This is a genomic window from Pseudolabrys sp. Root1462, from assembly GCF_001426945.1.
In the GTDB taxonomy this organism is placed as follows: Bacteria; Pseudomonadota; Alphaproteobacteria; order Rhizobiales; family Xanthobacteraceae; genus Pseudolabrys.
The window spans coordinates 2804360-2916479 of sequence record NZ_LMFS01000001.1; the positions used below are offsets into that span (position 1 = coordinate 2804360).

Genomic DNA, 112120 nt, shown 5'->3' on the forward strand with positions numbered 1-112120 from the left:
TCGCCGGCTGGCGGCAGTTGATCGCCACCCTTCGCCCCGGGCGGTGGCGTGATCGAGCCGGTCTGATCGTTGGAACCGAACATCGAGTCGAACTGCGACGACAGGCTGCAGCCGCCGGCACCCAGCGCCAGGACCAGCGCGGATACCGCGACGAGCGGACGCCATAGGCGCGCGGCCGTGGTTCCCCTATATAAGGCACCACAGCCCGCAAGGGCCTTTCCGCTGGCCAGATGACGGGCCTGCCGACCGGTCACGTGAGACTCCCCGATGTCCGACACGACGCCAATTGAGCGCACAGTAAAGTTAATGAGTGGTGATTTTACGGAAGCCGACCAGCCGATGCGACTTTTCTCCGCCTGGCTCGAGGACGCAACGAAATCGGAACCGCGCGATCCCACGGCCATGACGCTGGCCACCGTCGATGCGGACGGCATGCCGGACGCGCGCATGGTGCTGCTCAAGAGCGCCGACGAGCACGGCTTCGTCTTCTTCACGAATACCGAGAGCCAGAAGGGTCAGGAACTCGCCGGCAGTCCGAAGGCAGCATTGGTCTTCCACTGGAAGTCGCTCAACCGGCAGATCCGTGTTCGGGGCGTCGTCGAGCGCGTGACCGACGCCGAGGCTGACGCCTATTTCGCCACGCGGCCGAAACAGGCGCAGATCGGCGCCTGGGCCTCGCAGCAGTCGCGGCCACTCGAGAGCCGCCTCGCCTTCGAGAAAGCTGTCGCGATCAATGCCGCAAAGTACGCGCTCGGCAATGTGCCGCGCCCGCCCTACTGGTCCGGATACCGCATCATACCGTCGTCGATCGAGTTCTGGCACGATCGCCCGTTCCGCCTGCACGACCGCATCGTGTTCAAGCGCGAGAATCCGGGCGCGGGCTGGAGCAAGACGCGGCTCTATCCGTGATACGATGCGCCAGCCAACGACTTTCGATCCATTGCCCTGAGGCGCTCGTCTAACGGACGGCCCTCGAAGGGCGACGGACCCTGAAGATTAGATCATTGGCCCTTCATTCCTTCGAGGCGCGCGCTCTTGGCGCCCGTAACTCAGGATGGCGAGCCCGGAGACTGAACGAATGCCCAACAGCCAAACCAATCAGCCGCGCCGCACTTTGCTCCTTACCGGCGCCAGCCGCGGCATCGGCCATGCCACGGTGAAACGATTTTCCGCCGCCGGCTGGCGCGTCATCACCTGCTCGCGGCATCCGTTCCCGGAAAATTGCCCGTGGGACGCCGGCCCCGAAGATCACATCCAGGTCGATCTCGCCAACGAGGAAAACACCTTCGATGCCATCGAGGAGATCAAGCGCCGACTCGAAGGCCACGAGTTGCATGCGCTGGTCAACAACGCAGCGATCTCGCCGAAAGCCGAGGCCGGCAAACGCCTCGGCTCACTCGACACAACGCTCGATGTCTGGAAGCAGGTATTCCGCGTCAACTTTTTCGCGCCGATCATGCTCGCGCGCGGTCTGGTCAACGAGCTCAAGGAAGCGAAGGGCTCGGTCGTGAACGTGACGTCGATTGCGGGTTCGCGGGTGCATCCGTTTGCCGGCGCTGCCTACGCCACCTCGAAAGCGGCGCTGGCATCGTTGACGCGGGAAATGGCGTCCGACTTCGGCCGCCTTGGCATTCGGGTCAACGCGATCGCACCGGGCGAAATCGATACGGCGATTCTGTCGCCGGGCACCGACAAGATCGTCGAGCAGATCCCGATGCAGCGGCTCGGCACGCCCGACGAAGTGGCGAAGATCATTTATGTGCTGTGCACCGAGACCAGTTCTTACGTCAACGGCGCCGAGATTCACATCAATGGCGGCCAGCACGTCTAGACAAAGACGTGCTTAAAGCGACCGGCCTCGATGGAGGCAAAGCCGCGCTATTTGAATAAAGATGTCTCTTTGCGCATCGTCGGCGCGTCGAACGGGCCGGGATGGCTGCCGCCCGGTCCGCTGCGCGGCCCGACGAACTTCAACTCGTGCGTTTCGCCGCACGGGCACTTGAACTGCAACGGCGCCCGAAGCGGATTGATCATGTCCTCGTAGGCAATGCGGCTGATGACCGTGATGCCGGTGTCGGGACAGGTGATGACGATACGCGGCTTCCTGTTTTGCATGCGCAGAGAACGTCGCCGCCCGGCTTCGGGTTCCGGGCCGGAAACCGAAAATCCCCAGGTGAAGCGTCGGGACGCCAACAGCCAGTCGTTTGAGTTGGAAAATGCCACCGTTCCGGACAGGCCGGCCACTGCCTTGTCGCAGCCGATTCGATATTGGATTGCCCTTGGCGCTCCCGCACCACCGCCTAGAGCCACTTCTTCCATTTGAAGAACAGGATCGGCCCGATCGCCGCCGCCAGCATGAGGACCAGCGCGAGCGGATAGCCGAAGTCAAAATCGAGCTCCGGCATGTGCTTGAAATTCATCCCGTAGATCGAGGCCACCAAGGTCGGCGGCATGAAGATCACCGCCGCGATCGAGAAGATCTTGATGATGTCGTTCTGCTGGATCGAGACGATGCCGAGCAGCGCGTCGAGCAGGAAGGTGATCTTGCCGGCCAGATACGTGGCGTGATCGGACAGCGAAATGACGTCGCGCTGCATCGACGTCAGTTGCAGCTTCGAATCCTTCGGCCACTTCATCGCCTCGGCTTCGTTGGCGAGGAACGACAAAAGGCGGCCGACCGAGACCTGCGATTCACGCACTTTCGAGGTGAGGTCGCCCTTGCGGCCGAGCGTCTTCATGACGTCGTTGTAGGACGGCGGCCCGGCGCCCTCTTCGGGCTCAAAGATCATGTGCGAGACGCCATCGACCTCGGCGGCGATGCGCTCGAGAATATCGGCGGAACGGTCGACGACGGCGTCGAGCAGGTCCATCAGCACGATGTCACCCGTCACCTTCGGTCCGCAGAAACGGCCGAGCTTGTTTTCGACGATGGCGAAAGGCCGCGGCGCATCGTAGCGCACGGTGCAAAGGGTGTGGTTCGACAGGATGAAGGTAACCGCGGTGGTCTTCGGCGTCGCCGTATCCGATTGGCACATCAAGGTCGCGGTCATGTAGCGCGCGCCGTTCTCCATGTAGAGACGGCTGGAGACCTCGATCTCCTGCATTTCCTCGCGCGTCGGGACTGCGATGCCGAGGATGTGCTCGACCAGTTTGTCTTCATGAACGGTCGGATTGACCAGATCGATCCAGACCGGAGGTTCGGCCAGTTCGGCGCCGTGTTCGACCTGCACCCGCTCGAGCATGGTGCCACGCTGGACGAAGATCGAGAGCATCCGTCACCTTGCCGCTGACCGCCGCGTCATGCGGCCCTTCGCGCCGCACGCCTTCATGGCCAGATCGCGGCGCCGCGCGCAAGTCGGAAATGACGGCGGCCGCACGCGCGACTATGCCCGCGCACATCGGTCGCGCGCGGCGCTCATGGTCCGTGGCATCGGGAATGACGGCGGCCCTGGCGATCACACGCGGGGCCGCGAACTTATCGAAGCGTCAGCGCACTCAGTCGCTGTCGACGGGGACGTAGCGCTTGGTCTCGGCCGGTTTACGTTCCGGCTTGTGGCGCACGGCACCGGCGACTGCCGAGATGCCGATCTTCCCGTAACGCTCCTTGAGCTGGCTGGACGAGCCCTGCTGCTGTTGCTTCTGCGGCTGCTGGCGGTCCGAACCCTTCGGCGCGGTCATTTTACGTTGGCTCCTTAGTCCCTTTGGACGTTTCCCAAGGCTCTATCTTGGCGGCAACTGGGGCGGAATTACGCAAGCTTCTGTATTTCATCGCGGATTCGGCGCGCAGAATAAACAGTCAGCGCCATCCCTCCAGTATACCAACCGTTATGGTAAACCGGCTGTTAAGACCTTGCCGGCAAAGTTGTTTTTTAGAACGGGCACCTTGGTCCCGCGTCCTGCCCGTCACAAAAGTGAACCGAATGCGGCATTCCTGCAACACGTTCACAAGAAGCCGCGTCTCGATGCTGAAGAAACGTGGCTAATGACGGCCTTCTTCGCTTAATTGCACTGCAGAACAAACAACGGTGGGCGCCGCGTCGGCGACCAGGAAAGAGGACTGAAATGCGCGCTAAGGCATTGATGTTGGCGGTATTTGGCGTCGGATTGATGCTGGGCGGCTGCATGCAGACGACGGTCGAACCGGCTTCGGAAGCGAGCATGACGCCGCGGGACAAGAAGCTGCTGGCGGCGGCGCCGTACGAAAAAGTAACGATTCCTGAACAGTTTCAGCGCGCTATCGTCGCCTATAACCGTAAGGAACAGCCGGGCACGATCGTCATCGATTCGGATGCCAAGTACCTCTACTACGTCCTCGATGGCGGCAAGGCGATCCGCTACGGCGTGACCGTCGGCGAAGAAGCCCTGGCCTGGTCCGGCGTCGCCAAGGTCGGCCGCAAGGCTGAATGGCCGACCTGGACCCCGACCGCCGAGATCAAGAAGCGCATGGACGTGCCGAACTTCGTATCCGGCGGCCCGCAGAACCCGATGGGCGCCCGCGCGATGTACCTCTACGAGGGTAACAAGGACACGCTGTACCGCATCCACGGCACCAACCAGCCGGAATATATCGGCCAGGCGATCTCCTCGGGCTGCATCCGCATGACCAACGAGGACGTCATCGACCTCTACAACCGGGTCAAGCCGGGCGCGGTGGTCGTGGTGCTGGCGCCGGGCCAGGGCGACTCGCCGTTCGGCTCGTCATCGCCGAAGCTGGCGGCAGCCGGCAGCCTGTTCCGCTAAGACAAGTTATGGGGCTGAGACGGAAACGGCGCCTTCGGGCGCCGTTTTTGTTTCCGCCTCACCCCAGCGTAACGCGCACGATCTCCGGCGGCACGCCGAGGCGCAGCGGCACCATGCTGGTGCCGAGGCCGCCGGACACGATCATGTGGCGGCCCTGCTCGACGATATGGCCGTAGGCGAAGCGCGCGCCGTATTGCGATGGCGCCCAGACCGGCGGCACCAGAGGAAACCGGATCTGGCCGCCGTGGGTGTGCCCGGCAAGCGTCAGCGACACCCGGTCCGGAACCTGGGTGAAAATGTCGGGCTCATGGACGAGCAGGATCACCGGGTCGTCGGTGTCGATCTTGCGCAGCGTTCCTGGCAGATCGTCGACGCCGCGGAACTTGCCGTGGCCGAGCCGATAGGCGATCTGGTCGCCGAGCCCGGCCAGCCAGAACCGCCCGCCGGCCTCGCCGAGCCGCACTGCGTCGTTTTCCATCAGCGGAATGCGCACGTTCTTCAGCGCCGCGCGGGTCGGACCGATGCCGTGCCACCAGTCGTGATTGCCGAGTATCGAATAGACACCGAGCGGCGCCTTCAGGCGCGACAGTTCGTATGACCATTCCTCCGGCGGCACCACTTCGGTGACAAAGCGGTGGGTGGCAAAGTAGTCGCCAAGCAGGACGATCAGATCGCTGGACAAGGTGTTGGCGGCATCGACCACCTGCCGCACCCGCTCGACGCCCATATTCGGCCCGCCGGCGTGGATATCGGCGACCACCGTGATCGTCAGGCGTTGACCGGCCCGCCAGCCCGGCGGCCGCATGGTGTAGTCGGTGATGATCAGGCTGTTGGCGGCTTCCATCGCCGCATAGGCGGTCGTGCCCGGCACGATGATGGCGCCGGCGCCGGCCAGGCCGAGGCCCGTTTTGAGAACCCCGCGCCGCGTGAAGCCGCGCGACTGCGGGACCGGCGGCACGAGGCGGCTTGGCGCATCGATCGTCATCGCATTTCGCTAGCGCAAAAGGTTGAAAGGAAAGTGCACGCGAGCGCGCGCTTTTCGGTGTTTCACCGGCGGCCGGGGTCGCGGTAGCGGCACCTCGACGAGCGCGATCTCGACCCGCGGCGACTTGCTCGGGGCGATGTCGGCGAGAGCGGGCTTGCCGGTCACGTTCTTGCTTTCGGCATTTTCCGGGCCGTCGTCGGCAGGGCCCTCGGGCGGATTGTCGAGCTTGGCCTCGGGCTTGTCGGGCTTCTCGGTGTCGGCTTTGGCAACTTCGGCCGGCTTCGGTGGTGGCGGAGGCTCCAGTACGTTCCAGTGACAGATGCGGTAGCCATTGCGGCGCTCCGCCAGATCCACGTGAATGTGCTCTTCATGGTAGCCATCCGACCCCGGCCCCAGAACCGTGGTGAACCGCGCACAGGCCGAATCGTGCAAGTCGATGCGGATATCCTTGGCGAAGGTCTTGTCGGTGAGCATCGCCACCTTCTTGTCGGTGAAGGTGAGGCTGCGGACATCGACCGCGTTGCCCTTGCCGTGCTCGCTCACCTTGGCGCCGAACACGCGGTTGCGGCCGCGGCAACTGTAATCGTCATAGGTTTCGACGCTGGCCAGCCTCAGCCCGTTTTTCGCGACGCGCGTCGTCACGTCGTCGCGGACCCACAAGGCGAATTGCTCGGCCATCTCACAGCGCAGCAAAGGCGCCGGCTTGATGTCGATGCGCCGGCCTTTGTCGAGCCGCACGGCCTCGAGCTCGACCATGTCGCCGCCGCCACAGATGCCAGGACCGATCAACCGCGGCATGGCGCTCAGTGCTGCGATCTTTTCCAGCCGGGTGCGGCAGGGTGACGGCTCCGCGGTCACCGCCGCGGAATTGAATTCAGCGCCGGCCGCCTCGCGAAATGACAAAGGCTCACGCCAGGGCGCGTGAACCGCTTTCGCCGCCCCGGGCTTGGGGCGCGGCAACGGCGTATCATCCGCCACAGCCGGCGCGAGCGCCGCCACAAGGACGGCCACCGTCACAATGCAAAATCGTACCGCCACCGACATGTGGTTTGGTCTCTGCCATGAATCGGGCAATTGTGCGAGGCACAAAATCCTTGCGCGGACGCGACTTACCGTTTCCACAACGCCAACGGCCCGCTAACCTGATGAACGGCTGGCGAGGGGCCAGCCCAAGAGCCAAAACGCGCCGGCGACGGGAATACCCGCGCCCAAAAAACGGAGAGGGAATTTCATGCTCGGGCTGATGCAGGGCTGGCCGCTTTTGTGCCACCAGGTCATCGATCACGCCGCCACTTTTCATGGCGGCCGCAAGGTCATCACCCGCTCGGTCGAAGGACCGATTGTCGAGACCACTTATTCCGAGGTCCGCGCCCGCTCGCTCAAGGTAGCGCAGCGGCTGGAGAAGGACGGCATCCGGCTCGGTGACCGCGTCGCAACGCTCGCCTGGAACACCTGGCGGCATCTCGAATGTTGGTACGGCATCATGGGGATCGGCGCGATCTATCACACCGTGAACCCGCGCCTGTTTCCCGAGCAGATCGTGTGGATCGTCAATCACGCGGAAGACCGCATGATGTTCGTCGATCTCACTTTCGTGCCGCTGGTCGAGAAGATCGCCGACAAGCTGCCGACCATCGAGCGCTATGTCATTCTGACCGATCGCGCCCACATGCCGCAGACGGCGCTGAAGAACGCGGTCGCCTACGAGGATTGGATTGGCGAGGTGGACGGCGACTTCGCCTGGAAAGCGTTCGACGAAAACACCGCCGCCGGCATGTGCTACACCTCCGGCACCACCGGACACCCGAAGGGCGTGCTGTATTCGCACCGCTCCAATGTGCTGCATGCGATGATCGCGGCGATGCCCGACTCGATGAATGCGTCGAGCCGCGACGTGATCCTCCCCGTGGTGCCGATGTTCCATGCCAATTGCTGGGGCCTCGCGCTCACCGCGCCGATGGTCGGCGCCGCCATGGTGATGCCCGGCGCCAAGATGGACGGCGCCTCGATCTATGAACTGCTCGACACCTACAAGGTCACCTTTACCGCCGCGGTGCCGACGATCTGGTTGATGCTGCTGCAAGATCTTGAGAAGACCGGAGGCAAGTTGCCTCATCTCAATCGCGTCGTGATCGGCGGCTCGGCCTGTCCGCGCGCGATGACCAAGACGTTCCAGGACGTTTACGGCGTCGACGTGATTCACGCCTGGGGCATGACCGAGATGAGCCCGCTCGGCTCGCTCTGCACGCTGAAGCCGGAATACGCGGCGCTTACCGGCGACGCACGCCTCGACGTGCAGATGAAGCAAGGGCACCCGCCCTTCGGCGTCGAAATGAAAATCGCCGACGACGCCGGCAAGGATCTTCCCTGGGACGGCAAGACCTTCGGCCGCCTCAAGGTGCGCGGTCCTGCCGTGTCGAAGGGCTACTACAAGGTCGACGACGACCCGGTGTTCGAGGACAACGGCTGGTTCGATACCGGCGACGTCGCCACCATGGATCCGTATGGCTATATGCAGATCGTCGATCGCAACAAGGACGTCATCAAGTCCGGCGGCGAATGGATTTCGACCATCGACCTGGAGAACCTTGCCGTCGGTCATCCCAAGGTGGCGGAAGCTGCCGCCATTGGCGTCGTACATCCGAAATGGGACGAGCGCCCTCTCCTCGTCGTCGTGCTCAAGAAGGGCGAGACCGCGACCAAGGAAGAGATCCTCGCCTTCATGCAGGGTAAGGTCGCCAAATGGTGGATGCCGGACGACGTGGTGTTCGTCGACGAAATCCCGCACACCGCGACAGGGAAAATCCAGAAGATGACGCTGCGCAAGCAGTTCGAGGGGTATCGTCTGCCGACGGTGCAAGCGGCGGAGTGAGGCGCGGCAAAGATCGGCTTCAGATCCGCGTCAGCGTTGCCTGGTCGGCCTTACCACCGAAGTACTGATCGATCGCGGCCTGGAACGGACTCGGTCCAGGCTGCGCGGCCGCGAACAATGTCATCGACGACCTGAACTTCATGTCGTCCGGGGCGCCGAAAATGTCGGCAACGGAATGCCCGGACACGCCGACCAGCCGCGTGCATTCGATCAGCCGCGGCCCCAGCACCGGATGCGCAAGATAAGCCCGCGCCTCGTCGAGATCGGCGATGGCGTAGTGCTGCGACATCGCGCTGAACCCGAGTCCGGCGATCTGCGGGAAGACGAACCACATCCAGTGGCTGCGTTTGCGGCCCTGCCTCAGTTCGTCGCAGACGCGGTCAATGACAGAATCCTGCGCCTCGACGAAGCGCTCGAGGTCGTCAGCCGGCATTGCGGATCGTCGGCAAGCTCACGCCCCGCCGGGCTGCGAGCTCGCGACCACGGCCGGCAACGGCTCGTCGACGCTGCGGACCACGATGATCTGGTTGAATTTGCCAGCCTCGAAGGCCTGCAGGAACTTGTCGTAATCACGCACCGACAGGCAGCCGTTCGATGCGCCTTCCGCGCCGAGCAAATAGGAATGCGCCAGGATGCCGTCGCGGCCATACATGTTGCCGCTGCCGACGGGCTTCATGCGCAGCGCACGCACGCCGTGAAACGGCTTCTCGCGGAACGAGACGGCATAGATGTTCGGCGGCGTCACGCCGAGATCCTTGCGCGCGACCGACGTCGGATCGTCCATGAACTGGCCGAACCCGGAATGCGCTTCGAGCTTCTCGCCGTCGGGCAAATAAACGGCACGCCGCGTGATGTCATACAAAGCCACATTCGGATTGGCGGCCAGCACCGCCTTGGCGGCGCGGTCCGGATCGCCGAACAGCTTGTCGAGAATGCCGGGCTGCTCGGGCTGCGGCGGCAGCGACGCCACCTGCGGTTCGATCGCCAGCGGCATCGTCCTCGCAACACTCGCGCGCGCGATACCGTCGGGCCGCGGCGGCGGCAAGGGCGCGGCGATGTCGATATCGGGCGAACGCGCGGCATCGGCGGCGGGGAAGTTGGTCGCCACCAGCATCGACAGGGCGAACTTGGGCATCAGAGTACTGGGGGGCGCCAGCTGTGCGTATTCCTCGCGCCACGCCCGGCCGAGATCGAAACCGGCACGGCCTTCGAGCGGGGGAACTTCCGACGCCCGCAACGCCGGCGCAAAGGTCGACCGGCCATGAGGAAGCGACAGCGAGATCGACGCGACCGCGACAGCAGTCACGCCGGCAAGGCTCACGAAAACGCCCGTGACGGTCGCCGCCATCCGCCCGATGACGGACAGACGCAGGGAAGCAACGAGTGCCACTGCTCGTTCGACCTCCACCCTTCTCACATCGGACCTCTGTTCGCCTGCAAACACCGGCCTCGGACCTGGCTATCCTAGCGTGCCGAGGGCGCCTTGGGAATTCCGCCCTGCGGATACCGGATCATATGGCAAACCAAGCCCAAAATGTGGTCGCGCCCGTGCCCCCATGGCGGGGGGCAACCTGAGGGCACGCGCGCAAATTGTGCCGCACCCGCCCAGTCCCGGATCGAAGGCTCTCCCGCGCATGGCCGCCCCGCGAGGAACCGGGAACTCATCCCCACGATAATCGCGTTAGATGCGTCGAAAGGTGCGGCGCAAGGCGGGCGGCGGGCGCACCCGACCAGGAAACGCACCATGAGCACGCTCGCTGCTGCGCCGCCCATCGCCGGCACCGCCCCCTCGCAAAGCCAGATCACCAAGGTCGCCATCGCCTCGATCGTCGGCTCCGTCATCGAACAATTCGACTTCCTGGTCACCGGCGTGATCGCCGCGACAGTCTGGGGCGGCCTGTACTTCAAATTGCCGGGGCTGGCGGCGGTTGCCGCCGCGATCAGCGTCTACGGCATTGGCATCATCATCCGTCCGGTGGGCGCCTACATCTTCGGCCACATCGCCGACCGCCGCGGCCGCAAGGACGCGCTGGTCTGGGCGCTGGTGCTGATGGGCGTTTCGACGCTCCTGATCGGATTGACGCCGGGTTACGACAGCATTGGCGTCGCCGCACCGATCCTGCTGATCGTGTTCCGTCTCGTCCAGGGCATCTCCTTCGGCGCCGAGTTCGGCACCGCGGCGACCTGGGTCGTCGAGCAGGCGGCGAACTCGAAATATCGTGCCTTCTGGGGCGCCTGGGTCGGCTTCGCCATTCCGATCGGCCTGCTGCTCGGCTTCGGCTCCGTCATCTTCACCAAGTCACTGATGACGCCGGAACAGTTTAATGCCTGGGGCTGGCGCGTGCTGTTCTTCATCGGCTTCGTCGTCGCCATTGTCGGCCTCATCATCCGCACGCGAACGATCGATTCCTATTTGTTCGAGCAGCATCGCGCCAAAGGCGGCGTTCTCGAGCACCCGGCGCGCGACGTGTGGCGCGAGATGCCGGGGACCATCCTGCGCACGTCACTGGTCAACGCCATGTTCGGCGGCGCCTTCTTCCTCTACTTCGTGTTCGGCACCAGCTACATGAAGGCCGCCGGCTTCACTGGCTCGACGCCAGAGGTCATCGGACTGATTGCCGCCGCCTTCATGCTGGTGTTCATGATCATCGGCGCCTTGCTCGCCGATGCCATCAACCGGCGCACGGTGCTGCTGATCGCCGCCGGCGTGTTCTTCGTCTTCGCCATCCCGTACTTCTATCTGGTCAACACCGGCAGCTTCCTTCTGGCCACCGTCGCGGAAGTCATCGGCTTCGGCTTTGTGTTCGGCTTCGGCTACGGCGCGATCCCGACGTTCTATACAGAGAACTTTCCGACGCGGTATCGCGCTTCGGGTGCCAGCGCCGGCTATCAGGTGTCGCAGGCTTACGGCGGCGGTCTCATTCCGATCATCGCCGGCGCGCTGCTCAGCAAATTCGGTATCCATCAGGCCTACATCTATATCGGCGGCCTGGTGATGCTCTACGCGCTTGCGGCGATCGTCGCGATCATCATGACGCCGGAAACGAAGGGCGCACGACTCGATTGAGCCGCGATCGGGAACGCGCACAGCATTGCCGCGTTGAAAGACAGGTCCGCGCCGGTTGACAACCGGCCGTGATGGGGATGTTGGACGCAGGTCATTTTGCCGGTTTCTGCCTGCGACAGCAACGCATTGGTACGCGTCGCCATCTAACCCATTGCCGGCGCGGACCGCCTGACGCGAATTTATCGCGACAGATTCGCCTGCAGACAATTTGGCATCAATGAGACAAAGCCCGGCTAGCGCTCATGTGCGCCGCGCGTAGTCGCGCCTCATTTCCGCCGCGCATGTGAAGCCCGCTGTTCCAGCCGGCATCATCACAGTTTTGCGTCAATATGTAATCGGACGTGACGGCACTAATTGTTCCAGCGCCGCGTTGTCTCCGCACCACCGCCGAGCGTTCCGCTCGATCAACTTCGCCGAAAGTGAGGACGAATTTGCCGTCGCGCGTGAGACGCGACGACGAGATTTTTGTGCACCGATGCAACCGTTTCAACAATAACTGGAGGGCTCCGATGACAGCGATCAACCTGCCGCCCCTCTGCCCCATCTGCGGCGGCAAAACCCGGCTCAAGGAAATGCACCGCTTGCCACGGTCCGCTAAACTCACCTGCTTCTTCCGCTGTGTCGAATGCAGCACCGAATATCCTCGCTCGGTGGAAGCCGAAGAGGCCGAAATGGCCGGATTGACCGCGCCAACCGCTATTCCTCCGGGAGATCGCGATCCGGCCCTCTGACGACACGGGGATACGCCATTTGGGATTTGCCGCGGCCTCGGCTAAAAGGCCGCGGCATCGATGCCGCCAGCGGCATCGTTTCTACGGAGCGACGAAATGTCATTGACCCGCCGGACCGCCCTGCTCGCCGCATTCGCCGCGAGCCTGCCGTCCCTCCCTGCCCCCGCTCAGACCGGAAAATTCATGACCACAGCATCAGGCCTTCAGATCCAGGACACGCAGGTTGGTACCGGCGCACAGCCGAAGCGCGGCCAGACTTGCGTGATGCACTACACCGGATGGCTCTACACCAACGGTATGAAGGGCAAGAAATTCGACTCGTCGGTCGATCGTGGCGAGCCGTTCGAATTCCCGATCGGTACCGGCCGCGTTATCAAGGGCTGGGACGAAGGCGTCGCCACCATGAAGGTCGGCGGCAAGCGCACGCTGATCATCCCGCCGCAACTCGGTTACGGCGAGCGCGGCGCTGGCGGCGTCATTCCGCCGAACGCCACGCTGATGTTCGACGTCGAACTGCTCGGCGTGAAGTAGCGTCGTTCGCTCGCAAGTCATCAAGGCCCTTGGCGCCGACGCGCCGGGGGCCTTTTCGCGTTAACAGCCGGTTAACCATGATTTCTTACCGTCCGTTAACCAACCGGGAATGCACACGTGACCACTGCGATCGGCACAAATCCTTACAGCGCCGCCGGTACCGCCTATGGCTCGCAGACCGCCAGTACTGCGGCGACGGCCAAGGCCGGCGATACCGGGGGCAATCCTGCCGGTTCGGCGACCAGCAGCGGCGACACGGTCGAGTTGTCCGACGCCGCCAGGGCTTACCTCGCCAGCCAGTCGACCGACGCGGCGACGCTCGCGGCCGAAGCGCGGAAATGGTTTGACGCGCAATACAAATCCACCGGCCTTGCCTCGCCGATGCTCGACGGCAGCGTCGCGCTCGACATGACCTCGGTCAGCCGCGAGAGCCTCTCAGCCATCGCGGCCAATACCGGCGGCCAGTTCAGCAGCGACGAAGTCGTCGCGGCCGGCGCGACGCTACAGAAACGCTTCGATGACGCGTTGACGCCGCACGTCGTCGTCGCCCGTCACACCGGCGACTACGCCGGGCTTTACAAGGCGGCGGCCGATTATCTCGACAAGGCTGGCGCCGATGAGCGCGCGACGCCGTTGTGGATCAGCACCAAGCAGGCCGTCGATGAGGGCCTCGCGCTGGCGCAAAAATCCCCGATGAAGGCGCCGCAAACCACCAACGGCAATGACCCGGTCGCGGCGCTGCTGCAAGAGACCTCGCAAGTCTCCGATGCGAGCGGCACGACCACCGACGCTGCGGCCGCCACCGACGCCCGCGCACGCCTCGACGCGCTGGCCAACAAGGCGCGCGACGCCGGCACCGAGCTGGTGTTCGATTCAACGCGCAAGACAGGACAGCTCGTCGACTTCTCCAGCTTCAGCAACCAGTCGCTGGCAGTCATGACGCTCAACCAGGACGGCCAGTTCTCCACGGATGAATCGCGCGCGGCCAAGAAAGAACTCGACCAGCGCAACCGCACCAGCCTCATGTCGGTCTTTAACGGCTCGAATGGCGATGTCGGGGCGCAAAGCCTGGCGCTGCTCAACCACTACAACAACATGACCGCCGCCGAGAAAACGGCTTCGGGCTACAATAGCGATCTGGAAAGTCGTCTGGTGCAGAATTACCGGCTGGCATCGATGTTCGGCAGCGGTTCGGCCGGAAGCGCCAGCGGCAGTAATGCGAGCCTCGTCAGCTACCTGAGTTGAGCGCGACGGACGATATAACCGTCAGCGCGTCTTCCGTTTCCAGGGCAACAGGCCGCCGAGCAGCGCATCGGCGAGCGAGGTGGCCGGTGCTTCGCGGGCGCGGCCCTCGTGCACCAGCTCGTGAATGAAACCGAGCTTGCGGATCACCGCCGGCGACAGCACGAACGGATAAAGATCGCGGGCGCCGATGGCGCGGCTGACATTGTTCATGGCGAAGACGTAGGGCAGCCAGGCGTCAATGATTTGCTCGATGCTTTCGGCGCGATAGGGATCGAACGTCACTTTCGCGGCGAATTCGCCGGTATCGTCGACCTTGGGACGGACCGACATGCCCGAGGCCGCCACCATCTCCAGCGTATCGACGATGTGCAGATAGTGCGCCCAGGTCTCGGCGAAGTCCTCCCACGGGTGGCTGGTCGCATATTGCGAAACGAAATTGTCCTGCCAGTTCGGCGGCGAGCCCTCGGCATAGTGGCGCTGCAAGGCCGCTCCGTAATCCTCGCTATCATCGCCAAACATCGCGCGACAGGGTTCGAGCTTGCCGCCATCGCGCACCAGGACATCCCAGTAGTAGTGGCCGATCTCGTGGCGAAAGTGGCCAAGCAAGGTCCGGTACGGTTCGCCCATGGCGACGCGTCGCCGCTCGCGCTCGGCATCGTCGGCCTCAGCGAGCGCGATGGTGATCCTGCCGTTGTCATGGCCGGTCATCACCTTCGGCGCCCCTTGTAGCGGCGGATCGGCGAGGAATTCGAATGAAAGCCCATGTTCGGGATCTTCGATCACCGTCTTGAGCGGCAGGCCGAGACGAAGCAGCGAATAGAACAGCCGGTGCTTGGACATCTCCAGCACTTGCCACGCCGCCCGATTGGCCGGCGCCGACAGGTCGGGCACCACGGCGTTATGCCGGCAAGCCACACAGAAAGCGTCGGTGGTGCCATCCGGGACAAACCAGTTGCAGGCATCGTACTGGGCATTGACGCAGAGCAACCGCTTCTGCTCCGGCGCGTTGAGCGGCTTCCACCAGTTATCGCCGAGGGGCTCGATCGCCGTCATCTCCGTGCGGGCCGGGCCGTAGGCGAGCCGGTGGCCGCAAACCTCACAGGAGTGGTTCTCGAAATAGACGATGTTGCCGCAGAACTGGCACTTGAAGAGCTTCATGGGGTCGCCGCGTTGGAGGAATGGCCCGCCGGAACGGGCTTTCGAGAACGCCGGTCGTACCAGCAAGTTCCGGCCTTCAGCCACGTCATGACAAAGGCCGCGCCCTTTTCAGGACGCGGCCCGATCAAGCTTCTGGCCGCGAGCCGCGGAGCCGGATCACTCGGCAGCGATCGGCGCCTTGGGCAGCTTGTCCTGCGCCGACACCAGCCGGCGCATAATCTTGAGATCACGATCCGACAACTGGAGGCAGGCGTCGGCCCAGACCCGGACAATGCGATCGAGTTCGTCGAGTGACAGCGGCATCACCTGACGGCCGGCTTCGAACACTGCCCGCGCCCCGATATGACGGCGCTTGTTGCGCTCCATATACTCGCGTGCGGCGGCAATGCCCTGCCCCGGCTCGACCACCATGTGGATGAGACCGGCATCCTTCATTTCCTGCGCCGAGTAGGTCCGGCCGGTCAGCATCATTTCCTCGGCGAAGGCCGCGCCGCAACGGCGCGCGACCAGGCTGTAAGCGCCCATGCCGGGGAAAAGACCGAACAGGGTCTCCGGGAAGCCGAACTTGGCCTGACTTTCGGCGATGATGACGTTGAACGACAGCAGCGACTCAAACCCGCCGCCCAGCGCGTCACCCTGCGCCAACCCGATCGTAATGATCGGCAACCCAAGCGTGTACATATTGCGGTGCAGAATGCGCACGCAGGACTCGCCGTAGCCGATCAGGGCCTGACGGTCGCGCTTGCGGATCAGTTGCGAGAACAGATCGAGGTCGCCGCCGAGGTTGAACACGCCATCGGTCCGCGAACCGAGCAGCAGGTAGTCGAGCTCGCCGGGACGGTCCTTGAACTCGGCGGCAATGCCGCGCTGCCAGGCGTGGAAATCCTCGAGCAGGTCCGGATTGTAGCTCGGCCGCCCGCGTGGACGCATGAACGTCCACAACGCGCCGATCTCCTTCTCGAAGCTGACTTCGAGCTGCACGAGTTCGAACAGACGGCGCGCGTCGGTCGTGCGCTTGAGATCGATGACGTTGGAATCGTTGACCAGCGCTTCCGCAGACTTGGAATAGCTGACGTTCAGCGCGGTCGGTTTGAGGTCGAAAACATTAACTGCCGGACCAAGGCCCGGCAGGTTCGAACGCGCCTCGCCACGAGAAACCGGCTTGCTTCCGGATAAACCGGGATTGGAATACGCGTACATAGACACTTCCACACGCCCGTTAACTACTTCTTTACCCTAACAGACTCCTAAGAGAGTTTCAATAAATCCCTACCACCGATTGCATAGGTGCCCCGTCCCCGCCGCCGGGCGGCCACGCAATTAACAGCCAGAATGGCTGACTTTTCGATCATTAACTAAGATCGACAAATGCGAGTCGCTGACCATGTTGCCCAAAGTTCCATCCGGCCGGCCGGAGGAGCCCCCGCCGGTCGCTTAAACTTTAGGCGTAGCGTTTGATCTTTCTTCAGCACGTCGCAACTTTGAAAAGCGGCGTTTGCGTCCTGTTGATCAGACATCCCTACCTTTCCCGCATCCGAAACCGCGCCTAAAGCGACATGCTGATCAGGAAGCTGCTGCAGACCCGACAGGCAGACGCCAATCTCCCCACGGAGATTCGGGCGGCGCTGGTCGACGCGCTTTTCGCCCCGATCGCCTCGCTGATTGTCGGCGCCGTCGCCTGCTCGATCATCGGCGCCGCGGTGGCCTTCCGGGCCGGCGACCCGTCGCTGCTGGCGGTGTCGACCACCATCCTCGCCGTCGGCCTGATCCGCGTGATTTCGGCGATCCTGTACAAGCGCTACAAGCTCATCGACCACCGCGCCACGAAGTTCTGGGAGCTGGTCTACGAGTACGGCGCCTGGGCGTTCTCCGGCCTGCTGGGTCTGCTGTGCTGGGTAACCATCACGCACACCACCGACTCGACACTGCAGATGGCCGTGACGACCATCTCCGCCGGTTACGGCGCGGCGATCTCCGGGCGCAACGCCGCCCGTCCCTTCATCGCTGTCGGCCAGCTCACTTTGTGCACGCTGCCTATGGCGGTAGCACTGCTGATCTATCCCGACTGGCTGCACCGAACGCTCGGCTTCGTGGTGCTGCTGTTCATGTACGGCATGATGGACATCACGCTCTGCATTCGTGAGATCATCATGCAGGCGTTGACCATGACGAGAAAAGAAGCGGCGCTAGCGGCGCGCTTCGAGGAGCAAGCCAACCGTTTCGACGTCGCGCTCAACAACATGTCGCACGGCCTGTGCATGATGGATGCCCAGGACCGGCTGCAGGTCTGGAACGAACGCTTCCTCGAATTGCTGCATCTGCAGAGCGCGCCGGTTCGGGTCGGCATGCGCATCGCCGAGCTCATCCGCTACAGCCTGCGGGCGCGCAACCATACATCGAAGAGCGTGAAAACGGTGGTCAGCGACCTGGTCAAAGGGCTTCGCCAGGACAACTTCGACCAGTTTCAGATTTCGCTCGATGGCGCGCGCACGATCGCCATTTCGCGGCGAATGATGCCGGACGGCGGCTCGGTTATCATTTTCGAGGACGTGACCGAACGCAACCACGCCCAGGAACGCATTGCGCATCTCGCCCGTTTCGACGAATTGACGGGGCTTGCCAATCGTACGCAGTTCCGCGAACGCATTGCCGCGACGCTTGCGGCTGTTCAGGAACGCGAGAACCACATCGCGGTCCATCTCATCGATCTCGATCGCTTCAAGACCATCAACGATACGCTGGGCCACCCGATCGGCGACATGCTGTTGAAGGATGTCGCAGAGCGCCTGCGCGGCCTTGTCAACTCGCGAGACATGATCACCCGCTTTGGCGGCGACGAATTCGTCATTCTGCAGAGTGCAACGCCGCGCCAGCAGGACGCCAATGCACTGGCCCTGCGCATTGCCAGCACGATCCGCGAACCGTTCGAGATATCGGGACATCGCATCGATATCGGCGCCTCGATCGGCATCGCTATGGCGCCGCATGACGGGGTCGACGTCGATGAACTCCTGAAAAAGGCCGACATGGCGCTGTACGCCGCCAAGAGTCTCGGCGGCGGCGGGCATCGCTTCTTTGCCATGGACATGGAGGACGCCGCGCAGGAGCGCCGCGCGCTCGAACTCGATCTGCGCGAAGCCATCGCGCTCGATCAGTTCGATCTGCACTATCAGCCGCTCGTCGACCTGCACACCGGCAGGATCACGAGCTGCGAAGCACTGATGCGCTGGAGCCACCCGATCCGCGGCAATATTCCGCCGTCGGTATTCATCCCGGTGGCGGAAGAAACCGGCCTCATCATTGCGCTGGGTGAGTGGGCGCTCAATCGCGCGTGTGCCGATGCCTCGAGCTGGCCGCGCGACGTGCGCGTCGCGGTCAATCTGTCGCCGGTCCAGTTCCGCGACCAGGGGCTCGGCCTTCAGGTCGTGGCGGCGCTGGCCAAGTCCGGTCTGTCGCCGCACCGGCTCGATCTCGAAGTCACCGAGCGGCTGCTGCTCGAAGACAATGACATGACGCTCAAGGCCATGCGGCAGTTGCACGGGCTCGGCGTCAGCCTGTCGCTCGACGACTTCGGCACCGGCTATTCCTCGCTCAATTACCTGCGCAAATTCCCGTTCCACAAGATCAAGATCGACCGCTCTTTCATCGCCGATCTGGGCGACGGCCGCGATGCCCGTGCCATTATCGGCGCGGTAGCGGCCCTCGGCGCCGGCCTCGACAAGACGGTGGTCGCGGAAGGCATCGAGACCGAGGAGCAGATGAACCTGGTGCGCTCGCAGGGGTGTCAGGAAGGCCAGGGCTACCTGTTCGGCAAGCCGATGAGCGCGACCGATATCCGCGCCCGTCTGGACGGCCCTGTCGTTCCGCTCAAGCGGGTGCGGGTGGCCTGAGCCCGGCCGCCAGCCCCGGATCTTAGCTACCGACATTGCGCGACCGGGCCGCAGGCTTTATCCCTCTCCACTCCCGTCGATACGAACCGGAAGCCGCGCGGCATGGCGCCGGCCTGAGGTGGAGCCGTGGCGCGCCGTTCCTTTATTGAAGAAAGTCCGTCGCCCTGGGCGGTGTGGTCGTCGCGGCTGGCGCTCTTCGGCCTCGCTGTCGGCCTCCTTTCGGGCGTGGTCTTGGCAACCGGCTTCCTCGAATTCGGCCCCGCGCTGGCCACCCTCGGGGCGGCGCTTGCCTTCGCCGCCGTTGCCATCCTGTTCGCCTTCGCAGCCTTCGTGTCGATCTGGCGGCAGGGAAGCAGTGGCCTCGGCCGGGCATTGGCGGGATTGTTTCTGGGCGTTCTGCTGCTGGCTTATCCGGCTTATCTGGCGCAGCGGGCCTATAAGCTGCCGGCCATCAATGACATCTCGACCGATACGGCCAACCCGCCGCGCTTCGTCGCCCTTGCGCCGCAGCGGCCGGCCGATCATGTCGCTTACCCCGGCGGCACCACCGCGGCACGCCAGCAAGTTGCCTATCCCGACATCGTGCCGCTGCAACTCGACCTACCGGTGCGCAGCGCCTACGACGTCGCGCTCGGCGTCATTCAGGCGCACAAGTGGCCGATCGCCAACGCACAGCCGCCGGCGGGGCCGCGGCGCGACGCCTCGATTGAGACGACTGCGCGATCATTGGTTCTCGGATTCCGCGAGGACATTGTCATCCGGATTGCCCCGGCGGGCAGCGGTTCACGGATCGACCTGCGCTCAGCGTCGCGGATCCCAGCGCCTGATCTGGGCACGAACGCAGCGCGGCTGCGCGGCCTGCTCGACGAAATCGACGAGGCCGCCTCGAACGCGCCCGAGCCGCGTCCCGAGCAAAAAGCTCCCGAAGAGAAGAAGCCGGCGCCGCGGCGGCCGCGGCGCTGAGCCGGAGGCTCAGGCGCCCTTCAACCGAAAGACGCCGTCGATGGCCGGGAGGCCGTCGGTCTCGACCTGACCGCGCGCGACCAGATCTTCCATATGCGCCAGCACCGAGAGTCCCGCGGCGCCGGTCAGGCGCGGATCGATGCCGATGTAGATCGCGCGCACGATGGTCGGGATATCTGCGGCGCCTTTGGCCAGGCGGTGCAGGATCGAGTCCTCACGCGCCAGGCGGTGCAGGATGTAATAATTCACGAAGCGCACGGCGTCGGGAATGGCAGGGCCGTGACCGGGGAAATAGGTTTGCTCGGGACGCGCCGCGAGTTTGCGCAGCGAAGCCATGTAATCGCTCATGGCGCCGTCCGGCGGCGCCACAATTGACGTCGCCCAAGCCATGACGTGATCACCGGCAAACAGCGAATTGGCGCCCTTGAGCGCAAAGGCCATGTGATTGGCCGTGTGCCCGGGCGTCGTCACGCCTTCGACCGCCCAGCCGTCGCCTTCGACGATCTCGCCGTCCTTGAGATAGACATCCGGCACGAAATCGCGATCGCCGGATGAATCGAGCGGGTTGAGTTCGCCGATGTGCAAAGGCCGCGCGGCGCGATGCACGCCCTCGGCATAGACGGTGGCGCCGGTGGCATGTTTGATCGCCGGCACCGCCGGAGAATGATCGCGGTGCGTGTGGGTGACAAAGATGTGCGTCACCGTCTCGTTGTGCACGGCATCGAGGAGAGCCGCGACATGGGCCGGGTCGTCCGGTCCCGGATCCACGATTGCTACCTTTCCCTTGCCGATGATGTAGCTGACGGTGCCTTTGAAGGTGAACGGCCCTGGATTGTTGGCCATCACGCGGCGCACACCAGGCGCGACTTCGTCAACCGTGTCGGGCGCCAGATCGAGGGACTTGTTGTAGGGGATGTCTTCGGCCATGGCTCAGCGGGTCATGCTCTGCGTCACGATTGTCGGCGCGGGGGAATATCGCACGCAAGCGTGCCCTTAGCGGCCTGGGCTCCAACGTGCAATGGAAACTTGGCTCCGCCCTCCCGACCGCACACGCCTCGCCGTGGATCGATAGAAAAGCCCCGGACGATCGGTCATCGTCCGGGGCTTCCCGTTCGAAACCATCAAACGCTAAAGCTCGCTGATGTTTGGCAGCGTGAAGGAGCCGTCAACACCGTTGCCGTTGAACTGATTGGTGCCGTACGATTTCACCTGTCCGGAACCGGTAATGCTGACGCCAGTCGCATTGGAAACAATAGTCGACCGGCCGATTCTGACGATCGCGCTGCCCTGACCGGACGCCGTAACGCCGTTGGCGTTGATGCCGTTTGCCGCGTTCGACGCAACCAGAACCTGATCGACCATCACGTTGGCTGCGGCGTGGCCCGCAGTTGAGATCGCCGAAATGCCGTTATTGGAGTTGCCGACCAGGGACGTGTCACGCAGCGAGCCGTTGATTCCGCCGGCCGAACTGCCTGAGCCGTCGACGATGACACCGCTCGAATTGTTTTCGACGCGCACGTTGTTCAAAAAGATGTTGCCGCCCACCGTCGGCCGAAAAACGACGCCGCCGGTCGTTGCGCTGGTTCCGTTCTCCCTGATCTGCGTGTCGGAAACATAGAGTTCGGCGCCGCTGGCATTCGGAATGAAGTTTATGCCGTTCTGGACGAAGCGATGGATGACGCTCTTTTCGACGTGAAGCGTGCCCGAGCCGATGAAGTGTATGCCGTTCACGCCTGTTCCCAATCCCTCGATATCAAGGCCGCGCAGCACCACGACATCGGTCGCGGCGACGTTGACGATGATGCCATTGGTACCGCTGACCAGCACACCGGCCTCGAAGCCTTCCGAGCTGATGGTGATCGATTTCGTGATTGTCACGGCGCCGAAACCGCCGGGATCGAGCACATTGATTTCGCCGCCCGCGGCGGTTTTGGAGATCGCGCCCGCGAAGGTTTTGCACGGCGCCGTCCGGCTGCACGGATTGGCGTCATCGCCAACGCCCGACACCCAGGTCCGCGTGGCTTGCGCGTGGGCGGACGTGAATGAAATGACGGCAAGCAGCGCGGCGGCAAGAAGGCTTGCGCACCAACTGGTGTATTTCATGGTCTCCCCCTGTTGAAGCGAACCGCCGCGGCCTGCGCCGGGGCTTGGTCGCTACCCGATGTTAGCGCTGGACGAATAACAACCATAGGCGGTATTTTTGGGATGCCTGCACCTGCGGTCACATGCTGTTACCGTTCCCCGACGATCCCACAACGGGCTAAGACGCTGACGGACCACAAAAAAAGGCCAGCGCTCGGGAGAGTGCTGGCCTGTCGATCGGCGCTGCTTGCTGAGACCGCCTCAGTGAATCTCCGGCTCCGGCACTTTACCGGGCGCGACGAGGAAATCGAAATCGCAGCCGTCGTCGGCCTGGCCGATGTGATCGGAGAACAGCGCGCCATAGCCGCGCGGATAACGCGGCTCAGGCTTCTGCCACGCCGCCTTGCGGCGAGCGAGTTCTTCGTCCGAGACATGCAGATGGATTTTGCGCGCCGGCAGGTCGATTTCGATCTCGTCGCCGGTCTGCACGAAAGCCAGCGGGCCGCCGACGAAACTCTCGGGCGCGACATGCAGAATGCAGGCACCATAGGAGGTGCCGCTCATGCGCGCGTCCGATATCCGCACCATATCGCGGACGCCCTGTTTCACCAGCTTCTTCGGGATCGGCAGCATGCCCCACTCGGGCATGCCGGGGCCGCCCTGCGGGCCGGAGTTCTTGAGCACGAGAATGTGGTCGGCGGTGACCTCGAGATCGTCGCGCTCCACCTCGCGGGCCATGTGGTTGTAGTCCTCGAAGGCAATGACCTTGCCGCGGTGCTTGTGCAGCCGCTTCTCCGCCGCCGACGGCTTGATGACGCAGCCACGTGGCGCAATGTTGCCGGTGAGCACCGCAGTCGCGCCATCGCGCGACACCGGATCGTTCAGTGATTTGATGACGTCAGGCTTGTAGACCTCGGCACCTTCGATGTTCTCGCCCAGGGACTTGCCGGTGACGGTCCGGGCGCCGAGTTCGAGCACGCTGCGCAACTGGCTCATCAACGCCGGCAGGCCGCCGGCGTAATAGAAGTCTTCCATCAAATAGGCGCCGGACGGCCGCACGTTGGCAATGACCGGCACTTCACGCGACAATTCGTCGAAACGATTCATTTCCAGCTTGATGCCGGCGCGGCGCGCGATGGCGACGAGATGAATGATGCAGTTGGTCGAACCGCCCATCGCCATATGCACCTTGATGGCGTTGTCGACGGAATCCTTGGTGATGATGTCGGAAGGTTTGAGGTCGTCCCACACCATCTCGACGACGCGGCGGCCGCTCTGCGTCGCCATGCGCGCGTGGCTCGCGTCGGGCGCCGGGATCGACGACGCACCGGGCAGCGTCAGGCCGAGCGACTCGGCGACCGCCATCATGGTGGCAGCGGTGCCCATGGTCATGCAGGTGCCGAACGATCGCGCGATGCCATTCTCGATCTCGCCCCACTGCTCCTCGGTGATCTTGCCGGCGCGCTTCTCGTCCCAGTATTTCCAGGCGTCGGAACCCGAACCAAGCACCTGGCCATGCCAGTTGCCGCGCAGCATCGGACCCGCCGGCACGAACACCGTCGGGATGTCCATGCTGATCGCGCCCATCACCAAAGCCGGCGTGGTCTTGTCGCAGCCACCCATCAGGATCGCGCCGTCGATCGGTTGGCTGCGCAGAAGCTCCTCGGTCTCCATCGCCAGCAGGTTGCGATAGAGCATCGTGGTCGGTCGCATGAAGGATTCCGACAGCGACATCGCCGGCATTTCCAGCGGAAATCCGCCGGCCTGCAGCACGCCGCGCTTCACCTCCTCGGCCCGCGTGCGCAGGTGCACGTGGCAAGGATTGGCGTCGCTCCAGGTGTTGATGATGCCGATGACGGGCTTCCCTGCCCAATCCTCGGCGTCGTAACCCATCTGGCGCATGCGCGAGCGATGGCCGAACGAACGCAGGTCGGTGACGCCCAGCCAGCGATGGCTGCGCAGATCTTCAGGACGCTTCTTGACGGACATAGGTGTTTTGCTTCTTCGTCGAACTCAGGTGGATTTTGCCGGCGCCGTCTGCGGTGCATTTCGCCGGGCGGCGATTTGAGTCGCAATGACCACCGCGGCGACAAGCGCCCCGATCAGGTCAGTCTCCAGGCCAGGCTTGATCAATAACAGACCGCCGATGATGAGCAAAGCCCGCTGCCAGGGCGTCGTCGCGGTGATGAAGTAGCCATGCAGGCCGCCCGCGAACATGAGAATTCCGAAGCAGGAGGTGAGGAAGGAACCGACGATCGTCGGCCAGTCCCCAATCATCAGCAACGCCGGCTCGTAGACAATCATGAACGGCACGATGAAGCCCGCCGCCCCGACTTTCACGGCCGCCCAGCCGGCCTGCCAGAGGTCGGCCTTGGCGATGCCCGCGGCGGCGAACACCGCCAGCGCCACCGGCGGCGTAATCGCCGACAGCACCGCGAAGTACAGCGCAAACATATGGGCGGCCGGCGGGATGACGCCGAGCTTGATGATCGCCGGCACCAGCAGCGCCGTCATGATGATATAGGCCGGCGTCGTCGGCATGCCCATGCCAAGCACGATGCCGGCGCACATGGTCATGACCAGCGCCAGCAACAGGGTGTGTTCGGAGACATGGGTGACAACCTGGGTGAAGACGATGCCGACGCCGGAGAGTGTGACCACGCCAATGACGATGCCGGCGCAGGCGCAGGCGCAGGCCACGCCAAGCGCGTTGCGCGCGCCGTCGACGAAGGCATCGAGCAGATTCTTCAGGTTGACGTACCCGCGGGTGGTTTTGCGCAACGCGGCCACCGGAAAACACGCCAGCGTGCCGACCAGCGCCGCGAGCGGCGCGCTGTACCCGGAATACATGACGGTGAGGATCAGGATCACCGGAATGAACAGATGGCCGCGCACGCGAAGCGTTTCGCCCAATCGCGGCAATTCCGAGCGTGGCAGGCCGAGCAGCCCCCGCCGCTTCGCCTCGAAATGCACCGCGGCGAAACACGACACGTAGTAGAGGATCGCGGGAATGATCGCCCAGATCACCACCTGCCCGTAAGACACGGCGAGAAACTCGGCCATCACGAAGGCGGCGGCGCCCATGATGGGCGGCATGATCTGGCCGCCGGTCGAAGCGGTCGCCTCGACGCCGGCGGCGAAATGCGGAGAAAAGCCCGAGCGCTTCATCAGCGGAATCGAGATCGGCCCGTCGACCATGACATTGGCCACGGCGCTGCCGGAAATCGTGCCGAACAGGCTCGACGACACCACCGAGACCTTGCCCGGACCGCCGGCCTGATTGCCGGTGAGGCTCATGGCGAAGTCCATGAACAACTGTCCGGTGCCGGTGCGCTCCATGAACGAGCCGAACAGCACGAAAATCAGGACATAGCCGGCCGACACCGACAGCGGAATTCCGAAGATGCCTTCCGTCGTCATGTAAAGCTGGTCGAGCATCCGCATCGGCTCGAGCTTGGCGAAGAACAGGCCATAGATCAGAAAGACGATGGCGGTCACCGGCAGCGCCCAGCCGATCACGCGGCGCGTCGCCTCAAGGACGACCAGCGTCATGATGACGCCCATGGTCATGTCCAGCGGCGTCAGATCGTCGATGTAGAAGATGCGGTTAACGATGTATTCGTAGTTGACGAACAGATAGAGGATCGGCGTCACCGCAACGACCATCAGGACATAATCGAGCGTACTCGGCAGCGACAGCTTGGCCTCGCCCTCGACCTGAGCGCCCTGGGCAAGCTCCATGTCCTCGGTCTTCGAGCCGAGGCGGAACAGCAGAAACACCAGCACCAAGGCAAACAGCAGATGCGTGCCGCGGAACAGCACCGCCTCGGGCGAGCCGAAGGCGATCGCCCACATATGATAGAGCGCCATCGCGATCGAGATGACATAGAGGGCGATCCGCAGTAGTCCGCGATAGCTGGTGTCGATCTGCATGTTAGTCCCGCCCCCGTGACCAAAAGGAAACGCCGGCCGCGGCAAGCGCGGCCGGCGGTCGCAACATTTACTTAGTAGCTACCGTGATGCCGGCTTCCTTGTAGAACTTGGCGGCGCCCGGGTGGAACGGAACCCCGATGTCTTCGGCCATGCCCTTCGGCGTCAGGTCAGACATCGACTTGTTGACCGCGGACATCGACGCCACGTTCTGCGCCATCGCCTTGGTCATGGCATAGACCATGTCGGCCGGGAGCTTGCACGACGCGACGATGTGCGTCGCGTAGCCGATCACCTTCACGTCGCTGTCCTGCTTCGGGTACGTACCCTTCGGAATGCTGACGAGCGTATAACCGGGGTTGAGATCGCGCATCGCCTTGAGCTGATCGGCGAGGTCGAGGATCTTAACCTCCCGCGCGGAGGCAAGATCCATCACCGATCCCGACGGAATGGTGGTGCCGAGACCAAAGGCAACGGCGTGACCATCCTGCATCTGCGTCACCGAGTCGGTGTACGAGACGAAGCTCATCTTCACGTCGTTGTACGACATGCCGTTGACCTTGAGCAGCTGGCCCGTGATCAGTTCGCCGGTGTTGCCGCGCTGTTGCGTGGTGACGCCTTTGCCCTTGAGGTCCTTGATCGACTTAACCCCGGAGTCCGCGGCGACGACGAGCTGATAGTATTGCGGATAGAGCGTAGCGACGTTGCAGACGTTCGACGTCGGCTTGGTGAACGGCGCATTGCCCTTCAGCCCGTCGACGGTCGAGATCGAGTTGCCGAAGCCGACATCGGCCTTGCCTTCATCGACGCCGCGCACATTGGCGATGCCGGCGCCCGGCAGCGATTGCACATTGAGGCCCGGCACGGCCTTTTCCCACATGTCCTTGAGCTGGCCGCCGAGCGGAACCCAGACGCCACCCTGCGGGCCGGTCATCAACTTGATGTCAGTAGCGGCCGCCGGTTGGGCCACGGCCACGGCGAGACCCGTCGCAAGGCCCATATTCAAGACAAGTTTCGAGTATGAAAATTTCACCATCGTCGCCTCCTCCACTGCCCGCTTGTGGTGCTGCGGGCTTTTGCTTCCGCCTCGATGGACGGCATTTTTTTGATCGAGCTTCGACCTTACTTGGCGGCCGCCCTGTCGCACAAGTCTAATTTACAACTCTTGACAACATTGACGGAGCCGGACCAGTGTCGCGCGCCAACCGAATTCATCCCGAGGACAGCGATGCGCGAGACCACAAAATCCAAACTCATGGCGGTCTCGACCGCGACCTTGACCACCGTTTTGTTCAAGCGCGGGTTCCGCAATACCTTCATCGCCGGCATCCATCGCATCAATGCCGGCGACAAACCGAACATGGTCGGCCCCGCCTATACGCTGCGCTATATCCCCGCGCGCGAGGATCTGGACCATCTTGGCGTGTTCGAGGATCGCAGCCATCCGCAGCGCAAGGGCGTCGAGGAATGCCCGGCCGGGGCAGTGTTCGTGATCGACAGCCGGCGTAACGCCTCGGCGGCTTCCGCCGGCAACATCCTGCTCACCCGGCTGTGGAAGCGCGGCTGCGCTGGCATCGTCACCGACGGCGGCTTCCGCGATACGCCGGAAATCGCCGCCATGCCCTTCCCCGCCTATCATGCGCAGCCTGCGGCGCCGACCAACCTGATCAAGCATCACGCTGTCGATCTTAACCTGCCGATCGCCTGCGGCGAGGTTTCGGTTTATCCCGGCGACATCATCGTCGGCGACGCCGAAGGCGTCGTCGTGGTCCCGCAGCACATCGCCGACGACGTCGCCGACGAAGCCTTCGAGCAGACCGTGTTCGAGGATTTCGTGCAGGAGAAGGTGATGGAGGGCAAAAGCATCTTCGGCATCTATCCGCCGTCGCCCGAGGCGAAAGAGGACTTCGCCCGCTGGCGCAAAGCCAAAGACCGTTGAGGTCGTAGTCCCTCATGTCGCTTGAGAGGTCAGCATCGACGACGACGCCCTTGAGCGAGGCCAGGCGCAGCACCGGAATCTATCAGCGCATCTTCGAGACCATCGTTGCCGGCGAATTCGCGGTGAATTCCCGGCTACCATCCGAGACGGAGCTGGCGTTGCGCTTCGGCGCTTCGCGGCCGGTGGTGCGCGAAGCGCTGGCGCGCCTGCGCGATGACGGCATTATCGTCTCGCGCCAGGGCTCCGGCAGCTATGTGAAACGCCGGCCGGACGTCGCGGTGCTGCACTTCACGCCCGGCGGTTCGATTGACGACGTCCAGCGCTGTTTCGAATTCCGCCACGCCATCGAAGGCGGCGCCGCGGCACTCGCTGCGGAACGGTGGGAGGAAGCCGATCTGGCCGAGATCCGGGCGGCTTTCGACGCACTGGAAGTCGCGATCCGCAAGAACGAACTCGGCGTTGAGGCAGACGAACGTTTTCATCTGGCTATCGCCAAGGCGACCCATAACCCGTATTACGTTTCGATGCAGACGTCGCTGCAACCCCATATCCGTTTCGGCATGAACCTGACCCGCAATCTGTCGCGGTTACGGAAGGCCGAGCGCGTGCTCGCGGTCCAGGATGAGCACCGCGTCATCCTCGCCGCCATCGAGGCGCGCGATCCGCAAGCCGCGCGTCACGCCATGGAAGATCACATCGCCAACGCGCGGCGGCGCATGTTCGACAACGTGCCGGCATGACCGCGCAATCGCCGTCCACGCCGGCATCACCCGGGCTCGTCGCCCGGTTTTCCGGCAATGCCTATCTCCTTCTCGCACTCACCTCGCTGTTCTGGTCCGGCAACCATGTGATCGGGCGCGCCGCCGGCGGTGAGGTGCCGCCGCTCACCATTGCCCTGGTGCGCTGGCTGGTGCCGACCCTGCTGCTGTGGCCGTTCGTGCGGCAGAAGCTCCGGCAGGACTGGCCGACGATCGTGGCACACTGGAAGATCGTGTTCTGGCTGGCGTTCAGCGGAGGCGCCCTCTTCACCAGCCTGCAATATGTCGGCCTACAGCACACCAATGCGCTCAACGTGTCGGTGCTTAACTCGCTGGTGCCGGTGCTGATCGTCGTCGTCAGCGCCGCGGTGTTTCGTGACCGGGTGTCGCGCATGCAACTCGCTGGCATCGTCGTATCGTCGCTGGGTGTGGTCGCCATCGTTGCCCATGGCGATCTGACGAACCTGCGCGCGCTTGCATTCAATGAAGGCGACCTGATCACGCTTTTCACCATGCTGGTGTTTGCGCTCTATTCGACATCGCTTCGGCTGTCGCCGAGGATCGAACCTCTGACCATGCTGTTCATCCTCGCGACGGTATCGACCGTCGTCACCCTGCCCTTCGCGGCGTGGGAATGGGCTGGAGGCTTCACACCCAAGGCGACGTGGCTGACCTTCGGCACGCTGGCTTATGTCTCGTTCTTTCCGGGGCTGTTCGCCTATGCGCTCTGGAACCGAGGCATCGCGCTGATCGGCGCCAACCGCGCCGGTCCCTTCCTTCACCTCATCCCGGTCTTCACAGCGGTGATCGCCACGACGGTTCTGGGCGAGCATCTATATACGTTCCACATCGTCGGCTTCGCTCTGATCCTGAGCGGCGTCTATCTCGCCTCGCGGAAGGGCACATCTCCCGTTCCCAAAGGATAGGTACCCGCCAACCGACCGGCCGGTACGCGAGGGGAGAAGGAGATTTCGTCGCCGGCTCACGACAGGAGCGGCAATTTCCCTGTGAGTGTTAAAAGGCGCAGTCCTGTTTCTTATTTGCCAGCGGCCATTGACGTGCGGCCGGGCTGACCGCAGGACAGAGCCCTGCCGCGACGAATGCCGACCTTCCCGAAGGCCAACTGATCTTGAGCACAACCTCGCAACTGTCGGATAACGTAGCCCTCCACCTGGGCGACCCGCCCGGGCGCCGAACCGTACTTTCGACAGGCCTATTACCCTTGAACAGCACGAGCACAAGCCAGAACCGAACCGACGCGCGGTCTGCCGGCATTGTCGTCTTCGATCGTGTGCATAAAGCTTTCGCCGCGCGCGGCAGCGCCGGCGAAGTCGCGGCCCTGCACGATATCTCGCTGGCCGTGCCGACCGGGTCAATCATGGGCGTCATCGGCCGCAGCGGCGCTGGCAAATCCACCCTCATCCGGCTCGTCAACGGCCTCGAGACTCCGACCGGCGGCCGCGTGCTGTTCGACGGCGTCGACGTCGGAACATTGGGCGGCGGCGCCTTGCGGCAGACTCAGCGCCAGATCGGCATGATCTTTCAGCATTTCAATCTGCTGTCATCGCGCACCGTTTTCGAGAATGTCGGACTGCCGCTCGAGATCGCGGGCACGGCAAAGGCGGCCATCGCCGCACGCGTCAATGCGCTGCTGGACCTCGTCGGCCTCGCAGACAAGCGCGACCGCTATCCTAGCGAACTCTCGGGCGGACAGAAGCAGCGGGTCGGCATCGCACGGGCGCTGGCGACCGAGCCCAAGCTCCTGCTCTCCGATGAAGCGACATCGGCGCTTGATCCGGAAACGACGCGGTCGATCCTCGACCTGCTCAAGACCGTCAATCGCGAGCTCGGCCTGACAATCCTCTTGATCACGCACGAAATGTCGGTCGTGCGCGCGATCGCCGACGAAGTCGTCGTGCTTGAGGGCGGCCGCGTCGTCGAGCACGGCAACGTCTACGACGTCTTCACGCAACCCCAGCACGCCGTGACGCGATCGTTCTTCGCCAACGACGCCGGACGGCAGTTGCCCGAAGAGTTGAGAGCAAGGCTGCAGGCATCGGCATCGCCCGGCGGCAAGACCATCATCCGCATCGTGTTCCGGACCGCATCGGCCGACGAAGCCGTGCTTTCGAAGCTGACGCGCGAACTCGGGGTTGATGTCAACATCATCACCGCGACCGTGGATACGCTGTCCGGCAAGCCGTTTGGCTGGTTCATCGCCAGCATCGACGGCGGCAAGCCGGCGGAAGAGATTGTCGCCTATCTTGCCCGCTACGGCGTCGGCGCGGAGTTGCTCGGCCATGTCGCCTGAAATCATCCGCCTGATCGTCGATGCCACCGTCGACACGCTTTACATGGTGGCGCTGGCCCTGAGCTTCGGCACCTTGGTCGGCCTGCCGCTCGGCATCTTCCTCGCGACCGGCGGCAAGGGCGAGTTGCTCGCCTTCCCGGCGGCCAAAACCGTGCTCGGCTTCGCCGCCAACGCGACGCGTTCGACGCCCTTCATCATTCTCGTCGTGGCCATCATCCCGTTCACGCGGCTGATCGCCGGCACCTCGATCGGCACCACCGCGGCAGTCGTGCCGCTGACGCTCGCGGCGATTCCGTTCATCGCCCGGCTGATCGAAGCCGCCATCCGCGAGGTCGATTACGGCCTGGTCGAAGCGGCGCGGGCCATGGGCGCCACGCCGTTGCAGATCGTGCGCAAGGTACTCATTCCGGAAGCGCTTCCCGGCATCGTGCTCGGCCCGACGCTGGCTGCGGTCAACCTTATCGGCTTCTCGGCCATCGTCGGCGTCGTCGGCGGCGGCGGCCTCGGCGATCTCGGCATCCGTTACGGCTACCAGCGCTTCATGCCGGAAGTGATGGCCGTCGTCGTCGTCGTCCTCATCGTCCTGGTGCAGAGCGTGCAATCCTTCGGCGACCGCCTTTCGCGCCGTCTCAACAAACGTCTTCGTCACTCGTCCTGATGCATACTCAAGGGAGAACCAGCATGTTCGTGCGTCATATCCTGACTGCTGCCGTCGCCGTGATCGTCGGCCTCGGCGCGGCGCAAGCCGAAACCATCAAGATCGGCGTCACGCCCGGGCCGCACGCCCAGGTGCTCGAATTCGTCAAGCCCATCGCTGCGAAAAAGGGCCTCGACATTCAGATCATCGAATTCTCGGATTACGTCATTCCGAACACAGCCCTGGACGCCGGAGAAATCCAGGCCAATTCGTTCCAGCACCTGCCCTATCTGGAGAACCAGAAGAAGGACCGCGGCTTCAAGATCGAGAGCGCCGGCTTCACGCTGAATTTCCCGCTCGGCATCTACTCGAAGAAGCACAAGTCCTTCGCCGAAGTGCCGGACGGCGGCAAGATCGCCATCCAGAACGACCCGACCAATGGCGGCCGCTCGTTGCTGCTGTTGCAGGACAAGGGCTTCATCAAGCTCAAGCCGGAAGCGGGCATCAAGCCGAGCATCGCCGACATTATCGACAATCCGAAGAAGCTGAAATTCATCGAAGTCGAGGCCGCGCAGACGCCGCGCTCGCTCGAGGACGTCGATGCCGCCTCGATCAACACCAACTATGCGACACAGGCCGGGCTGACGCTGAACGACGCCATCCTCAAGGAGGACGCCAAGGGTCCCTACGTCAACATCATCGCTGTACGCACAGTCGACAAGGACAAGCCCTGGGTGAAGACCCTGCTCGAGGCCTATTACACCCCCGAGGTGAAGGCCTTCGTGCTTGAGAAGTTCAAGGGCGCGGTGCTGCCGAGCTGGTAAGCTTCAATCGAGACCGCGCAGGGATGCCGCATAGCGGCGTTCCCTGCGCGGGATGATTTTAGCTGCGCTTCGGCTTGGCGGCCGGCTTAGCCGGGGCCGTCGGCGCGACGGGCTCCAATACGACGTGCAGCGGATTGGGCTTGTGATCCATCGCCGCGCCGGTGATGCCATCGGTCACCATTCCGACCGCGCCGCCTGCGATGATGTTGCCGGCGAAGCCCAGGCCGCCATTGCCGGACACTTCGCGCCCGAGCTTCACCGTCTTCGGCTTGTAGCCAGCCTTCGTGAAGGTAACGACGAGATCCTGATTGCGCGCGACCTGCACCGTGCACGGTGTCACGCAGGCCGGCCCCGGGATCGGCTCGGTCTGCGGATTTTCCTCGTAAGCCGCGGCGCTGCCGACCTTCCCGTCGCGCACAGGGCATGGCCCGCCGCAGGGATAGTCCAGCACGGAGTGCATCTCCGCCCCGGACGGCTCGGACTCAAACACCACCGGCTCGCTCGTGCCGCGTGTCACCGAAGCGCAGCCGCACAGCAGCAGCGCGACCGCGCCAAGCGCGGCCAGCAATTTCGTCGTCATTGAAAGTCCCCCAACCCCTACCCCCAGGGGAATTATGTGTTTTAGCAACCTGGGGGATCATAGATTTAGCGTAGCGCCCGGCCACGGCAAAGAGGTAATGCGGTGACGCGCATCAAACGGTTGAGGATGTGGGGGAAAATGGTCGGAGTGGCAGGATTTGAACCTGCGACCCCCTCGTCCCGAACGAGGTGCGCTACCAGACTGCGCTACACTCCGACTGTGGGCGGCCTTATAACCCCCCCGTCTAAAACCGCAAGCTTGAGAGACGAAATGAGCGCCGAGCCGCAAACGCGGGTATTGCCAGCCGATCCGGACGCGGTCCGGACGGCCGCAGACTGCCTGGCGGCGGGCGGCCTGGTGGCGTTCCCGACCGAGACCGTCTACGGCCTCGGCGCCGATGCCACCCATGGCGAGGCGGTGGCGAGGCTTTACGCCGCCAAGGGGCGGCCGGCCTTCAATCCGCTGATCTCGCATATCCCCGACCTTGCCGCGGCGCGCAGCCTGGCTCTGTTCAATGCCGAGGCCGAACGGCTCGCCGCTGCCTTCTGGCCGGGACCGCTGACTTTGGTACTGCCCAAACGCTCAGACTGCCCGGTGTCGAGCTTGGCGTTGGCCGGCCTCGACAGCATCGCCCTGCGCGTGCCGGCGCATCCGATCGCGACGGCCCTGCTCAAGGCATTCGGCAGGCCCGTGGTGGCGCCATCGGCCAATCGCTCGGGCCACGTTTCGCCGACCACCGCCGCTCACGTGCTGGCCGATCTGCGCGGCCGCATCGACCTCATCCTCGACGACGGTCCCTGCCGCGTCGGCATCGAATCGACCGTGGTCGCGCTGATCGACGAACCGACCTTGCTGCGGCCCGGCGGGCTGGCGCGCGCCAAGATCGAACGCGTGCTCGGCCGGCCGCTGAAGGACGCCGCCGCGCATATCGACGAGGAGGCGCCGCTGGCGCCAGGCATGCTGGCATCGCACTACGCTCCCAAGGCCACGCTGAGGCTCAACGCGGCCGAGCCGCGACCGGATGAAGCGCTGCTCGCCTTCGGTCCGGCCGCCAAGTTTGCCGGAACCGTGTTCAACCTGTCGCCGCGCGGCGATCTGGTCGAAGCCGCCGCCAATCTGTTCTCGCAGTTGCGCCAGCTCGATGCCGCAGGTGCCACCATGGTTGCGGTCATGCCGGTGCCGAACGAAGGCCTCGGCGAAGCGATCAATGACCGCCTTGCGCGTGCTGCCGCGCCGAAGCCATAACAAGAGCCGTCACAGGAAACGCCTTCATGAACTCGCCGCTGCGCCATTCGCCTGCGCCCGAAATCCTGACACGTTTCGCGGCGATCGTCGGCGACAAATATGCCGTGACCGACCCGAACGACCTTGCCTCGCATCTGATCGAAGGCCGCGGGCTCTATCACGGCCGCACGGCGATGATGCTGAGGCCCGGTTCGACCGCGGAAGTCGCGGCCATTCTCAAGCTCGCCAACGAAACGCGTACCGCCATCGTGCCGCAAGGCGGCAACACCGGACTGGTCGGCGGCCAGATTCCCTTCGACGGCGAACTCATTCTGTCGCTGGCGCGGCTCGACAAGATCCGCGACGTCGACGTGCAATCGAACACCATGACCTGCGAGGCCGGCGTCGTCTTGCAGAAAGCGCAGGAAGCGGCCGCGGCGGCCGACCGGCTGTTTCCGCTATCGCTCGGCTCGGAAGGCAGCTGCACCATCGGCGGCAATCTGTCGTCCAATGCCGGCGGCACCGGCGCGCTCGCTTATGGCGTCGCCCGCGAGTTGATGGTCGGCGTCGAAGTCGTGCTGGCCGACGGGCGCATCATGAACCTGCTGCGCAAGCTGAAGAAGGACAATACCGGCTACGACCTGCGTCACCTGTTCGTCGGCGCCGAAGGTACGCTCGGCGTCATCACCGCGGCGGTGCTGAAACTTTTTCCGCGGCCGCGTGCACTCGAAACCGCTTTCCTCGCCGTGCCATCGCCGGAAGCCGCGGTGAAACTGCTCAACCTGGCGCAGTCGCAGATCAGCGGCACGCTGACCGGCTTCGAACTCATGATCCGCGGCATCATCGACTTCGCGATTAAACACGGCCATAACGTGCGCGATCCGCTGGCCTCGCCGCATCCGTGGTACGTGCTGATGGAAGTGTCGTCGCAGCAGGCCGAAGGATTGCGCGACAATCTCGAGGAGTTTCTCGGCAACGCCATCGAGCAGGAACTGGTCAGCGACGCCACGATCGCCGCCAACATCGACCAGGCGAAATCGTTCTGGCACATGCGCCACACTTTGACCGAAGTGCAGAAGCCGGAAGGCGGTTCGATCAAGCACGACGTCTCGGTGCCCGTCGCCGCCATTCCCGCGTTCCTCGCCGAAGCGGCAGATGCCGTGATCAAGCTCATTCCGGGATCGCGTCCGGTGCCATTCGGCCATCTCGGCGATGGCAACATCCATTACAACATCAGCCAGCCGGCCGGCGCCGACAAGGAGACGTTCCTGGCGCGCTGGGACGAAGTCAATTCGGTGGTTGACGGCATCGTCTTGAAATACGGCGGTTCGATCTCGGCCGAACACGGTATCGGCAAGCTCAAGCGTGACAAGCTGCCGAAGGTGAAGGATCCGGTGGCCTTGGCATTGATGCGCGATATCAAACGGGTGCTGGATCCGAACGGCATTCTCAATCCCGGCAAGGTGCTTTGACCGATGAGTGAATTGATTATCGGTCAGATGACCGAGGCCGACGTGGAGCCCGTGGTGGCGCTATGGCTGGCGTGCGGCCTGACCCGCCCGTGGAACGATCCGCGCTCGGATATCGACTTCGCGCGCAAGGGGGCCAACTCGGCCATTCTTATCGGTCGCTCCGGCGGCAAGATCGCGTCATCGGTTATGGTCGGCCATGACGGTCATCGCGGCTGGTTCTATTACCTTGCTGTCGATCCGGCCTGTCAGAAGCGCGGTTACGGTCGCATCATGGTCGGCTCGGCGGAGCAATGGCTGAGCGCGCGCGGCATCGTCAAGGCGATGCTGATGGTGCGGCCGGACAATGTCGGCGTCCGGACCTTCTACGAGAAGCTCGGCTATTTCGATCAGCCGCGCACGATACTGGCGCGTTGGCTCGACGGCCGCGATCCGACACCGTGATTTAGAACAACCGGCCCTGCCCGTCGTCGGGCTTCGGTTTGACCGCTCGCTTGGGCGCTTCGACCGCGTGTTGAAGCGGCGGTCGCGGCGCGGCCTCCGCGGCAAGATCAATCGCTTCAACGAGATGAGCGTCGTCATTGGCGACGCGATTGACATCGACCGAAACCGGATGGGCGTCGAGCAAATCATCCGGCGCCGGCGCTATCAACGCCGCTGCCGTTTTGTCATCGACACGATCGCTATCGAGCCAGAGATCGAACGCCTCCGGCGCCACGATCACCGGCATGCGGTCATGCATCGGCTGCAGCGTGCGATTGGCGTCGGTCGTCACGATGGCAACCGTGTCCAACTCCTCGCCATTCGGTCCGGTCCACGTCTCCCACAAGCCGGCCAAGGCGAGAGGTTCTCCCGACTTGGCATGGATGAAATAAGGCTGCTTGCGGGCACCGCCCGCCTTCCACTCGTAAAAGCCGTCGGCCGGCACCAGGCAGCGCCGGCGCTTCATCGCCGCGCGAAAGGCCGGCTTGTCGAGAACGTTCTCGCCGCGGGCGTTGATGATCAACGAAAATGCCTTCGGGTCCTTGACCCACGACGGCAACAAGCCCCAACGCATCAGCGCGAACTTTCGCTCACCGTTGATGAAACAGACCACCGGTATCGGCTGGGTCGGCGCCACATTATAGCGCGGGGGAAAATTCGGCTGCTCGGCGTAGCGAAACAGCGCACGCAGCGCTTCCGGTGACGAGGTCAGGGTGTAGCGGCCGCACATCGTTGAGAACCTGTCCTGACATCCCGTTTAAGCGCGTCTTAACCCAGTTGAATATACCACATTCATTCGGGACGATTTTCAGGGTCCAGCGGCCGATGAAACATCCGATCTGCGCCGTTGCAGGGCCAGATACCAACCTCGCCAGCGACGGCGCGGCCGCTGCGGCGGCGCGCTTGGCTGAGGCTCATATAAATCCCGCCACCGGACTTGCAACCGATTACCTCAACCATTTCAACGAAGCGATCATGCTGCTCGAAATGGCGGCTGAGTGCGCGGACTGCCGCGCCGATCTGGCGGCCTGGCGGCGCCGCAATTACCGCGAACACTTCCGGCAATCGGGCTTCAAGGCGCGCGATCTGGCGATTGCCGCGTACGACGCCGCCGATCCCGTGGCGCGCGACATGCTCGATGCGCTCGCCGGAACCATGACGACTGTCATCGAGCACGCGCGCAACCGGCTGGACACCGAGACAGATGCCGCGCGCGCCGGCATCATCGCCGAGCGTGCCGCCACCTGGTTGCGCCTGCTCGTGGCACAGGCCGGCGCGGTGATCAACAATCAGCGCCTTGCCGCTTCCGATGCGCTGCCCCAGGAGGCAGCCGACCGGGCGATGGACGTGGTCGTCTGAAGCCATCGAGCAATCGTTGGCGTGCGCGCCGGCGCGGCGCCGTGTAGCATCGATCTCATGACCGATCCGCGTGCCTATCCCCAACATCCCTTTCTCGCCGTCTCCGCCGCGATTATCCACAACGGCAAGGTGCTGGCAGTTCGCCGCGCCCGCAAACCGGCCATCGAGCTCTACACCCTGCCCGGCGGCGCGGTGGAAACGGGAGAGACCTTGCTCGAGGCGGTGCGCCGTGAGGTCGAAGAAGAAACTGGTCTCACCATCGAGCCGGTGGCGCTCGCCGGCCACCGCGAAGCGATCGTCCGCGACGCCGACGGCGCGGTGAAGCATCACTTCGTCATCTTGTGCTTTGCCAGCCGTCTCGTCGGCGGCGAAATCCGGCTCAACGACGAACTCGGCGATGCGCGCTGGCTCGAGCCGGCCGACCTGGCGGTCTTGAAGACAACCGATGGCCTCGGCGAGATCGTCGAGGCCGCGGTCGCCCTCATCGAACCGGCACGTTAGCGACCTTGCGGACAGCAGCATCCCGGCGCATATCTCCGCAGAGATCAAACAAGAGCCCGCCTGTGAGCCGACCGATTACGCTTGTGCTGACCCTTCTCTGCCTAGCCCTGTCGGGGCTGCCCGCCCGGGCGCAGTCGGCGGCGCCCGGCCAGGAGACGCCGGCGGCGCCTTACGATGCCGACCTGCAGCGGCTCGCCGAGGTCCTCGGTTCGCTGCAGTATCTGCGAACGGTGTGCGGCGCCAATGAAGGCCAGAAATGGCGCAGCGAAATGCAGGCGCTGATCGACGCCGAGGCGCCGAGCGGGGAACGCCGGCGCCAGATCGTCGCCCGCTACAACCGCGGCTACCGCGGCTTCGAGCAGACCTACCGGACCTGCACGCCGGCTGCCGATTTGGCCATCCGGCGCTATCTCGAGGAAGGCGCCAGGATCGCCCGCGAGATCACGGCCCGCTACGCGAATTGACGTTCCACAGGTCGCTAGGCCCCGCAGTGGGCGGTTGCGCCCGGTTCCGATTTAGCCACAGGCATTAACCTTTCCTTTAGGTGTGGGCTATTGCCGCAAGGCCCGCGTGATAGGCTCAGCCCTGAATTAGACTGACGTCCCGAAGCCGGACGCCAGAGGGACGGGTAATAATGGACACTGCCGAGCGACCAACGCACAGCCGCGAGCCGGTGCCGGACCACGAGCAAAAGCGCGTGGCGCTGAGCTACCTGAACGAAGCCTGGGCGGAGGCGCGTCTCGACGGCGTCGATGGCGACTGCCTTGCACAAGCCTGCCTGTTCACGGCGCTGGCCGAGTTCGTCTCCACCTATGGCGAAGAAGCGGCCGCGACCTTTACCGAAGGGCTGGCGAACCGGATTCGCAACGGCGAGTTCTCGATCGACCAGTTGCGCCAGTAAGCGCCGGTCGCCTCTCCCTGCAACGAAAACATCGGGCGCTCAGGCCGAGGCGAAGCCGTAATAGCGGTCGAGCACACGGTCGATGTCGGCCGGGTAAAATGGCTTTTTCAGAAAGCCGAGTGCCCCCGCCGCCATCGCCCGTTCGACCACCGGTTCTTCGACAGCCGTGGTCATCATTACCACGGCGACGTCCGGCGTCTCTCGTTTGATCTCGCACAAGGTGGCCACGCCATCGAGGCCGGGCATGTTGTGGTCGAGAAAGACGATACCGAAATTTTCCCGGCGCAAGCGCTCGAGCGCGGCACGGCCCTCGCCGGCTTCGTGCAGGTCGAGCCTGAAGCGGCTCGCGGACAGGATCTTTCTTACGATGCCGCGCATCGTGCTGGAGTCATCGACGACAAGAACGCGAGTCGGCACCGTCGCGCGGAGACAGCGCTCGACGATGCGCCCGGCCGCCTCGGAATCCGCTGGCTTTTCGAAGGTGGCGGTGACGCCGGACGGCCGCGGGTAATCGCCATCCGCGCAGATGAACACGCGCGGCGCCGGCTTGACGGCCTTGGTGGCGGTCAGTGCTGCCGCGGCCACTGGTTCCGGCAGCGCGCCGTCAAGGATGCAGATATCGGTGCCGCCATTGCCGAGCGCAACTATGCCTGGGGCCGGATCGAAAATCGAGAAATCGAGGGGGATGCTCGACATGGTCGCAGCTTCGCGCCAGAGCTCCCGCTCCAGGCCCGTCATTCCGATCACCATCATCGTGAGCGACACGAGATCGTGGCTCATGGGTGCCCCACGCCCCAATATATGAAAATACCTGCGCCCCGCCGCAGGTTTGCGACTATCGTTAAACAGGCTCTCCGTATGTTGGCAATATGACTTCGCGCCATGCTGCGGACTTTTTTTAAATAACGTGGCGCCCGTCGATGAATAAACCTTGCTCGGGTTTGTTCATTCCCGTCGCAATGTATCCTGGAGCCAGGTCCGGCTTCGCCGTGCACGCGAAGCAAGCCGGACCTCGATTATCTGTGGTTGGAACCCGCCCAATAACGACGGGGTTGAGGAAAGCGCGCCAACGCTTATGTTCGGCTTCGAAGTTCCGGCCCTGTACGACCGGTTCCGTGGATTGTAGGACGCCTTCCATGCTGGCAGCGCTGCTTCCCGACCGGGGGGTGATCAGGATCGTGGGCGAGGACGCCCGGCGCTTCCTCAACGGCATCGTCACCAATGACATTGACAAGCTGACGCCGGGCGAAGCGCGTTACGCCGCGCTGCTGACGCCACAGGGCAAGATCATCGTCGACTTCTTCGTCGCGGAGGCCGGTGCCGAGGACGGCGGAGGATTCTTCGTTGATGCCCCCAAAGCGCTGACGCCCACACTGGTCCAGAAGCTGGGCTTCTACAAACTGCGCGCCAAGGTCACGATCGAGGATCTATCGGACCGGCTTGGCGTGATGGCGGTCTGGCCGGGCCAGAACCCCGCCGGCCATACTGAAACCGAATACGGGCTGTGCTTTGCCGACCCGCGCCTGCCGGCGCTCGGCGTTCGCGTTATCGTGCCGCCGCAGGTTACCGTTGAGGCGACCGCCGATCTCGGTGCGACGGTAAGCGATCCGGCGGCCTACGAGGCGCACCGGATCGCCCTCGGCGTGCCGCGCGGCGGCGCGGATTTCGTCTATGCAGGCACCTTTCCGCATGAGGCGGACATGGACCAGCTCAACGGCGTCGATTTCCACAAAGGCTGCTACATCGGGCAGGAGGTCGTCTCCCGTGTCGAGCACCGGGCGAACGCCCGCAGCCGTGTGGTGCCGGTCACCTATGACGGCGGCGCGCCGATGCAGGGGCTCGAGGTGATCGCTGGCGACAAGCAGATCGGCATGATGGGTTCGGCCGCCGATGGCCACGGCCTCGCTTTGCTGAGGCTGGACCGGGTCGCGGAAGCCCTTGCCGGCGGCACGCCGATCACGTCCGGCGGCGTTACCCTGCAGGTGGCCAAGCCCGGCTGGGCCGGTTTCGCCTTCCCCGGCGACGCCAAGGCAGCGGAATAGCGGGTCTCGACCGCCTCGCCGCCCGTACGATTATCCGCTATTATCGGGCCGAACCGTACGGATTATCGAACAATGGCCGCTATCAATCTGAGCGATCTCGATGCCTTTATGGCAGTCGCCCAAGCCCGGAGCTTCCGCGGCGCGGCGTCCTTGCGCAACGTGTCGCCCTCCTCGCTCAGCGAGGCACTGAAGCGTCTGGAGGCCGATCTCGGCGTCCGCCTGCTCAACCGCACCACGCGCAGCGTGACGCCAACCGAGGCCGGTGAGCGGCTGCTGCAGCAACTGACGCCGGCGCTTTCCGATATCGAGGGCGCCCTCGCGACCGTGAAAAGCCAACGCGACCGTCCGGCCGGCACGTTGCGGCTGAACGTGCCGGTGATCGTCGCCGCCAAGGTGCTGCCGCCGCTGGTGACCCGCTTCCTCACCCTGCACCCGGACATCACCATGGAGATCGCTGCGAGCGACTCCTTCGTCGATGTATTCTCCGAGGGCTTCGACGCTGGCATCCGCTACGAGGAGAAACTCGAGCGCGACATGATCGCGGTACCGATCGGCCCGCGCACGCAACGTTTCATCGCCGCCGCCGCGCCTGCCTATCTTGCCGCGCGCGGCACGCCGCGCCATCCGAGCGAGCTCGTCAACCACGCCTGCATCCGCCATCGCTTCGCCAGCGGCCGCTCGCCTGACTGGGAGTTCGAGCGAGGCGGCAAAGCAGTGAAGATCGGACCCGACGGTCCGATCGCGGCAACGAATGTGGAAATCGAAGTGCAGGCGGCCGTCGCCGGGCTCGGCATCGTTTATACGTTCCACGAATTTCTCGACGCCGCGCTGCAACGCGGCGACCTCGTCGAAATCCTGCACGAATGGTCAGTGAGTTTCCCCGGGCCCTATCTTTATTTCCCCAGCCGCCGCCATATGCCGGCGCCGCTGCGCGCCTTCGTCGATTTCATCAAGAACGAGCGGCCGGCGTGAGATTACAACGCGAATGAGAGGCGCTATATCTTGGCCATGGCTGTTCCAAAGACGATTCTGCACGCCGACGGCTTGAAGCGCTGCCCCTGGCCGAAGGACGACCCATTCTACGTCGCCTATCACGACCACGAATGGGGCGTGCCCGAATGGGATGACCGCGCGCTGTTCGAGAAGCTGATCCTCGACGGCTTTCAGGCCGGGCTGTCGTGGATCACGATCCTGCGCAAACGCGACAATTTCCGCAAAGCCTTTGACGACTTCGAACCTGCGAAGATCGCGCGCTATACGCCGAAGAAAGTCGAGAAGCTGATGCAGGACGCCGGGATCGTCCGCAACCGTGCCAAGATCGAAGGCGCGATCCTGTCGGCCCGCTGCTATCTCAAGATCATGGAAAGTGGCCCCGGATTTTCCGCGATGCTGTGGGACCATGTCGGCGGCAAGCCGATCGATACCAAGCTGCGTGCCGGCCAGAAGCCCGCCGCCGAGACGGCGGTCTCCAAGGCGATGTCGAAGCAACTCATCGGGCACGGTTTTAAATTCGTCGGTCCGACCATCGTCTATGCGTTCATGCAGGCCGTCGGCATGGTCAACGACCATGAGGTGACGTGCTGGTGCCACGCCGAATGCAACAAACTCGCGGCCCAGCACGGCAAGAAAAAGAAACGATGAAGAAGCCCGCCATCGTCAAGAATGCGGCGCCCGCGCCGCGGGCAAAGTCTGTAAGGGCCTGGCAGCGCATGCTGTCCGGCCGCCGCCTCGATTTGCTCGACCCGTCACCGCTCGACGTCGAACTTGAGGACATTGCCCACGGCCTGGCGCGCGTCGCGCGCTGGAACGGCCAGACCAAAGGCGCGCACATCTTTTCGGTGGCGCAGCATGTGCTGCTGGTCGAGGCCCTGGCGCGGGCTCAATCGGCCGATCTGGACGATCGCATGCGGCTGGCGATCCTGCTGCATGACGCCGCCGAATACGTGATCGGCGACATGATTTCGCCCTTCAAGGCCGTCATCGGCGACAGCTACAAGGTGGTGGAGAACCGGTTACTCGGAGCGATCCATCTGCGTTTTGGCCTGCCTCCGAAACTTCCAGAGAGCTGGACCAAACTGATCAAGGCCGCCGACCGCAACGCCGCCTATCTGGAGTCGACCCGCCTCGCCGGGTTTGAAGAGGCCGAGGCGCGAAAATTCTTCGGGCCGCCGCCGAAATATTCCGCCGCCATCGAGCGCGATTATCTCACCCCCTGGCCCGCCTCCACCGCCGCCAAGCGCCTGGCCGAGCGGGTGGAAAAGCTGCAGCGGAACTGAGTCTTCTCAAGGTCCCCGGATCAGCCTAGATAAGCGCCCATGATCCACGTCTGTTCACTGGCGCGCCTCTACAAGACGGTCGACGAGACCAAGGCGCAACACATCGTCACGCTACTGCGCCTGACCGACCGCGTGACCCGGCCGGCGCATATCGTGGCGGACAACCACCTCATCCTCGCGGTCGATGACATCGTCGACGCCGAAGAGGGCGCGACCGTTCCCGCGCAGGACCACGTGCTGCGGCTAATCGATTTCGCGCAGCGCTGGGACCGCTCGGCGCCGATGGTCGTGCATTGCTTCGCCGGCATCAGCCGCTCCACCGCGGCCGCCTTCACCGCCGCCTGCGCGCTTAATCCGCAGCGCGACGAAGCCGACATCGCCCGCGCGATCCGCGCCGCTTCGCCCACCGCCTCGCCTAACAAGCGCATCGTCGCCATCGCCGACGAGGTGCTCAAGCGCGACGGCCGCATGATCCGCGCCGTCGATGCACTGGGCCGTGGCGTGGAAGCGATGGAAGGTCATCCCTTCCGGCTGGATCTGACTTAACCGCACGCAGCATCGGCGGCCATCCGCCTGCGCACAAGGGGCGAGACGTGACAACACCGCACTACGGACTGGTTAGCCCGGAAACCTTGATGTCCCACGACGGGCTGAGTTTCCTCAAGGGCATCATAGCCGGCGAATTCCCGCAGCCGCCGATCGCGGAAGTGCTCGGCTTTCATCTTGCTGAGGCCGAGCCGAACCGCGTCGTGTTCGAAGGGCTGCCGGAATTGCGGCACTACAATCCGATCGGCACGGTGCATGGCGGCTTCGCCGCGACCTTGCTCGACTCAGCCCTTGCCTGCGCTATCTATACGACCATGCGGAAGGGCGAAGCCTGGACCACGCTGGAACTGAAACTGAATTACGTGCGCGCGCTGACCAAGGACACCGGCCCGGTGCGCGCCGAAGGCCGCATCATCCACCGCGGCCGCAGCGTCGCGACGTCGGAAGGCGATCTGAAGGATCTAAGCGGCAAGCTTTACGCGCACGCCACGACGACATGCATGATCTTCCCGGCGAAGAGCTGAGAAGCGCGAGCCTCAGTTGTGATTGGTTTCGGCGGCGAACGATGAGCGCAGCTTCAACGGTCCGCTCTCTTCGTCCGACGCGCTGGCCGAACGAGTCGGACGCCGCGTGAATTCGCAATAAGCGAAGCCGAGGCCGGAGATCGAACCGCGGAACGTGTATTCGTCGACCTTCGTGACGCGGAAGCACGGCTCGATGGGCATGCCCTTCAAAGTCGCGCAGACCGAACCGTCCTTGACGTGCAACGTATTGGCCGGCAGGGCCGCATAGCGCACCTTGCCCGCGCCCTGGAACTGGATCGAGCCGACGACCGAGCCGTCGTGCAGCACGCGGCCGCGGCCGCGAGTGCCTTCGAAACAGGAATAATTGAAGGTCTTGCCGATGACGAAATGGCGGGCCTGCTCGGCCGTCAGTTCTTCGGCCGTGGCCATCGACGGCAATGCGGCCAACAGGCCGATCACGCACGCACCCACACGCAACATCACGGAACTCCGACTGACGCCACAACAGAAGATTAGCGGGCTTCCGCCCGCTAGAAAACATGTTGCGGATTATGCCTAACGATCGTTGGCAAATCCTGAATGGAGTTTACCCGATCTTGACCACGACGCGACCCCGGATCTGCCCGGCCACGATATCGGCGGCGGCTTGAGGCAGTTCGGAAAGGCCGATTTCCCGGGTCATGGCGGCCAATTTTTGGCGGTCGAGGTCTGTTTCCAATCTTTTCCACGCTTCCCGGCGCTTCGGCAGCGGACACATCACGGAGTCGATGCCCAAAAGACACACCCCCCGCAAAATGAAAGGCGCGACGGAACCCGGCAAATCCATACCGCCCGCCAGACCGCAGGCCGACACGGCGCCGCCGTAACGGATCATCGACAGCAGATTGGCGAGCGTGGTCGAACCGACAGAATCGATGCCGCCCGCCCAGCGCTCCTTGGCGAGGGCCTTGGGCGGACCCGACAGCACCGCACGCTCGACGATTTCCGAGGCGCCGAGGCCCTTGAGATAGTCGGCCTGCTCCGGGCGGCCCGTGGTGGCGCTGACCGAGAAGCCGAGCTTGGACAGGATCGCCACGGCAACCGAACCGACGCCGCCGGCGGCGCCGGTGACGGCGATTGGACCGCTCGCCGGCGTCAGGCCGTGGTTCTCCAGCGCCATGACCGAGAGCATCGCGGTATAGCCGGCGGTGCCGATGGCCATGGCCTCGCGCGTTGAGATCGTCGCCGGCAAACGCACCAGCCAGTCGCCCTTGACCCGCGCCTTTTCCGCATAGGCGCCGAGATGGGTTTCGCCGGTGCCCCAGCCGTTGAGGATAACCTTGTCGCCGGCCTTCCAGTCAGGATGGTCCGAACTTTCCACGGTGCCGGCGAAATCGATACCGGCGATCATCGGGAATCGGCGGACTACCGGGGCCTTGCCGGTGATCGCCAGGCCATCCTTGTAGTTGACGGTTGAGTATTCGACCCGGACGGTGACATCGCCGTCCATCAGGTTGGCTTCATCGAAATCGGCCAGAGCCGCCTTGGTGCCGCTCTCGGCCTTCTCGATCACCATCGCCTTGAATGTCGCCACGCCAACCTCCTGCACCGATGTCTTGTCGGGAGGGTTTTAAAGGCGCGTGGATGCCCGGCACAAGGCCGAAATCCGAAGCTTAAGCCGCAGCGGGAACCAGCGGCCGCGACACCGGCTCCTCGACGATCGGCAGGTTGATCAACGCCGAGATGATGCCGAACGCGACGCCGAGCCACCACACCGGGTCGTAGGTGCCGAAGTGGTCATAGGCCAGGCCGCCGAGCAGCACGCCGAGGAAGCCGCCGACCTGGTGGCTGAAGAAGGCGATGCCGAACAGCATGGCAAGCCAGCGCGTGCCGAACATTACCGCCACCAGCGATGAGGTGGGCGGCACGGTCGAAAGCCAGAGCAGCCCGGTCACGGCGCCGAAGATGAGCGTGGTCGTGGTGGTCACCGGCAACAACACGAATGCGGCGATGGACGCCGCGCGACTGAAATAGATGATCGACAGGATGTAGCGCTTCGGCATGCGCGAGCCGAGATAGCCAGACGTGACCGAGCCGACGATGTTGAACAGGCCGATCGCCGCCACCGTCCAGCCGCCGACCTGCGCCGACAGGCCGCGGTCGAGCAGATAGGCCGGCAAATGCACGGTGGTGAAAGCCAACTGGAATCCGCAAGTGAAGAAGCCCAGCACCAGCAGGATATAACTGCGATGGCCAAAGGCTTCCGTCAGCGCCTGCTTGTAGGACTGCGCCGGAGCAGCCGCCGCAGCGGCAGCCGCACTCTTGCGCGGCGCCGACAGCACGATCGACAGCGGCAGGATGATCAGCATCAGCAGCGAGAACACCACCAGCGCGCCGTACCATCCGACGGAGCCGATAAGGGCGACCGCCAGCGGCGAAAACAGGAACTGGCCGAAAGAGCCCGCCGCGGTGCCGAGACCGAAGGCTGTCGAGCGCCATTCGTCCGGCAGCAGCTTGCCGAAAGCGCCGACCACGATGGTGAACGAACACCCCGACAGACCAAAGCCGATGAGCACGCCCGCCGACAACGTCAGCGTCGACGGCGTCGTCGAATAAGCCATCAGGAACAGCCCGGCGGCGTAAAGCAGCGCACCGCCGGCCAGCACGCGCGTTGGGCCGTAGCGGTCGGCGACCGCCCCGGCGAAAGGCTGGCCGACGCCCCACAGCAGGTTCTGCACGGCCAGCGCCAGGGCGAAGACGTCACGGCCCCAGTTGTGCAACTGCGACATCGGCGTGAGGAAGAAGCCAAGCGACGAACGCGGGCCGAAGCCGAGCATTGCAATGACGCAGCCGCAAATAATAATCAGCGCGGGGGTGCGCCAGCCGATCGAAGACGAAGGTGCAGCGCTTTGGGCGGACATCGACCGGCTCCTAATAATTATCCGCGTCAAGGTAGCGCGGAGCAGCGACCATAGTAATCGGCTTGCCGGTTCCCAAACGAATATTACTGATCGAAGCCATTTGCGGCGCGCATGGCTCTCGCGGGGATGATTGAGGAAACCGGCGCTGCGGCCGGCTCCGCGGACTAGCGTCCGGCCGAGCCGAAGACCTCGTTCAGCCGCCGGGCTTCGACGCGGGTAAACTTCGGATCGCCCCAGCTCGGCTCTTCAGCGCCGTCGCCCCAGTTGCGCGGCCGATAGAAGATGAGCCCGCCGAGCTTGTCCATCTTCCTCATTTCGCGAACCCAGCCGGGATGCGCCCAGTCGTCGTGATAATGCGTCGATTTGGCGACTTCCGGCATCCACAGTTTGCCGTCGAGAGAATCGCGCGCGATGCTCATGGCGCGGTCGTAAGCCTCCGGCTCCTTGATCGCCTCCGACTTGCCGTCGCAAGCGAAGGTGAACTGGCAGGCCAGATGCCGGTGCTTGTTCTGATAGACCACGCCGCAGACGTCGTTCGGGTAATAAGGCGAGAAGGTCCGGTTGAGGATGACCTGTGCCACCGCGATCTGCGCCGTCACCGGTTCATCCCGCGCTTCGAAATAAATCGCATGAGCGAGGCACTTCTCGGCTTGCGTACGCTTGGCGCCGGCGAGCGACAGACGTTCTGCGGGCGAGTGCGGCCGCTGATTGGGCCCGGTTACCACGCCCTTCTTTGCGACGCTTGCCCCCTCGTCGATCTTGATGTCGCCGTTTGCCGGGCTCAGCGCCGACATCTTCACATCGCGATCGCCGGAAGCCACCACGACCGGCGCTTCGCCGGGCGCCCAAGGCAACAGGCGCTCGCGTTTGCCGGCCATCGGATCGTCGTGAAAGAACACCTGGTCGGTGGCCTTCGCGCCGGATTTCATGGCGGCACGATCCTGCGCCTGCGGCAGCACCGTTGCCGATGGAGCCGGCGTGAATTCGTATTGGCGATAGAGCTCAAGCCTGGCACCACCCGGCTCGTGCGACAGATCGATCAGCGGTCCCTGCTCCGGCTCAAGCGCGGACAATGCCGGCATCGGCGGCATGGGCTCGCGGGCGCGCGACAACAGCGAATCGCGCTTGTCCTTGCGATTGACCGCCGGGAAGCGCAGCGGGCCCTGCGTGTCGCCCAGAGGCTGCGAGCCGAGGGAGCGGGCGATGTCGTTCGGATCGAAATTGGCGAGCGCATAAACCGGTGGCGCCGGGATCGCCGTTCCGATCGGGCGCGGCAGGCTGAACATCGCGGCGTGAATGGTGCCGAAGGGCGAAGCGATGAGATGCTCGCGAGCGCGTTCGGCGACGCCGGGCTGCTGGATCAGGAGAGCGCCCAGGTCCTGATAGCCAATGCTGTTCGGCAGGATCGCAAAGGCGAAGACGGCGGATGCCAGCCAGCCGAGCTTCGCGGACGTACCGCGACGCTGCTGCGACTTCTGACTGACCCAACGCGACGCCACGCAACACTCCAATCCCGGTACCGACCGCGATCGAGAGAATGCGTCAGGTTTCGTTATTGGCTGGTTAACCTTGAGCGGGTGTTAACACCCCTGCCGCAGCGAAGGCGCGAGTTCCGATGCGCTCAAGAAAATATTAACCATATAGCAATCGGTCACCGCCAGACTCCCCGGTACTCCGATCTTCGCGAGGCCCCATGGATCCTCTTTCGCTGGTGACGACCCTTGGCGGCCAGGCCCTGCTCGGGGTAACGAGCCTCGGCTTGCTGCTCATCGCATTCATCATCTACCGGCGGCAACGCACGCAACGTCTGCGGCTGTCGATCGCGCTCGACAACATGGCGCACGGCCTCAACATGTTCGACGGACGCGGCCGGATCGTATTGACCAACAGCCGCTATATGGAAATGTACCGGCTGTCGCCCGAGGTAGTGAAACCCGGCTGTTCGCTGCACGACCTCATGGTCGAGCGGCAAAAGACCGGCCTCTTCAAGGGCGACATCAACGCGTATTGCGCCGACATCCTGCAGCGCGCCCGCAAGGGCAACGACATGGGCGCCTATGTGCCGGCCAGCGATGGCCGCATCGTCCTGGCGAAAAACGAGCCGCTGGACGACGGCGGTTGGGTTTCGACACACGAGGATGTCACCGAGCAGCACAAGGCTGAACTCGAGCGCGCGGCAAGCCGCGATGCCGAGCGCCGCCGCGCGCTAGTCGACGGCGCCATCGCCGATTTCCAGCAGCGGGTTGAGAAGATCCTGTCCCGCGTCGGCGCCAGCGCTGCCGCCATGCGCGCGACCGCCAACGGGCTGCTCGGCTCCTCCGACAAGACCTCGCAATGCGCCAATACTGCGGTCGATGCCTTCAACGAAGCCAGCGTCAATGTCGATACCGCGGCCGTCGCCACGGAAGAACTGTCGCAATCGATCGCCGAGATCAGCCGTCAGCTGACGCATACCAGCGACGTCGTTCGTCTCACCACCGAGGAGGCGCGTTCGATCGACGGTGAGATCAGCGGACTTGCCGATGGCGCGCAGAAGATCGGCGACGTCGTCAAGCTCATCAGCGACATCGCAGGTCAGACCAACCTGCTGGCGCTCAACGCCACCATCGAGGCCGCACGCGCCGGCGAAGCGGGCCGCGGTTTCGCCGTAGTCGCCTCCGAAGTGAAATCGCTGGCCGTACAAACAGCCAAGGCGACCGAAGAGATCGCCAACCATATCCACGCAGTGCAGGGCTCCACCGCCGGATCGATCGACGCCATTCGCAAGATCGCCGAACGCATGAGCGAGATCGACGGCTACACCACCGCCGTCGCGGCCGCGGTCGAGGAGCAGAGCGCGGCGACAGGCGAGATTTCACAGAACGTGACCACCGCGGCGCGGGGGGCGGGGCATGTGGTCGGCGTGCTCGGCGCCGTCGTCGGCGCCGCCGCCGAGACCCGCCAGTCCGCCGATGTCGTGCGCGAGGCGTCGCGGACGGTCGAGGGCGCGGTCGGCAATCTGCGGGTCGAGGTCGAGGACTTCCTCAAGACCGTCGCGGTCTAGACGCCCTACTCGACCCCGCCGCCGAGGCGGATGACGACCATGGTGCCGACCGCCAGGCAGAAGCCGAGAACGCGCGTCCGCATCGTCAGCGGCGGCCCGAATTCAAAACCGCGCAGATAGATCGCCACGGTTTCGAACAGGGCGACGGCGATGAGCACCCAGAAATAGGGCGACACCACCATCGTGCTGCTCTGCGGGAACATCACCGATATGGTGCCCGCGGCGATGCCGCAGACCAGACAGAAGCCGAAGAAGATCCAGTCGATCTGTTTCATGGCCGCACTGTATCGCGCTTAAGCCTGGCTGGCGACGGCCTTGCCGAGCGCTGCCTGTGCGGCAGCAAGTCGCGCGATCGGCACACGGAACGGCGAACACGAGACGTAATCGAGCTTGGCGTTGTGACAGAACGCGACCGACGCCGGGTCGCCGCCATGCTCGCCGCAGATGCCGACCTTGAGCCTGGGGCGCACCTTGCGGCCCCGCTCGACGCCGATCTTCACCAGTTCGCCGACGCCTTCCTGGTCGATCGACACGAAGGGATCGGCCGGCAGAATGCCGCGCGCGGTGTAGATGCCGAGGAAGCTCGCGGCGTCGTCGCGCGAAATGCCGAACGTGGTCTGCGTCAGATCGTTGGTGCCGAACGAGAAGAACTCCGCCGATTCGGCGATCTCGCCGGCCATCAGCGCGGCGCGCGGCAATTCGATCATGGTGCCGACGTCGTAAGTGAGCTTGGCGCCGGTTTCCTTCTGCACCGCTTCGGCCATGGCGTCGATGCGCGCCTTGACCAGATCGAGCTCGGCCTTGCTGGCGATCAACGGCACCATGACTTCCGGCACGACCTTTTTGCCCGTCCGCTTGGCGACATCGGCCGCCGCCTCGAAGATGGCGCGCGCCTGCATCTCGGCGATTTCCGGATAGGCGATGGCGATACGGCAGCCGCGGAAACCAAGCATCGGATTGAACTCGGCGAGCTCCTTGGCGCGATCGGCGATCTTGCGCGCATCAACACCCATCGCCGCGGCAACTTCGGCGATTTCCTCTTCGCCATGTGGCAGGAATTCGTGCAGCGGCGGATCGAGCAGACGGATCGTGACCGGACGACCGTCCATGATCTCGAACAATTCGACGAAATCGCCGCGCTGCATCGGCAGCAATTTGGCGAGCGCGGCGCGGCGCGCCTTTTCTTCGTCCGCGAGGATCATCTCGCGCACAGCCTGGATGCGCTCCTCGTCGAAGAACATGTGCTCGGTGCGGCACAGGCCGATGCCTTCGGCGCCGAAGCGGATCGCCGCCTTGGCGTCGGTCGGCGTGTCGGCATTGGCGCGGACGCCGAGCTTGCGCACCTTGTCGGCCCAGCCGATCAACGTGGCGAACTCGCCGGAGAGCTGCGGTTCGATCATGTGAACCTTGCCCTCGAGCACCTGCCCGGTCGAGCCGTCGATGGTGATGTGGTCGCCCTTCTTGAAGGTCTTGCCGCCGGCGGTCATGGTGCCGGCCGCATAATCGACGCGGATCTGGCCGGCGCCGGAGACGCAGGGCTTGCCCATGCCGCGCGCGACCACGGCGGCGTGCGACGTCATGCCGCCGCGCGTCGTGAGGATGCCCTCGGCGGCGTGCATGCCGTGAATGTCCTCAGGCGAGGTCTCGACGCGCACCAGTACGACCTTGTGGCCGTCGGCCTTGAGCAGCGCGGCTTCATCCGACGAGAACACGATCTCGCCGGACGCCGCGCCGGGCGATGCCGGCAGGCCGGTCGCGATGACGTGACGGTGCGCCTTCGGATCGAGCGTCGGATGCAGCAGCTGGTCGAGCGACAAAGGATCGACGCGCAGGACCGCTTCGTTCTTCGAGATCAGGCCTTCGTTGGCCAGTTCGACGGCGATGCGCAGCGAGGCTTTCGCCGTGCGCTTGCCGTTGCGGGTCTGCAGCATCCACAGCTTGCCCTGCTCCACCGTGAACTCGAGATCCTGCATGTCGCGGTAGTGCTTCTCGAGCCTGTTGTAGATGCGGGTAAGCTCCTTGTAGGCATCGGGCAGCGCCGATTCCATCGACGGCTTGTCGGAGCCGGCTTCCTTGCGGGCCTCTTCGGAAATTTCCTGCGGCGTGCGGATGCCGGCGACGACGTCTTCGCCCTGGGCGTTGATGAGGAATTCGCCGTACAGCTTTTTCTCGCCGGTCGAGGGATTGCGCGTGAAGGCGACGCCGGTCGCCGAGGTCTCGCCCATGTTGCCGAACACCATGGCCTGGACGTTCACGGCGGTGCCCCAACTTTCCGGAATCGAATGCAGGCGGCGATAGGTCTTGGCGCGCTGGTTCATCCACGAGCCGAACACGGCGCCGATCGCGCCCCAGAGCTGGGCGTGCGGATCCTGCGGGAAGTCCTGGCCGAGCTCCTGCTTGACGCGCGCCTTGTAGCGCACGACCAGGTCGGCCCAGTCGTCGGCGGTAAGGTCGGTGTCCAGCGAATAGCCCTGCTTCTCCTTGTGCATATCGAGGATCTCCTCGAAATGCTCATGGCCGACGCCGAGGACGACGTCGGAATACATGGTGATGAAGCGGCGATAGCTGTCATAGGCGAAACGGCGGTCGCCGGACTTCTTGGCCAGCGCCTCGACCGTTTCGTCGTTCAATCCGAGATTGAGCACGGTATCCATCATGCCCGGCATCGAGGCGCGGGCGCCGGAACGCACGGACACGAGCAGCGGGTTGACGCGGTCGCCGAACACCTTGCCGGTGATCTTGCCGACCTGGATCAGCGCCTTTTCGACCTGCTCCTTCAGCGCCGCCGGATATTTCTCGCCGTTGGCGTAGTAGTAGACGCAGACCTCGGTGGTGATGGTGAAACCGGGAGGCACCGGCAGGCCGAGATTGGCCATCTCGGCGAGGTTCGCGCCCTTGCCGCCGAGCAGGTTCTTCATCTCCGACTTGCCTTCGGCCTTGCCGCCGCCGAACGCATAGACCCACTTGCCCTTCGCCGCCGCCTTTGCGGGCGAAGCCTTGGCACTGCTCCGGACCGGGGCCTTGGCGACCTTTTTGGCCGCAGGCTTTTTGGCCTTCGGGGCCGATTTCGTGACCGATTTCTTGGATTTGGCGCTAGCGCGCGAAGCCTTGCGTTTAGCCATTGTGCGATTGAGTCCTGGGTCGGAGGAGAATGGAACCCGGGGCCGTCAAATCACGGCAGCCGTCACGGCGCAAGCCCGGAAATCCGCAGTACCGGCAGGTCTTTTGGCCTACCGGAAGATACCGAGACCGATGAGACCGATGACAATCAAATACGCCGCGACGATGAAATTCAGCAGGCGCGGCACAATGAGAATGAGGACGCCGGCAAGCAGGGCGACAATGGGCTGCAAATGGGCGACGCCGATGACCATGGGAGCTTCCTTTTTTGGGGGGCAGGACGGATGGAACAACGGATGAAGTAGCACGGAGTTCCCGCCTGTTCACCCTCCCCGGAGGGGAAGGTGCGGCGTGAGCTACCCCTCGATGCGCGAGAAGTCGGCGACGGCGCGGGTGGCCTCGCGGATCTCGTTGAGCAAGGTCAGGCGGTTGGCGCGCACAGCCTTGTCCTCGGCATTCACCGTGACCTTGTCGAAGAAGGCATCGACCGTCGGCCGCAGTTTGGCCAGCGCGCTCATGGCCGCGGCGAAGTCTTCCTTGGCGACCGCGGCGGCGGCGTCCTGCTTGGCGGTAGCGACCGCCGTGGCGAGGGTCTTTTCTTCCGGCTCCTTGAGCAGCGCGGCGTCGACCTTGCCGGCATAAGCCTTGCCGTCCTTCTTCTCCTCGATGCGGAGGATGTTGGACGCGCGCTTGACGCCGGCGAGCAGGTTCTTGCCGTCATCGGTATCGAGGAACGCAGCGAGCGCCTCGACACGGCGAACCACCATCAGCAGATCGTCCTGGCCGGCGAGCGCGAACACCGCATCGACCAGGTCATGGCGAGCGCCCTGCTCGCGCAACTGCACCTTGAGGCGGTCGGCGAAGAACGCCAGCAGATCGAGCGTCGGCGCGAGATAGGCGTGGGCTTCGACCAGCTTCGGGCTGGCGATCTTGCGTTCCTTCTCCGACACCAGCACTTCCAGTTTCATCGCCAGTTCGATGTCGCTGCCGCTGATATTGACGATGTCGTCGTGGATCGGATGCAGCACGGCGAAGGCTTCCGCCAGCGCCTCGTCGCGCGCCACGGAGCCGAAGTGCCGCCACAGCAGCCGGCGCAACGGCAGCCGCAGTTGATTGTCGATGATGATGCGGATGAGCCCAAGCGCCGCGCGGCGCAGCGCATAAGGATCCTTGGAGCCGGTCGGCTTTTCGTCGATCGACCAGAAGCCGACGAGGGTGTCGAGCTTGTCGGCAAGCGCCACCGCGATGGCGACGGCATCGGACGGCACCAGATCGTCCGGCCCCTTCGGCCGGTAATGATCCTCGACGGCATGCGCCACCGCTTCGTCCTCGCCCTGGGCCTCTGCGTAATAGCGGCCCATCAGCCCCTGCAGTTCGGGGAATTCGCCGACCACTTCGGTCAGAAGATCGGCTTTGCAGAGCTGCGCGGCGCGCTCGGCCTTGGTTCGGTCGGCGCCGACGAGCGGCGCCAGATCGCCGGCGAGCGCGACGATGCGGGCGATACGTTCGGCCTGGCTGCCGAGCTTCTCATGAAACACGATGCCGGAGAACTTCGGCAGCCGGTCTTCGAGCCGCGTCTTCAGGTCGGTGTCGTAAAAGAACTTCGCGTCCGACAGACGCGCGCGGATGACACGCTCGTTGCCAGCGACGATGGCCTTGCCGCCGTCGGTCGCCTCGATGTTCGACACCAGGATGAACTTGTTGACGAGCTTGCTGGTCGAAGGATCGCGCAGCACGAAGCATTTCTGGTTGGCGCGAATTGTCGACCGGATCACTTCGCCGGGGATCGACAGGAATTCCTTGTCGAACGAACCCATCAGCGGCACCGGCCATTCGACCAGGCCGGCGACTTCCGCCGTGAGGCCTTCATCCTCGACGAGTTCGAAGCCTTGGGCGAAAGCGAGGTTCTTGGCGTCGGTGCGGATGATGTCCATGCGCCGCGCCGGGTCGAGCACGACCTTGGCCTTCTCCAGCGACGCGACGTAGTCCTCGAAGCGCCTGACCTTGAAGGCGGCCGGCGCCATGAAGCGATGGCCGCGCGTCTCGTTGCCGGCCTTGATGCCGTCGATTTCGAACGGCAGCACCACCGGCTCCTCGGTCTCCGGACCGAAGGTGGCGATGATGGAATGCAGCGGCCGCACCCAGTTGAGCTTGCCGGAACCCCACCGCATCGACTTCGGCCACGGGAAGGTGCGTACGATCTCGGGAATCATCTCCGCGATCACCTCGACGGCGTCGCGGCCCTTTTTCTCGGTGATGGCAACGTAGAAGTCGCCCTTCTTGTCGGCCTGCACCTTGGCCTGATCGATCGAGGTCAGACCGGCGGCCTTCATGAAGCCGGCAATCGCCTGCTCCGGGGCGCCGACCTTGGGACCCTTGCGCTCTTCCTTGAGGTCGGGCTGGCGCGCCGGCACGCCCTGCACGGTCAGCGCCAGGCGGCGCGGCGTGGCGAAGGCCTTGGCGCCCTCATAGACGAGCCCGGCCGCGACCAGCCGGTCGGTGACCAGCTTCTTCAGGTCGTCGGCGGCGCGCGCCTGCATCCGCGCCGGGATTTCCTCGGAAAACAGTTCAAGCAAAAGGTCGGGCATGACGGTCTATTCGATGGGGGAATGCGCCGCGTCTGCCTAGCAAGTGTGGCCGCTGGTGTCACCCGGGCGCTACCACCCGCCGCCACCACCACCGCCGCCGCCCCCACCCGAGCCGCCTCCGCCGCCGGAGAAACCCGACGAGCCGGACGACACCGGCACGGCCGAGGACAGCGCGCTCGAGGTCGCGGCCACCGTCGAGGCGACGGCGCTGCCGAAGTTCGAGCCCGACCAGGCGCCGCTGGTCCAGCCCGGCTGGTAGTGGCTCATGGGGTCGGCATCGTCGGGATGGGCGCGCCGGAGCGCAGCGGCGAAGGCCTCCGACCACGGCTTCTCGACACTGAGCGCCACGGCATACGGCAACAGCGCCTCGAAGCGCTCGGCGGTGATCTCCGGCGCCTGCAGGTTGAGGCGGTCCTTCTCGGCGGTCTCGAGATAGAGCTTGAAGCCGGCGAGCTGGTCCATGATCGGGCGGCCGAGCGCAGTCGGCGCGCGCATCAGATAGACGAACAAGCCGTTGAGCGCGGCAAAGCCGATGACCAGCAGGAACGGCAGCGCATGGCCTTCGACGAAGGACAGCGCCATCGGCAGCACGGTGCTGGTCAGGCCGGCGGGGATGGCGTCACGCAGGAACGACCAGGCGATGGCACCGAAAATCACGAGCACCACCAGCGTCAGCGCCGCGCGCACCGCGGTGGCGAAGGAGTTGACGCCGACGATGGCGAGAATGATCGGCGTCAGGAACATGCCGCACCAGAACGCGGCAAAGCCGGTGAAGACGATGATCATGACGTCTTCATCGCGCATGCCGCCGAAGGCGATGATGCCGACGATGACCGCCACCGTCATCGCTGCGCCGGCGATCACCCAACCGAGATTGCGGCGGAAGAAGCGGTCCTCGCTTTCGTTTTCAATCTTGCTGACGAAATCGCTGCCGACCTTGGCGACGGATTTGCCGTTGGCACGGTCGATCACGGCGCTGATGCCCTGCCCTTTAACCCAGTCCAGAATGGTTCGCTCGCCCGCCGGCAGCCCTGTCCCCGACGGCGCATCGGCTTTGAATTTCAAGATGAGCTTGTCGTCGCGCTGGTCGAAGCGGATGAGGCCGCGCACCGCGAGCGACAGCGCCGCGGCGGTGAAGGCGCGCCAGCGGTTGCGGCCGAAGCCCCAGTTCTCGATGTAATTGGCCAGCCCCGGCGACACATCCTTCGGCGGATAGAACAGCGGGATGATGGTGCCGGGGCGCGGATCGCGGCCGACCGCGCGCCATGCCATGACATAATAGATCAGCACGACGACGAAACCGCCGAAGCCGAGGATCCAGGCGCGATAGTCGCGCAGCATCCACCAGAACTCGTCGGCCTGCGTCGGCGGCAGCACCGCGCCGTCCGGCAGCGCGGCGACCACGGTGAGGCCTTCCCCGGCGGCGAGCGGCCGCGTCGTCGTCACGCTGAGCACGCCGTCGTTATTGATGGCGCCGCGCCAGTCGGTGCCGCGTGCGCCGCGCGGCCCGGTGAAGGCGAGCCAGCGCGTCGGCTTGAGCTTGTCGGCAAGCTCGAGACGATAGCTGGCGGCGAGGATCGGGAAATTCCAGAAATTGCCGGTGACGTTCCAGTTCAGCTCGGGCTTGCCGTCGAACCAGCGCACCTGCCGCGCCGTGCGATAGGCGATGACATAGGTGTGCTCGCCGGGTGCCAGCAACGTGTCCTTGTCGCCGGCGTAGATGCGGATATAGCCGCTGCTCTGCCGCTCGGTGAAATGCGGCTCGGCCTTGCCGTCGCGCGTAACGTCGATGAGCGAGAACGGCACCTCATGCAGCTTCTGCTGCGCATCCATGAAGGTCAGCGGGAAATCGCGGAAGATGCCGCGTTTGATCTGCGATCCCTCGGCGCGCACGCGGATGCGCTCGGTGACGGTGAGTTCGCCGTCCCTGGCGAGGCTGACGGTGGAATCGAAATTGAGGATCGCTTCGGCCGCAGCGGCCTCGCCGGCGCCGAGCGTCAGCGTGACGAGCAGCGCCGCGGCGATGGCCGCGAGCCGTCTCATGGGTTCGGCCCGAGCGCCACCTGCGGCACGGCGCGGTCGGCGTCGCTGGACAGTTCGAAGAACGGCCGCTCGGCAAAACCAAACAGACCGGCGACGATATTCGAGGGGAACGACTGCACCAGCACATTCTGGTTGCGCGCCGCCCCGTTGTAATAGCGCCGCGCCATTTGCAGTTCGTTCTCCAGCGTCGAGAGCTGCTGCTGCAGTTCGAGGAAGTTGGCGCTGGCTTTCAGGTCCGGATAGCTCTCGGCCAGCGCCATCAGTTTGCCGAGCGCCAGCGACAGCGCGCCTTCGGCCTGGGCGCGGGCGGCGATGTCGTCGCGCGGCAGCGCGCTCGCCTGGCCGCGCAGCTTGACGACATCCTCGAGCACCGAGCGTTCGTGCGCGGCATAACCCTTCACGGTCTCGACCAGGTTCGGCACCAGCTCGGCGCGTCGCTTGAGCTGCACGTCGATGCCGCTCCAGGCCTCGTTCGCCATCTGCCGCGTGCGCACCAGGCGGTTGAACAGGACGATGACGGCGATGACGACGACGGCGAGGATGACGAGAAGGATGAGCATGGATGTCTCTCTTCACCCTCCCGGGGGAAGGGGGAGGGTAAAATGAGAGCCTAGCGCGTCCTTAAACTTTAGCCAGCCCCGCCGGCTTCGGTGGCGAGCCAGGCGGCGCCGCAGGCTTTCGCCAGTTCGCGCACGCGCAGGATGTAGCTTTGCCGCTCGGTGACGGAGATCACGCCGCGGGCATCGAGCAGATTGAAAACGTGGCTCGCCTTGATGCACTGGTCGTAGGCCGGCAGCGCCATGCCGTGCTTCGACTTGTCGTCGTTGTAACCGGCATCGAGATACTTCTTGCACGCCTGCTCGGCCATCTTGAACTGCTCGAACAGCATGCCGGTGTCGGCGACTTCGAAATTGTGTTTGGAATATTCGCGCTCGGCCTGCAGGAACACGTCGCCGTAAGTGACCTTCTTGTCGTCGTCGCGGCCGTTGAAGTTCAAATCGTAGACGCGATCGACGCCCTGCACATACATGGCGAGACGCTCGAGGCCGTAAGTCAGTTCGCCGGCGACCGGCGCGCATTCGACACCCGCGACCTGCTGGAAGTACGTGAACTGCGACACTTCCATGCCGTCGCACCAGCATTCCCAGCCGAGACCCCAAGCCCCCAACGTCGGGCTTTCCCAGTCGTCCTCGACGAAACGGATGTCGTGCAGATCGGACGAGATGCCGATCACCTTCAGCGAGTCGAGATAGAGCTGCTGGATGTCCGGCGGCGACGGCTTCAGGATGACCTGAAACTGATAATAGTGCTGCAACCGGTTCGGGTTCTCACCATAGCGGCCGTCCTTCGGCCGGCGCGACGGCTGCACATAGGCGGCGTTCCACGGCTTCGGCCCCAGCGCCCGCAAGGTGGTCGCCGGGTGGAAGGTGCCGGCGCCGACTTCCATGTCGTAGGGCTGCAGAATGACGCAGCCCTGCCCGGCCCAGAACTGCTGAAGCGCGAGGATCAGGCCCTGGAACGAGCGCGACGGATCGAGATTGGCTTGCGCGGCGGGCATGGAACGTTCGAGCTTCCCGGTGGTTTTCAGGGGCGGCCGTTTGTTACTGATTTTAAAGGCTAACGGCGGCCGGGACCGTATCGGCGGCACCCAAATGGGTCAAGTCGAGACACTTGTAACGTTCCACTTTAGGCGATCTTGAAACGGACCGGCTAGATAGCCAGTTCAACGGCGGGCAAGAGAACAGGGATTCGAATGTTGGCGTTTCAGCTCATTGGTATGGGACTGTTGGCGCTGTTTCTAGGCGCCTTGGTGACAGGCGACCACCGCGCGACCCGATAGGTCGCACTTCCTCTCAACAAACAATCGTCACAGCCGGTAGTCGCCGGTCCTCGGATCGCGCCGCAAGGTCGGCCGCGCTTCGCGGTCGGTGATGCGCACCCGCACGCGGCGGCGCTCGTCGAGCTCGTCGTTGATGCGGCGGGCTTCCTTGACCACCCAATGCACGACCATGGCGCCGCCGAGGGCAGCGAACGACCATTTCACGAGTGGCGACAGCAGAATTGCTGGCATAGCGGCTCCTTGAAGGACCTGGGTCCTTGCCTGCGGGCGATCATTCTGACCAATCGCGGCGATTTCGCGACCGAAAGCGCCGCTCACGCTTTACAACCCGTAACGCGACCAAAGGGTGCGCTCGTCGAGCGCGGAAATGATCTCGTCGGCGAAGCCGGCGCGCCCCGGCCCGCCGAATAAACCGGCGAGCGACAACCGGCGCGCCAGGAACGACCGCTCGCCGGCGATCACTGGCATGCGGACCTTGTCGCCATAGCGCTCGCGCAGGATCGAACGCAGATCGCCGCGGCCATCGACGAGGCCGAGTTCGATGGCCCGCGCAGCGGTCCAGAACTCGCCGGAAAACAAGATGGTGTCGGCGCCGCTGAGACGGGCGCCGCGGCGCTTCTTCACCAGGTCGATGAAATGCTCGTGCATATCGGCCTGGATCGCCTTGATGCGCTGCACGTCCTCCGGCTTCTCCTCCTGGAACGGATCGAGCATCACTTTGCGATCACCGGCGGTGTAGACACGCCGTTCGATGCCGAGTTTCTTCATCAGCTCGGGAAAGCCGAAAGTGCCGCCAACTACGCCGATCGAGCCGACGATGGAGAAGTCATCGCAGATGATCTCGTCGCCCGCGCAAGCCAGCATGTAGCCGCCGGAGGCGCCGGCATCCTCGATGAAGGCCAGCACGGTGACCTTCTTCTCCTCCGCCAGTTGGCGGATGCGGCGGAAGATCAGGTGGGACTGCGTCGGGGAACCGCCCGGCGAATTGATCAGCAGCGCCACCGCGCGGGCCCGCGGCACGGCGAAGGCGCGATCGAGCGTGCGCGCCAGCCCGGCCAGGGTCATGCCCGGCCGCAGCGGTGTCGTCGCACCGATGACGCCAGTGAGTCGCACCACCGGTACCACCGGAATGTCCGAACGGAACCGGGGCGGCATCAGAAAGTTGAGAGCAGCCATGAGCCGCGAGAAAAAACTTGTCATGCCGCCAGTTAGGCAGCCTCCGCACCCCGAGTCAAAGCCGGGCGCGGCTTCAGGCCGGTACCGCCATGCATTAACGGAGACTGACGGCCGCGATCACCAAAAGTTGCGCAGCATTGATCGATGTCACGATTGGCGCTGAGCGCGGCGCTACCCATTTGGTGGAAGGCAGCAACGAACTCGCCAATCGAATCGTAAAGACGGAACCAAGACCATGGACCCCAAACTCGCCATTATGTTTCTCCTGATCGCCTCGGTCCTGGCGTTGTCCTCGTTCCAGGGCGGCGCGTTCGAACGCGCGCGTCAGCAGATCAAGCGCCGCGTCGGCGGCGGCCGCTGACGTCACGCTTGCGCCAACGGCAGCGGCATCGCTGCCCGTAATATGTCTTCCGCCGCGGCCGTCGGCTTGCCGGCCGCGTCGTTGAGCACCAGCGGCGGATAATTCCGCAGCCGCCCCTCGCCTTCCTTTGTCGCTCGCACCAGCACGCGGATCGGCTCGGCCTGCGGACGCGGCAGCACCGGCAACACGGCAACCGCTCCGAACGCCGGTTCCAGCGCAGCCAACACTTCATCAAGCGCCTCAGTGCGCCAGATCAACGTCAGCACACCTTGCGGCTTGAGCAGCCAGGCGGCGCTGGCTATCCAGCGCGCCGCCAGGCCATCGTCGGCGACATGCGCCAGCCGCCGCCGCGGATCCGGCGAACTCTGCTGCCGGCCGGGATCGTTGAACGGCGGGTTCATCAGCACACGATCGAAACTGCCGGCGTGCAATCCGGCCGCAGCCAGCGCGGCAACGTCCTCGACGTCGCATGCGATCGCGCGGACGCGGTCGGCAAGATCGTTACGCTGCGCGTTTTCGCCCGCCAATTTCGCGAGCGCAGGATCGATCTCGACCAGCGTGACATCGAGTCCCGCGATACGCCGCGCCAGCGCCAATCCCGCGCCGCCGACACCGCTGCCAAGATCGATGGCCCGCTCCCCCGCCACGCCGCCGGTCGCGGCGGCCAGCAGGATGGCGTCGTGGCCGACGCGGTGGCCGCGTTTCGGCTGCAACAGGCGCAGGCGGCCGCCGAGCACGGCGTCGTCGGTGATGCCGGGATCACCAGCCATGCTTCTCACGAATCTTGAGGCCGCAGCTCATGGCCGAGCCCGGCATCGGTGAGCAGCCGGCGCGCCGCCGCCAATTCATCGTCGGCAACCAGCACGCGGCGCGGCAGCACGCCGAGCGAACCTTCCAGCACGCTCATGTTCTGATCGAACACGAGGTGCGCGATGCCGGCGCCGTCGAGCAGCGCCGTGATCGCGGATACCAGCACCGCGTCGTTGGTGCGGACGAGTTCTTTCATCAAGCCGAACCCGGATGGCGCTTGTCGCTCCGTCTTTCATCGCCGGCGGCGCGATGATTGAGATAGGCCAGCAGCTTCATCTCGCGGCGGCCACGCGTCACGGTGTCGAGCACCAGCCCGACGGCGACCGACAGAAACGCCATCAGCATCAGGCCCATCGCCAGCATCGCCGTTGGCAGCCGAGGCACCAGGTGCGTTTCGATGAAAGTGACGACGATCGGGACCGCCAGGACCACCGAGATCAATGCCAGCACGCAGCCGATGGCGCCGAAGAACGGAAACGGCCGTTCGCTGCGATAGAGCTGCGCGATCATCCAGAGAATTCGAAAACCGTCGCGCCAGGTGTTGAGCTTGGAGGTCGAGCCTTCCGGGCGGGCATAATACGGCGTTTCGATCTCGGCCACCGGCAGGCCCAGTTCGAGCGCGTGGACGGTAAGCTCGGTCTCGATCTCGAAGCCGGACGACAGCATCGGAAACGATTTGACGAAGCGGCGCGAGAAAACGCGGTAGCCGGACAATATGTCGTCGAATGCCGAGCCGAACACCGTGGAAACGAAGGTCGTGAGCAGCCAGTTGCCGGTGCGGTGGCCGGCCCGATAGGCCGCGACCTCCTGATCGATGCGTTTGCCGACCACCATGTCGAGCCGGTCGCGCAGCAACAGCTCGATCATGCGCGGGGCGCTCGGCGCGTCATAGGTGGCGTCGCCATCGACCAGCACGTAGATATCGGCGTCGATGTCGCTGAACATCCGGCGCAGCACGAAGCCCTTGCCCTGATGGCGCTCGTGCCGCACCTCGGCCCCCGCTGCTCGCGCGACGGCGACCGTGTTGTCGCTCGAATTGTTGTCGAACACGTAGACAATCGCCTCCGGCAGCGCCGCCTTGAAGTCGGCAACCACCCGGGCAACGGCCGCCTCTTCGTTGAAGCACGGCACCAGCACGGCGATTCGGAAGCCGCTCCGTCCGGCTCCTTGGGCGTCCACCGCCATCACGGTCGCGCTATCGACGCGCTTGTCCATCGCCGCCCCTGTCCTGCCCCGCCCCGCGAGGTCTTGCCCCGTTACCATAGCGTTTCTATGCTTGGCTTGTCCCCGGTGTCGAGGCGCGATAAATCGACCGCATAACTACCAAGGAGTGAGCGTCTTGGCCGTCGTGGTTCCTTTCGAAAATCCTCAGGCCGCCTCAATCGAGCGCCTCGTCAAGTTGCTGGCGCCCGCGATGGAGCGCGTCAATTCGACGATTCTCGACCGCACCGGCTCCGACGTGACCATGATCCCGGAGGTCGCCAACCACCTGATTTCCTCGGGCGGTAAAAGGCTGCGGCCGATGCTGACGCTGGCCATGGCGCAACTGTCGGGCTACGCCGGCGACGGCCACATCAAGCTGGCGGCGGCCGTCGAATTCATGCACACGGCGACCCTGCTGCACGACGACGTCGTCGATCAGAGCGACATGCGGCGCGGCAAGCAGGCGGCGCGCATGCTGTGGGGCAACGAGGCCAGCGTGCTGGTCGGCGACTTCCTGCTCGGCCAGGCCTTCAAGATGATGGTCGAGGTCGGCAACCTCACCGCACTCGACATTCTCTCCTCGGCCGCGGCGGTGATCGCCGAGGGCGAAGTGATGCAACTCGGCGCCGCCAAGAACACCGCGACCAACGAGGACGAATATCTCGCCGTCATCCGCGCCAAGACCGCCGAATTGTTCGCGGCCGCCTGCGAGGTCGGTCCGGTGCTGGCCGGCCGCGACAAGGCGGAGATCGCGGCCTGCCGGTCCTACGGCATGAATCTCGGCATCGCCTTCCAGCTCGTCGACGACGCGCTCGACTATGGCGGCAAATCCGCCAAGCTCGGCAAGAACGTCGGTGACGATTTCCGCGAGGGCAAGATCACGCTGCCGGTGGTGCTGTCGTTCCGGCGCGGCTCGGATGCCGAGCGCGCTTTCTGGAATCGCACGCTCGGCGAAGGCCAGGTCGAGGACGGCGATCTCGATCACGCCATCGGCTTGATGACCAAGCATCACGCCATCGAGGATACGCTCGGCCGCGCCCGGCACTATGGCGCCATCGCGATGGACGCGCTGGCGCTGGTGCCGCCGTCGGACATCAAGACGGCGCTGGAAGAGACCGTGGCGTTCTGTATCGCCCGGGCGTTCTGATTACTTGGTGACCGTGTAGCCGGTCTCGGGCTGGCGCATCAGCTGGAAGCGGATGTTCGGATCCGGATCCTGGCCGATGAAGCGGCCGTACTGGTGGACCGCCGGCGAGCAGCCATTCGGCCGCGGCTCGGTGTTGAACCAGATGCCGCGCCAGGTCGGCCCGCCAATCTGATCCTGGCAAACCGTACGCTTGACCTGCGCCTTGTTGCCCTTGCGCGCGAGCGCCGGATCGGCGGCGAGAAGGCCTCCGCCGATGAGCACCATCGCCGTCATCGCCGCCCAACGCCAGTTCATCGCAAGTCTCCGGTATTCCCGCCGTCGCCCATGTGACGGCAAATCGATAAGGCCGCAACAGTTCCCCTAAAATCGCGGGGAATTCAAGGCGCGGCGGCAAGGATCGTCGGCGTCACCCACCAGCCGCGACCGGCAAGCGCCCTCGCGGCCGCTTCGGCTTCACTTGCGGAGGAAAAAATCGCGAAACAGGTCGCGCCCGAGCCCGACATGCGGGCCAGCCGGACGCCGGGCAGTGCCCGCAGCGCGGCCAGCACCTCGCCGACGACGGGGGCGCAGGCGATCGCGGCGTCAGTCAGGTCGTTGCCATGTCCGTGCAAATAATCGATGAGACCGTCGAAGCCGCGCGGCACGTCGCCGAGCCGATCCGCGTGCTGCGGCAGGCCGGCGCGGCCGAGCGCGGCGAACACATCGCGGGTGGCGACGGCGACGCGCGGATTGACCAGCACTGCCGGCAGCGCCGGCAAATCGAGCGGCGGCGTCAGCCGCTCGCCGATGCCGGTCATGACGCAGGCGCGCGAGCCGACGCAGACCGGAACGTCGGCGCCGGTCTGCAAGGCTGCGGTCATGATGCGCGCGTCGTCGAACGACAGATCGTTGAGCCGCGCGAGCAGCCGCAGGGCGGCGGCGGCATCGGCCGAGCCGCCGCCGATGCCGGCCGCGACCGGGATGTGCTTGTCGAGATTGAAGCGCCCGCCCTTCAGACCCGGCATCAGCGCGGCCAGACGGTCGAAGGCTTTGACGATGAGATTGTCACTCGCCGCGCCGATCACGTCGGCGAAAGGTCCGGTCACCGCGACACTGACATGACCGGCGGGCTCGAGCGTCAGGGTATCGGCGATATCGGCGAAAACGACGAGGCTTTCCAGCTCGTGATAGCCGTCGGCGCGGCGGTCGGTAACGCGCAGCGTGAGATTGATTTTGGCGCGGGCGATTTGGGTGAGGACTTCTGTTCCCCTCCCCCCGCGAGCCCTTGCGAGTGGTGGGGAGGGGTCAGGGGTGGGGGAAATGGACATCGTTGAAAAGCGAAGAGCCCCCCACCCCGGTCACATCGCCATTGCGATGTGAACCGACCCTCCCCGCCGCTTCGCGGGGGGAGGGAAAAAAGATCAGCCGCCGTTGCCCTGCTTGGCCGCCGGCTTTTCCGTCGAATTGGCCTGCGAGGTCGCTTCCTCGGGCAGACCGTGCTGCAGCTTCTGCAGGATCTTCGGCAGTTCGTCCGGATCGGGTTTCAGGTCGCGCGCGTGGGCCCACTGGAAGGTCGCTTCCAGCTTGCGCCCGACGCGCCAATAGGCATCACCGAGATGATCGTTGATGGTCGGATCTTCCGGCTTGAGGCCGATGGCGCGCTCGAGCTCCTTGGTCGCTTCATCGTAATTCCCGAGGCGGAAATAGGCCCAGCCGAGCGAGTCGACGATGTAGCCGTCGTCCGGACGCTGCGCGACGGCCTTCTTGATCATGGCCATGCCCTCGTCGAGGTTCACGCCCTGATCGATCCAGGAATAGCCGAGATAGTTGAGCACGTGCGGCTGGTCGGGAGACAGCTCCAGCGCCTTCTTCAGATCGGCTTCCGCCTTCGGCCACTGCTTGGAGCGTTCGAAGCAGATGCCGCGGAAATAGAACACCGTCCAGTTCGACTTGTCGGGCTTGCCGATCAGGTCGATGGCCTTGGTGTAGGCCTCGCCGCATTCGGCAAACTTCTTGTGCCCGCGCTCGAGATTGCCGAGCGCCAGCATCGCTTCGAGATCCTTCGGATCCGCCTTGACGATCTCCTCGAGACGCTTCTGCGCGTCTTCGCCGCGATCGAGCGCGTCGAGATCGGCCGCCATCTGAATGGAGGCGTTGCGATACAGCGGCGAGTTCGCCGGAATGCGCTCATAGACCTTGATCGCCATGTCCGGCTTCTTGAGCGATTCATAGAGATCGGCCAGCGACAGCAGCGCCAGCGAATGATTGGGCGACAGATGCAGCGCCAGTTGCAGATAGACCAGACCGAGGTCCTCGCCGCCGCGACGGCCGAGCGAGGCGCCGAGTCCGTACAGCGCTTCGGCGGCGCCGGCCTGCGGACCGGTCACGAGCAGCGGCAGCTTTTCGCCGGCCTTGACCTTGGCCATCTCCTCGACGATCAGCGGATGACGGGGCAGTACCTTGTCGAACGCCTCGAACACCTCGAGCGCTTCCTGCTGCGTGCGGTTGCGCGACAGCCAGCCGCCATAGGCTTCGACGACGCGCAGCGCCGTCGGGTCCTGCTTGTAGGCGCGCTCGAGACGCTTGCCGGCATCCTTCTTCTGCCCGGCGCTGTCGAGGATCAGGCCAGCGTGCAGATCCTTGAAGATGCCGTACCAATCCGGACCCGACAGGCGATCGATGGTCGCCACCGCGGCTTTCGCATCGCCGGCGCCGGACTGGCTCCAGGCGGTCAGCAGCGTCGCGGTGAGATCGGTGATCGGCCCACGCACCGACTGCGCGAGATTGCGGCGCGCGGTGGCAAAGTGACCGACCTTCACATCATGCACGCCCATCACCAGGCGGGCGACGCGATCCGACTTGTCGGACGCCACGACGCGGTCAGCGAGCTTGACGGCCTCGTTGATGTCGCCGCCGACCAGCAGCGACAGGAAGGCGCGGTCGAGCAATTCCACGTTCTTGGGGTCGCGGCGCAGCGCCGCCCGATAATAGGCCGCGGCCGCCAGCGCATCGCGCTGCTGGCCGGCATGGCGGGCGGCCAGATAGCTCCCCGACGCGGTCATATTGGCCAGGTCGAGCGCACTCGGCCCGGTCTCGCGCGCCGCCTGTGCCTTTGCCGAAGCAGGCGCCACGGCGAAGAACGCAAGCGCGAAAATAGAGAACGCGGCGCCGGCGGCGAAACACCGGAACGGGCTCGAAAATTTCACTGGCGATGCTCCATCAAGCGCCGACGCGATTTTTCGCGTTGAGTCGCTAAGGTTATGCTGAGAATGACCCTTTTGCGCCGCAACCGCAAGAACGCCCCCCGTCGAGCGACCACGACCCAATTGCCACAGCTTGAACGCGCCGGTGTGGCGGCAGCAAGGCCGATACCGTCAGTTGCGACGGCCGAGCGCCGGTCCTGATCGCCGGCTCCGGGCCCTACCAGGGACGCCCGTCTTCTACCTATAAGTGCATGGTATAAAAATACACCTAAAACGTCACATTCCCGAATAATTCGGGCCGCCCGAGCCTTCCGGCGGCACCCAGGTGATGTTCTGGTTCGGGTCCTTGATGTCGCAGGTTTTGCAGTGGACGCAGTTCTGCGCATTGATGACGAATTTCGGATTGCCCGCCTCTTCGACCCACTCATAGACGCCGGCCGGGCAATAGCGGGTCGACGGGCCGGCGAAGACGTCGTGCTCGGACGACTTCTGCAGGGCCATGTCCTTGACCTTGAGATGCGGCGGCTGGTCTTCCTCGTGATTGGTGTTCGACAGGAACACCGAGGACAGCCGGTCGAAGGTCAGCTTGCCGTCCGGCTTGGGATAAGCGATCGGCGTGCATTCCGACGCCGGCTTCAGCGTGGCGTAATCCGCCGTGCCGTGGCTCTGCGTGCCGAACAGCGAGAAGCCGAGCGTGCGGGTCCACATGTCGAGGCCGCCGAGCACGATGCCGAGCATGGTGCCGAACTTCGACCACAGCGGCTTGGCGTTGCGCACGCGCGATAGGTCCTTGCCGATCGGCGAGTTGCGCCAGCCGGCTTCGTAATCCGTGAGTTCGTCATGGGAGCGGCCGGCGGCGAGCGCGGCGCTTGCCGCTTCCGCCGCCATGATGCCGGACAGCATGGCGTTGTGGCTGCCCTTGATGCGCGGCACGTTGATGAAGCCGGCATCGCAGCCGATCAGCGCGCCGCCCGGGAACACCAGCTTCGGCACCGACTGGTAGCCGCCTTCGGTCAGCGCCCGCGCGCCGTAGGACAGCCGCTTGCCGCCTTCGAAGGTGCCGCGCACCAGCGCATGCGTCTTGAAGCGCTGGAATTCCTCGAATGGCGACAGATACGGATTCTTGTAGTTGAGATGAACGACGAAGCCGACCGAAACCAGGTTGTCGCCGAAGTGATAGAGGAACGAGCCGCCGCCGGTCGAATTGTCGAGCGGCCAGCCGAACGAGTGCTGCACCAGCCCGGGCTTGTGCTTGTCCGGCGCGACCTGCCACAGCTCCTTGAGGCCGATGCCGAATTTCTGCGGATCGCGGCCGTCCTGCAAATTGAATCTGGCGATGAGCTGCTTGCCGAGATTGCCGCGCGCGCCCTCGGCGAACAACGTGTACTTGGCGCGCAGCTCCATGCCGCGGGTGAAGTTGGCGTTGGGTTCGCCCGACTTGCCGATACCCATGTCGCCGGTGGCGACGCCGGCGACGGCGCCGTTGTCGTCATAGAGCACTTCGGCGGCGGCAAAGCCCGGATAGATTTCGACGCCGAGGCCTTCGGCCTTGGTGCCGAGCCAGCGGCAAACATCGCCGAGCGAAACGACGTAGTTGCCGTGATTGCTCATCAGCGGCGGCAGCATGATGTTCGGCAGGCGCAGCGCGCCGCTGTGGCCGAGGAAATAGAAGCGGTCGTCCTTGACGGCGGTCTTGATCGGCGAGTCTTCGTTGCGCCAGTCCGGCAGCAGCTTGTCGAGGCCGACCGGGTCGATCACCGCCCCCGACATGATATGCGCGCCGACTTCCGAGCCCTTCTCGACGACGACGACCGACAGGTCGGCATTGAGCTGCTTGAGCCTGATCGCCGCGGCAAGGCCGGCCGGCCCCGCACCCACGACGACAACGTCGAATTCCATCGCCTCGCGGGCCGGCAGATCGGTCATCCAGCTCTCCTCGAGGGGGCCTTGCACGCCGAACCAGCGCCGTTTGCCCCCGGAACGCAGTTCATAACGCTTCTATTGACCACTTTTGCACAGCAGGGGCAATTGCCCGGCCATGCGATTTCATTGTGCTAGAATGCCGCGATGACGGAAATTCCTGACCTCAACGCGCGCGACCTGCTCGAGTTCTATCTCGCGGCGGGCGTCGATGCGCTGGTCGGCGAGGAGCCGGTCGATCGCTTCGCGGTCGTCGAGGCACCGCCGGTGGCGCCGCGCCAGGCGAGCGAACGGCCCGCGCCGGTGGTGACCGCCCGTCCGGCGACGCCGATACCGGCCGTGGTCGCGCCGGACGAGGCCGCCATGGCGGCACGCACCGCGGCCAGGAGCGCGGCCAGCCTCGAGGAACTGCGCGCCATCCTCGAAAGCTTCGACGGTTGCGCGCTGAAGGCGACCGCGACGCGCACCGTGTTCGCCGACGGCAACCCGCAGGCCCGCGTCATGCTGGTCGGCGAAGCGCCGGGCCGTGACGAGGACATCGAAGGCCTGCCCTTCGTCGGCCGTTCCGGCAAATTGCTCGACCAGATGCTCAAGGCGATCGGGCTCGACCGCACCTCGGTCTACATCGCCAACATCGTGCCGTGGCGGCCGCCCGGCAACCGCACGCCGACGCCGCAGGAGTCGGCGATCTGCCTGCCCTTCGTGCTGCGACAGATCGAACTCGCCGATCCCGATATCCTTGTCTGCCTCGGCGGGCCGTCGGCGCAGACGCTGCTCAACATCAAGGACGGCATCACCAAGACGCGCGGCCGCTGGTTCACCTTCGATACCGACAAGCGCGAGATCCGCGCCATCGCCACGTTCCATCCGGCATTCCTGCTGCGCTCGCCGCTGCAGAAGCGCTTTGCCTGGCGGGATCTGCTGGCGATCAGGAAGGCGCTGGATTCCTAGCCGCTATCGGTACGCGATCAATATCGCGCCGGCGCCGATCAGCGCGACGCCGAGCCAGTTCGGCCCAGACAGCCGCTCGCCGAGAAAGATGACGCCGAAAATCGCCACCAGCACCACGCTGAGCTTGTCGATCGGCGCCACCTTGGCCGCCTCGCCGATCTTGAGCGCGCGGAAGTAACAGATCCATGACGCGCCGGTCGCCAGTCCCGACAGCACGAGAAAGGCATAAGTGCGCGCCGAGATCGTGCCCGGCGACTGGAACTGTCCGGTCGCGAACAGGATGAGCGCCAATGTCATCAGAATGACGATGGTGCGGATAAAGGTCGCGAAATCGGAATTGACGTTCTCGATGCCGATTTTGGCGAAGATGGCGGTGAGCGCGGCGAACACCGCCGACAGCAACGCCCAGACCTGCCATGATGACCAGATACTCATGAAGAAACTCCGGGTGGTGACGGCGTGTGAGTGCCGTTAGTTGCGAATGATTGACAAATTGTCCACTGGCTCGTCGCGTAATTCGGCGTAGTATCGTTTCACGATGGCTTCGACGGAGGTGACGCGATGGATGCCGATCCCATTTTCCTGGCCCGCCTGCAGTTCGCCTTCACGATCATTTTTCATATCATTTTCCCGAGCTTCACCATCGGCCTTTCGGCCTGGCTCGCCACGCTCGGCGGCATGTGGGTCTACACCGGCGAGGACCGCTATCAGCAACTGATGCGCTTCTGGACCAGGATCTTCGCGGTGTCGTTCGCGATGGGCGTGGTTTCGGGCATCGTGCTCTCCTATCAGTTCGGCACCAACTGGAGCCGCTTTTCGGCTTTCTCCGGCGACGTGATCGGTCCCCTGCTCGGTTATGAGGTGCTGGCTGCGTTCTTCCTCGAAGCGACGTTTCTCGGCATTCTTCTGTTTGGCTTCAACAGGGTGCCGCCGTGGCTCTACACACTGTCGGCCTGCGTCGTCGCCTTCGGCACCATGAGCTCGGCATTCTGGATTCTGTCGGCCAATAGCTGGATGCAGACCCCGGTGGGATACGCCGTGAAGAACGGCGTCGCCGTGCCGGTCGACTGGCTGAAGATCGTCTTCAATCCGAGCTTCCCCTATCGCTTCGCCCACATGCTCAATGCCGCTTACCTGACGACGGCTTTCGTCGTCGTGGGCGTCGGCGCGCGCTTTCTCCTCGCGGGCCGGCATTTGCGCGAAGGCCGCACCATGCTGCGCATGGGAATCGGCCTCGCCGCCGTTCTGGCGCCGCTGCAGCTCATCATCGGCGACCAGCACGGCCTCAACACCCTCGAACATCAGCCGATCAAGGTGGCGGCGATGGAAGGCCACTGGGACGGCTCCAAGCCCGGCGAGCTCGTGCTGTTCGCCTGGCCCGACGAGAAGGCGGAGACCAACCGTTACTCGATCGCCATCCCCTATGCCGGCTCGCTCATTCTGACGCATTCGTGGAACGGGCTTTATCCGGGCCTGAAGAGCGTGCCGCCGGATCAGAGGCCGCCGTTGGTGTCGGTGTTCTTCGCCTTCCGCATCATGGTCGGCCTCGGCATCTACATGATCGCGGCGGCGCTGTTCGGCGCCTTGCTGTGGTGGCGCGGCACCCTGTTCGAGACGCGCTGGTTCCTGCGCATCATCGCCAACACATGGTGGGCGGGATTTGTCGCCGTGATCGCCGGCTGGGTGGTGACCGAAAGCGGCCGCCAGCCCTGGCTCATTTACAATGTCATGCGCACCGCCGATGGCGTGTCGCCCGTGCCGGGCGCGACCGTGCTCGGCACGCTCGGCCTGTTCATCGTTGCCTATGGCATCGTGTTCTCGTTCGGCATCTACTACATGAACCGGCTGATCAAGCAGGGTCCCGACACGACCGAGCCGCCACAGGACGATCTGAGTAATTTCGGCGGCAACCCGATTGCGGCGGCGCGTTCTGCCGGCCGTGACATTTAGCCAAGGGAGCGGACCATGGAATCCATGGAGATGTATCTCCCTCTGATCTGGGCGGCGCTGATCGGCGTCGCGGTGGCGCTGTACATCATCCTCGACGGCTTCGATCTCGGCATCGGCATCCTGTTTCCATTCGCGAGGAACGAAACCGAGCGCGACCAGATGATGCGCACCGTCGCGCCGTTCTGGGACGGCAATGAGACCTGGCTGATCCTCGGCGGCGTCGGACTGTTCGTCGCCTTCCCGCGCGCCTATGCGGCGATCATGCCGGCGCTGTACTTGCCGGTGATCGTGATGCTGGTCGCGCTGGTGTTTCGCGGCGTCGCCTTTGAATTCCGCACCGTGTCGCACAGCAAGAAGGGCTGGAGTTTCGCCTTCGCCCTCGGCTCGATCCTGGCGTCCTTTTCGCAGGGCCTCGTGCTTGGCGGTCTCGTGCAGGGCATCAATGTCGTCAACGGCCAATATGTCGGCGGCTCGTTCGACTGGCTGACGCCTTTCACGGTGCTGTGTGGCCTCGCGCTGATCGCCGGTTACGGCTTGCTCGGCGCCACCTGGCTGCACATGAAGACCGACGCCGAGGTGGCGGCACGCTCGCAGCGTCAGGCCAGATACTGGCTGGTCGCCGTGCTCGTGTTCATGGCCGCCGTCAGCCTCTACACGCCGCTCGCCGAACCGCGCATCGCCGCGCGCTGGTTCTCGCTGCCGAATTTCTACTTCTTGTGGCCGGTGCCGGTCGTCACGGCGCTGGTGGCCTTCGCCTGCTGGTACTGGATCGAGCGTGGCCGCGAAGTGCCGCCGTTCCTGGCGGCGGTTGCCTTGTTCCTGCTCGGCTATGCCGGGCTGGTGATCTCGAACTTCCCCTACATTGTGCCGCCGTCGCTGACGATCTGGGAGACCTCCGCCTCGCCCGGCAGCCAGATCTTCATGCTGATCGGCACGCTGTTTCTACTGCCCATGGTGCTGGGCTACGTGATTTTTGTGTACTGGCTGTTCCGCGGCAAGGTGCACGCTGGCGAGTCGTACCACTAGAGGCGGTGGTTACTGTTGCGCCTGCGGACGCAGCACCGACCAGCCGATGCGGATCAGCGGCAGGCGGCCCTGCACCGCGCGGGCGAAGGAGCGCGGCAGCTCGGGTATCAGCGTCGGAAACTGCGTGCGCAAATCGGCCGGCACCGCGTTGCTGTCGTCCGCCGGCCACACCAGCACGCCGCCTTGCGTGGCCACATCGTCGACCGTAGCCCATGGGCTACGCTGCGGTGCCCAGGCGAAGAACACATGCGGCCGGCCGCCCTCGCCGCTCGGCGCCAGCATGGCAATGAGCGGGGCAAGTCGCGGATCGCCGCTGACATATTGCAACGGCTTGCCGGTGCGACGCTGGAAGCTCTCGGCGAAGAACTGCGCTTCGGCGACGGCAGGCTGCGCGATGCGGTTGTCCTTGGCGAAGGTCCACGGCACCACCACCATGCTCAGCACGACGATGACCGGCGGCGCGACCAGCAGCGCCAGCCATGACGACGACACCAGGGCCTCGCGATAGATCAGCACGCGGTTGCCGGCGGCCAGCACGACGGCAAGGCCCGACAGCAGAACCAGCGGCGCCAGCGCGGCGAGAGTCGCCAGCGAACCGAACGGCGTCAGGACCGACAATTGCGGCACGCGTTCGCCGAGGGCGACCAGCGCCACGACGACGACGGCCGGCGCGAGCGCAAAGAAATAGACGAAAGCGCGCGCCGTCGGCTCGACCGGCGTGCGATCGATCTCCGGCGCCCGCTCATTGCGCCGGCGCGGAAAACCGCTGGCGAGATAGGCGAGCAGCAGAAGGCCGAGGTGAACGGCGATCAGCGCGCCGACGAGCCACAGCGCCGAACTCCCGGCCGCTGCTTCGTTGAGCGCTTCGAACACCAGCGCATGCGAGCGGGCAAGCCACGCGGCATGCGGCGCGATGACGATCGCCGTCAGCACGAGCGCCAGCCACGGCTCGGGGAATGTCAGCGCGCGGCGGCCGCGCGCCGTCAGCGGCGTGAACACGATGAGCAGCGCGATCAGGACGATGCCGATGTAATGCGTCAGCAGCAGCAGGCCGAGATCGACGCCGAGCAGGAACCAGTTGCCCCGTTTCTCCTCGCCGACCGCGCGCCAGTAATGCATCAGCGCCAGTGCCCAGAACGGCATCGCCAGCACCGCCGGGCCGAAATCCGGGCTTGGTACGGTGAAGGCCGCGATGCCGACCATCAGCAGGATGCCGAGCACGGCGTGGCGGGTGCCGACCACCGACTGGCCGAGCCGGAAGATCGCCCACAGCGCCGTGACGATGCAGACCTGCGACAATGCATAGAGGCCGAACAGACCGGCGGTCCTGAACGCGATCTCGGCGGCCCAGAAGGCCAGCGGCGGACCCAGATAGCTGCCGAGCAGGAATTCGCGGCCGACCGCCAGCACCAGCGGCACATCGCCCGGCGGCGCCGCATAGAACAGCGCCGGGATCACGGTCCACAGCACGCCCTGCGTCAGCGCCACGACCCAGAACACGACTTTGGGCCGGCCGCGCAGGAATTCGATGATCAGGGAGACGTGGTGCATGGCTCTCGATCTTGATCCCTCCCCTGAAAGGAGACGGATAAGCAGCAGAGAGCAATAAAGAACGGCGGCTAAAGTGGCAACACGGCCGCGAGCGCTTCCGCCGCCACATCCTCGATGCGTTCACCCATCGCGGCGAAGCGGGCGGCAACCGGGGCGAAGGATTTGCGGTGATGCGGCGTCGGACCGAGCGCCTGGAGCGCGCGGAAATGCTCCGGCACGCTGTAGCCCATATGGCGCTCGAAGCCGTAGCCCGGGAATGCCTCGGCGAGCCGCGCCATGTAGCGGTCGCGCGTCACCTTGGCGACGATCGAAGCGGCGGCGACCGACAGCACCAGCGCGTCGCCGGAGACGACGGCTTCGCAGTCACAGCCGCAATCGATCTTCATGTTGCCGTCCATGAAGACGAGCTTCGGCCGAACCGGCAGCGCCTTCACCGCGCGTGCCGAGGCCCAGAGCGAGGCGCGCAGGATATTGTCGCGGTCGATGCGCTGGACGGCACCGAACACCACCGACACCTGCGCCGTGGCGCAGATCTTCTCGTAGAGCTTCTCGCGCTCGGTCGCGTCGAGCTTTTTCGAATCGTTGAGGCCGCGCGGGATACGGTCTGGATCGAGAATGACCGCCGCCGCCACCACCGGGCCGGCCAGCGGCCCGCGGCCCGCCTCGTCGCAGCCGGCTACCGGAGAGATCCCAGCCTTGAGCGCACGACGCTCGCGCCGGAACGTCGGGCGCAGCACGGTTTCCGCCAGCGGCAGACGCGGTTTCGCGGCTGACTTTGCCGCAGGCTTCTTTTTGGAGGCGGGTGCCATAGAGCGATGGGTACGCCCGAGTCGCGTTCCCTTTCAACCCTATTCGCATCGGCCGGTGAACAACGGGGATTGGCGCCGCGTCCCGCCATTGCGGGACGGCCCGCTAAAACAGACTCATCTGCGCGCTTTCCGGCGCCGGATGCTTGAAGTGCTCGGTCGTGAGCTGCCGTTTGCTGACGTTGAGGCCGAGCTTCTCGCAGGCGAGTTCGAAGCGGCGGCCGATCAGCCAGGCGTAAGGGCCCTTGCCTTTCATGCGCGTGCCCCACTCCGAGTCGTAATCCTTGCCGCCGCGCATCTCGCGCACCAGCTTGAACACGTGCGCGGCGCGATCGGGATAGTTCGCTTCCAGCCACTCGCGGAACAGGTCGCGCACTTCCAGCGGCAGGCGCAGCATGACGTAGCCGGCTTCGCGCACGCCGGCGGCCGCCGCGGCGTCGAGGATGCGCTCGATCTCCATGTCGTTGAGCGCGGGAATGACCGGCGCGACCATCACCGTGGTCGGCACGCCGGCCTGCGACAACTGCCGCAAGGCCTCGAGGCGCCTCATCGGCGTCGAAGCGCGCGGCTCCATCGTGCGCGCCAGTTCCGGATCGAGCGTCGTCACCGACAGCGCCACCTTGGCGAGATTGCGCTCGGCCATGCGGGCGAGAATGTCGAGATCGCGCGTCACCAAAGCGGATTTGGTAACGATACCGACGGGATGGCCGGCCTTGTCCAGCGTTTCGAGAATGCGCCGCATCACCTTGTAGCGCCGCTCGATCGGCTGATACGGGTCGGTATTGGTGCCGATGGCGATGGTGCGCGGCGAATAGTTCGGCGCCGCGAGTTCTTTCTCCAGCAGCGCGGCCGCATCCGGCTTCACGAACAATTTGGATTCGAAATCCAGCCCCGGCGACAGGCCGAGATAGGCATGGGTCGGCCGCGCAAAGCAATAGACGCAGCCGTGCTCGCAGCCGCGATACGGATTGATCGAGCGGTCGAAGCCGATGTCGGGCGACTGATTGCGGGTGATGATCTTGCGCGTCGAATCAACCTGCACCGTGGTCTTGAACGGCGGCAGTTCTTCGAGCGAGCGCCAGCCGTCGTCGAAGGCGATGCGGGCATGCGTCTCGTAACGGCCGGACGCGTTCGAGTGCGCGCCGCGGCCGCGCCGGCGCTCGTGCTCGACGACGACGCCGAGCAGGCCGGTGAGGTCGTCAACACGTACATCCCTGGCGCTCGCCGGCAGCTCCGTTACTGGATCGGCAACAGCGTTCCGATCAAGTGCCGGCAGCGAGCGTTTCGAGGCTGCATTTGAGTGAGCCATGGCCCTTACCTAGTGCTGAAATGTGAACATAACAAGAACATTTTGCCGCGTCACTCGAAACGCATCGTCGCCCGCGATGTCGTGGGGCGGGTTACCAGCCGCACATGATGTGGTAGCAACCGAAGCCAGAGGGGTTCAGTTCCACCGGGGCCAATGCTCAGCGTCATCGTCGCCACCAACGAATCGGAGCGGACTCTGGTGCCGACATTGTCGGCGTTGGTGCCGGGCGCTTTGTCGGGACTGGTCACCGAGGTGGTGGTGGCCGACGCCGGCTCGAAGGACGCCACCGCCGAAGTCGCCGATATTGCGGGCTGCCGCTTCATGATCGTCGAAGGCGCGATCGGCCCGCGGCTCAAGGACGCCGCGCTGACGACCAGGACGCCGTGGTTGATGTTCATGCGCGCCGGCCTCATTCCGGAACCGGGCTGGATGGCGGCAGCGGAAAACTTCATGCAGATGGCCGCCTACAGCGAGAAATCGCCGCGGGCCGCGGTCTTCCGCACCGCGACCGAACAGGCGAGCCCCGGCATCAGGGAACTCGTCGCAGTCCTGCGGGCGATGCTTGGCGGCGGCGACCAGTCCGGCCAGGGACTGCTGATCGCGCGCGCGCTTTACGACGCCATCGGTGGCCACCCGGCGGCAGCGGACGCCGAAGCCGCCGTGCTGCGCAAGATCGGCCGGCGCCGGGTCGCCTTGCTCGGGGCCAGCGCGCGCAGCATAACCTGACAGATGCTTGACTTTGTCAACTAACTGGCCGACGCTCATTCCGTGAGCGCGACAGGCACATCGAAAACGAACAAGACCGGCGCCGATGCGGCTGCGTCGCCCGAACACATCGGCGCAGTGCGGCGCTTCAACCGTTTCTACACGCGACAGATCGGCCTGCTGCGCAAGACCTACCTCGACACCCCCTACTCGCTCGGCGAAATGCGCGTGCTGCACGAACTGGCGCATCCGACGGTCGAGCCGCCGACCGCCAGCGACATCGGCCGCGCGCTCGATCTCGACGCCGGTTACCTATCGCGCGTGCTGCGTAATTTCGAGAAGCGCGGTCTGGTCAAGCGCACCACCTCGAAGAATGACGCGCGGCAGAGCCACGTGTCGCTGACCGCGCAGGGCCGCAAATTCTTCGCTCCCGCCGAGCAGCGCTCCCAGGAAGATGTCGCCGAGATGCTGACAAGACTCGACGACAGCGAACAGAACGAACTGGTGAATGCCATGCAGACGATCGAACGACTGCTCGAGAAGGACGCCGGCGCCCCCGCCGCGCGCAGCTATACATTGCGCGATCCGCTACCCGGCGATTTCGGCTGGATCGTTGCCGAGCACGCCCGCGTCTATTCCAGCGAATACAATTGGGATCGCAGCTTCGAAGGGCTGGTGGCGCAAATCGTCGCCGACTTCGTCAAGAACTTCGACCCGCAGCGCGAGCGCTGCTGGATTGCCGACATGAATGGCGAGCCGGTCGGCTGCGTCATGGTGGTGAAGGACGAAGAGCCCGAGACCGCACGCATCCGGCTGCTGCTCGTCTCTGCGAAAGCGCGGGGTCTCGGCCTCGGACAGCGTCTGACCGACGAATGCATCGCCTTCGCCCGGGCCAAGGGCTACAAGAAAATGACCCTTTGGACCCACGACTGCCTGAAGGCGGCGCGGCGCTGCTACGCCAACCGCGGCTTCAAGCTGACCTCGAGCGACAACAAGATGAGCTTCGGCCAGAACGTCGTCGCCGAGTTCTGGGATCTGACGCTGTAATTCGTCATTCAGGACTCGCTTCTGAATTCCGGGTCCTCGCCTTCGGCGAATCCCGGAATGACGGCCGTCACGCCGTCGCACCCTTGGATTTGGGCCGCCGCAGATGCTCATCGAGCCGCGGCAGGATCTCGACGAAGTTGCACGGGCGATAGCGATAGTCGAGCTGATGGATGAGGATCTCGTCCCAGGCATCCTTGCAGGCGCCGGGCGAGCCCGGAACGCAGAAGATGTAGGTCGAATTCGCGACGCCCGCGGTGGCGCGGGTCTGAATCGCCGAAGTACCGATCTTCGGGTAGCTCACCATCGTGAACAAGGTCGAGAACGCGTCCATGCGCTTTTCGAACAAAGGCTCGACCGCTTCCGGCGTGACGTCGCGGCCGGTAAAGCCGGTGCCGCCGGTCGAGATGATGACGTCGATGAATTCGTCCTTGATCCAGGCCTTTACTTTCTGACGGATGGCCTCGACCTCGTCCTTGACGATGGAACGCTCGGCCAGGATATGCCCGGTGGCGCGAATGCGCTCGACCAGCGTATTGCCTGACTTATCGTCGGCCAGTTGACGCGTGTCGGACACCGTCAACACCGCGATCTTGAGCGGCACGAACTGCTTGGTTTCGTCGATCCCGGGCATTTCGTTACTCCGTCATTCCGGGGCACGCGCCGGCGTGAAGCCGGAATCCAACGTCACACTCAAACCATGCTTCTGGATTCCGGATCCGCGCCTTCGGCATGTCCCGGAAGACCGGTCATTACAACTGCGCGTTCGCTGCGAACGTATTGCACGCCGACACCTTGCCCGACTTCAAGCCGGTGGTGAACCAGCGCTGGCGCTGCGCCGAACTGCCATGCGTAAACGAGTCGGGCACCACATAGCCCCGCGACTGCTGCTGCAGGCGGTCATCGCCGATCGCCGCCGCGGTCTGCAGCGCCGCCTCGACATCGCCCGGCTCGATTGAATTCCATTTCTGATTGGAACGGTTGGCCCAGACACCGCCGAAGCAATCGGCCTGCAATTCGACGCGCACCTGGATGCGGTTGGCCGCGGCCTTGTTGCCGGCGGCCTGCTGCGCCTCGTGCGCCTTCGGCAGGATGCCGAGCAGATTCTGCACGTGATGGCCGACCTCATGCGCGACGACATAGGCCTCGGCAAACTCACAGGCCTTGCCGCTGCAGCCCTTGAAGCGCACCTGCATGTCGCGGAAGAACGAGGTATCGAGATAAATGCGGCGGTCGGTCGGACAGTAGAACGGACCCATCGCCGATTGCGCCATGCCGCAGCCGCCTTGCAGCGAGCCGGAATAGAGCCGCAGGCGCGGCGCGCGGTACGTTTGTCCGGATTCCTGGAACACCTGTGTCCAGACATCCTCTGTGTTGCCAAGTACGGCGGCAACGAAATCGCCCATCTGATCTTTCGGCTTGCCGGTCGGCCCCGCGGGTTGCGACGTCTGATAAGGCGCGCGCGTGTTGTTGATCATCTCGGCGCCGCCGATCAGCACACTCGGATCGATGCCGAGCGCCCAGCCAATGATGCCGAGCACCACGACCGTACCGATGCCCAATCCGCCGCCGCCAATCGGCAAACCGAAGCCGCCGCCGCCGATACCGCCGCTCGAACCACGATCATCTTCGACATTGTCGCTGCGGCGGAAATCGTCCCAACGCATTTAAAGAGCCTCCTCAACGCCTATTCGGGTCGCATATTGCATTGTTTAGCATGCCTTGCGTGAAACTTTTGCGCCCTGTTAACCTCTGCTAACTCGCGGTTAAATCGGCAGAATTCGCCTTCAGGGTATCTCGGTCATAAACCGTTTCTTCACCTTGCGCTGCGCATAGTCAGGGCCTGTCGGCTTGTAGGTCCCGCGTCAGCCGACCGCGTCGTCCTTGAGTCAGAGTGAGTCATGGTTGTGTCGCGTCGCGGGGCGCCCTTACGGGCGCCCCGTGGAGTTTCAAAAAACTCCGAACACCGTATTCTCGTTGGCGACTGCGTCAGCGAAATGGCGAAGCTGCCGGCCAATTCGGTCGATCTGGTCTTCGCCGACCCTCCCTATAATCTGCAGCTCGCCGGCGATCTCAAGCGCCCGGACGACTCCCACGTCGATGCCGTCACCGACGACTGGGACAAGTTCGCGAGTTTCGCTGCTTATGACGCTTTCACGCGCGAATGGCTGCAAGCCTGCCGCCGCGTGCTCAAGCCGGCCGGCACGATCTGGGTGATCGGCTCGTATCACAACATCTTCCGCGTCGGCGCGATCATGCAGGACATGGGGTTCTGGATCCTGAACGACGTGATCTGGCGCAAAACCAATCCGATGCCGAATTTCCGCGGCCGCCGCTTCACCAATGCGCACGAGACCATGATCTGGGCCTCGCGCGACGCCAACGCCAAGGGTTACACGTTCAACTATGAGGCGTTGAAGGCCGGCAACGACGATGTGCAGGTGCGCTCCGACTGGACGTTCCCGCTGTGCACCGGCGGCGAGCGCCTCAAGGGCGCCGACGGCAAGAAGCTGCACCCGACCCAGAAGCCGGAAGCCCTGCTCGCGCGGGTGATTCTGTCGAGTTCCCGGCCCGACGACCTGGTGCTGGACCCGTTCAACGGCACCGGCACCACCGGCGCCGTCGCCAAGAAGCTCGGCCGCCGCTTCATCGGCATCGAGCGCGAGCGCAAATACGCCAGCGCCGCCGAGCGGCGCATCGCCGACGTTCAGGTCGTGCCCTCGCCGTCGATCGCCCCGTTCATGACGGCGCGCGAAGCGCCGCGCGTCGCTTTCGCCTCGCTGATCGAGCGCGGCCTGGTGTCGCCCGGCGCCCGGCTCACCGATTCGCGCAAGCGTCACCGCGCCATCGTCCGCGCCGACGGCGCGATCTCGGCCGGCGACACCGTCGGCTCGATTCACCGGGTCGGCGCCGTGGTCCAGGGCCTCGATGCCTGCAACGGCTGGTCGTTCTGGCACATCGAGACGCCGAAGGGCCTGATGCCGATCGACGACCTGCGCGCCCAGGTGCGCTCGGAAATGGCGCTGGCCGAGGCGGCCGAGTAGCCCCTCGCCCGCCTACCAGTCGGTCCTGCTGGTCGAATCCAGCGCGGCCTTGCCGCGCGCCGCTTCCGCCAATTCGGCCGGCACGATCGGCGCCGTCTCGATCAGCGCCACCGGCTGGACGACAGCGCGCGGCGCTGGCGTCACGGCGGCCTGCGTCGTCCGCTGCGTGGTGGCAACGAACCAGACGCCACCGATCCCTGCGGCAGCGGCCAGTGCAATCATCATTCTGTGCTTGAAGCTGCGCATCGAGACATCCCCTTCGCCGATGGAGGACCAACGAAGCGCGAGGCCGGTGACCTGCCGCGCTGCTGGCAAAGACCATCGATGAAAGCGGGATTCTGAGCGACCGATGATTTTCTTAAGAGATTCCGATGTCGTTCTGAAGCTGCGCAGGCGCGAGCGATTCCGGACGCAAACCTTTCAGCGCAGAACTTCCAGCAGCAGTTCCAGCGCCCTTCTGGCGAAGGCGTCCATGTTCGCGGCGCGGTCCGCGCTGCCGGTTTCCAGCGTGATCGCGCGCTCCACAGGACCGACGACCGCGATGCAGGAATGTCCGGCGGCATCGCCATAGCGATTGCCGGCCGGCCCGGTGGCGCCGGTTTCGCCGAGGCCCCAGGCGGCATTCATCTTGTCGCGGATGCGGCGCGCCTCGAGCAGCGCATAGGCCTCGGTCGAGGGCCGCATGCCCTTCATCTCCGCTTCGCCGACATCGAGCAGCGCCGCGCGCGACTGCTTGGTATAGACCACGGCGCCGCCAAGAAAGTAGGCCGAAGCGCCGGGCACCGCGAGCAGCGCCGCCGAGATCAGCCCGCCGGTCGAGGACTCGGCGATGGCGATAGTTTCTTTGCACGCGATCAGGCGGGCGGCAACTTGTTCGGCGAACGGCGCGAGCGGATGCATCGTCATATCCCCAGACTGCGGCCGGCCTGACAGAGCACGCGGAAGACGCCGACTTCGGCGCCGGTATGGTCGGATTGCAGCGCGGCGCCGAGCTTCACGGCATCCGCTTCGCGCAAGGTGTCGATCATCAGCGCGGCTTTGATCTTGCGATCGCCGCCGCGCAGCTTCTCTTCCATCGACACCGGCTGGCCGGCCGGATCGGTCGCCGTCCAGATTTCGCTGGCTGCAATAGCGGGATCGGCCGTGAGCTTGTCGATCTTCGCCGTCAACGCCTCGACATCCGGCGCTTCATCGAACCAGCGCACCGTCACCGCATAGGCGCCACGAAAGTCGCCGCGCCGCACGGCGCGATGGCAGAGCGTGCGGTTCATGTCGCGGAACACTTGCGTCATGATCATCCGCGTCATCGGCGTCGGATTGTCGAGCCGCTCGAGATAAGGCTGCGACGTCAGCACCGCCGGGCTTTCGACCAGATAGAAATTGAAGAACGCGGACGAACCCGAAATCGCCTGATGGCGCCGGCCATAGATGAAGCCCGGCACGCCCAGCCGCTCCTGCAGATGCTCGCCCTGAAACCAGGTTTCGAAGTCGGCCCCGCGGCCGGCCGCGACGTTGTTCCAGATGGCGAGGATGCCTGGCTGCGACATCGGTGTCAGGCCTTGGCCCGCTCGACATTGGCGCTGCGCGCCGGCACGCCGAATTCGCGGCGGCAGACCTCGGCCAGCACCTTGATGCCGTCGCGGATCTCCTGATGCGTCGGACTGGCAAAGCAGATGCGCAGCCGGCTGGCGCTGTGCGCCTTGTCGGTCGACCACTCCGGCCCCGGATTGATCGCCACGCCTTCCTTGAGCGCCGCCTGATAGAGCTTCAACGTGTCGACATTGTCCGGCAGCTTGACCCAGAGAAAGATGCCGCCCTTGGGATCGTCGAATTCGGCCGCGGTGCCGAACTGCTCGTTGAGCGCCTCCATCAGCGTCTCGACCTTCTTGCGCAGACCCTTGCGCAGCGCCGGCACATGCGTGGTGAAATGCGGCGCGCAGAATTCGGCGAGTACCATCTGCTCCAGCGCGCCGGAGCCGGCGTCGGTCTTGAGCGCCAGCATCCGCGACATCACAGTCCACGGCGCGACCACGAAGCCGACACGCAACGCCGGCGCGATCGACTTCGAGAACGAGCCGATATGGATGACATTGTCCGACTTGCTCATGGCGTGCAGCGCCGGCGGCCGCTCGCCGCTCCAGATCAGGTCGGCATAGCAGTCGTCTTCGACGATCGGCACGCCGTATTCGTCGGCGAGCGCCAGCATGCGGGCGCGGCGGCTCTCGTCGAGGATGGTCGCCGTCGGGTTCTGCACCGTCGGGATGGTGTAGATGAACTTCGGCGTGACGCCCTTGGCCTTCAGGTTCTTGAGCGCCGCTTCCAGCGCGTCCATCTTCATGCCGCCCGCGTCGAGCGGGATGCCGAAGGCGGTGACGCCGAGCTTGGTGAAGCGGTTGAGCGAGCCCTGGTAGTTGTCCTTCTCGACGATCACGGTGTCGCCGCGCGTCAGCAGCGCCGCGTTGACGAGGTCGAGCGCCTGCAATGAACCCGAGACGATGAGGATGTCATCCGGCGTGCAGGTCATGCCGGCGTCGCGTTTGAGCTTGGCGCTGAGGAATTCGCGCAGCGGCCGGTAGCCTTGCGGGCCGCTGTTGAGGCCGTAGGTCGCGAGCGTGCGGCCCTCGCGCTGGAGCACCGATTGCGCCGCCGCCATCAGCCCGTCGAGCGGCACCTCGCCGGGGTCGTTGTTGCCGCCGACGAAATTGTACTTCGGCGATCCGGACCAGCGCATGGCCGGCGGCGGCAGGGTCGGTGGAAATAGCGGCGCGAAGTCGAAGCTCATGTTTCCTCTCCCCGTTGCACTTGTCATGGCCGAACTTGATCCGGCCATCCCGCTTAGGGCGCAGTGCTTTTGTTGTCGGGATCACCGGGGCACGGCGCCAGGATGGCGCCGGCCCGTGATGACAAGTATTACTTCGCCGCCTGCACCATGATTTCGACCTTGTATTCCGGCGCGGCAAGCTTGGCCTCGACGGTGGCGCGGGCCGGGGTGTTGCCCGGCGAGACCCAGGCATCCCACACCGCATTCATGGCGGCGAACTCCGACATCGAGGTGACCCAGATGTTGGCCGACAGAAGCTTCGACTTGTCGGTGCCCGCTTTGGCCAGATAGCCATCGATCTGCGACAGAATGTCCTTGGTTTGCGCCGCCATGTCCTTCCCCTTGGGGTCGCTGGCGACCATGCCCGCGAGATAGACGGTGTTGCCGTGGACCACGCATTTGCTCATGCGCTGGTTGGAGTCGATACGTTCGATGGCCATCAGGGCCTCCTTGCTCGTTTTAGTGAACCGGGCGACTTTCTAGCGGGCTTTGCCGGCGAAGGGAACTCGGAACCGGCTGGCGATTTATAGCGCCAGGAGCGCGCGCTCGATGCGCCGCCGCGCCGCAACAGGAGAGTTCACGATGGGCTGGTTTTCCTCCGATATCGACACGTTCGAAGAGTTGTTCGTCCACACGCTGCAGGACATCTATTACGCCGAGCACCAGATCAGGAAATCTCTGCCTGACATGATCGAGAAGGCGTCCGACGCCGAGCTCAAGAAGGGCTTCCGGATGCACCTCAAGCAGACCGACGGCCAGATCAAGCGGCTCGATCGCGTGTTCAAGATGATGAAGTCGGTGCCGCAGGGCACCAAGTGCCCGGCCATCGACGGCATCATCGAGGAAGCCAACGAGATCGCCGGCGAGATCGAGAACAAGACCATCCTCAACGCGGCGCTGATCGCGGCGGCGCAGGCGGTCGAACACTACGAGATCACGCGCTACGGCACCCTGGTCGCCTGGGCGCGGCTGATCGGCCGGACTGACGTCGCCAAGATTCTCAACATGACGCTCAAGGAAGAGAAGGCGACGGACAAGAAGCTCGGCGGCATCGCCAAGCGCAAGATCAACAAGAAGGCGGCGGCGACCAAGCTGAAGCGGCCGACCAAAGCCGAGCAGGCCGAGAACGCCATGCTCGCCGCCGCGGCCGGCATTCCGGCGATATAAGAAACCCACGCGAAGACGAACCCGCCTCATGGTGAGGAGTCCGCGCAGCGGGCGTCTCGAACCATGAGGCGGCCTCGTCCTTCGAGACGCATCGCTGTCGCGACGCTCCTCAGGATGAGGCCGATCGACGCTGTTATCCGCCCTTCACGCCCTGCGTATTGACGTAGAGCGCATACAGCGAGTGCGCGGCGGCCATGAACAGCCGGTTGCGCTTGACGCCGCCGAAGCAGACATTGGCGCAGCGCTCCGGCAGCGAGATGTGCCCGATAGGCTCGCCGTGCGGCGTGAACACGCGCACGCCGTCGAGCTCCGGCGTCATGCCCCAGCCGCACCACAGATTGCCGTCGATATCGACCCGGAAGCCGTCCGGCGTGCCGTCTGGCCCTGCGTTGATCAACTCCTTGCGGTTCGACAGTTTATCGCCAGCGCCGACTTCATAACTTAGAATCTTGCGCGGCTCGCTGCGCGACTCGACGATGTAGAGCAGCTTCTCGTCCGGCGAGAAAGCGAGACCGTTCGGCGCATTGATGCCGTCCATCCCCACCGTGACTTTGCCGGTCTGGCCGTCGACACGATAGACATTCATCGGCAGTTCGCAATCGGCCTTGTCGCCTTCGTAGTTGCCGAGAATGCCGAACTGCGGATCGGTGAACCAGATCGAGCCGTCGGACTTCACGACGACGTCGTTCGGCGAGTTGAGCCGTTTGCCCTCGAACTTGTCGCAGATCACCGTGATGGTGCCGTCATATTCGGTGCGGGTTACGCGGCGCGTCAGGTGCTCGCAGGTGACGAGCCGGCCCTGGCGATCGCGGGTGTTGCCGTTGCCGTTGTTCGACGGCTTGCGGAACGGGCTCACCTGGCCGCTTTCTTCGTCCCATTTGTACATGACGTTGCCCGGCACATCGCTCCAGATCACGCAGCGCGCGTCGCCGAACCAGACCGGGCCCTCGCCCCAGCGCGTGCCGGTGTAAAGCCGTTCGACGGTCGACAGCGGCAGATGGTATTTCTTGAACTTCGGATCGAGCGCCGTGATCAGCGGGTCGGGATAACGCAGGCTGGGCGACCACTGGCCGGCGAGCACGGCGGCTTTGGTATCAAGCGACATTGGGACATTCCCCCGGGGACTTTTCTGGTGGATCTAGTCTAGCGCAGCGCTGAGCACTTTGCGCATGACATTCGGCAGGGCTTCGTCGCGCAAATGCGCGAGCTCGACCCATCGCGCGCCTTCAGGCGCCGCGGCCGTCTTCGGCACGTGCGTCACGAACACCGTCAAGGCCAGCGGAAAATGGGTGAAGACATGCGTCACCTCGCCGGCGAGCTTGCGCCATTTCGCTTTGCCGAATTTCGGCGCGGCAGCGAGCGCCTGGTCGATATCGAAGTCATGCGACCAGTCGCTGCCCGGCACTTCGGTCATGGCGCCGAGCAGTCCTTTCTCCGGACGCTGACGCAGCAGCACGCGGCCGTCGTCGCGCAGCACGACGAAGGCGGCGCCGCGCCGCAGCTTGCCTTCGCGCTTGGGCGCCTTGCGTGGGTAAGCTTCCTGTTCGCCGCGCGCGCGGGCGACGCAGGCCTCATTCCATGGGCATAAAGCACAGGCCGGCTTCTTCGGCGTGCAGATGGTAGCGCCGAGGTCCATCATCGCCTGGGCGAAATCGCCGGTGCGCGCCGGCGGCATCAGCGACGCGGCAAGGCGTTTGATCTGCGGCTTCGCCGCCGGCAGTTCTTCCTCAACGGCAAACAGACGTGTCACCACACGCTCGACGTTGCCATCGACCGGCACCGCCGGCAGATCGAAGGCAATGGCGCCGACTGCCGCTGCGGTGTAGTCGCCGACGCCGGGCAACGCACGCAGCGCCTCGATGTCATCGGGGAAGACGCCATTATGACGCTCGACGACGGCGATGGCGCAGGCGTGCAGATTGCGGGCGCGCGCGTAATAGCCGAGCCCGGCCCAGGCGCGCAGCACGTCGTCGAGCGCCGTTTGCGCCAGCGCTTCGACCGTCGGCCATTTCGACAGAAACTTCGCGTAATAGGGGCCGACGGTTTTCACCGTGGTCTGTTGCAGCATAATCTCCGACAGCCAGACCGCGTAAGGATCGGCGCGCTGACCCTTTCGCGCCCGCCAGGGCAGCACGCGGCGGTGCCGATCGTACCAGGCGAGTAAATCGGCCGGGTCGGCAGCGGGGACGGCTTTCTTTCGCCGCGACAGGCGGACTGCTACGTTCATGGCCCGGACGATGCCAGAGTAGTATTCGATGACCAAGCCCACGAGGGGTTATCCCCGCCCGCTTTCCGAGTTCACCGCCACGAGCCTTGGCGGCGTCCTCAAGGCGCAGGGCTTTGCGTCGATGGAAATTGTGACGCGGTGGCGCGACATCGTCGGCGCCGAGGTCGCGGCGCACAGCGAACCGATGAAGATCAACTGGCCGCGGCCGAAAACCGATGTCGGTGACGTCGAGCAGACGGAACCAGCCACACTGGTGCTGCGGGTCGAGGGCCCGGCGGCGCTGGAAATTCAGCACCTGTCGTCGGTCATCCTGGAGCGGGTCAATCGCTTCTTCGGCTGGCATGCCGTCGGCCGGCTGGCGCTGCGCCAGGCGCCGCTGCGCCGGAAGACGCCGAAAAAGCTGCCGCCGGCGCCCGATCCGGCCGCTACCGCCCGGCTCGCGGCCTCCATGCCCGAGATCGAGGACGACGCCTTGCGCGACGCCCTCGCCCGTCTGGGTGTCGCCATCAAGACAAAGTGAGGCGCTGCGCCGCCTTGGCGGGCCGGCCCGCCATTGCCACAATCGTCCTGTCCAGCTAGCAAATATCGACCCAGCGGACGCCTCTTGGCGCCTCAATGTGACGGAGACACCCTTTGCGCCTGACCCGACGTGAATTCTGCCAGAGCACGGCTTTCGTGGCCCTCGCCACCGCGGCGGGTCTGTCCGCCCTGCCGTCGCTGACCGAGCAGGCGCTGGCGGCCGAAGGCGCGGCGATCTCCGAGACCGAACTGATGGCGCCGGGTGCGCTGCCCGACATGGCCATCGGCGATGCGAAGGCGTCGGTCACTGTCATCGAATATGCCTCGATGACCTGCCCGCACTGCGCCCATTTCCAGGAAACGACCTACCCGGACATCAAGAAGAAATACATCGACACCGGAAAGATCCGTTACATCTTCCGCGAATTCCCGCTCGATAACCTCGCCGCCGCGGTCTTCATGCTGGCGCGCTGCAACGCCGACACCAACGCCGACAAGTATTTCTCCTTTATCGACGTCATGTTCCGCCAACAGCGGACCTGGGCTGTCGAAAAGCCGCTCGATCCCTTGCTGACCCTGTCCAAGCAGGCCGGCTTCACCAAGGAAAGCTTCGACGCCTGCCTGTCGAACCAGAAGATCCTCGACGGCATCGAGGCGATGCGCCAGCGCGCGGTGGACAAGTTCAAGGTCAATTCGACCCCGACCTTCTTCATCAACGGCAAGCTCTATTCCGGCGCCATGACCACCGACGAAATGTCGAAGGTCATCGACCCGCTGATCAAGAGCTGATCCTCCGGATCGCGGTACCGCCGCGGGAGGCCCGGCGTCAGCCCCAACATCTAGTCGCCGGGCACAAGGGTAATTTTGTTCCAATCCACAACCGAAATGTCTGGAAAACCGGGCATTTTTGGGCCATTTGAGTTGCTCCGAACCCGCCGGGATTTCATTCTCGCGGCGAATGCGGCATACGACCTTTAGCGTCCGGGCCATGCCCCCGGCTCGACTGTAGTACCCATTGATCATGACCCCAGCAGGACCGTCGGGCGTTCACCCTGCTCCGGGTCGAGGCGTTGAAGTATGATCCTTACCCGACTGCGTCTGCTCGGCTTTAAGACCTTCGTTGAGCCGACCGATTTCGTGATCGAGCCGGGACTGACCGGCGTCGTCGGACCGAACGGCTGCGGCAAGTCGAACCTCGTCGAAGCGCTGCGCTGGGTGATGGGTGAGAACTCATACAAGTCCATGCGCGCGTCCTCGATGGACGACGTGATCTTCTCCGGCTCGAACACGCGGCCGGCGCGTAACAACGCCGAAGTCGCGATCATGATCGACAACAAGGAGCGCTCGGCGCCCGCGCAGTTCAACGACACCGATACGCTGGAGATCGCGCGCCGCATCGAGCGCGAGGAAGGCTCGTCGTACCGGATCAACGGCAAGGAAGTGCGCGCCCGCGACGTACAGATCGTGTTCGCCGACGCCTCGACCGGCGCGCGCTCGCCGGCTCTGGTCCACCAGGGCCGCATCGGCGAAATCATCCAGGCGAAGCCCGAGCAGCGTCGCCGCGTGCTTGAAGAAGCCGCCGGCGTTTCCGGTCTGCACGCGCGGCGTCATGAAGCCGAATTGCGCCTGAAGGCGGCGGAAGCCAACCTCACGCGCCTCGAAGACGTCATCGGCCAGCTTGCCGGCCAGATGGAAGCGCTGAAAAAGCAGGCCAAGCAGGCGATCCGCTATCGCACCGTGTCGGCGCAGGTCCGCAAGACCGAGGCCACGCTCTATCACCTGCGCTGGTCGGCCGCGAATATCGAACAGACCGAAGCGGAAACGGCCAAGGATCTGTGCGTGCGCGAAGTCGCGGCGCGCACCGGCGCGCAGGCCGAAGCCTCGACCCGCCAGACCGAACTCGCCGCCACGTTGCCGCCGCTGCGCGAAGCCGAAGCGCGCGCCGGCGCGGCGCTGCATCGCCTCAACGTCGCCATGCAGGAACTTGAGCGCGAAGAGCAGCGCGCCAAGGATCGCATCAGCGAGCTCGACAAGCGCCTCGTGCAGCTCGCCGCCGACAGCGAGCGCGAGCAGAAGCTGGTGGCCGATGCCGACGCCGCCATCGCCCGGCTCGCCGAAGAAGAAGAGATGATCAAGGCGGAGGCCGCCGAAAGCGCCGGCCGCCGCAGCGGCGTCGATGCCCGCGTCGAGGAAGCCAGCAGCACGCTCGCCGCGGCCGAAAAGGTGTTCTCTGAACTGACCGCCCGGCTCGCCGACCTCACCGCGCGGCGCAATCAGCTCGAAGCCGCGATGCGTCAGCATCGCGAGCGCGCGACCAAGATCGAAGCGGAAGTGGCCGAGGTCACCCGCGAGATCGAGGCGTTGCAGGCCTCCGCCGGCCCCGACCTCGCCGCGCTGACGCAGGAAGTCGAGGACATCCAGCAGGCGCTGGCCAGCGCCGAGAACGCCGCGATCGACGCCGAGGCCGCGCACGCCGCGGCCCGCGCCGCGCTGGAAGCCTCGCGCAATCCGCTCGCCGAAGCCGAACGCCGCGTGCAGCGCCTCGAGACCGAGGCCAAGACGCTGTCGAAGGTGCTCGCGGTCGAGAGCAAGAATTTGTGGCCGCCGGTGATGGACAACATCACGGTCGACAAGGGTTACGAGAAGGCGCTCGGCGCCGCGCTCGGTGACGATCTCGACGCGCCGATCGATCCCTCGGCGCCGATGCGCTGGGTCGGCTCCGTGGTCGATGCCGGCGATCCGCGCTTGCCGGATGGCGCGACGCCGCTGTCCGCGCATGTCCGCGCGCCCGATGAACTGACGCGCCGCCTCAACCAGATTGGCGTCGTCGACAAGGAATCCGGCGCGCGTCTCGTCGCACAGTTGAAGCCCGGTCAGCGCCTGGTGTCGCCGGAAGGCGACCTGTGGCGCTGGGACGGCTTTGCTGCCGCCGCGCACGCGCCGACCGGCGCCGCCCGCCGCCTCGCCGAACGCGCGCGCCTCGCCGAAATCGAGACCGAGTTGCAGGTCGCCAAGGCCGACGCCGAATCTGCCCGCCGCGACAGCGAAGTCGCGCAAGCCGCCCTGTCCGCCGCCGCCACCGCCGAGACCGAGGCCCGCAACGCCGCGCGCGAGCGCCAGCGCGACGTCAATGCCGCGCGTGATCGCCATGAAGCGGCCGAGCGCGAGGTCAACCGCAATGCGGCGCGGCTGTCGGCGCTGACCGAAGCGCAGAGCCGCCTTACCGCCAGCCACGACGAAGCGACCGCCGGCATCGCCGAGGCTGAACAGGCCCTGTCCGAGCTCGCACCCGCCGCCGAACTCGAGACCGAACTCGACGGCGTCCGCGACGACATCGCCGGCAAGCGCGCCCACCTCGCGGAGGTCCGCGCCGAGCAGCAGGCCATCGTCCGCGAGGCCGAGATCGCCGATCGCCGCCTGCGCCAAGTCGGCGAAGAGAAGGCCGGCTGGTTCACGCGCCAGGAAAGCGCCCGCGGCCAGACCGAGACGCTGAGCCAGCGCATTCAGGAGGCGCAGCGCGATCGTACCGAACTGGAGAACGCGCCGCAGATCTTCGCCGAAAAGCGCGACGCGCTGATCAGCGAAGTGCAGCTTGCCGAGACCGACCGGCAGGACTGCGCGGATCGCCTGCAGGCTGCCGAGAACGCCCTGGCGGAAGCCGACCGCGACGCCCGCGCCGCGCTCGAAGCCGCCTCCACCGCGCGCGAAGAACTGGCACGCGCCGAAGAGCGCTTTGAAGCTTCGAAGCGGCGGCTCACCGACATCGCCCGCGAGATCCACGACATGCTCGAGGTCGAGCCGGAAGGCGTGGCTGCGCTTGCCGAGCTGACCGAGGGCGAAGCCCTGCCCGACCTCGCCGAAATCGAGGCGACGCTGGAGCGGCTGCGCCGCGAGCGCGAACGGCTGGGTGCGGTCAATCTGCGCGCCGAGGAAGAACTCGTCGAAGTCGAGACCCAGCACACGTCGCTCACCACCGAGCGCGACGATCTCGTCGAAGCGATCAAGAAACTGCGCCTTGGCATCCAGAGCCTCAACCGCGAAGCCCGCGAGCGGCTGATGGCCTCGTTCCAGCAGGTCAACACCCACTTCCAGCAGCTGTTCACCAAGCTGTTCAACGGCGGCACGGCCGAGCTGCAGCTGATCGAAAGCGACGATCCGCTTGAGGCCGGCCTCGAAATCCTGGCCAAGCCGCCGGGCAAGAAGCCCGCCACCCTGTCGCTACTGTCGGGCGGCGAACAGGCGCTCACGGCGATGGCGCTGATTTTCGCGGTGTTTCTCACCAATCCGGCACCGATCTGCGTGCTGGACGAAGTCGATGCGCCGCTTGACGATCACAACGTCGAACGTTTCTGCGACATGCTCGATGAAATGACGCAGTCGACCGATACCCGCTTTGTGATCATTACGCACAATCCGATTACGATGGCGCGCATGAACCGTCTGTTCGGCGTCACCATGGCGGAGCGCGGCGTATCGCAACTGGTGTCGGTCGATCTCGAAGCGGCCGTTCGTTTCCGCGAAGCCGGCTGATCGCCTGCGCAAGTCAAAACGAAAGCGGCGCGTCATCATCGACGCGCCGCTTTTCTGCTTGGGACCGACGAGATCAGAACGTGTGCCGGACGCGGCCGCTGATCTGATGCGCGGTGAAATCGCGGCCGCCGAACTTGAAGTCGTAGCCGAGCGAAAGCTGCGTCCGCTCTGCAAGCACCATCGACAGCCCGGCGCCCACGACGCCAAAATCGGTGCCCGCCCCGGCCGCGGTAGTCGTGAAAGTGCCCGGCAGCGCCTGGTCGACGAAACTGGCCCGGATATCGCGCGTTTTGTCGAGAAACTCGTGCTGCCAGCTTGCCCGCAATTCTGGCGTCGCCACGCCATTCTGCCACGCCCAGTCGGTGCGCACCCGCGCGCCGAGCGACGAGCGCAGGGAGTCGGCGCGGTCCGATTGTACCGAGAGCGCCGCGGCTCCGGTTTCGGTGTAACCATCCACCATCACCGCCGTATATTGCAGACCGGCTTCCGGCGTGACCGTAAAGCGCCCGCTGCGATAATCCCGCCCGACCGACCCTTGCAAGGCGAACTGGCTGCCATTTGGGCTGCTGGTATTCGCTTGGCCCAGCGCGACGCGCTTGTTGTCGTACGAATTGCGGCCATAGATCATGGCGCCGTTGACGAACCACGACGACGGGCCATACCAGGTGCCATAGCCGCCGATCAGCCAGGTTTCGATCTTGCTCGTGCTACCGAGCGTATCGAGATCGGCGAAGGTGCGGGTGTAACCGCCGAGGATGCCCAGGATCAGGTTGTCGTTGATACGGCGGTCAATGCCGGCGGTGATTCCGGTCGCGGTGAACTTGCTTTGCGGCGCGCTGCTGGTCGCCCCCTGCCTGGCGAAGACCGCGTTGCCATAAAGGAAGAATCCCCATGGGTCGTCGCCGATGAGTTTCGGCGGCGCTTTGGTGACGGCGGCAAAGGCGTCCTGAAACCGGTCACGGCCGTCGGCGGCGAAAGCAAAGGCCGCTTCGGCAGCAGCATCCGTCGACGTCGGCCCTGACGGCAACCGTTGTCCGCCATTCTGCATGCCATCCAGCATGGAAAGCGCGCCCAGCCCTGCGAAAGACATGGCGGGGCCGCCACTGCGCACGTTCGACAGCCGCTGATCGACCATTTGACCGGTCTGCGCCGCGTTGCTGACACCAATCGAGGTCAGGGCCTGAAACGCCGTGGGCGTCAATTGCGCCATGGCCGATGCCGGATCGCCGGCGCTGGCCACCTGGTCGATCAGAGATTGGGTGGCGGCGCTAGCCGCTTGAGTCGTCGACATGTTGTCGAGGATCGAGGCGACGCCCGCGGTCTGGCCGTTCCCGGCAAAGGACGAGAACGACCTCGTCGAACTGCCGGTGAAGGATTCGAAGCCGGTGTAGAGCGTGCCGCCGATATTGACGGTCCCACCGGCCTGCAACGCCGCCATCTTGTCGGCCGACAGACCGACCTTCTGATAAGTGAGATTGTCGGTGCCGGCGCCGCCGTCCACCAGGCCGACGATCCTGGACCCCGCCTGAATCGTCACCGCATCGTTGCCCGCCCCCATCGCCACTCGGCCGATGATCGTGCCTGAATTGGTCAGCGTATTGGCGAAGGTGCTGGTGATGACGATCGCTTCGCCGTTCGCGCCCTGGATCGTGCCGGCATTGTAGATATTGACCGCGGCGAAGGCATTGCCGTGGCTGCTGTCGTCGACGGTGATGGCGCGCTGGTCGGAGTAAATCAGACCACCGACGTAGTTGTTGATCGTGCCGCCGCCGACGGCGACCGCTTCGTTAAGGCTGTCCACCCCGGCGGCGGTCGTGCCTACGGCCTTGATCGTCCCATAGTTGTTGAGCGTCAGCAGGCGGTCGACGTCGATAGCGTCGCCGTCGGCGCTCCTGGCCGTGCCGATGATGGCGCCGTAGTTGGTGACCGTCGTCACTTGCGCATTGGTGGTCGTATCGATGTTGAGACCGCCGCCGTCGTTGCCGACAATGGTGCCGTAATTGAGCACGGTGATGCCCTGCGCAGCCGTAATGCCGTGGCGTGCCCCGGAAATCAGACCGGTCTTGTAGTTGTTGACCGTGCCGTTGTACGTCGCCGTATTGAAATCGATGGCGTCATTGCCGCTGTCATTGCCGTTGGCGCCGGTCGCCCAGTTGGCGACGACGGAGCCGAAATTGTTGATGACCATACCGTTCGCGGCGCGGATGGCGTCGGCATCGGCGGCAGTGACGACGCCGGTGGCATAGTTGTTCAACACGACGGTGGCCGTGCCGGCCGCAATATTGTTGAAGTCGATGGCCTGGCCGTTGTTCGAGCCGGTCCCGATCGCCTGGATGGTGCCGGAATTGTCGATCCGCACGGCGCCGGTTGCGATGTTGATGTTGGACTGGAGCGCATCGCTCTGAGACTGGATGAGCGCGCCGGCATTGTTCGTGATCGTCACATTCGCGGTGGTCGAGGTAACGAAGCGAATGGCGCGCGCGCCGGTGCCGGTCGACTGAATGGTGCCCGAGTTGGCGATGCTGCTACTGGTTGCGCCGCCAGTCACCGAAACGGCTGGGTTGCTGCTCGGCGATACCGACCCGCTCGGCGTGACGATGAGATTGTTTCCGGCCGTAACGGCCTGCGCCGATGTCGTCGATGTCGATATCGTGGTATCGGCGGCTTGGGCCTGGAAAGGTGCAGATAAAGACGCCACCGCTGCGATCAACGCGCAGCCGCTCACCGAACCCAACAAACGACGCATCCCCGAGCCCCTTTACGCCCCATTAACCGGGAAGTACCTAGGCACCCTCAATGACGATCGAGTGACATGCGCCGCTGTCGTATGACCCCTATTTTTGCGGATGCCTTATGCAAATTCGCAGCACAACAGTTTGAGACGCCGGCGCAACGACAAGCCCCGCCGCAGTCCCCGCTCCTGTGGCGTGCGCAATGCCTGGCGAAACGAAAAGCTGCATGAGATCGCAGTCATCGTCTCGGCGATCCGGAAAGACCGCCGGCAAGCGCGAGCACCAGGCCATCAATGACTGCGATGGACCGGCGGCAAATGTTTCCGACCGAGAAACAAACACGCCACAAAATCCGCCTTATGTTTGCCGTTGATTTGTTTCATCAGCGCCCCGCCAAACATCTTATTCAAATTGCAAATAGCGTCAGTCGTGCAGCAAAAAACATTTGGCAATCGTTCGTTTGAGCGATAGGACGCACACGTGTGCTGATAATGAACGCTTTATCTGATGAAGGAATCTGGAATGGCTAAGAAGTCCAAGTCCGCGAAAAAAACCAAGACCGCCGTCAAGAAAATTCGGCGCAGGCCGTGGACCAACGAAGAATACAAGACGCTCAAGGCGCATTCCAAGGCGCGCACGCCCGTCGCCAAGATCGCCAAAGAACTCAAGCGCACGCCCGGTGCGCTGCGCCAGCAGGCGCTCAAGCTGAACATCGGCCTCGGCCACCAGCGCTAAGCCCGGGGGAACCCAAAGTGGCGGCCCGGCCGCCACTTTGCCCCTGCCAGAAAATTAAAAAATCGTCACCAGGAGCCGGAACCCATCGCGGTCGCCGTGGTTATTGCCGTGTCTGTTTAGTCGGGCGGCTCCCCCCTTACCCCCCGAATAGCCGTCTGGCTTAGGGCCCCGAACTCCGGTTCGGGGCCCATTTTTTATGAAATAGACTGTTGTTTGAGTGCTTTCTGCCGCGCCCCGGCCGCGTTTCGATCTGCTATAGTGTCGCGGTTCCGCCTCGCCTCAGCTTCGGCTTTTCCCACTGTCTGCCTTCTTGAGGAGCGCTTCCATGTCCACCACCGGCTGGGTCGTTCTCGGCGTCGTCGTCGTGATCGTGCTCTGGGCGATCTCTGTATACAATAGCCTCGTCGCCATGCGGCAACGGGTCAATCAGTCCTTCGCCGACATCGATGTTCAGCTCAAACAGCGCCACGACCTCATTCCGAATCTGGTCGAGACCGTAAAGGGCTACGCGGCGCACGAACGCGGCACGCTGGAAGCCGTGGTGCAGGCGCGCAACACCGCCATCGCCGCGCCCGGCGTCGAGCAGAAAGTCGCCGCCGAAAACATGCTCACCGGCGCGCTCCGCCAGCTCTTCGCCCTGTCGGAGAGTTATCCCGACCTCAAGGCCAACCAGAACTTCCAGCAGTTGCAGGCCGAACTGTCCGACATCGAAAACAAGCTCGCCGCTGCCCGCCGCTTCTTCAACAATGCGGTGCAGGAATACAACACCGGCATCCAGCAGTTCCCCGCCGCGTTGTTCGCCGGCATGTTTGGCTTCCACCCGCAGCAGTTCTTCGATCTCGGCGAAAGCCGCGCCCAGCTTGATCAGGCACCGAACGTGAAGTTCTGAGCGCTGTCATTTCGGGGGCGCGCCGCAAGGTGCGGACCCGGAATCCGGACGCATAGGTGGGGACTTTCTGGATTCCGGGTTGGTCCCTGCGGACCGCCCCGGAATGACGGGTAACAGCGATGGCCGCCTTCGGTCTCTACACTCACATCCAGTCCAACCGGCGCCGGTCGATCGCGCTGCTGATCGGCCTGTTCTTCCTCATTTACGTGCTGGTTTATGCCGGCGCCTTGCTCGCCGAGGTGCTGAGCGTCGGCAACGCGCCGCTGGATTACCTGCTGCGCGCGGCTGCCTATGATTTCGTCAAGGCGGCGCCATTCGCCACAATCGGCACCATCATCTGGGTGGCGATCGCCTACAAGTTCCACCAGTCGATGATCGACGCTGTCACCGGCGCTCATCAGGTCAGCCGCACCGAGGAGCCGCGGCTCTATAACCTCCTCGAGAATCTTTGCATTTCACGCGGCATCCCGATGCCGACGCTGCGCATCGCCGACGATGACGCGCTCAACGCGTTCGCCACCGGCCTCAACGCAAAGCAGTATTCGATTACGGTGACGCGCGGCCTGCTCGCCGCGCTCAACGACCAGGAGATCGAGGCGGTGCTCGGCCACGAGCTTACCCACATCCGCAATGGCGACGTACGCATGCTGGTGATCGCGGTGGTAATCGCCGGCGTCATTTCCTTCTTCGGCGAAATGGTGTTCCGGCTGTTCTTCCAGAACGCCTTCTATGGCGGCTTCGGCGGCCGTCGCCGCGACGGCGACGATCGCAAGGGCAATGGCGCCGGCATCGCCATCGTCATCGCCATTGCGCTGATCGTGGTTGCCTGGGTGCTGTCTGTGGTGATCCGCTTTGCGCTGTCGCGGCAGCGCGAGTATCTGGCCGATGCCGGCTCGGTCGAACTCACCAAGAACCCGGATGCCATGATCTCGGCCCTGCGCAAGATCGAGAACCGCGGCGAACTGGCGAGCGCCAATTCTGCGGTGATGGAAATGTGCGTGGATAATCCGCGCGAGGGCTTCGGCGACATCTTCGCGACCCATCCCTCGGTGGACGCGCGGGTCGCGGCGCTGGTCAAATTCGCCGGCGGTCATGACCCCGGGCCGCTGGCGCTTGAACCCCCGGCGGCGGAAGAGCAACTGCCCTCGCCCGAACAAGGCCCCTGGGGGCCCGAAGTGCCGCAGCCGCACGCGGGGCCCTGGGACACGTCAGGTGTTGATAATCAACCTGGCAGCGGCCCCTGGAACTCCAAACCGCGCTAGATCAGCCGCATACTATTAAAGCGCGCTCCGGGAGCATCTCATGCCGTGGCTCGAACCCGTCTCGCTCACCGGCGCCCATGTGCGCCTGGAGCCGCTGTCGCAAGCACACCGCGCCGAACTGGCCGAGGCGGTCAAGGACGGCGAGTTGTGGCGGCTGTGGTACACGGCGATCCCCTCGCCCGACGGCATGGAGAAGGAGATCGACCGGCGGCTGTCGTTGCAGGGGGCGGGGGCGATGCTGCCCTTCACCGTGTTCGACGCCGTCGGCGGCGGCGTCGTCGGCATGACCACCTACATGAATGTCGATGCGGCCAACCGGCGCGTCGAGATCGGCTCGACCTGGTACGCCAGGCGCGTGCAGCGCAGCCCGCTCAACACCGAGGCCAAACTGCTGCTGCTGAGCCACGCCTTCGAGCGCCTCGACTGCATTGCCGTCGAATTTCGCACGCATTTCTTCAACCGGCCGAGCCGCCGGGCGATCGAACGGCTGGGCGCCAAGCTCGACGGCATCCTGCGCAACCATCAGATCGGCTACGACGGCACGCTGCGCGACACCGCCGTCTACAGCATCATCACGTCGGAATGGCCGACCGTGCGGCAGCACCTGTCGTTTTCGCTGACGCGGACGCCGGCCTAGCGGCGTTGCTCCGCGGCCTCAGTGGCCCTCGAAGGCGAACAGCGTGCGCACCGGCACGCCGAGCTTGCGCAGCTTCTCCGCGCCGCCGAGATCCGGCAGATCGATGACGAAGCACGCCGCGAGCACCTCGGCGCCGAGCTGATGCAGCAGCTTGATCGCCGCCTCGGCGGTGCCGCCGGTGGCGATGAGGTCATCGACCAGCACCACCTTTTCGCCCTTGATCAGCGCATCGGCATGCATCTCGATCACGTCCTCGCCGTACTCGAGCGCGTAGGTCATGCTGACGCGCTTGTGTGGCAGCTTGCCCTTCTTGCGGATCGGCACGAAACCGGCCGACACCTGGTGCGCCACAGCGCCGCCGAGGATGAAGCCGCGCGCTTCGATGCCGGCGACCTTGTCGATCTTGGCGCCGGCCCAGGGCTGCACCAGCTCATCGACGGTACGGCGGAAGGCGCGCGCATCGCCGAGCAGCGTGGTGATGTCGCGAAAGATGATGCCGGGCTTCGGATAATCCGGAATCGAGCGAACGGCATCGCGCAAGTCGCTGCGAATATCGGGAGCGTTCATGATGGCCTTTCGGTCATGTAAGAGTGATCGATAGACAAGGACTGGAAAGCGCCTGACTAGACCTTGAGCACACGCCCCGCAACCGCATCGAGCTTCTTCATCAGTTCCGGATCGCGCGCCTCCGGCTGCGTGATCAGCGCGCTGTCGAGCGCGCGATCGGAGCCGATCGGACACGGCTCGTGCTCACGCGGGAAATCGCGCGCCAGCCGCGATACCAGCCGCTTGGCGCGGTCGGCGTTATCGAACAGCACGGCGACGATATCGGCCACCGTGACGGCATCGTGATCGGGGTGCCAGCAATCGAAGTCGGTGACCATGGCGACCGTCGCGTAACTGATTTCAGCTTCGCGGGCGAGCTTGGCTTCCGGCATATTGGTCATGCCGATCACCGAATAGCCGAGCTGCTTGTAGGTCATGCTCTCGGCATAGGTCGAGAATTGCGGCCCCTCCATGCAGACATAGGTGCCGCCGAGTTTCGGCTCGATGCCTTCCTTGAGCGCGGCCTCGGCGATGCGCGCCCGGAGTCGCGGCGCCACCGGATGCGCCATGGAGACATGGGCGACGAGCCCCCTGCCGAAGAACGAGCTCTCGCGTTTGTGGGTGCGATCGACGAACTGATCGACCAGCACGAAGGTGCCGGGCGGCATGTCCTCGCGGAACGAGCCGCAGGCCGACAGCGACACCAGATCGGTGACGCCGGCGCGTTTCAGTGCGTCGATATTGGCGCGATAGTTGATATCCGACGGCGACAGCCGGTGGCCCTTGTCATGGCGCGGCAGGAACACCACCGGCAGGCCATCGATATCGCCGATACGCAAGGCCCCCGAGGGCTCGCCCCAGGGCGACGCGACGCGCTCCTCGCGCACATTCTGCAGGCCCGGAAGGTCGTAAATGCCCGATCCGCCGACGATGCCGAGAACTGCTTTGGTCATGAAAAGCCTTTGCCTGCCTTGTTGCCCGGCAGACTACAACACCGGCCCCAAAAACAAAGGGCCCCGCGAGGGGGCCCTTCGAACACGTTCGGGTCATCGGCCTCAGTGCACTGCCGACCACACCTTCTTCTTGGTGAAGTACAGGAGACCGGTCAGCACGAGCAGGAAGATCATGACCTGGAAGCCGATGCGCTTGCGCGCAACCATGTGCGGCTCCGACGCCCACATCATGAAGGCCGCGACGTCGTGGGAATACTGCTCCAGCGTCTGCGGCGAGCCATCGTCATACGTGACCTGGCCGTCGGTGAGCGGCGGCGGCATGGCGATGACGTGGCCGGGGAAATACTTGTTGTAGTGGCCGCCCGACGGCACCGTGAAGCCCTTCGGCGGCTCTTCATAACCGGTCAGGATGGCGTGGATGTAATCCGGGCCCTGTTCCTGGTACTGGGTGAAGATGTCGAACACGAACCACGGGAAACCGCGCTCGTAAGTGCGCGCCTTGGCCAGGGTCGAGAAGTCCGGCGGGGCGACGCCGTTGGCCGCGGCAGCAGCGGCAGCATTCGGGAACGGCGACGGGAAGTTATCGGCAGGACGGCCGGCGCGCTCGATCGGCTGACCCTTGTCGTCAAGATCCGCGATCTTGTATTCGGACGCGAGAGCCTCGACCTGGGCTTCGCTGTAACCCGGGCCACCGGCCTCGGCGAGGTTGCGGAACGAGACCAGGCTCATCGAGTGGCAGCTCGAGCAGACTTCCTTGTAGATCTTGAAGCCGCGCTGCAACTGGGCCTGATCGAAATTGCCGAACGGGCCGGAGAAGGTCCACTTCTGAGCGGGAGGCTGCGGCGGCGCGTGCTCCTGAGCCTGCGCGGCGCCGACGGCGCCGAGCGAAGTGGCCAGAGCGAGAGCAATGAAGGCGCGATGCATCGTCATGGTCGTTCTCCCGCTCAAGCCTTGCTCAACACCGACTCGGAAATCGAGTTGGGCAGCGGCTTGGTCTTCTCGAAGATACCGAGCAGCGGCAGCACGATGATGAAGTGCGCGAAGTAGTAGAAGGTCAGAACCCGCGCGATGGTGACGTAGATGCCTTCGGCGGGCATGGCGCCGAGATAGCCGAGACCGATGCAGACCGCGAAGAACAGCCAGAAGAACTGGCGGAACAGCGGACGGTAGCGCGCCGACCGCACCTTCGAGGTGTCGAGCCAGGGCAGGAAGGCCAGGATCAGGATCGAGCCGAACAGCGCACAGACGCCGAGCAGCTTGTTCGGGATGGCGCGCAGGATCGCGTAGAACGGCAGGTAGTACCATTCAGGCACGATGTGCTGCGGCGTCACCGCCGGATTGGCCGGGATGTAGTTGTCGGCGTGGCCGAGGAAGTTCGGCGTGTAGAACACGAACCACGCGAAGATGATGCAGAAGAAGGCGATGAAGAAGCCGTCCTTCACGGTCGCGTAGGGCGTGAACGGCACGGTGTCCCGTTCCGTCTTCGGCTCGATGCCGGCCGGGTTGTTCTGACCGGCGACATGCAGCGCCCAGACGTGAAGCACGACGACGCCGGCGATCACGAAGGGCAGCAGGTAGTGCAGCGAGTAGAAGCGGTTCAGCGTTGGGTTGCCGACGGCGTAGCCGCCCCACAGCCAGGTCACGATGGCTTCGCCGACGCCGGGAATGGCGGAGAAGAAGTTGGTGATGACGGTGGCGCCCCAGAAGCTCATCTGGCCCCAAGGCAGGGTGTAGCCGAGGAAGCCGGTTGCCATCATCAACAGATAGATGATGACACCGAGGATCCAGAGCACCTCGCGCGGCTCCTTGTAGGAGCCGTAGTACATGCCGCGGAAGATGTGGATGTAGACGGCGATGAAGAACATCGACGCGCCGTTCGCATGCAGGTAGCGCAGCAGCCAACCGTAATTGACGTCGCGCATGATGCTCTCGACCGACTTGAAGGCGAGATCGACGTGCGGCGTGTAGTGCATCGCCAGCACGATGCCGGTGATGATCTGCACGCCCAGCATGAACGACAGGATGCCGCCGAAGGTCCACCAGTAATTCAGGTTCCTCGGCGTCGGGTAAGCGACGAAAGACGAGTGAATGAGACCGCCAATCGGCAGCCGCTTCTCGAACCACTGCAGAAACGCATTCTGCGGCTGGTAAGTCGAGTGTCCGCTCATGATCGAACCTTCAAGAATGCAATCGTTGCGGATCAGCCGATCCGGATGCGAGTGTCGGAAACGAATTGATAGGGCGGCAGCACCAGATTCTTCGGCGCCGGACCTTTGCGAATACGGCCCGCGGTGTCGTACTGCGACCCGTGGCACGGGCAGAACCAGCCGTGGTACTCGCCTTCATGGGCGATCGGGATGCAGCCGAGATGGGTGCAGATGCCGATCACGACCAGCCACGGCTCATGGCCGGGCTTGGTGCGCTGGGCATCGCTCTCCGGATCCGGAAGCGTGGCGACATCGACGCTCTTGGCCTCGTCGATCTCTTTCTGGGTGCGGTGGAAGATGAAGATCGGCTTCGACCGCCAGAACACCTTGATGATCTGACCGTCAGCGACAGGCGCCAGATCGACCTCGATCGGCGCGCCGGCCGCGATGGTCGAGGCGTCCGGATTCATCTGGGTGATGAGCGGCACCAGTGTCGCCGCCGCGCCAACCGCGGCAACTGAACCTGTAGCGATGTAAAGAAAATCGCGGCGCGAGTGCTCCGCAGAAGGCACGGTCGTCACGTCTGAACCCTCTCCCCCGGCTTGGTTTTCCGCCCGTGGTCGGAGCCTCCGGGAAGAGCTTCCCTGAACGCTGCGGGGCGGACCGGCATCACGCGCGCCCCCAATTGTGGCAGCACGGCGATTTCGAAGCGTTCTATTGGCACCCTTGTGGTGCGAGTGCAAGCCCGCTATCGGGCCAGACGGCCGGCCCTGCACAAATCGTTTATCTGGAGCGGTTTAGGCGGCGCCAGAGGCTCAATCCTGACGAGGCCCCCAGCAATGCGGATGGCGCTTTACGAACCCGATATCCCGCAGAATACCGGGACGATTCTGCGGGCCTGCGCCTGCCTCGGCATCGAGGCCCACATCGTCGAGCCGGCCGGGTTTCCGGTGACCGACCGGGCCTTCCGTCGGGCCGGAATGGACTATCTCGACCGGCTCACGATCATCCGCCACGCCTCCTTCGCCGATTTCCAGGAATGGCGGCGCGGCCAGGGCCTGCGCCTGGTGCTGATGACCACAGCGGCGGAGACCTCCTATCTCGACCACCGCTACGGCGAAGACCAGATCGTCATGGTCGGCCGCGAAAGCGCCGGCGTTCCCGAGGCCGTGCACCAGGCCGCCGATGTCCGCCTGCGCATTCCGATCCGCGAAGGCTTCCGCTCGCTCAACATCGCGGTGGCCACAGCCATGGTTGCCGGCGAGGCGCTCCGTCAGGCGGGCGGGCGACCCCCGGCGTAGAAATTTTCCCGGCGAGGAGATAAGCCAGCGCCATGACCGACCTTGAGGATCACAAAGCGAAGGCACGCGTCTGGTTCGAAGACTTGCGCGATCAGATCTGCCGGAGCTTCGAAGCGCTCGAGGACGCCCTGCCCGCCACCGCGCCGCTTGCCGATCGCCCGACCGGACGCTTCGTGCGCACGCCATGGCAGCGCACCGACCACACCGGCAATCCGGGTGGCGGCGGCGTGATGTCGCTGATGCGCGGCCGCGTGTTCGAGAAGGTCGGCGTGCACTGCTCGACCGTGCATGGCGAGTTCGCGCCGGAATTCCGCAGTCAGATTCCCGGCGCCACCGAGAACCCGAATTTCTGGGCATCCGGCATTTCGCTCATCGCCCATCCGCAGAACCCGCATGTGCCGGCGGTGCACATGAACACCCGCTTCGTCGTCACGTCGAAGGCGTGGTTCGGCGGCGGCGCCGACCTGACCCCGGTGCTCGACCGCCGGCGTACGCAGGACGACGCCGACACGGCGGCGTTTCACGCGGCGATGCAGGCGCCCTGCGACGCGCACAAAGGCGTCGCCGATTACATCAGGTTCAAGAACTGGTGCGACGAGTATTTCCACCTCAAGCACCGCAACGAACCGCGCGGCATCGGCGGCATCTTCTACGATTATCTGGAGAGCGACTGGAACGCGACCTTTGCCTTCACCCAGGATGTCGGCCGCGCCTTTCGCGACATCTATCCCAAGCTGGTCGAGAAGAATTTCACGACGCCGTGGACCGAAGCGGATCGCGATGAACAACTGGTGCGCCGCGGCCGCTACGTCGAGTTCAACCTGCTCTACGACCGCGGCACGATCTTCGGCCTGAAGACCGGCGGCAATGTCGAATCGATCCTGTCGTCGATGCCACCGCTGGTGAAGTGGCCGTGAAGATCTAGCGGAACGCCGACGCGATCATCACGCCGCCGCCGAGCAGCACGACGAAGTCGAGGATCGCGGTGTGCACGTGGACCGGCATCCGCTTCACGATGAAGCGCGAGAGGTGCGCGCCCGGCATCGACACCAGCCCGGTCAGCAGCGCCAGCGCGATCACCTGCGGCGTCAGCACGCCGTTGAAACCGAACACCGAGACTTTGACGATGCCGATGCCGATCGAGACCATCGCGTCGGTGGCGATCACCGCCGCGCCCTCAAGGCCGACCGCCATCAACAGCGTCAGCATGATGACGCCCGAGCCCGATGTGCCGCCGACCAGCACGCCGTAGCCGACCGAGCCGACGGCAAGGCCGCGATCGTCGATACGGAAATTGCGGCGCCGCGCGATACGTCGCAGCGGCACGCTCGCCATCAGCATCGTGCCGATGACGACGGCGGCCCCCTTGCCGGTCAGTTGCGAATAGCCCCAGGCGCCGAGCACGCAGGTCGGCAAGGCGGCGATGACCACGATGACGGAGCGGCGCCAATCGAGATGCGAGAAGTAGGCCGAGACGCGGCCGAAATTGTTGAACAGCGCGGCGAGCCCGATGATCGGGACGACCGGCGCCGCGCCGACCATCGGCACCAGGACCAGCGGCATCAGCGCGCCGCTGCCATATCCGGAAATGCCGCCGATGACGCCGGCGATCAAAGCAACCACCGCGACGAGCAGAAGCTGCGCCAGAGAAATGTCCGCGAAGCCGGAGAGGATATGCATGGTCGCGCGCTGCGTGCACCTTGCGCCGCTTTGCGTCAAGCGTGCGGCGCGGTGTGCCGTCAATCGGCGCTGGGCAACCGGCGCATCGTGAACTCGATTTCGTCATCCGGCAGCACGCGCCAGGATTCGACCTCGGTCATGTAGGCCGCTTTCGGATAGCGGTCGAAGAAGGCGCGCGCCTTGGCGCGGGCTTGATCGCGCGGCAGCCGGAAGGTCTCGCGGCGGAACGAATCCCGTTGGCCCTCGCGCGCTTTCAGGCGGCGAGCCATCCTCTGCGCCAGATCGGCCGGGCGGCGGATGTTGCTCATCACCTCAATTTAATGCCCGCCAGGGCTCCAGACCAGTGGCCTCGCCGTCACCCGGCGGCCCGGTCGGCAATGGCGTCCAGCGCCGCCCCGTCCATCGGGAAGTCGGCGGCGATCCAGGCCTCCTCGGCGGCGCGCAGCGCCGCGCCCAGCGCCGGCCCCTTATCGACGCCGCGCTTGAGAAAGTCGTCGGCCCGGAGCGGGAACACCGGCGCGGTGAAGCGCTGCGGCCGGGCGAGCAAATCGTGCCATGCCGTGTCGTGCGCGGTGGCCTGCGACCGCGCCCAGGCCAGCAGGGCCTGATCGGTGAAAGCCTCGACGCCGCGCCGGTAGATCAAGGCGCGCGTCTCGCGTTCGCTCAACGCCGGCGACACGCCGTGCCAGCCCTCCGCCATCGCGCGAATGCGATCGCGCTCCTGATTGGCGAGGCGCAAACGCTGGTAGAGCCGCTCGGCATCCTCGGCGACGACCGCCCCCAGCGCGCCGAGACGGCGCGTGGCATCGGCGGGCAGGCCCATGGCCGCTTCGACCTTGGTCATGTTTTCAAAGGCGCCGAGATAGATCGCGCCGGCTAGGATGCTCAGCGTGAAGCCGGCATCCGACATGACGATCAAGGTCGGCGTTGCATGTTTCGCCACCACGAGCTTGAGCATCTCCATGCGCAGGCGCTCGCGCGAGAGCTGCGCCAGACCGTCGCGCGCGGCGATGCAGGCGGCGAGCCCATCGGCATCGGGATGGCCGCCGCCGCCATAGGCGGCATGGAAACGGAAGAAGCGCAGGATGCGCAGGTAGTCCTCGGCGATGCGTTGCGCGGCCTCGCCGATGAAACGCACGCGCCGCGCGGCGAGATCGTCGAGCCCGCCGGCGTAGTCGTGAACGACGCCGTCGCGCGTCACCGACAGCGCGTTCATGGTGAAGTCGCGGCGCAGCGCGTCCTCGCGCCAGTCGCGGCCGAACGCGACCTTGGCATGGCGGCCGAAGGTTTCGACGTCGGTGCGTAAGGTCGTCACTTCGAATGGATGCCGGTCGATGACAACGGTCACAGTACCGTGGGCGATGCCGGTTGGTACCGGTTTGAAGCCGGCGGCCTTGGCGCGGCGAATAACTTCGTCCGGCACCGCGGTGGTGGCGACATCGACCTCGTGGATCGGCGCCTCGATCAGCGCATTGCGCACCGCGCCGCCGACGACGCGTGCTTCCTCGCCGTCACGGTCGAGAATGTCCATGAGGCGCGCGAGCGGCCCCGCGAAAGGCCAGGTGGACAGATCGATCCTGCGTGATGTCGCGTTCACCGCGTCGTCCCCGGCACGAAACGGCCCTGCTCGTCGAGATGGGCCGGGACGTAAGCCGAACCCGGCGGCGCGCCGCTGTAATGCGAAAAATAGAGAAAGCTGCCGATCACCAAAATCAGCGCAACGATCGCCAGCGAGACGATGCGCGACAGCGGCCACGATCCCGGATGAACGACACCGGCCTTGGTGGCCCACAGAAAGATCGCGTAGAGCACGAACGGCGTCGCGAACAGCAGGACTTCCGTCGCGATCGTACGGATCATCGATAGATCCTCTCGCGCATGTTGCGCAGGATGCCGGCGGTCACACCCCAGATGTAACGCTCGCCGAAGGTGATGGCGTAATAGTGCCGCTCCATGCCCTGCCACTCGCGCGAATGCTTCTCCATGTTGGTCCGATCCATCAGGAAAGCGAGCGGCACTTCGAAGGCCGCATCGACCTCGGCCGTGTTGAGCGCCAGCTCGAAGCCGGGCGGGACGCGCGCGATTAACGGCATGATGCGGTAGCCGAGCGTCGTCATGTAAAGGTCGAGATAGCCGAGCGGTTCGACGGCTCCGCGCGACAGGCCGATTTCTTCCTCGGCTTCGCGCAACGCCGCACCCAACGGATCGGCATCGGTCTTGTCGATCTTGCCGCCCGGAAACGAGATCTGTCCCGGGTGATCCGGCAGGTGCTGCGCGCGCTGCGTCAGCAGCACGGTCGGCTCCGGATGGTCGATGACGGCGACCAGCACCGCGGCCGGACGGATCGGCCGGATCTCCGCGATCTTTTGCAGCACCGGATCGGCATCGTGATCGCCGCGCACCGGCGTCACGCTGGCGTCATTGAGGCCGGGTGGAACGTCGAGTGTCAATCGGTCGCGAACGCGCGCGTAGAATTCCGGCGCGCTCAGCGCCGCGCCGTGCGATTGCGGGTTCAACATTACGACAACTCCCGCAAAGTGCCGGCCTCGGCCATGGCATAGAATTCACCGCCTGAGGCGATGCCGAACATCGAAACGCCGCCGATCTCGCGCTCTTCGCCGAGTTCGACCAGATCATAGAACAAGGCCCGCGTCACTTTGGCCCACAGGTCGCTGCGGACATGGAGATACGGCGCGAGCCCCCCGTTGTCGGCATCCAGCTCGAAGCGCAGCGCATGGCCGGGACCGGCCTCGACCCATTCATCGGTATTTGTGCGAAATTTTAGGATGCGGCCGCCGGTGCCATCCTGAACCTGAAGTTCCACTGCCGTGAAGGGTGCGTCATCGACGACGATGCCGACCTTCTCCACCGGCGTGACGAGAAAATATTTGTCGCCCTCGCGCTTGAGCACCGAGGCAAACAGCTTGACCAGCGGGGCACGGCCGATCGGCGTCTTGTCATAAAACCACGTGCCGTCAGCAGCGATTCGCATGTCGATATCGCCGCAAAAGGGCGGATTCCACAGATGAACGGGTGGGAGCCCTTTACTGCCCTCGCGCGTCACGGTGGCCGCGAGGCCGTCGAGGCCGCTCCGGCGCGGTAGCTGGGGCTTCGCTTCGCCCATTATTGCCGGATCTCCTGCCCTGTCTTCGCCATTGTTGCCATACGTACTTATATCGCCTGCGGGCCCTGGTTGTTCGCAACTTTGTGACACGCCGTACCGCGGCCGGAAGATAACGTAGGCTAACCGAAATAATGAGGCAGATTCGCCGGCAGGCCGTGGGCGCTTGGTGCGCCAGTTGCATGGCCTCGGTAAAGGCCAAGGCGCGGGCCGCGAATCACGCCGACCATTCGATGCAAAAAGGAACCACGGACCATGGCGTCGGCAAGCGGTGAAAGCATTGAAAAGTTGGAAGATATGATCGTGCGCGCGGCGGAAACGACCGCCGCCCACGTGCGCAGCGCCAAGGACGCCATCGGCACCGTCATTTTCGGTCAGGAAACGGTGGTCGAGCACGCCCTGATCACGGTCCTGTCCGGCGGTCACGCCCTCCTCGTCGGCGTGCCTGGCCTGGCCAAGACCAAGCTCGTCGAGACCATGGGCATCGCGCTCGGCCTGGACGCACGGCGTGTGCAATTCACCCCGGACCTGATGCCGTCCGATATCCTCGGCTCGGAAGTGCTCGAGGAGAACAGCGCCGGCAAGCGCAGCTTCCGCTTCATCCCCGGCCCGGTCTTTGCCCAGCTTCTGATGGCGGACGAGATCAACCGCGCCTCGCCGCGCACCCAGTCGGCGTTGCTGCAGGCCATGCAGGAGCAACATGTCACCATTGCCGGCGCGCGCCACGACCTGCCCAAGCCGTTCCACGTCCTGGCGACGCAGAACCCGCTCGAGCAGGAAGGTACCTATCCACTGCCCGAAGCGCAGCTCGACCGCTTTCTGATGGAAATCGACGTCGATTATCCCGATCTCGAAGCGGAGCGTAAAATCCTGTTCGACACCACCGGCGCCGACGACTCTCACGCCAAGGCAGCCATGACCTCCGACGACCTGATCGCGGCGCAGCGCCTGGTGCGCCGTCTCCCCGTCGGCGAGTCGGTGGTGGAAGCGATCCTGCAACTGGTGCGCTCGGCGCGTCCGGGCGACGAAGCCGGCGAACTGTCGCGGCTGATCTCCTGGGGCCCCGGCCCGCGCGCCTCGCAGGCGCTGATGCTGGCGGTGCGCGCCCGCGCGCTGCTCGACAACCGCTTCGCCCCGTCGATCGACGACGTCCTCGAACTGGCCGAGCCCGTGCTGAAGCACCGCATGGCCCTCACCTTTGCCGCGCGCGCCGAAGGTGAGACTGTCGGCAACGTCATCAAGCGGCTGAAGGCGCGCATCGGATAAACATGTCGGGAAAAAACTTGGCAGAGCCGACCGCCACCGGAACGAGCGAACTGCCGGTCAATGCCGCGGCTGGCATGAGCAGCAAGCTTGCCGCGCGTATCCCGCGTCTCATTCTCGAAGCCCGACGCGTCGCGTCGACGCTGATCCATGGTCTGCACGGCCGGCGTCGCGCCGGCACCGGCGAGAACTTCTGGCAATATCGTCACTTCACGTCTGGCGAGCCGGCCGGCCGCATCGACTGGCGGCGTTCGGCCCGCGACGATCATCTTTATGTCCGCGAGCGCGAATGGGAGGCCTCGCATACGATCTGGATGTGGGCCGATCGGTCGCCATCGATGGAGTTCTCCTCCAGCCTGACCGAATGGTCGAAGCTCGATCGCGCGCTGGTCGTGTCCTTCGCGTTGTCGGAAGTGCTGGTGCAAGGCGGCGAGCGCGTCGGCATTCCGCTGCTGATGCGGCCCACCGCCAACCGCAACGTCATCGAAACCATGGCGCAGCGCATCATCCTCGATCAGACCGAGCGGCCGAGTCTGCCGCCGAACTTCGCGCCGGCGCCGTTCTCCGAAGTCGTGCTGCTGTCCGACCTGTGGAGCCCGATCAGCGAATATCGCAAGGTCATCGGCCAGCTTGCCGCCAATGGCGCGCGCGGCCATGTCGTGCAGGTCTGCGATCCGGCCGAAGAGACGTTTCCCTATGCCGGCCGCGTCGAGTTCGTTGAATCGGAGGGCGGTGGCAGCGTCACCGCCGGCCGCGCCGAAACCTGGCGTGACGATTACCAGAAGCTGGTCGCCAATCATCGCGCCGCTCTGCGCGCCGAGACCGAAGCCTTCGGCTGGACTTTCACCGTGCATCGTACCGACCGCGGCCCGACCGAACTGCTGTTCGCGCTGCATGCGCGCATGGGCGCTCACGCCGTGCAGACTGCGACGAACAGCCGGCACATGACCCGGCAGGCCGGAGGCGCGGCATGATCGGCTCGCTCCCGCTCGCCTTCGCGCAGCCGCTGATTCTGCTGGGCCTGCTCAGCCTGCCGCTGCTGTGGTGGCTGCTGCGGCTGGTGCCGCCGCGCCCGCGCGTCATCAATTTCCCGCCGACACGGCTGCTGTTCGAAATTTCGCCGAAGGAAGAGACGCCGTCGCGCACGCCGTGGTGGCTCATTCTGCTTCGGCTGCTGCTGGCCACCCTCGTCATTTTCGCCGCCGCCGGCCCGCTGTGGAATCCCCCCGTCGCGACCGGCGCCCGCAACGGCCCGCTGCTGATCATGATCGATGACGGCTGGTCCGCCGCATCGGCCTGGGAT

The 112120-nt window shown here is 64.7% G+C and carries 112 protein-coding genes, 1 tRNA gene and 2 pseudogenes (2 of these 115 cut by a window edge); 52 read left to right on the forward strand and 63 right to left on the reverse strand.

Annotation, left to right across the window (positions count from 1 at the left end; genetic code table 11):
• Positions 1–254 carry the 5' end (the start) of an RT0821/Lpp0805 family surface protein gene (locus ASD45_RS13580; protein ID WP_244485355.1) on the reverse strand. It extends 265 nt beyond the left edge of the window, so the window shows 254 of its 519 coding nt (coding positions 1–254); it begins with the start codon at positions 252–254; its stop codon lies off the left edge, out of view.
• A 13-nt stretch (positions 255–267) separates the two neighbouring features.
• On the opposite strand from ASD45_RS13580, the gene pdxH reads away from it, so the two are divergent.
• Both pdxH and ASD45_RS13590 read left to right on the forward strand, forming a co-directional pair.
• Positions 268–909: a pyridoxamine 5'-phosphate oxidase gene (gene pdxH, locus ASD45_RS13585; protein ID WP_056911968.1), complete on the forward strand. Its 642-nt coding sequence runs from the start codon at positions 268–270 to the stop codon at positions 907–909.
• 169 nt (positions 910–1078) lie between these two features.
• Positions 1079–1831, forward strand: coding sequence for an SDR family oxidoreductase (locus ASD45_RS13590; RefSeq protein ID WP_082540826.1), 753 nt, complete (start codon positions 1079–1081; stop codon positions 1829–1831).
• A gap of 47 nt (positions 1832–1878) precedes the next feature.
• On the opposite strand, the gene ASD45_RS23510 is transcribed toward ASD45_RS13590, so the two are convergent.
• The 3 genes from ASD45_RS23510 to ASD45_RS13605 form a co-directional block, all read right to left on the reverse strand.
• A complete protein-coding gene (locus ASD45_RS23510; protein ID WP_156380845.1) occupies positions 1879–2319 on the reverse strand; it encodes a hypothetical protein in 441 nt (146 codons plus the stop codon).
• Positions 2301–3272: a magnesium transporter CorA family protein gene (locus tag ASD45_RS13600; protein WP_056911971.1), complete on the reverse strand. Its 972-nt coding sequence runs from the start codon at positions 3270–3272 to the stop codon at positions 2301–2303. The genes ASD45_RS23510 and ASD45_RS13600 overlap by 19 nt, the downstream gene beginning before the upstream one ends.
• Positions 3273–3495: 223 nt before the next feature.
• A complete protein-coding gene (locus ASD45_RS13605; protein ID WP_056911972.1) occupies positions 3496–3678 on the reverse strand; it encodes a hypothetical protein in 183 nt (60 codons plus the stop codon).
• Positions 3679–4062: 384 nt separating this feature from the next.
• Here ASD45_RS13605 and ASD45_RS13610 point away from each other — a divergent pair, with 384 nt between their 5' ends.
• Positions 4063–4740: a L,D-transpeptidase gene (locus ASD45_RS13610; RefSeq protein ID WP_056911973.1), complete on the forward strand. Its 678-nt coding sequence runs from the start codon at positions 4063–4065 to the stop codon at positions 4738–4740.
• 58 nt (positions 4741–4798) lie between these two features.
• Here ASD45_RS13610 and ASD45_RS13615 read toward each other — a convergent pair whose 3' ends face one another.
• Together ASD45_RS13615 and ASD45_RS13620 are read right to left on the reverse strand one after the other, a co-directional pair.
• Positions 4799–5725, reverse strand: coding sequence for a metallophosphoesterase (locus ASD45_RS13615; RefSeq protein WP_056911974.1), 927 nt, complete (start codon positions 5723–5725; stop codon positions 4799–4801).
• 9 nt (positions 5726–5734) lie between these two features.
• Positions 5735–6742, reverse strand: coding sequence for an extensin family protein (locus ASD45_RS13620; protein ID WP_162249424.1), 1008 nt, complete (start codon positions 6740–6742; stop codon positions 5735–5737).
• Between the two features lie 214 nt (positions 6743–6956).
• Between ASD45_RS13620 and ASD45_RS13625 the strand changes: the two genes are divergently transcribed.
• Entirely contained in the window at positions 6957–8597 is a 1641-nt protein-coding gene (locus ASD45_RS13625; protein ID WP_056911976.1) for a 3-(methylthio)propionyl-CoA ligase, read from the forward strand.
• A 19-nt stretch (positions 8598–8616) separates the two neighbouring features.
• Here the strand turns inward: ASD45_RS13625 and ASD45_RS13630 are convergent, their stop codons facing one another.
• Both ASD45_RS13630 and ASD45_RS13635 read right to left on the reverse strand, forming a co-directional pair.
• Entirely contained in the window at positions 8617–9030 is a 414-nt protein-coding gene (locus tag ASD45_RS13630; RefSeq protein WP_056911977.1) for a DUF1810 domain-containing protein, read from the reverse strand.
• Between the two features lie 18 nt (positions 9031–9048).
• Positions 9049–9987 (reverse strand): DUF2778 domain-containing protein, encoded by a 939-nt coding sequence (locus ASD45_RS13635; protein WP_156380846.1) that lies wholly within the window; start codon positions 9985–9987, stop codon positions 9049–9051.
• Between the two features lie 354 nt (positions 9988–10341).
• On the opposite strand from ASD45_RS13635, the gene ASD45_RS13640 reads away from it, so the two are divergent.
• From ASD45_RS13640 to ASD45_RS13650, 4 genes are all read left to right on the forward strand, one after another.
• A complete protein-coding gene (locus ASD45_RS13640) occupies positions 10342–11664 on the forward strand; it encodes an MFS transporter (protein ID WP_056911979.1) in 1323 nt (440 codons plus the stop codon).
• Positions 11665–12173: 509 nt separating this feature from the next.
• Positions 12174–12395, forward strand: coding sequence for a hypothetical protein (locus tag ASD45_RS23515; RefSeq protein ID WP_156380847.1), 222 nt, complete (start codon positions 12174–12176; stop codon positions 12393–12395).
• A 96-nt stretch (positions 12396–12491) separates the two neighbouring features.
• Complete coding sequence (locus tag ASD45_RS13645; protein ID WP_244485357.1) at positions 12492–12926, forward strand: FKBP-type peptidyl-prolyl cis-trans isomerase; 435 nt, start codon at positions 12492–12494, stop codon at positions 12924–12926.
• A 117-nt stretch (positions 12927–13043) separates the two neighbouring features.
• On the forward strand, positions 13044–14171 hold the full coding sequence (locus ASD45_RS13650; protein WP_056911981.1) for a hypothetical protein: 1128 nt from the start codon (positions 13044–13046) through the stop codon (positions 14169–14171).
• Positions 14172–14192: 21 nt separating this feature from the next.
• Here ASD45_RS13650 and ASD45_RS13655 read toward each other — a convergent pair whose 3' ends face one another.
• Both ASD45_RS13655 and ASD45_RS13660 read right to left on the reverse strand, forming a co-directional pair.
• Positions 14193–15329 (reverse strand): putative zinc-binding peptidase, encoded by a 1137-nt coding sequence (locus ASD45_RS13655; protein ID WP_082540827.1) that lies wholly within the window; start codon positions 15327–15329, stop codon positions 14193–14195.
• A gap of 156 nt (positions 15330–15485) precedes the next feature.
• On the reverse strand, positions 15486–16529 hold the full coding sequence (locus ASD45_RS13660) for a crotonase/enoyl-CoA hydratase family protein (RefSeq protein WP_056911982.1): 1044 nt from the start codon (positions 16527–16529) through the stop codon (positions 15486–15488).
• A gap of 356 nt (positions 16530–16885) precedes the next feature.
• On the opposite strand from ASD45_RS13660, the gene ASD45_RS13665 reads away from it, so the two are divergent.
• Positions 16886–19219, forward strand: coding sequence for an EAL domain-containing protein (locus ASD45_RS13665; protein WP_056911983.1), 2334 nt, complete (start codon positions 16886–16888; stop codon positions 19217–19219).
• Positions 19220–19345: 126 nt separating this feature from the next.
• Positions 19346–20182 carry a DUF1499 domain-containing protein gene (locus ASD45_RS13670; RefSeq protein WP_056911984.1) on the forward strand — a complete coding sequence of 279 codons (837 nt, stop codon included), beginning with the start codon at positions 19346–19348 and terminating at the stop codon, positions 20180–20182.
• 9 nt (positions 20183–20191) lie between these two features.
• Here ASD45_RS13670 and ASD45_RS13675 read toward each other — a convergent pair whose 3' ends face one another.
• The 5 genes from ASD45_RS13675 to ASD45_RS13695 form a co-directional block, all read right to left on the reverse strand.
• Positions 20192–21109 (reverse strand): MBL fold metallo-hydrolase, encoded by a 918-nt coding sequence (locus tag ASD45_RS13675; RefSeq protein WP_056911985.1) that lies wholly within the window; start codon positions 21107–21109, stop codon positions 20192–20194.
• Between the two features lie 201 nt (positions 21110–21310).
• Entirely contained in the window at positions 21311–22285 is a 975-nt protein-coding gene (locus ASD45_RS13680; protein WP_082540828.1) for a hypothetical protein, read from the reverse strand.
• A gap of 240 nt (positions 22286–22525) precedes the next feature.
• The gene (gene araD / locus ASD45_RS13685) at positions 22526–24253 is read right to left on the reverse strand and encodes an L-arabinonate dehydratase (RefSeq protein WP_056911986.1); all 1728 of its coding nucleotides are present in this window, start codon (positions 24251–24253) and stop codon (positions 22526–22528) included.
• A 24-nt stretch (positions 24254–24277) separates the two neighbouring features.
• Positions 24278–26197 carry a TRAP transporter permease gene (locus ASD45_RS13690; RefSeq protein ID WP_056911987.1) on the reverse strand — a complete coding sequence of 640 codons (1920 nt, stop codon included), beginning with the start codon at positions 26195–26197 and terminating at the stop codon, positions 24278–24280.
• A gap of 67 nt (positions 26198–26264) precedes the next feature.
• Positions 26265–27230 carry a TAXI family TRAP transporter solute-binding subunit gene (locus ASD45_RS13695; protein WP_056912780.1) on the reverse strand — a complete coding sequence of 322 codons (966 nt, stop codon included), beginning with the start codon at positions 27228–27230 and terminating at the stop codon, positions 26265–26267.
• Positions 27231–27422: 192 nt separating this feature from the next.
• On the opposite strand from ASD45_RS13695, the gene ASD45_RS13700 reads away from it, so the two are divergent.
• The 6 genes from ASD45_RS13700 (at position 27423) to ASD45_RS13725 (ending at position 32663) form a co-directional block, all read left to right on the forward strand.
• The gene (locus ASD45_RS13700) at positions 27423–28133 is read left to right on the forward strand and encodes a ribonuclease activity regulator RraA (RefSeq protein ID WP_056911988.1); all 711 of its coding nucleotides are present in this window, start codon (positions 27423–27425) and stop codon (positions 28131–28133) included.
• 50 nt (positions 28134–28183) lie between these two features.
• The gene (locus ASD45_RS13705; protein WP_244485359.1) at positions 28184–28873 is read left to right on the forward strand and encodes a FadR/GntR family transcriptional regulator; all 690 of its coding nucleotides are present in this window, start codon (positions 28184–28186) and stop codon (positions 28871–28873) included.
• Positions 28870–29817, forward strand: a complete 948-nt coding sequence (locus ASD45_RS13710) for a DMT family transporter (RefSeq protein WP_056911990.1) — start codon at positions 28870–28872, stop codon at positions 29815–29817. Before ASD45_RS13705 ends, ASD45_RS13710 begins: the two co-directional genes overlap by 4 nt.
• A 296-nt stretch (positions 29818–30113) precedes the next feature.
• Positions 30114–31202, forward strand: a complete 1089-nt coding sequence (locus tag ASD45_RS13715; RefSeq protein WP_156380848.1) for a methionine ABC transporter ATP-binding protein — start codon at positions 30114–30116, stop codon at positions 31200–31202.
• Positions 31192–31860, forward strand: coding sequence for a methionine ABC transporter permease (locus ASD45_RS13720; RefSeq protein ID WP_056911991.1), 669 nt, complete (start codon positions 31192–31194; stop codon positions 31858–31860). Before ASD45_RS13715 ends, ASD45_RS13720 begins: the two co-directional genes overlap by 11 nt.
• Before the next feature lie 23 nt (positions 31861–31883).
• Positions 31884–32663, forward strand: a complete 780-nt coding sequence (locus ASD45_RS13725; protein ID WP_056911992.1) for a MetQ/NlpA family ABC transporter substrate-binding protein — start codon at positions 31884–31886, stop codon at positions 32661–32663.
• Between the two features lie 58 nt (positions 32664–32721).
• On the opposite strand, the gene ASD45_RS13730 is transcribed toward ASD45_RS13725, so the two are convergent.
• Together ASD45_RS13730 and ASD45_RS13735 are read right to left on the reverse strand one after the other, a co-directional pair.
• The gene (locus ASD45_RS13730) at positions 32722–33243 is read right to left on the reverse strand and encodes a hypothetical protein (protein ID WP_056911993.1); all 522 of its coding nucleotides are present in this window, start codon (positions 33241–33243) and stop codon (positions 32722–32724) included.
• Between the two features lie 139 nt (positions 33244–33382).
• Positions 33383–33459: transfer RNA gene (locus ASD45_RS13735), tRNA-Pro, on the reverse strand.
• Positions 33460–33513: 54 nt separating this feature from the next.
• On the opposite strand from ASD45_RS13735, the gene ASD45_RS13740 reads away from it, so the two are divergent.
• From ASD45_RS13740 to ASD45_RS13750, 3 genes are read left to right on the forward strand one after another with little or no spacing between them, the layout of a single operon-like run.
• Positions 33514–34488: an L-threonylcarbamoyladenylate synthase gene (locus tag ASD45_RS13740; protein WP_056911994.1), complete on the forward strand. Its 975-nt coding sequence runs from the start codon at positions 33514–33516 to the stop codon at positions 34486–34488.
• Positions 34489–34514: 26 nt separating this feature from the next.
• Positions 34515–35939 (forward strand): FAD-binding oxidoreductase, encoded by a 1425-nt coding sequence (locus ASD45_RS13745; protein WP_056911995.1) that lies wholly within the window; start codon positions 34515–34517, stop codon positions 35937–35939.
• A gap of 3 nt (positions 35940–35942) precedes the next feature.
• Positions 35943–36380: a GNAT family acetyltransferase gene (locus ASD45_RS13750; RefSeq protein WP_056911996.1), complete on the forward strand. Its 438-nt coding sequence runs from the start codon at positions 35943–35945 to the stop codon at positions 36378–36380.
• A gap of 1 nt (position 36381) precedes the next feature.
• Here the strand turns inward: ASD45_RS13750 and ASD45_RS13755 are convergent, their stop codons facing one another.
• Positions 36382–37149 carry an SOS response-associated peptidase gene (locus ASD45_RS13755; RefSeq protein WP_056911997.1) on the reverse strand — a complete coding sequence of 256 codons (768 nt, stop codon included), beginning with the start codon at positions 37147–37149 and terminating at the stop codon, positions 36382–36384.
• A 95-nt stretch (positions 37150–37244) separates the two neighbouring features.
• On the opposite strand from ASD45_RS13755, the gene ASD45_RS13760 reads away from it, so the two are divergent.
• From ASD45_RS13760 to ASD45_RS13775, 4 genes are all read left to right on the forward strand, one after another.
• Positions 37245–37778 carry a hypothetical protein gene (locus ASD45_RS13760; RefSeq protein WP_082540829.1) on the forward strand — a complete coding sequence of 178 codons (534 nt, stop codon included), beginning with the start codon at positions 37245–37247 and terminating at the stop codon, positions 37776–37778.
• 57 nt (positions 37779–37835) lie between these two features.
• Complete coding sequence (locus ASD45_RS13765; RefSeq protein WP_056912782.1) at positions 37836–38279, forward strand: NUDIX domain-containing protein; 444 nt, start codon at positions 37836–37838, stop codon at positions 38277–38279.
• A gap of 107 nt (positions 38280–38386) precedes the next feature.
• The gene (locus tag ASD45_RS13770) at positions 38387–38743 is read left to right on the forward strand and encodes a TIGR02301 family protein (RefSeq protein WP_056912783.1); all 357 of its coding nucleotides are present in this window, start codon (positions 38387–38389) and stop codon (positions 38741–38743) included.
• A gap of 170 nt (positions 38744–38913) precedes the next feature.
• A complete protein-coding gene (locus tag ASD45_RS13775) occupies positions 38914–39180 on the forward strand; it encodes a hypothetical protein (protein WP_056911998.1) in 267 nt (88 codons plus the stop codon).
• Between the two features lie 39 nt (positions 39181–39219).
• Here the strand turns inward: ASD45_RS13775 and ASD45_RS13780 are convergent, their stop codons facing one another.
• Complete coding sequence (locus tag ASD45_RS13780) at positions 39220–39960, reverse strand: response regulator (protein WP_056911999.1); 741 nt, start codon at positions 39958–39960, stop codon at positions 39220–39222.
• Between the two features lie 356 nt (positions 39961–40316).
• Here ASD45_RS13780 and ASD45_RS13785 point away from each other — a divergent pair, with 356 nt between their 5' ends.
• The 6 genes from ASD45_RS13785 (at position 40317) to ASD45_RS13810 (ending at position 44568) form a co-directional block, all read left to right on the forward strand.
• A complete protein-coding gene (locus ASD45_RS13785) occupies positions 40317–41222 on the forward strand; it encodes a folate-binding protein YgfZ (RefSeq protein ID WP_056912000.1) in 906 nt (301 codons plus the stop codon).
• Positions 41223–41294: 72 nt separating this feature from the next.
• Positions 41295–42194, forward strand: coding sequence for a LysR family transcriptional regulator (locus ASD45_RS13790; RefSeq protein WP_056912001.1), 900 nt, complete (start codon positions 41295–41297; stop codon positions 42192–42194).
• Between the two features lie 36 nt (positions 42195–42230).
• Entirely contained in the window at positions 42231–42863 is a 633-nt protein-coding gene (locus ASD45_RS13795; RefSeq protein WP_056912002.1) for a DNA-3-methyladenine glycosylase I, read from the forward strand.
• A complete protein-coding gene (locus ASD45_RS13800) occupies positions 42860–43498 on the forward strand; it encodes an HD family hydrolase (RefSeq protein ID WP_056912003.1) in 639 nt (212 codons plus the stop codon). The genes ASD45_RS13795 and ASD45_RS13800 overlap by 4 nt, the downstream gene beginning before the upstream one ends.
• Positions 43499–43537: 39 nt before the next feature.
• Positions 43538–44044 carry a protein-tyrosine phosphatase family protein gene (locus ASD45_RS13805; RefSeq protein WP_056912004.1) on the forward strand — a complete coding sequence of 169 codons (507 nt, stop codon included), beginning with the start codon at positions 43538–43540 and terminating at the stop codon, positions 44042–44044.
• A gap of 89 nt (positions 44045–44133) precedes the next feature.
• The gene (locus ASD45_RS13810) at positions 44134–44568 is read left to right on the forward strand and encodes a PaaI family thioesterase (RefSeq protein ID WP_082540830.1); all 435 of its coding nucleotides are present in this window, start codon (positions 44134–44136) and stop codon (positions 44566–44568) included.
• Between the two features lie 12 nt (positions 44569–44580).
• Here the strand turns inward: ASD45_RS13810 and ASD45_RS13815 are convergent, their stop codons facing one another.
• The 4 genes from ASD45_RS13815 to ASD45_RS13830 form a co-directional block, all read right to left on the reverse strand.
• Positions 44581–45048, reverse strand: a complete 468-nt coding sequence (locus ASD45_RS13815; RefSeq protein ID WP_056912006.1) for a hypothetical protein — start codon at positions 45046–45048, stop codon at positions 44581–44583.
• Between the two features lie 106 nt (positions 45049–45154).
• Positions 45155–46141 carry an MDR family oxidoreductase gene (locus tag ASD45_RS13820; protein ID WP_056912784.1) on the reverse strand — a complete coding sequence of 329 codons (987 nt, stop codon included), beginning with the start codon at positions 46139–46141 and terminating at the stop codon, positions 45155–45157.
• 79 nt (positions 46142–46220) lie between these two features.
• Positions 46221–47468, reverse strand: coding sequence for an MFS transporter (locus tag ASD45_RS13825; RefSeq protein WP_056912007.1), 1248 nt, complete (start codon positions 47466–47468; stop codon positions 46221–46223).
• Between the two features lie 164 nt (positions 47469–47632).
• Positions 47633–48967, reverse strand: coding sequence for a cell wall hydrolase (locus ASD45_RS13830; protein ID WP_056912008.1), 1335 nt, complete (start codon positions 48965–48967; stop codon positions 47633–47635).
• 194 nt (positions 48968–49161) lie between these two features.
• On the opposite strand from ASD45_RS13830, the gene ASD45_RS24170 reads away from it, so the two are divergent.
• Positions 49162–50511 carry a methyl-accepting chemotaxis protein gene (locus ASD45_RS24170; RefSeq protein WP_056912009.1) on the forward strand — a complete coding sequence of 450 codons (1350 nt, stop codon included), beginning with the start codon at positions 49162–49164 and terminating at the stop codon, positions 50509–50511.
• 5 nt (positions 50512–50516) lie between these two features.
• On the opposite strand, the gene ASD45_RS13840 is transcribed toward ASD45_RS24170, so the two are convergent.
• From ASD45_RS13840 to ASD45_RS13875, 9 genes are all read right to left on the reverse strand, one after another.
• On the reverse strand, positions 50517–50786 hold the full coding sequence (locus ASD45_RS13840; protein ID WP_056912010.1) for a hypothetical protein: 270 nt from the start codon (positions 50784–50786) through the stop codon (positions 50517–50519).
• Positions 50787–50804: 18 nt separating this feature from the next.
• Positions 50805–53633: a pyruvate, phosphate dikinase gene (ppdK, locus tag ASD45_RS13845; RefSeq protein WP_056912011.1), complete on the reverse strand. Its 2829-nt coding sequence runs from the start codon at positions 53631–53633 to the stop codon at positions 50805–50807.
• A gap of 108 nt (positions 53634–53741) precedes the next feature.
• Complete coding sequence (locus ASD45_RS23095) at positions 53742–53885, reverse strand: DUF3096 domain-containing protein (protein ID WP_082540831.1); 144 nt, start codon at positions 53883–53885, stop codon at positions 53742–53744.
• Positions 53886–53987: 102 nt separating this feature from the next.
• The gene (gene glyS / locus ASD45_RS13850; RefSeq protein ID WP_056912012.1) at positions 53988–56219 is read right to left on the reverse strand and encodes a glycine--tRNA ligase subunit beta; all 2232 of its coding nucleotides are present in this window, start codon (positions 56217–56219) and stop codon (positions 53988–53990) included.
• Between the two features lie 69 nt (positions 56220–56288).
• Entirely contained in the window at positions 56289–58262 is a 1974-nt protein-coding gene (locus tag ASD45_RS13855) for a DUF2207 domain-containing protein (protein WP_056912013.1), read from the reverse strand.
• Positions 58259–58822, reverse strand: a complete 564-nt coding sequence (locus tag ASD45_RS13860) for a LemA family protein (protein WP_056912014.1) — start codon at positions 58820–58822, stop codon at positions 58259–58261. The genes ASD45_RS13855 and ASD45_RS13860 overlap by 4 nt, the downstream gene beginning before the upstream one ends.
• A gap of 68 nt (positions 58823–58890) precedes the next feature.
• Entirely contained in the window at positions 58891–59820 is a 930-nt protein-coding gene (locus ASD45_RS13865; RefSeq protein ID WP_056912015.1) for a glycine--tRNA ligase subunit alpha, read from the reverse strand.
• 309 nt (positions 59821–60129) lie between these two features.
• Positions 60130–60333 (reverse strand): hypothetical protein, encoded by a 204-nt coding sequence (locus tag ASD45_RS13870; protein WP_156380849.1) that lies wholly within the window; start codon positions 60331–60333, stop codon positions 60130–60132.
• A 90-nt stretch (positions 60334–60423) separates the two neighbouring features.
• Positions 60424–61278: a S49 family peptidase gene (locus ASD45_RS13875; RefSeq protein ID WP_244485361.1), complete on the reverse strand. Its 855-nt coding sequence runs from the start codon at positions 61276–61278 to the stop codon at positions 60424–60426.
• A 235-nt stretch (positions 61279–61513) separates the two neighbouring features.
• On the opposite strand from ASD45_RS13875, the gene ASD45_RS24175 reads away from it, so the two are divergent.
• Positions 61514–61639, forward strand: a complete 126-nt coding sequence (locus ASD45_RS24175) for a hypothetical protein (RefSeq protein WP_280136404.1) — start codon at positions 61514–61516, stop codon at positions 61637–61639.
• Positions 61640–61641: 2 nt separating this feature from the next.
• Here the strand turns inward: ASD45_RS24175 and ASD45_RS13880 are convergent, their stop codons facing one another.
• From ASD45_RS13880 to ASD45_RS13890, 3 genes are read right to left on the reverse strand one after another with little or no spacing between them, the layout of a single operon-like run.
• Positions 61642–62409 carry a methyltransferase gene (locus tag ASD45_RS13880; RefSeq protein ID WP_056912017.1) on the reverse strand — a complete coding sequence of 256 codons (768 nt, stop codon included), beginning with the start codon at positions 62407–62409 and terminating at the stop codon, positions 61642–61644.
• A 5-nt stretch (positions 62410–62414) separates the two neighbouring features.
• Entirely contained in the window at positions 62415–62645 is a 231-nt protein-coding gene (locus ASD45_RS13885; RefSeq protein WP_056912018.1) for a DUF2007 domain-containing protein, read from the reverse strand.
• Positions 62645–63634 carry a glycosyltransferase family 2 protein gene (locus ASD45_RS13890; protein WP_056912786.1) on the reverse strand — a complete coding sequence of 330 codons (990 nt, stop codon included), beginning with the start codon at positions 63632–63634 and terminating at the stop codon, positions 62645–62647. Before ASD45_RS13890 ends, ASD45_RS13885 begins: the two co-directional genes overlap by 1 nt.
• Positions 63635–63788: 154 nt before the next feature.
• On the opposite strand from ASD45_RS13890, the gene ASD45_RS13895 reads away from it, so the two are divergent.
• Positions 63789–64799, forward strand: coding sequence for a polyprenyl synthetase family protein (locus ASD45_RS13895; RefSeq protein ID WP_056912019.1), 1011 nt, complete (start codon positions 63789–63791; stop codon positions 64797–64799).
• On the opposite strand, the gene ASD45_RS13900 is transcribed toward ASD45_RS13895, so the two are convergent.
• The 4 genes from ASD45_RS13900 to ASD45_RS13915 all read right to left on the reverse strand — a co-directional run bounded on the left by ASD45_RS13900 (position 64800) and on the right by ASD45_RS13915 (position 69907).
• Positions 64800–65093 carry a hypothetical protein gene (locus ASD45_RS13900; protein WP_056912020.1) on the reverse strand — a complete coding sequence of 98 codons (294 nt, stop codon included), beginning with the start codon at positions 65091–65093 and terminating at the stop codon, positions 64800–64802. It abuts the gene before it with no gap.
• An 83-nt stretch (positions 65094–65176) separates the two neighbouring features.
• Complete coding sequence (locus tag ASD45_RS13905) at positions 65177–66106, reverse strand: 4-(cytidine 5'-diphospho)-2-C-methyl-D-erythritol kinase (protein WP_082540832.1); 930 nt, start codon at positions 66104–66106, stop codon at positions 65177–65179.
• A 93-nt stretch (positions 66107–66199) separates the two neighbouring features.
• Positions 66200–67909: a tetratricopeptide repeat protein gene (locus tag ASD45_RS13910; protein ID WP_244485468.1), complete on the reverse strand. Its 1710-nt coding sequence runs from the start codon at positions 67907–67909 to the stop codon at positions 66200–66202.
• 348 nt (positions 67910–68257) lie between these two features.
• Positions 68258–69907 carry an electron transfer flavoprotein-ubiquinone oxidoreductase gene (locus tag ASD45_RS13915; RefSeq protein ID WP_056912022.1) on the reverse strand — a complete coding sequence of 550 codons (1650 nt, stop codon included), beginning with the start codon at positions 69905–69907 and terminating at the stop codon, positions 68258–68260.
• Positions 69908–70048: 141 nt separating this feature from the next.
• Between ASD45_RS13915 and ASD45_RS13920 the strand changes: the two genes are divergently transcribed.
• Positions 70049–70852, forward strand: a complete 804-nt coding sequence (locus tag ASD45_RS13920) for a uracil-DNA glycosylase (RefSeq protein WP_056912023.1) — start codon at positions 70049–70051, stop codon at positions 70850–70852.
• 3 nt (positions 70853–70855) lie between these two features.
• Here ASD45_RS13920 and ASD45_RS13925 read toward each other — a convergent pair whose 3' ends face one another.
• Positions 70856–71287, reverse strand: coding sequence for an EamA family transporter (locus ASD45_RS13925; protein ID WP_056912024.1), 432 nt, complete (start codon positions 71285–71287; stop codon positions 70856–70858).
• 126 nt (positions 71288–71413) lie between these two features.
• Between ASD45_RS13925 and ASD45_RS13930 the strand changes: the two genes are divergently transcribed.
• Together ASD45_RS13930 and cydB are read left to right on the forward strand one after the other, a co-directional pair.
• The gene (locus ASD45_RS13930; RefSeq protein ID WP_056912025.1) at positions 71414–72802 is read left to right on the forward strand and encodes a cytochrome ubiquinol oxidase subunit I; all 1389 of its coding nucleotides are present in this window, start codon (positions 71414–71416) and stop codon (positions 72800–72802) included.
• 24 nt (positions 72803–72826) lie between these two features.
• On the forward strand, positions 72827–73828 hold the full coding sequence (gene cydB, locus ASD45_RS13935; RefSeq protein ID WP_200949730.1) for a cytochrome d ubiquinol oxidase subunit II: 1002 nt from the start codon (positions 72827–72829) through the stop codon (positions 73826–73828).
• A gap of 9 nt (positions 73829–73837) precedes the next feature.
• On the opposite strand, the gene ASD45_RS13940 is transcribed toward cydB, so the two are convergent.
• The 3 genes from ASD45_RS13940 to ASD45_RS13950 form a co-directional block, all read right to left on the reverse strand.
• Positions 73838–75379, reverse strand: a complete 1542-nt coding sequence (locus ASD45_RS13940) for a glycosyltransferase family 39 protein (protein WP_056912027.1) — start codon at positions 75377–75379, stop codon at positions 73838–73840.
• Positions 75380–75447: 68 nt separating this feature from the next.
• Complete coding sequence (locus ASD45_RS13945; protein WP_056912028.1) at positions 75448–76188, reverse strand: ribonuclease HII; 741 nt, start codon at positions 76186–76188, stop codon at positions 75448–75450.
• 103 nt (positions 76189–76291) lie between these two features.
• Positions 76292–77494, reverse strand: a complete 1203-nt coding sequence (locus tag ASD45_RS13950; RefSeq protein WP_082540833.1) for a PA0069 family radical SAM protein — start codon at positions 77492–77494, stop codon at positions 76292–76294.
• A gap of 153 nt (positions 77495–77647) precedes the next feature.
• Here ASD45_RS13950 and ASD45_RS13955 point away from each other — a divergent pair, with 153 nt between their 5' ends.
• Both ASD45_RS13955 and ASD45_RS13960 read left to right on the forward strand, forming a co-directional pair.
• Positions 77648–78220, forward strand: coding sequence for a hypothetical protein (locus ASD45_RS13955; protein WP_056912029.1), 573 nt, complete (start codon positions 77648–77650; stop codon positions 78218–78220).
• 42 nt (positions 78221–78262) lie between these two features.
• Positions 78263–79246, forward strand: coding sequence for a helix-turn-helix domain-containing GNAT family N-acetyltransferase (locus ASD45_RS13960; protein ID WP_056912030.1), 984 nt, complete (start codon positions 78263–78265; stop codon positions 79244–79246).
• A 67-nt stretch (positions 79247–79313) separates the two neighbouring features.
• On the opposite strand, the gene moaB is transcribed toward ASD45_RS13960, so the two are convergent.
• Together moaB and ASD45_RS13970 are read right to left on the reverse strand one after the other, a co-directional pair.
• Positions 79314–79877 carry a molybdenum cofactor biosynthesis protein B gene (gene moaB, locus ASD45_RS13965; protein ID WP_056912031.1) on the reverse strand — a complete coding sequence of 188 codons (564 nt, stop codon included), beginning with the start codon at positions 79875–79877 and terminating at the stop codon, positions 79314–79316.
• Positions 79878–79995: 118 nt separating this feature from the next.
• Entirely contained in the window at positions 79996–80910 is a 915-nt protein-coding gene (locus ASD45_RS13970) for a neutral zinc metallopeptidase (protein WP_056912032.1), read from the reverse strand.
• A gap of 234 nt (positions 80911–81144) precedes the next feature.
• Here ASD45_RS13970 and ASD45_RS13975 point away from each other — a divergent pair, with 234 nt between their 5' ends.
• Entirely contained in the window at positions 81145–82287 is a 1143-nt protein-coding gene (locus ASD45_RS13975; protein ID WP_056912033.1) for a site-specific DNA-methyltransferase, read from the forward strand.
• A 12-nt stretch (positions 82288–82299) separates the two neighbouring features.
• Here the strand turns inward: ASD45_RS13975 and ASD45_RS13980 are convergent, their stop codons facing one another.
• From ASD45_RS13980 to ASD45_RS14000, 5 genes are all read right to left on the reverse strand, one after another.
• The gene (locus ASD45_RS13980; protein ID WP_156380850.1) at positions 82300–82533 is read right to left on the reverse strand and encodes a hypothetical protein; all 234 of its coding nucleotides are present in this window, start codon (positions 82531–82533) and stop codon (positions 82300–82302) included.
• Positions 82534–82707: 174 nt separating this feature from the next.
• Entirely contained in the window at positions 82708–83187 is a 480-nt protein-coding gene (locus ASD45_RS13985) for a CinA family protein (protein ID WP_056912035.1), read from the reverse strand.
• Positions 83188–83189: 2 nt separating this feature from the next.
• Positions 83190–83834, reverse strand: coding sequence for a hypothetical protein (locus ASD45_RS13990; protein WP_056912036.1), 645 nt, complete (start codon positions 83832–83834; stop codon positions 83190–83192).
• 5 nt (positions 83835–83839) lie between these two features.
• On the reverse strand, positions 83840–85069 hold the full coding sequence (locus ASD45_RS13995; protein WP_244485364.1) for a PLP-dependent aminotransferase family protein: 1230 nt from the start codon (positions 85067–85069) through the stop codon (positions 83840–83842).
• Between the two features lie 128 nt (positions 85070–85197).
• Complete coding sequence (locus ASD45_RS14000; protein ID WP_056912038.1) at positions 85198–85548, reverse strand: RidA family protein; 351 nt, start codon at positions 85546–85548, stop codon at positions 85198–85200.
• 142 nt (positions 85549–85690) lie between these two features.
• On the opposite strand from ASD45_RS14000, the pseudogene ASD45_RS14005 reads away from it, so the two are divergent.
• Positions 85691–86191, forward strand: a pseudogene (locus ASD45_RS14005) (ferritin-like domain-containing protein); the annotation flags it as partial.
• 217 nt (positions 86192–86408) lie between these two features.
• Here the strand turns inward: ASD45_RS14005 and ASD45_RS14010 are convergent.
• Both ASD45_RS14010 and mutY read right to left on the reverse strand, forming a co-directional pair.
• Complete coding sequence (locus ASD45_RS14010) at positions 86409–87380, reverse strand: SMP-30/gluconolactonase/LRE family protein (protein ID WP_056912039.1); 972 nt, start codon at positions 87378–87380, stop codon at positions 86409–86411.
• 33 nt (positions 87381–87413) lie between these two features.
• The gene (mutY, locus tag ASD45_RS14015) at positions 87414–88502 is read right to left on the reverse strand and encodes an A/G-specific adenine glycosylase (RefSeq protein WP_056912789.1); all 1089 of its coding nucleotides are present in this window, start codon (positions 88500–88502) and stop codon (positions 87414–87416) included.
• Between the two features lie 28 nt (positions 88503–88530).
• Between mutY and ASD45_RS14020 the strand changes: the two genes are divergently transcribed.
• From ASD45_RS14020 to ASD45_RS14030, 3 genes are all read left to right on the forward strand, one after another.
• Positions 88531–89022, forward strand: coding sequence for a DciA family protein (locus ASD45_RS14020; RefSeq protein WP_056912040.1), 492 nt, complete (start codon positions 88531–88533; stop codon positions 89020–89022).
• 113 nt (positions 89023–89135) lie between these two features.
• Positions 89136–89810, forward strand: coding sequence for a DsbA family protein (locus ASD45_RS14025; RefSeq protein WP_056912041.1), 675 nt, complete (start codon positions 89136–89138; stop codon positions 89808–89810).
• 288 nt (positions 89811–90098) lie between these two features.
• Positions 90099–93551: an AAA family ATPase gene (locus ASD45_RS14030; RefSeq protein ID WP_056912042.1), complete on the forward strand. Its 3453-nt coding sequence runs from the start codon at positions 90099–90101 to the stop codon at positions 93549–93551.
• Positions 93552–93624: 73 nt separating this feature from the next.
• Here the strand turns inward: ASD45_RS14030 and ASD45_RS14035 are convergent, their stop codons facing one another.
• Positions 93625–96099, reverse strand: a complete 2475-nt coding sequence (locus ASD45_RS14035) for an autotransporter outer membrane beta-barrel domain-containing protein (RefSeq protein WP_056912043.1) — start codon at positions 96097–96099, stop codon at positions 93625–93627.
• On the opposite strand from ASD45_RS14035, the gene ASD45_RS23735 reads away from it, so the two are divergent.
• From ASD45_RS23735 to ASD45_RS14060, 5 genes are all read left to right on the forward strand, one after another.
• Positions 96071–96382, forward strand: coding sequence for a hypothetical protein (locus ASD45_RS23735; protein WP_162249426.1), 312 nt, complete (start codon positions 96071–96073; stop codon positions 96380–96382). The genes ASD45_RS14035 and ASD45_RS23735 overlap by 29 nt on opposite strands.
• 423 nt (positions 96383–96805) lie before the next feature.
• Positions 96806–97018, forward strand: coding sequence for a hypothetical protein (locus tag ASD45_RS14045; RefSeq protein WP_056912045.1), 213 nt, complete (start codon positions 96806–96808; stop codon positions 97016–97018).
• Between the two features lie 325 nt (positions 97019–97343).
• Positions 97344–97907, forward strand: a complete 564-nt coding sequence (locus ASD45_RS14050; protein ID WP_056912046.1) for a LemA family protein — start codon at positions 97344–97346, stop codon at positions 97905–97907.
• A gap of 119 nt (positions 97908–98026) precedes the next feature.
• Positions 98027–99169, forward strand: coding sequence for a M48 family metallopeptidase (locus tag ASD45_RS14055; RefSeq protein ID WP_056912047.1), 1143 nt, complete (start codon positions 98027–98029; stop codon positions 99167–99169).
• Between the two features lie 40 nt (positions 99170–99209).
• Positions 99210–99806 carry a GNAT family protein gene (locus ASD45_RS14060; protein ID WP_056912048.1) on the forward strand — a complete coding sequence of 199 codons (597 nt, stop codon included), beginning with the start codon at positions 99210–99212 and terminating at the stop codon, positions 99804–99806.
• Positions 99807–99824: 18 nt separating this feature from the next.
• Here the strand turns inward: ASD45_RS14060 and ASD45_RS14065 are convergent, their stop codons facing one another.
• The 4 genes and pseudogenes from ASD45_RS14065 to petA form a co-directional block, all read right to left on the reverse strand.
• Entirely contained in the window at positions 99825–100373 is a 549-nt protein-coding gene (locus ASD45_RS14065; protein WP_056912049.1) for an adenine phosphoribosyltransferase, read from the reverse strand.
• A 56-nt stretch (positions 100374–100429) separates the two neighbouring features.
• Entirely contained in the window at positions 100430–101305 is an 876-nt protein-coding gene (locus tag ASD45_RS14070; protein ID WP_056912050.1) for an S-methyl-5'-thioadenosine phosphorylase, read from the reverse strand.
• 102 nt (positions 101306–101407) lie between these two features.
• A pseudogene (locus ASD45_RS24180) lies at positions 101408–103473 on the reverse strand (cytochrome c1).
• Between the two features lie 32 nt (positions 103474–103505).
• The gene (petA, locus tag ASD45_RS14085; RefSeq protein ID WP_056912053.1) at positions 103506–104033 is read right to left on the reverse strand and encodes a ubiquinol-cytochrome c reductase iron-sulfur subunit; all 528 of its coding nucleotides are present in this window, start codon (positions 104031–104033) and stop codon (positions 103506–103508) included.
• Positions 104034–104291: 258 nt separating this feature from the next.
• Here petA and ASD45_RS14090 point away from each other — a divergent pair, with 258 nt between their 5' ends.
• Both ASD45_RS14090 and hemF read left to right on the forward strand, forming a co-directional pair.
• Positions 104292–104753 carry a tRNA (cytidine(34)-2'-O)-methyltransferase gene (locus ASD45_RS14090; protein ID WP_056912054.1) on the forward strand — a complete coding sequence of 154 codons (462 nt, stop codon included), beginning with the start codon at positions 104292–104294 and terminating at the stop codon, positions 104751–104753.
• Positions 104754–104785: 32 nt separating this feature from the next.
• A complete protein-coding gene (hemF, locus tag ASD45_RS14095) occupies positions 104786–105670 on the forward strand; it encodes an oxygen-dependent coproporphyrinogen oxidase (protein ID WP_056912055.1) in 885 nt (294 codons plus the stop codon).
• A 4-nt stretch (positions 105671–105674) separates the two neighbouring features.
• Here the strand turns inward: hemF and ASD45_RS14100 are convergent, their stop codons facing one another.
• From ASD45_RS14100 to ASD45_RS14125, 6 genes are all read right to left on the reverse strand, one after another.
• Positions 105675–106433, reverse strand: coding sequence for a TSUP family transporter (locus tag ASD45_RS14100; protein WP_056912056.1), 759 nt, complete (start codon positions 106431–106433; stop codon positions 105675–105677).
• A 59-nt stretch (positions 106434–106492) separates the two neighbouring features.
• The gene (locus ASD45_RS14105) at positions 106493–106741 is read right to left on the reverse strand and encodes a hypothetical protein (RefSeq protein ID WP_056912057.1); all 249 of its coding nucleotides are present in this window, start codon (positions 106739–106741) and stop codon (positions 106493–106495) included.
• 47 nt (positions 106742–106788) lie between these two features.
• Positions 106789–107964: a CCA tRNA nucleotidyltransferase gene (locus tag ASD45_RS14110; RefSeq protein WP_082540976.1), complete on the reverse strand. Its 1176-nt coding sequence runs from the start codon at positions 107962–107964 to the stop codon at positions 106789–106791.
• A 62-nt stretch (positions 107965–108026) separates the two neighbouring features.
• Entirely contained in the window at positions 108027–108293 is a 267-nt protein-coding gene (locus ASD45_RS14115) for a DUF6111 family protein (RefSeq protein WP_056912059.1), read from the reverse strand.
• Positions 108290–108952, reverse strand: a complete 663-nt coding sequence (locus ASD45_RS14120) for a CoA pyrophosphatase (protein WP_056912060.1) — start codon at positions 108950–108952, stop codon at positions 108290–108292. Before ASD45_RS14120 ends, ASD45_RS14115 begins: the two co-directional genes overlap by 4 nt.
• Positions 108952–109557: a DUF1285 domain-containing protein gene (locus tag ASD45_RS14125; protein ID WP_056912061.1), complete on the reverse strand. Its 606-nt coding sequence runs from the start codon at positions 109555–109557 to the stop codon at positions 108952–108954. Before ASD45_RS14125 ends, ASD45_RS14120 begins: the two co-directional genes overlap by 1 nt.
• A 252-nt stretch (positions 109558–109809) precedes the next feature.
• On the opposite strand from ASD45_RS14125, the gene ASD45_RS14130 reads away from it, so the two are divergent.
• From ASD45_RS14130 to ASD45_RS14140, 3 genes are all read left to right on the forward strand, one after another.
• Positions 109810–110820 (forward strand): MoxR family ATPase, encoded by a 1011-nt coding sequence (locus tag ASD45_RS14130; protein WP_056912062.1) that lies wholly within the window; start codon positions 109810–109812, stop codon positions 110818–110820.
• A gap of 74 nt (positions 110821–110894) precedes the next feature.
• Positions 110895–111791, forward strand: coding sequence for a DUF58 domain-containing protein (locus ASD45_RS14135; RefSeq protein ID WP_156380950.1), 897 nt, complete (start codon positions 110895–110897; stop codon positions 111789–111791).
• A protein-coding gene (locus ASD45_RS14140; RefSeq protein ID WP_056912064.1) for a DUF4159 domain-containing protein crosses the window boundary here: on the forward strand, positions 111788–112120 show its 5' portion. It continues 2529 nt past the right edge of the window; only the first 333 of its 2862 coding nucleotides appear in the window; it begins with the start codon at positions 111788–111790; its stop codon lies beyond the right edge, outside the window. Before ASD45_RS14135 ends, ASD45_RS14140 begins: the two co-directional genes overlap by 4 nt.

What these genes read in the sequence shown, in the direction of transcription:
- ASD45_RS13605 (WP_056911972.1), bottom strand. Translation starts at nt 3,678, where the DNA reads ATGACCGCGCCGAAGGGTTCGGACCGCCAGCAGCCGCAGAAGCAACAG.
- ASD45_RS13885 (WP_056912018.1), bottom strand. Translation starts at nt 62,645, where the DNA reads ATGAAAGAACTCGTCCGCACCAACGACGCGGTGCTGGTATCCGCGATC.
- ASD45_RS14055 (WP_056912047.1), top strand. Translation starts at nt 98,027, where the DNA reads ATGGCCGCCTTCGGTCTCTACACTCACATCCAGTCCAACCGGCGCCGG.
- ASD45_RS13740 (WP_056911994.1), top strand. Translation starts at nt 33,514, where the DNA reads ATGAGCGCCGAGCCGCAAACGCGGGTATTGCCAGCCGATCCGGACGCG.
- ASD45_RS13675 (WP_056911985.1), bottom strand. Translation starts at nt 21,109, where the DNA reads ATGGCCGAAGACATCCCCTACAACAAGTCCCTCGATCTGGCGCCCGAC.
- ASD45_RS13615 (WP_056911974.1), bottom strand. Translation starts at nt 5,725, where the DNA reads ATGACGATCGATGCGCCAAGCCGCCTCGTGCCGCCGGTCCCGCAGTCG.
- ASD45_RS13720 (WP_056911991.1), top strand. Translation starts at nt 31,192, where the DNA reads ATGTCGCCTGAAATCATCCGCCTGATCGTCGATGCCACCGTCGACACG.
- ASD45_RS13700 (WP_056911988.1), top strand. Translation starts at nt 27,423, where the DNA reads ATGCGCGAGACCACAAAATCCAAACTCATGGCGGTCTCGACCGCGACC.
- ASD45_RS13600 (WP_056911971.1), bottom strand. Translation starts at nt 3,272, where the DNA reads ATGCTCTCGATCTTCGTCCAGCGTGGCACCATGCTCGAGCGGGTGCAG.
- ASD45_RS13775 (WP_056911998.1), top strand. Translation starts at nt 38,914, where the DNA reads ATGGACACTGCCGAGCGACCAACGCACAGCCGCGAGCCGGTGCCGGAC.
- ASD45_RS14135 (WP_156380950.1), top strand. Translation starts at nt 110,895, where the DNA reads ATGAGCAGCAAGCTTGCCGCGCGTATCCCGCGTCTCATTCTCGAAGCC.
- ASD45_RS13905 (WP_082540832.1), bottom strand. Translation starts at nt 66,106, where the DNA reads ATGTCCATTTCCCCCACCCCTGACCCCTCCCCACCACTCGCAAGGGCT.
- ASD45_RS13760 (WP_082540829.1), top strand. Translation starts at nt 37,245, where the DNA reads ATGAAACATCCGATCTGCGCCGTTGCAGGGCCAGATACCAACCTCGCC.
- ASD45_RS13750 (WP_056911996.1), top strand. Translation starts at nt 35,943, where the DNA reads ATGAGTGAATTGATTATCGGTCAGATGACCGAGGCCGACGTGGAGCCC.
- araD (WP_056911986.1), bottom strand. Translation starts at nt 24,253, where the DNA reads ATGTCCGTCAAGAAGCGTCCTGAAGATCTGCGCAGCCATCGCTGGCTG.
- hemF (WP_056912055.1), top strand. Translation starts at nt 104,786, where the DNA reads ATGACCGACCTTGAGGATCACAAAGCGAAGGCACGCGTCTGGTTCGAA.
- ASD45_RS13680 (WP_082540828.1), bottom strand. Translation starts at nt 22,285, where the DNA reads ATGAAATACACCAGTTGGTGCGCAAGCCTTCTTGCCGCCGCGCTGCTT.
- ASD45_RS14070 (WP_056912050.1), bottom strand. Translation starts at nt 101,305, where the DNA reads ATGACCAAAGCAGTTCTCGGCATCGTCGGCGGATCGGGCATTTACGAC.
- ASD45_RS14115 (WP_056912059.1), bottom strand. Translation starts at nt 108,293, where the DNA reads ATGATCCGTACGATCGCGACGGAAGTCCTGCTGTTCGCGACGCCGTTC.
- ASD45_RS13780 (WP_056911999.1), bottom strand. Translation starts at nt 39,960, where the DNA reads ATGAGCCACGATCTCGTGTCGCTCACGATGATGGTGATCGGAATGACG.
- ASD45_RS14110 (WP_082540976.1), bottom strand. Translation starts at nt 107,964, where the DNA reads ATGGACATTCTCGACCGTGACGGCGAGGAAGCACGCGTCGTCGGCGGC.
- ASD45_RS13915 (WP_056912022.1), bottom strand. Translation starts at nt 69,907, where the DNA reads ATGACCGATCTGCCGGCCCGCGAGGCGATGGAATTCGACGTTGTCGTC.
- ASD45_RS13785 (WP_056912000.1), top strand. Translation starts at nt 40,317, where the DNA reads ATGCTGGCAGCGCTGCTTCCCGACCGGGGGGTGATCAGGATCGTGGGC.
- ASD45_RS14010 (WP_056912039.1), bottom strand. Translation starts at nt 87,380, where the DNA reads ATGTCGCTTGATACCAAAGCCGCCGTGCTCGCCGGCCAGTGGTCGCCC.
- ASD45_RS14020 (WP_056912040.1), top strand. Translation starts at nt 88,531, where the DNA reads ATGACCAAGCCCACGAGGGGTTATCCCCGCCCGCTTTCCGAGTTCACC.
- ASD45_RS13710 (WP_056911990.1), top strand. Translation starts at nt 28,870, where the DNA reads ATGACCGCGCAATCGCCGTCCACGCCGGCATCACCCGGGCTCGTCGCC.
- ASD45_RS13875 (WP_244485361.1), bottom strand. Translation starts at nt 61,278, where the DNA reads ATGGCTGCTCTCAACTTTCTGATGCCGCCCCGGTTCCGTTCGGACATT.
- ASD45_RS13825 (WP_056912007.1), bottom strand. Translation starts at nt 47,468, where the DNA reads ATGTCCGCCCAAAGCGCTGCACCTTCGTCTTCGATCGGCTGGCGCACC.
- ASD45_RS23515 (WP_156380847.1), top strand. Translation starts at nt 12,174, where the DNA reads ATGACAGCGATCAACCTGCCGCCCCTCTGCCCCATCTGCGGCGGCAAA.
- ASD45_RS13805 (WP_056912004.1), top strand. Translation starts at nt 43,538, where the DNA reads ATGATCCACGTCTGTTCACTGGCGCGCCTCTACAAGACGGTCGACGAG.
- ASD45_RS24175 (WP_280136404.1), top strand. Translation starts at nt 61,514, where the DNA reads ATGGACCCCAAACTCGCCATTATGTTTCTCCTGATCGCCTCGGTCCTG.
- ASD45_RS13610 (WP_056911973.1), top strand. Translation starts at nt 4,063, where the DNA reads ATGCGCGCTAAGGCATTGATGTTGGCGGTATTTGGCGTCGGATTGATG.
- glyS (WP_056912012.1), bottom strand. Translation starts at nt 56,219, where the DNA reads ATGCCCGACCTTTTGCTTGAACTGTTTTCCGAGGAAATCCCGGCGCGG.
- ASD45_RS23095 (WP_082540831.1), bottom strand. Translation starts at nt 53,885, where the DNA reads ATGGTCATCGGCGTCGCCCATTTGCAGCCCATTGTCGCCCTGCTTGCC.
- ASD45_RS13660 (WP_056911982.1), bottom strand. Translation starts at nt 16,529, where the DNA reads ATGTACGCGTATTCCAATCCCGGTTTATCCGGAAGCAAGCCGGTTTCT.
- ASD45_RS14065 (WP_056912049.1), bottom strand. Translation starts at nt 100,373, where the DNA reads ATGAACGCTCCCGATATTCGCAGCGACTTGCGCGATGCCGTTCGCTCG.
- ppdK (WP_056912011.1), bottom strand. Translation starts at nt 53,633, where the DNA reads ATGGCTAAACGCAAGGCTTCGCGCGCTAGCGCCAAATCCAAGAAATCG.
- ASD45_RS13945 (WP_056912028.1), bottom strand. Translation starts at nt 76,188, where the DNA reads ATGGCACCCGCCTCCAAAAAGAAGCCTGCGGCAAAGTCAGCCGCGAAA.
- ASD45_RS13950 (WP_082540833.1), bottom strand. Translation starts at nt 77,494, where the DNA reads ATGGCTCACTCAAATGCAGCCTCGAAACGCTCGCTGCCGGCACTTGAT.
- ASD45_RS13655 (WP_082540827.1), bottom strand. Translation starts at nt 15,329, where the DNA reads ATGAAGCTCTTCAAGTGCCAGTTCTGCGGCAACATCGTCTATTTCGAG.
- ASD45_RS13900 (WP_056912020.1), bottom strand. Translation starts at nt 65,093, where the DNA reads ATGAACTGGCGTTGGGCGGCGATGACGGCGATGGTGCTCATCGGCGGA.
- ASD45_RS13840 (WP_056912010.1), bottom strand. Translation starts at nt 50,786, where the DNA reads ATGAAACAGATCGACTGGATCTTCTTCGGCTTCTGTCTGGTCTGCGGC.
- ASD45_RS13790 (WP_056912001.1), top strand. Translation starts at nt 41,295, where the DNA reads ATGGCCGCTATCAATCTGAGCGATCTCGATGCCTTTATGGCAGTCGCC.
- ASD45_RS13800 (WP_056912003.1), top strand. Translation starts at nt 42,860, where the DNA reads ATGAAGAAGCCCGCCATCGTCAAGAATGCGGCGCCCGCGCCGCGGGCA.
- ASD45_RS14100 (WP_056912056.1), bottom strand. Translation starts at nt 106,433, where the DNA reads ATGCATATCCTCTCCGGCTTCGCGGACATTTCTCTGGCGCAGCTTCTG.
- ASD45_RS13970 (WP_056912032.1), bottom strand. Translation starts at nt 80,910, where the DNA reads ATGCGTTGGGACGATTTCCGCCGCAGCGACAATGTCGAAGATGATCGT.
- ASD45_RS13985 (WP_056912035.1), bottom strand. Translation starts at nt 83,187, where the DNA reads ATGCATCCGCTCGCGCCGTTCGCCGAACAAGTTGCCGCCCGCCTGATC.
- ASD45_RS23510 (WP_156380845.1), bottom strand. Translation starts at nt 2,319, where the DNA reads ATGGAAGAAGTGGCTCTAGGCGGTGGTGCGGGAGCGCCAAGGGCAATC.
- ASD45_RS13990 (WP_056912036.1), bottom strand. Translation starts at nt 83,834, where the DNA reads ATGTCGCAGCCAGGCATCCTCGCCATCTGGAACAACGTCGCGGCCGGC.
- ASD45_RS14130 (WP_056912062.1), top strand. Translation starts at nt 109,810, where the DNA reads ATGGCGTCGGCAAGCGGTGAAAGCATTGAAAAGTTGGAAGATATGATC.
- ASD45_RS14120 (WP_056912060.1), bottom strand. Translation starts at nt 108,952, where the DNA reads ATGTTGAACCCGCAATCGCACGGCGCGGCGCTGAGCGCGCCGGAATTC.
- ASD45_RS13695 (WP_056912780.1), bottom strand. Translation starts at nt 27,230, where the DNA reads ATGGTGAAATTTTCATACTCGAAACTTGTCTTGAATATGGGCCTTGCG.
- ASD45_RS13940 (WP_056912027.1), bottom strand. Translation starts at nt 75,379, where the DNA reads ATGCACCACGTCTCCCTGATCATCGAATTCCTGCGCGGCCGGCCCAAA.
- ASD45_RS13890 (WP_056912786.1), bottom strand. Translation starts at nt 63,634, where the DNA reads ATGGCGGTGGACGCCCAAGGAGCCGGACGGAGCGGCTTCCGAATCGCC.
- ASD45_RS23735 (WP_162249426.1), top strand. Translation starts at nt 96,071, where the DNA reads ATGCTGCTACTGGTTGCGCCGCCAGTCACCGAAACGGCTGGGTTGCTG.
- ASD45_RS13860 (WP_056912014.1), bottom strand. Translation starts at nt 58,822, where the DNA reads ATGCTCATCCTTCTCGTCATCCTCGCCGTCGTCGTCATCGCCGTCATC.
- ASD45_RS14045 (WP_056912045.1), top strand. Translation starts at nt 96,806, where the DNA reads ATGGCTAAGAAGTCCAAGTCCGCGAAAAAAACCAAGACCGCCGTCAAG.
- ASD45_RS13975 (WP_056912033.1), top strand. Translation starts at nt 81,145, where the DNA reads ATGGTTGTGTCGCGTCGCGGGGCGCCCTTACGGGCGCCCCGTGGAGTT.
- ASD45_RS13865 (WP_056912015.1), bottom strand. Translation starts at nt 59,820, where the DNA reads ATGCCCGCCGCGCAAGCCAATCTCGATCCGTCGCGCTCGTTCCAGGGC.
- ASD45_RS13795 (WP_056912002.1), top strand. Translation starts at nt 42,231, where the DNA reads ATGGCTGTTCCAAAGACGATTCTGCACGCCGACGGCTTGAAGCGCTGC.
- ASD45_RS13765 (WP_056912782.1), top strand. Translation starts at nt 37,836, where the DNA reads ATGACCGATCCGCGTGCCTATCCCCAACATCCCTTTCTCGCCGTCTCC.
- ASD45_RS13855 (WP_056912013.1), bottom strand. Translation starts at nt 58,262, where the DNA reads ATGAGACGGCTCGCGGCCATCGCCGCGGCGCTGCTCGTCACGCTGACG.
- ASD45_RS13955 (WP_056912029.1), top strand. Translation starts at nt 77,648, where the DNA reads ATGCTCAGCGTCATCGTCGCCACCAACGAATCGGAGCGGACTCTGGTG.
- cydB (WP_200949730.1), top strand. Translation starts at nt 72,827, where the DNA reads ATGGAGATGTATCTCCCTCTGATCTGGGCGGCGCTGATCGGCGTCGCG.
- pdxH (WP_056911968.1), top strand. Translation starts at nt 268, where the DNA reads ATGTCCGACACGACGCCAATTGAGCGCACAGTAAAGTTAATGAGTGGT.
- ASD45_RS13880 (WP_056912017.1), bottom strand. Translation starts at nt 62,409, where the DNA reads ATGGCTGGTGATCCCGGCATCACCGACGACGCCGTGCTCGGCGGCCGC.
- ASD45_RS13725 (WP_056911992.1), top strand. Translation starts at nt 31,884, where the DNA reads ATGTTCGTGCGTCATATCCTGACTGCTGCCGTCGCCGTGATCGTCGGC.
- ASD45_RS13980 (WP_156380850.1), bottom strand. Translation starts at nt 82,533, where the DNA reads ATGCGCAGCTTCAAGCACAGAATGATGATTGCACTGGCCGCTGCCGCA.
- ASD45_RS13815 (WP_056912006.1), bottom strand. Translation starts at nt 45,048, where the DNA reads ATGTTGCGTGTGGGTGCGTGCGTGATCGGCCTGTTGGCCGCATTGCCG.
- ASD45_RS13640 (WP_056911979.1), top strand. Translation starts at nt 10,342, where the DNA reads ATGAGCACGCTCGCTGCTGCGCCGCCCATCGCCGGCACCGCCCCCTCG.
- ASD45_RS13630 (WP_056911977.1), bottom strand. Translation starts at nt 9,030, where the DNA reads ATGCCGGCTGACGACCTCGAGCGCTTCGTCGAGGCGCAGGATTCTGTC.
- ASD45_RS24170 (WP_056912009.1), top strand. Translation starts at nt 49,162, where the DNA reads ATGGATCCTCTTTCGCTGGTGACGACCCTTGGCGGCCAGGCCCTGCTC.
- ASD45_RS14060 (WP_056912048.1), top strand. Translation starts at nt 99,210, where the DNA reads ATGCCGTGGCTCGAACCCGTCTCGCTCACCGGCGCCCATGTGCGCCTG.
- ASD45_RS14030 (WP_056912042.1), top strand. Translation starts at nt 90,099, where the DNA reads ATGATCCTTACCCGACTGCGTCTGCTCGGCTTTAAGACCTTCGTTGAG.
- ASD45_RS14050 (WP_056912046.1), top strand. Translation starts at nt 97,344, where the DNA reads ATGTCCACCACCGGCTGGGTCGTTCTCGGCGTCGTCGTCGTGATCGTG.
- moaB (WP_056912031.1), bottom strand. Translation starts at nt 79,877, where the DNA reads ATGCCCGGGATCGACGAAACCAAGCAGTTCGTGCCGCTCAAGATCGCG.
- ASD45_RS13625 (WP_056911976.1), top strand. Translation starts at nt 6,957, where the DNA reads ATGCTCGGGCTGATGCAGGGCTGGCCGCTTTTGTGCCACCAGGTCATC.
- ASD45_RS13690 (WP_056911987.1), bottom strand. Translation starts at nt 26,197, where the DNA reads ATGCAGATCGACACCAGCTATCGCGGACTACTGCGGATCGCCCTCTAT.
- ASD45_RS13930 (WP_056912025.1), top strand. Translation starts at nt 71,414, where the DNA reads ATGGATGCCGATCCCATTTTCCTGGCCCGCCTGCAGTTCGCCTTCACG.
- ASD45_RS14090 (WP_056912054.1), top strand. Translation starts at nt 104,292, where the DNA reads ATGCGGATGGCGCTTTACGAACCCGATATCCCGCAGAATACCGGGACG.
- ASD45_RS14125 (WP_056912061.1), bottom strand. Translation starts at nt 109,557, where the DNA reads ATGGGCGAAGCGAAGCCCCAGCTACCGCGCCGGAGCGGCCTCGACGGC.
- ASD45_RS13645 (WP_244485357.1), top strand. Translation starts at nt 12,492, where the DNA reads ATGTCATTGACCCGCCGGACCGCCCTGCTCGCCGCATTCGCCGCGAGC.
- ASD45_RS13665 (WP_056911983.1), top strand. Translation starts at nt 16,886, where the DNA reads ATGCTGATCAGGAAGCTGCTGCAGACCCGACAGGCAGACGCCAATCTC.
- ASD45_RS13920 (WP_056912023.1), top strand. Translation starts at nt 70,049, where the DNA reads ATGACGGAAATTCCTGACCTCAACGCGCGCGACCTGCTCGAGTTCTAT.
- mutY (WP_056912789.1), bottom strand. Translation starts at nt 88,502, where the DNA reads ATGAACGTAGCAGTCCGCCTGTCGCGGCGAAAGAAAGCCGTCCCCGCT.
- ASD45_RS13870 (WP_156380849.1), bottom strand. Translation starts at nt 60,333, where the DNA reads ATGCCAGCAATTCTGCTGTCGCCACTCGTGAAATGGTCGTTCGCTGCC.
- ASD45_RS13745 (WP_056911995.1), top strand. Translation starts at nt 34,515, where the DNA reads ATGAACTCGCCGCTGCGCCATTCGCCTGCGCCCGAAATCCTGACACGT.
- ASD45_RS14000 (WP_056912038.1), bottom strand. Translation starts at nt 85,548, where the DNA reads ATGGCCATCGAACGTATCGACTCCAACCAGCGCATGAGCAAATGCGTG.
- ASD45_RS13590 (WP_082540826.1), top strand. Translation starts at nt 1,079, where the DNA reads ATGCCCAACAGCCAAACCAATCAGCCGCGCCGCACTTTGCTCCTTACC.
- ASD45_RS13755 (WP_056911997.1), bottom strand. Translation starts at nt 37,149, where the DNA reads ATGTGCGGCCGCTACACCCTGACCTCGTCACCGGAAGCGCTGCGTGCG.
- ASD45_RS13810 (WP_082540830.1), top strand. Translation starts at nt 44,134, where the DNA reads ATGTCCCACGACGGGCTGAGTTTCCTCAAGGGCATCATAGCCGGCGAA.
- ASD45_RS14105 (WP_056912057.1), bottom strand. Translation starts at nt 106,741, where the DNA reads ATGAGCAACATCCGCCGCCCGGCCGATCTGGCGCAGAGGATGGCTCGC.
- ASD45_RS13925 (WP_056912024.1), bottom strand. Translation starts at nt 71,287, where the DNA reads ATGAGTATCTGGTCATCATGGCAGGTCTGGGCGTTGCTGTCGGCGGTG.
- ASD45_RS13995 (WP_244485364.1), bottom strand. Translation starts at nt 85,069, where the DNA reads ATGAGCTTCGACTTCGCGCCGCTATTTCCACCGACCCTGCCGCCGCCG.
- ASD45_RS13730 (WP_056911993.1), bottom strand. Translation starts at nt 33,243, where the DNA reads ATGACGACGAAATTGCTGGCCGCGCTTGGCGCGGTCGCGCTGCTGCTG.